Here is a 110,988-nt window from a genome sequence, read left to right on the forward strand (position 1 = left end):
CCAGTACGGATTCTTTCGAACCCGAAATTCCGTGCCGACCGATCGACTCGATCTCGCCGCGGTTCGTCATCATGTCCGCGACGAGCATCAGGTGCCGGACGTTCACGTCGTCCAGCCCCTGCTCGGCGAGCGTGTTGTTCGTCTCCTCGATGATCGCCTCGCGGGCGGCTTCGATACCGAGATTGCGGTGAATCTCGTGGATGTTGTTACACGTCGTCCGCGAGGCGTCGACGCCCTCGATCTCGAGGACGTCGCCGAAGGCCGACCCCTCGGTGTAGAGGACGAACTCCTCGGTGCCGGTGTCGAGTTCCTCCCGACGGATGACGACCCGCGAGACCTCTTCGATCCCCTTGAACGTGATGTCCCGCAGTTCCTCGACGAGTTGGAGGAGATCACGGTAGGACGGTTCCTCGGGCCCGAATTCGATCTGGGTACCCTGCTGGACCGTCTTCACGCCGAGCGAATCCTCGATGATGCCGGCGACTTCTTCGGCCGTGATCAGTCGTTCCTGCAGCGTGTCCTTGTTGAGCGAAATCTGCACGCGCATGTCCGCGACGTTCGTCGACACGTCGCCCAGCGCGAGGATCTGCGTCGCCTCGATGTTCCAGACGACCTCGTGAGCTTTCTCCCGCTCCGTCGCGTACTCGTCCTCGAGGTAGACGGTCATCATCGGCGTGTCCGGGGTTTTCCGAGCGTCGACAAGCTCGATCAGCCGGGGCAGCCCCTGGGTCACGTCGATTTCGGCGACCCCCGCGTAGTGGAACGTGTTCATCGTCAGCTGGGTACCGGGTTCGCCGATCGACTGCGCCGAGACCGTCCCGACGGGGTCGAGGGGCTCGACGCGGGTGTCGAGATAGCGGGTCTCGACGGCCTTCGCGAGTTCGTCGGCCTCCTCGACCGTCGCGCCCTCGCGGGCCTCGATCGTCTCGTAGACCTCGTCTTTGAGCCGCCGCGGGAGGTCGGTATCCTCGACGACCGCGATCGTGTCGTCGTCGACATCGTATGCGACGTTAGTCATCGGAGGTCACCTCCGTGCCCTCGGCGAGTCGATCGTCTGCGTGTTCCGAGAGGTTAGTCGGCCGCGGTTTGGAGCCGAGGAATTCCTGACGTTCCTCCGCGGACTCGAATTCGGAGTCGAGCACGCGATCGGCGATGTGCTCGACGTCGATATCGTTGTCCTCGTCGGAGGAAACCTTGACCGGCGAGGTCCCGTCCTCGCCGAACTCGAACTGGACGATCGTGTCCGAGGTGTCCCGGACCGTCCCGTCGTACTGGGTCTCGAGTTCCGAGAGGGCGTTGATCAGCCGCCGCTGCAGGTAGCCGGACTTCGAGGTCCGGACTGCAGTGTCGACCAGGCCCTCGCGGCCGCCCATCGCGTGGAAGAAGAACTCCCGCGGGGTCAGGCCGCTAGTATAGGAGTTCTCGACGAAGCCGTGTGCCTCCGCCGAGAGATCGTTCGGTTCGTAGTGGGAGAGCGTTCGGTCCTCGTAGCCACGGTTGATCCGCTCGCCCCGAACCGCCTGCTGGCCGACCGCGCCGGCCATCTGGGTCAGGTTGAGCATCGACCCACGCGCACCGGAGTTGGCCATGACGACCGCGGGGTTGTCGTCCTGGAAGTGCTCGTCCGCGATGTTCCCCGCGTTGTCACGCGCACGCGAGAGCGTCTGCATGATCTTCATCTCGAGGGTCTCGTCGATCGTTCGGCCCGGGAGACTCTCGAGTTCGCCGCGCTCGTAGGCCTCGATGAGTTCCTCGACGCGGTCGTTGGCGTCCGCGATGGTCTCGTCGATGCGGGACTGGGCCTCCTCGGGGATGGTCTCGTCGTCGATCCCGATCGAGAACCCGAAGTGCATGATCGCCCGCATGGCAAGCGTCGAGACCTCGTTGACGAAGATCCGGGCGCGGGTGTTCCCGTACACCTTCGTGATCGTGTCGACGATCTCGCCGCCGAACTCGCCGACCTCGTCCTCGGCGATGGTTCCCTGGAGCAACTGGCCGTCCTCGATGACGACCTCGTCGCCGATTGTCCCCGTGAACTCGAGATCGAGATCGTCGGGCAGCAGTTCGGAGAAGACGTCGTACCCGGTCCAGAACGGCGTTCCCTCGTCGTCGATGCCGCTGGGTTCGGGGAGTTCGTCGATCCGGGTGGCACGGAGCAGGTCGAGCGCCTGCGTCTCGTTGAATCGGGGGTTGTCGTGTGTCAGGAGGTACATCCCGGAGATGTGGTCCTGAATGGCCCCGATGATGTTCTCGCCGAACCGCGGGGAGAGCATCTGCTCTTGAACGCGCATGAGGACGCGCGCTTCGGCGCGGGCCTCCTCGTTTTGCAGCGCGTGCATGTTCATCTCGTCGCCGTCGAAGTCGGCGTTGTACGGCGGACAGACGACGGTGTTCAGCCGGAACGTCTTGTACGGCATGACCACGACCTCGTGGGCCATGATCGACATCCGGTGGAGCGACGGTTGGCGGTTGAAGATGACGATGTCGCCGTCGATGAGGTGGCGGTTGACCTCCCACCCGGCCTCGACCTTCTCGGCGAGCTGTTCGCAGTTCTTCTCGGTCACCTTCAGCCGGCGGCCGTCCGGCCGTCGGACGTAGTTCGCACCGGGATGGCCCTCCGGGCCGTTCGAGACGAACCGCCGGGCGTCCTCGACGTTGCGTTCGGTGACGTTCATCGTCTGGGTCATCTCCTTTGCCACGCGGTCCGGAACGCCGACCTCGTTCAGCGAGAGCGTCGGGTCCGGCGAGATCACGGTCCGAGCCGAGAAGTTGACGCGCTTCCCGGACAGCGAGCCCCGGAAGCGGCCTTCCTTGCCCTTGAGGCGCTGAGACAGGGTTTTCAGGGGCCGACCGGAGCGGTGGCGCGCCGGCGGCGTGCCCGAAATCTCGTTGTCCATGAACGTCGTGACGTGGTACTGCAGGAGTTCCCAGAGGTCCTCGATGATCAGCTGGGGCGCACCGGCCTCGCGGTTCTCCATGAACCGCTGGTTGATCCGGATGATGTCGACCAGCTTGTGCGTGAGGTCGTCCTCCGAGCGCTGCCCGTTATCGAGCGTAATCGACGGGCGGGCGGTGACCGGCGGCACGGGGAGGACGGTGAGGATCATCCACTCGGGACGCGACCGGTCAGGATTGATCCCGAGTACTTCGATATCCTCGTCCGGGATGTTCTCGAACCAGTCCCGGATGTCGCTTGGCATCAGCTTGTTCGTGTCTTCCTCGGTGAGATCGATATCGAGAGCCTTCTCGATCGCCTTCCGCTGACTCTCCCGCGGACGGAACGAGCCGGACAGGATCTCGTTGACTCGAGTCAGCTCGATCTCGGTCTGCTCGGCGAGTTCGTCCGGCGTCGTCCGCTCGACGCCTTCCTCCTCGTCGCCCTGCATCGCGCCGGCGATGCGCTGGGAGTACTCGCTGGTCAGGACCTGCTGGACCTCGTAGTAGGTCGTCGGTTTCTCGTGGTCGATATCGTACTGGATTTCGCCACAGAACGGACACCGGTCCTTCTTGCGGGCCTGTCGGATCGCGGCCTTGGTCACGTCGTTGAGATCACGGCTCAGCTTTCGGGATTCGTCGAGTTGGTCCCGGAACTCGTCGCGTTCGTCCTCGGTGAGGAGGAGTTTCGAACACTCCCGGCAGGTCCCACGAAGGAGCCGCCGGATGAGTTTCGTAAAGCCGACGTGGATTACGGGCGCGGCCAGTTCGATGTGGCCGAAGTGGCCGTTACAGGAACCCGAGTGCTTGCCGCAGGTCTTGCACTCGAGGCCGGGGTCGATCACGCCCAGACGGGGGTCCATCAGTCCCATGTCGATGGGGAACCCGTCGTCGTCGTAGGTGTCGGCAGTGATGATCTTTGTCGCGCTCATCTCCCGGTATTCCTCGGGCTCCATGAGCCCGAAGGAAAGCGAACCGATGTCTTTGGGTGTCGTGTCTTGCATGGGTTAGACGGCGTCCTCCAGTTCGAGTCGCGGTGCGATACCCAGCGCCTTCATCTCGTCCAAGAGGAGCTTGAACGCGTAGCTCATCTCGATCTCGTGGATATCGGTCTCCTCGTCGCAGTTCGGACAGTAGACACGCCGTTGTTCGACGTTTTCGACCGCGCTCATCCCACAGTTCGCACAGACGTGGATGAACTCGCGGTCGGACTCGTCGAGGAGTCGTTCCTTCAGCGTCATGGCCGCCCCGTGGCCGATGAACACGTCGCGCTCCATCTCCCCGATTCGGAGGCCACCCTCGCGGGCACGTCCCTCCGTTGGCTGTCGGGTCAGCACCTGCACCGGCCCACGCGAGCGGGCGTGCAGTTTGTTCGAGACCATGTGGTAGAGTTTCTGGTAGAAGATCACGCCGACGAAAATCTCGGCCTCGATCTTCTCGCCGGAAATCCCGGAGTACATGGTCTCCTTGCCCGCCGAGTCGAAGCCGGCGTCCTCGAGCCCCTGTCGGAGTTCGTCCTCGTCCTCGCCGAGGAACGGCGTCCCGTCGACGCGGCGACCTTCCATCGACCCGAGTTTGCCCCCGATCATCTCGAGAATGTGACCGACGGTCATCCGCGAGGGCAGCGCGTGCGGGTTCAGGACGAGGTCGGGGACGACGCCCTCCTCGGTGAAGGGCATGTCCTCCTGTGGCGCGAGGTGGCCGACGACACCCTTCTGGCCGTGGCGGCTGGCGAACTTGTCCCCGAGTTCGGGGATCCGCTCGTCGCGCACCGAGACCTTCGAGAGCTTCGAACCGTCCTCGCCTTCCATGAGCGTAACGGTGTCGACGATCCCGGATTCGCCCGATCGCATGGTGACCGAGGTCTCCCGTCGCTTCTGGGGCGACAGGCCACCCATGTCGTCGGGTTCCTCGAGGAACCGCGGCGGCGACGTCTTCCCGAGCAGGACGGAGTTCTCGTCGACCGTCGTTTCGGGGTTGACGAGGCCGTCCTCGTCCAGGTGGTTGTACGCTTCCTCACCGCGGGCGCCGCGGACGTCCTGCGACGGAATCTCGAAGCGGTCCTCCTGGCCGCCCGGATACCGGCGTTCCTCGCCCTCGTAGGTCCGGAAGAAGTGTGAACGCGCGAGCGCGCGTTCGACGCTGGCCTTGTTCATGACCAGCGCGTCCTCGATGTTGAACCCCTCATAACTCATCACGGCGACGACGAAGTTCTGGGCCGCCGGCCGCTCGTCGTAGCCGATCTGTTCGGTCGTCTGGGTTTTGACCATCGAGAGCTGCGGGTAGTGCAGCAGGTGCTGGCGCGTATCCGGCCGAATGCGGTAGTTCGCGCTCGGCAGCCCCAGCGACTGCTTGATCATCCCCGCCCCCATCGTAATGCGGGGGCTGGCGTTGTGCTCGGGGTAGGGGATCATCCCCGCACCGATCGAGAAGATCAGCGACGGGTCGATCTCGAGGTGGGTGTGCTTTTCGGTCAGGTCGTCCTCTTCGACGGCGACGAGGATGTCCTCTTCCTCCTCGGCGTCGATGAACTCGATGTAACCGTGATCGACGAGGTCCTCGAACTCGAGGTCACCCTCCTGAAGCGCCTCGACTTCCTGCTGGGAGATGCGCGGTTCGCCGTCCTCGACGACCAGCAGGGGCCGTCGGGCACGGCCCGCATCGGCGTTGACGATTACTTCGCGGGTGCGCTCTTTGACCGAGACGTTGACCATCTCGCTGACGTCGCCGATGCGTCGCGCTTCGCGGATCTGTTCTGCGAGTTCGTGCGGATCGGGATGGGTCCCCACCAGCGATCCGTTGACGTAGACTTTCGCCTCTCGTTGTTGGCTGCTCATGATTTAGTCGTCCCCTGACGCTGCCGTTCGTTCGATCCCTTCGAGGCCGGGAATGCCCTCGACCCCCATGGATGCCAGTTCGCGTTTGAGTTCCTGTTCGTCCTCGACGTTCTGGGAGAGCTCCATCGACTGGGCGAAGTTCTTCACCAGCCCACAGTTCGGCCCCTCCGGCGTCTCGGAGGGCCCGATGCGACCCCACTGGGTCGCGTGCAGGTCCCGCGCTTCGAAGTGCGGCTGCGAGCGCGAAAGCGGACTGCGGAGCCGGCGCAGGTGTGAGAGGACGCCCATGAAGTCAGTGCGGTCGACCAGCTGACTCACGCCGGAGCGGCCACCGACCCAGTTACCCGTCGCGATCGGGTGCTCGAGTCGCTCGGTCAGGACGTCGGATCGGACGACCGTGTTCACCGAGAGCTGTCGGTTGCGCATGTTCGCGCGCTCGAGTTGGTACTTGACGTCCCGGGCCAGCTTGTTCAGCGCGGTCCGGAACAGGTCTTTCATCAGGTCGCCGCTGACCTTCAGTCGCTTGTTCGCGTAGTGGTCCTTGTCGTCGGACTCGCGCCGGCCGAGCGCGAGTTCGAAACAGGCCTCGGCCATCCGACAGAGGTAGTGGGCCTTGTTGATGCGAACGTCTTCCTCCTCGACGCCGTCCTCGTGGAGGTGCGGCAGGAGGTAGCGGTCGATGACGTAATTTGCCCGCTTGAGTTGGTAGTTCTTCCCCTGTCCGGAGGCGACGCGTTTGCCCAGTTCCTCGATGGCTTCCTCCTCGGTCTGGACCTCCGCTTCCTCTAAGTTCTCCAGCATGTACTTGACGACCTCGGGGTCGTTCGAGACCTTGTGGACGATCTCCTCGTCCGACTCGAGGCCCAGCGCACGCACGAGCGTCACGAAGTTGATCGAGCCCGATACCGAGGGGAACGATACCTCGAGCAGTCCTTCGCGGTTCCGTTCGCACAACACGAGGGCGCGGTAGCCACGGCGCTGCGAGAACGTCTTGGCGACCTGAATCTCGTCGCCGTACTTGCTGTCGTATTCGGCGAGAATCTTGTTCGGTGCGAGGTCCTCGCTGGTCATCAGCACCCGCTCGGAGCCGTTGACGATGAAGTAGCCGCCCGGGTCCGCGGGGTCCTCGCCGATCTCGATCAGTTCCTCGTCGGAGAAGCCGGCGATGTTACACTTGTCGGAACCGACCATGATCGGCATCCGGCCGATCTTCGTCTCGGTCGAGTCGACGACACGTTCGTCGCCTTCCTCACCCTTGACGATCGACATCTCCATGAAAACCGGCGCCGAGTACGTGATGTTCCGAAGACGTGCCTCCTGTGGATAGAGGAGTTCTTCGGAACCGTCCGCCTCGCGGACGCGCGGCGTAACGACGCGGACGTCGCCCAGTTTGACGTGGACCGGTTCCTCGCCTTCCTTGTCGCCGATGTCCGTATCGATCGTCGCCTTCTCGTCGACGACCTCCTGCATCCCCCGGTTGAGGAAGGCGTTGAACGAGCGGTAGTGGTGTTCGGCGATCCGTTCCTTCGAGAAATATTCGCGCGAAATCTCTCGTCGTTTGTCGCGGTTGAGTTCCATTGCCATTTATTCTACCACGAGTCGGTATACGATCGACTGATCGGTCGTCCGCGAGTCGCGAACGATCTTGATAACGTCACCGATCTCTGCCTCGTCCGGCAGGGCGGGATCGTTGCGCTTGATCTTCGGTAAATCTGTACGGTCGATGTTGTATTCCTCGAGCACGTCCTCGAGGGCCTCTTCCTCGAGAACGGTGTGCTCCGGAACGAGTTCGTGTTGGCTTACGTCTACCATGTATTGGGTTGGGTGTGCGTGTCGGCTATTGGGAGAGAAGCGGCTGTCACGAGATACTACAGGCAAGTAGCGGCGGGAGGCATTTAACCGTTACTAACTCGACGCACAAGCAGGGCTACCCGGCCGGTCGACCGAACCGGAGCCGTCGATCACACTCGAGAGTACCCGGTTATCAGTTATATTCCTTGTGGGTCATGCGGTGTGATATCACGATCCAGAGCACACTCCGGACTCGAGAGCGGAATCGTGGCGCGACTGACCGTACCACACGGCGTTTGATTGAAAAGCCTTAATGCCGTGACCGGGAAAGGAGGAGTTGCAGGTGGCCCGGGTGGTGTAGTGGCCCATCATACAACCCTGTCACGGTTGTGACGCGGGTTCAAATCCCGCCTCGGGCGCTTCTTCCGCGACCAACTTCGACAAGTACCGCGTAGCGCGTTCTCCGTGAGCGGACACACTGAGGGATTCGAACCAGGGAGTGAAGCGAACGTAGTGAGCGACACGACCGTGGTTCGAATCCCGCCTCAAGCACTTCTTCCGCGACCAATTACGGCGAGTACCGCATCATATGTCCTCGACCGATCGACTCATCGTTCACCTCGAGTGCGTTTTGGTCACGTTCTAGATAGAAGCGACGTATCGAGAGAGTGCCCGCCGTTAGCACGGCGGTCGTTTTACGAACAGTGGTTCTGTCATCGGAGTGTACAAACGACTGGAGAGCAAAACCCTTAATACCATCAGCGGGAAAGGAGGAGTTGCAGGTGGCCCGGGTGGTGTAGTGGCCCATCATACAACCCTGTCACGGTTGTGACGCGGGTTCAAATCCCGCCTCGGGCGCTTCTTTCGCGACCAACTCCGACGAGCACTGCGTCACGTGTCCCCGTCACCAGTGTAGCACCCCCGAACCGGGGTCGAGTCTCGTGGCTCGTCACCGCACACACGATCGTCCGACGGTCGTGCGATCAGTCTGTAACTCGTATTTGGCTATTATGGTCGGTCGTTCGACATGGAGCAGTGTGAATGCTAATCGTTTAGTATCTCGTTACGTATCCCTCGGAGAACGGGATTTTCTGGGGCGGAACAAATGACTGGTCAAATTACTGTACTCATCGTCGATACCGACCCTCGAGTTGCCGACCTCGCCGGGGAAATGCTCGAGCGCGAGCGCGACTCGATCGTCACTGAAGCGGCGACGAACGGCGCGGACGCGCTCGAGTCACTCGAGCGCTACAGCGTCGACTGTATCGTCAGCGACTACGAGCTGCCGGCGATGACCGGGCTCGAGTTATTAGAGCGCGTCCGCGAGGACGATCCCGCCCTCCCGTTTATTCTCTTTACCGGGCGGGAACCGGAGGAGATCGCCAGTGAGGCGATCGCTGCGGGCGTAACACAGTATCTCCAGAAGGAGTCGGGCAAGAAGCAGTACGCGCTGTTAGCGAATCAGATCACGAACGCCGTCGACCAGTACCGCACGCGAACGGAGCTTCGGGAGAGCGAACGACGCTACGAGCGGACGCTGACGACGTTACACGAGACGACGCGGGACCTGATGCGGGCCGAAACGAAAGACGACATCTACCGGTCGGCCGTCGAAACGGCACGCGAAATTCTCGACATCGCGGTCGCCGTGGCCTACTCGTTCGAGCCGACGGCCGGCGTTCTCGAGCACGTGGCGTCGGCGCGGAAGTCGCCCGAGTTGGGCGAGCCCGCGCCGACGATCGAGCGAGGCGACGGGCTGGTCTGGGACGTCTTTTCGGAGGGTGAAAGTACCTACTACGAGGACGTGACACGCGAGGGGAGCGTCGAACCGGGGGAGGCGGTGAGCCGAAGCGAACTGATCGTTCCGCTCGGCACCCACGGTGTCCTGGTCGCGGGCTGTGAGGACATCGACGGGTTCGACGAGACGATGATGGAACTGCTTCACATTCTGGCGGCCAACACCGAGGCCGCGCTGGATCGGGCCGAGCGCGAGCAGTTGCTGCGGGACCACGATCGAACGCTGACTCGGCAAAACGAAGAGCTGACACGGCTCAACCACACGAACGAGATCGTCCGCGAGATCAACCACGGCATTGCGCAGGCGTCGACGCGTGCCGCGATCGAGGAACGGGTGTGCGATCGCCTCGCCGAAACGGACCGCTACCGGTTCGCCTGGATCGCCGCGAGCGACGACGAGCCGCCCACGCCGACAACGTGGGCCGGAATCGATGCGACCTACATCGACCGGATTCGCGACGACGGCGAGCGAGCACCCGAACTCGCGCTCGTCCGCGACACCCTCGAGGCCGGGCAGGAACGACTGGTACACGACGTGCTCGATGACGAGACGTGGCAATCGCGACGCAAGGAGGCGCTGACGTACGGCTATCAGACGGTCCTCGGCGTGCCACTGATCGCCGACGAGCGCCGCTACGGCGTGCTCGTGGTCCACGTCTCGGGGGCCGATTCGGTCGGCCAGCGCGAGCGGGCGGTACTGGCCGAACTCGGGGAAACGATCGGACACGCGATCCAATCGGTCGAGCGAACGCGGGCGATGGTGACCGACAGCCGACTCGAACTCGAACTCGACGTGGCTGATTCGCGGTTGCTGCTCAATCGGCTGTCGTCACACGTCGACGCGGCAACCCCGATAACGCTCGAGGGCGTCGTCGACCGCGGCGAGGACGGGGTCGTCCTGTTCGTCAGCGCGCCGGCGACGGCGTCGCTCACCGGGCTCGAGGACGACTGGGCGTCGATCGAGACGTTTTCGGTCGTGTCCGAAGGCGAGGAAACGACGCTGTACGAACTGACGGTCGCGTCGACGCCGTTTCTCGACGTCCTGCGGACGTACGACGTACAGGTACGGACGGCGACGGCCGAGCGTCGGGGCTCGACGCTCGTACTCGAGGTACCACGGAGCGTCGAAACGCGGTCAGTGGTCGAGGCGATCGGCGACGCGTATCCCGAAACGGAGCTGCGGGCCAAACGGGAGACGACGCACACGCGGTCGGCGCGACGGCTCGATACCGACCTCGCGGAGCGGCTCACGGACAAGCAGTTCGAAGCGTTGCAGGCGGCTCACTACAGTGGCTTCTTCGAGTGGCCCCGCGGGAGTACGGGAGAGGATCTCGCGGACGCCCTCGGCGTCTCGTCGCCGACGTACCACTATCACTTGCGGGCGGCCGAACGGAAACTCGTCGCGTTGGCGTTCGACGGCGCGTCCACGTCGTGAGACCGACCATGGCCCCCATAGTCACGTGGACTGAGGCCCACCCGTTTCTCGACATCACGGAGACGTTCGGTCGTCCATCGATTCCCGAGGTACACGGTCTGCTCAGCCTGTAGAAGACGGCCGGAACCCGAGTACTGGATTCGGCGGCTCGCCCCGGTACTAATTAATTAGTCGTCGTCCGTTCGTACCCACTTACTACCTAGAAGCCATATTTAACCCCCTCCAGCGTGTACCCGTAACTGGCGATCTGAGACAGACTGTCGCCACCCCCCACCCTTTCCCCACCCTTTCGACGTCCCACTCCCCGCGAGGCACGGCCTCGTGTCTCGAGCGGGACGACTCACACCCACCGGACAGTCGAGAAGCTACTGCGAACGCGGCCGTCGAGACGGCTGCTCGACCGTCTCCTCCCATTCGATCCAGTCGTGTTCCCAGCCGCGACGGGATTCGGCGCGTCGCTGTGCCCGTTCGCGGTCCTCACGGGCCGTTCGGTCGCGCTCGACGGCCCCCGACTGTTCGCCCTCGACTAGCAACGGAGCGAACGAAACGGGTCCGAGTCGATCGATGTCGCCGTCGGCCGAGACGGCTTCGAGTCGCTGTTGGCGGGTCCCGCGCGGGAAGACCAGTCGGCCCGCATCGGTTCGCTGATCGAGTAGCGCACGCGGCGGATCGACGGCCGCGGCCTCGAGCAGGATGCGGTCGAAGGGCGCGTACTCGGGGAGACCGTTCGCCCCATCCCGGCAGTCGACGAGGACGCCGTCGTAGCCCGCGTCGGCGAGGTTGGCCCGCGCTTCGGCGACCAGCGGCCGGGAGATGTCGACGGCGTGGACGTTCGTCTCGCCGACGAGTTCGGCCGCGACGGCCGCCGTGTACCCAACGCCGGCACCGACGATCAACACGGTCTCGTCGCCCTCGAGCGCCAGTGCCTGGAGCAAGCGAGCGACAGTACTCGGCGCGAGAACGCGAGTTCCGAGGACCTCGTGTTCGCGGTCGGCGTAGGCCGTTCGCTCGTCGTCGACGAACGCGTGCCGCGGGACTTCACGCATCGCGACGGCAACGTCCTCGTCGGCGAGAACGTCCCTGGGCGGGGACTCGAGGCCGTCGACCATATCCGCTCGCAGTACCGCGGGTTCCATACGCCAGCTATCGGGGCGGGCGTAATCAATGGCCCGCTTGCGCGGTCCGCCCGTCTACCCGCGCATCCGAACGAACTGAACGCTGCCGCGGTCGGTCCGGTCGAGCGAGCCGTCCGGTCGTTTGGTCGCGTCGACGAGCGTCTGGCGGCCGACACCGATCGGCCCGAGCAACTGCCCGCCGGCACGGACCTGCTCGACGATCGGTTCGGGAACCGAAGCTACGGCGCAGGTGAAGTACGCCGCGTCGTAGGGCGCGTGCTCGGGCCATCCCTTCCGGCCATCACCGACGCGCACCGAGACATCGTCGTAGCCGAGCGCCGCGAGTCGGTCGCGCGCCTGCTCGGCCAGTTCGTCGCTGTATTCGACGGTGTAGACGTGCGCATCGCCGACCAGTTCGGCTGTGACGGCGGCGTGATAGCCACACCCGGTGCCGATCTCGAGGACGTCGTCGCCGGGGGCGACCGCGAGCAGATCGGCCATGATCGCAACCATGTGCGGCGCGCTGATCGTCTGGCCGTCGCCGATCGGCAGCGGCCGGTCGGCGTAGGCCCTGTCCCGACGATCGGGCGGGACGAACTCGTGGCGCGGGACCGATGCCAGGGCCTCGAGAACCCGATCATCGTCGACGCGCGGCGCGACCGTCTCGACCATCCGCCGGCGCAGCGCCTCGTAGCTGTCGGACATGGCTCGGGGGCGACTACGCGCTCGAGAACGGTAGGGTTCCGGGTGGCGCGTCCCGGGTCTCGGGGACGGTGCGGGTCGAATGCAGGAACGGATTACCAGGCCGACCAGGCGCTGCTCTGCTCGTCGTAGGCGTAGACGCGCTTGATGTCTTTCGCCAGGGCGGTGTCGCCCTCCATCTCGAACCGGTCGCGCCGGTAGCCATCGGCGTCGCTGCGGACGACGAAGGCGTCGATCTCGAACTCGTCGTCGCCGAAGGACTCGACCGCGCCGACCTCGAACTCGTAGTCGCCGGGGACGTGGACCGTGATGCTCCGGCTGTCGTCCCGCGAGCCGTCCTGCGGGTGGACGGTGACGTTGACGCCGACGTTGTCGACCTCGCGGGTCCAGACGGTCTCGACCTGCTCCGCGGTGGCCTCCTCGACACGCTTCTGGCCGTCGAGTTCGACGCTGGTCACGCGGACCGTCGAGAGCACTTCCTCGGTCTCGAGGATGAACTCGTCGCCGACTTCGATGGTCTCGTCTTCGGCCGTGGTGACGTTCGCCGTGAAGGATTCGCCGCCCTGGGAGACGACCACGTCGAGGGTGACTTCGGGCGTGCGCTCGGGTCGCACCTTGTGGACGTGACTACACTCGCTACACCGAACGGTGAGGGTTCCGCCGCCGTCCGTCAGTACTTCGTGGACCGTCTCGAGGTCCGGCGAGCACGACGGACAGGCCGTCGGAACGCGCTCCGGGAGATCGCTCATAATCCACTGTAACGGCTACGTACCTAAAAGCCGATTGAACCGGTCGTCGTCCCCCGCCGGCTAGTTCCCCTGGATCGCGTCGATGACCATCGCCGCGGCGATGATGGGTTCTTTCGGGACGGTACTGGCGTCGTCGATGACGATCTCGTAGCGGTCGCGCAGCGAGAACTGTCCCTCGATGGAGCCGACGTGACTGCCCGTCTGGTCCGTAATCTCGTACTTATGGGGGATCCAGCCGCCGAACGGAACGACGTTCCGGGCCACCGTCACCATCGCGCCGCGGGAGTTGATCTCGGCCAACTTCGCTTCGGTGGTCGCGTCGCGGATTTTCCACGTGTCCTGAAGCAGCGAGTAGTCGTTGTCCAGGATCACGATGTCCTCGCCGGTCTGTGCATCCGAGAGCACGTAGTCGTTCGCGATGTCGATGATCCCGCCGGCCTTCACGGTGAATACCTCGTTGCCGTCGGCGTCGACGAAGGGGAACTTCTCTTTCACCTTCAACAGCTTCTGTTTTCCCCGTAAAACGACGTTCCCGTCGACATCGAGTGCCTTGTACTTGTTCCGAACGAACCCCTGTTCGACCGTATAGCGGTCGTCAGTGAGCTCGATCCCCTGAATGTCGTATCCCCGAGTACCGCTCATCGGTCCGAACTCACGGTAGTAACACTTCAAACCACTAGGTTATCACACAACAACGACCGATGCCGTTCCGCCAGCAACCCACGCAACGGCTCGAGAGCCCGGACCGACCGGGGCCGACATCAGGCGTCGTCCGCCGTCGGCAGTTCGATAGGGGTCCCGTCGGCGACGACCGTCGGCTCGCGAAGGATGCCGTCGAGGTGGATCGGCGCTTCCGTCTCGCCCCCGATGCCCGCGTTGTCGCCGATGGCGATGTGGACGGTCCCCCCTGCCTTCTCGTCGAGGAGAACCGAGCCGACGAGATCGGTGACGGCGACGTTCGTGCCGATGCCGAGTTCCGCGAGGTTGTACGCGGCGTCGCCCACGTCTTCGGCCGCGTCCTCGACCGTCGCTCGAATCTCGTCGTCAGAAATGGTCGTGACGAGGCCGTCCTCGACCTCGAAGGTGAGCTGCTGGTCGGACTCGAGCAGCCCGTGCGGGCGCATCGTCCCGTCGACGACGAAGGTGCCGTCGGCGGTCTCGGGACTGATGAAGACCTCCCCCGCAGGAAGGTTCGACATCTCGCCGGGGTCGTGAACGATGCCGGTGTCCGAGAGCCATTCCCGCTCGCCGATACCGAACGTGATGTCGGTCCCGGCGTCAGTCGTCACGCGGATCTCGTCGGCTCCGTCGACTTGCTCGCGGACCGCCGCGCAGTGGGCCGCGATCGACTCGTAATCCGCTGCCAGCCCGGTCGTGAAGACGTCCTCGGTGATCCCCGGAAGCGTCGCGACCCGCGCGCCGGCCTCGTTGGCCTCGGTTCGGGCGCGCGTGTGACTCAGGCTCTTGGTCGTCGGCGCGAGCACCACGTCAGCCCCGGCCATCGCCGCCGCCACCGGTGCCGGCGGTTCGCTGCCGTGAGTCTCGCCCGGCGGATATCGAACGATCACGGCATCGTCGGTGATCTCGCTCGCTACGTCGTAGATCGCCGTCCCGATCGGTTCGCGTTTGTCGTCGGTGACGACTGCACACGACTCTCCCGACTCGAGGCCCAGACACTGGCGGACCGCCGTCTCCGCCGCGGCTCGAAGTGGTGCCATACCGTAACGTCGGGCAAGCGGGCCGATATGTCTTCCCTTCGACCGCGCCCGCAAGCGTTCCGAACTGGAACGCGGGGCCACCATCGCGGTTCCGCACCACGGGACCGTCGGCGAGGTAGGTTCGAGGGTGTCCCCCGAAACCGCCCTCGAGAGCGATCGAAAACTCCGATCCGAGTAAACATCGGCTGACAGGGCTCGAAACGATTATCCCGCTCGGTGGTCCACTCCCGAGCATATGCAACAGGTCGCCATCAACGGCTACGGCACGATCGGCAAGCGCGTCGCGGATGCGGTCCGGCAACAGCCCGACATGGAAGTACTGGGCGTCGCCAAGACGCGTCCGAACTTCGAGGCCGAGACGGCTATCGACAAGGGGTTCCCGCTCTACGCCGCCGTCGAAGAGCGCGAGGAATTGTTCGCCGAGGCCGGCCTCGAGATTGCAGGCCCGGTCGAGGACCTCGTGGCCGAGGCCGACGTCGTCGTCGACGCCACGCCGTCGGGGATCGGCGCGCAGAACAAGGCCCTCTACGAGGAGTACGACACGCCCGCGCTCTATCAGGGCGGCGAGGACGCCGACCTCGTCGACGTGAGTTTCAACGCGCGCTCGAACTTCGAAGACGCCGTCGACGCCGACCACGTGCGCGTCGTCTCCTGTAACACGACCGGACTCTCGCGGGTCATCGCCCCCCTGCGCGAGGAGTACGGCGTCGAGAAAGTCCGTGCGACGCTCGTCCGTCGTGGCGGCGACCCCGGGCAGTCCGATCGCGGCCCGATCAATGACATCCTCCCGAACCCGGTGACGATCCCGTCTCACCACGGCCCGGACGTCGAGACCATCTTCCCCGACCTGGACATCGACACGCTCGGGATGAAGGTGCCCGCGACGCTGATGCACATGCACAGTCTGAACGTCACCCTGGAGGAAGACGTCGACGCTGCGGAGGTCCGTGACCTGTTCGCCGACGAGTCGCGCCTGTTCTTGATCCCCGAGCGCATGAACATCGACGGCAGCGGGACACTCAAAGAGTACGCGCTGGACGCCGGCCGCCCCCGCGGCGACCTCTGGGAGAACTGTCTCTGGGCGGAGTCCATCTCGACCGAGGGCCGGGACTTCTACTGCTTCCAGGGCATCCACCAGGAGAGCGACGTCGTGCCGGAGAACGTCGACGCCATCCGCGCCGTGACCGGCGCTGCCGACGCCGAGGAGAGCATCGCAACGACCGACGAGGCGCTCGGTATCGGACTCTGACAGCGGTCCGCCGATCGGGACCGATCCGTTTCACGCCGTTCGAGGCACCGCTCCGCCGTCGTTCGGTTTCGACGCGATCCGGCGACGCGATCCGGATCGTATAGCGACGACAGAAAGTTTTTGCCACGGGATACCCTAGGGACCTCCATGCGCCGAGACGACCGCGACGAACCCTTCGACGACCTGTTCCGCGAAATCGAGCGAATGATGAACGAGATGATGAACGGTGCGGACGGGAACGTAAACTTCGACTCTTCGAACAACGTCGATAACGGATTCGGCATGGACACACACGTCGATATCCACGAAACCGACGAGGAGGTCCGCGTCGTCGCCGACATCCCCGGCGTCGAGAAGAACAACATCGAACTCGAGTGCGACGGCAAGACCCTGACGATCTCCGCGGAAAGCGATCACCGCCAGTACGACGAGCGCGTCTCCCTGCCGACCCGTGTCAACGAACACACCGCCGCCGCGACCTACAACAACGGCGTCCTCGAAGTCGTCTTCGACCGCGCCGAACAGTCCTCGGACATCAGCCTCGAGTAAGCGGACCGTCGCGGTCGTGGTTTTTCCGGTTACTCCTGTGCAGCGGTGCGTATCGCGGCCGCGAGTCGATCGTAGAAGTTCGGGTCGTACTTCGTTTCCTCGTCGATCGTCGGCCGGGCATTCGTCTCGTTGACCACCAGTCGGTCGTCGGTCTCGAGCAGGTCCACGCCGAGGAAGGGTATCTCGAGTTCGGTCGCGACCGACTCCGCGAGGGCACGCCACGCATCGGGGAGGTCAACGCCCGTTGCGTCCGCGCCGCGGTGGACGTTGTGTTTCCACTGTCCCTCGCTGACCGCCTCGTCGGGCAGCCGTCGCTCGACCGCGCCGACGTACTCCCCCTCGAGCACCATCACCCGATAGTCGGTCGCGTTCGGGAGATACTCCTGGACGAGAAATGACTGGTCGCCGGTCGCTCGGTAGTCGTGGACCAACGAGAGGTAGTCGCAGATGCCGAGGAACGAATCGAGGTCGTGGGCCTTCGCGACGCCGACGCCGCGCGTCGTCGAGTTCGGCTTGACCACGACCGGCGGCTCGAACTGCTCGAAGACGGCGGCCAGTTCAGCCTCCGAGACATCGTTCGAAACGTAGACCGAGTTCGGAACCGGTAATTCGGCCCGCCCGAGTCGCGCCAGTACCTCGGCCTTGTTTCGCGAGGTTAACACCGTTTCGTGATCGTTGAGCCACGGGAGCTCGAGCAGGGCGTCGGCGACCCCGCCCTCCATGAGCCGCCCCGGATAGACGAACCCCACGTCGTAGTCGTCGGGCCCCCACGGCGGGTCCGCGAGCGCGACCGTGCGCTCGCGCACGGGCACGTGATGAACGCGTATCCCCCGTTCGGCCAGTGGCTCCCGCATCCGCTCGAACGTCTCCTGCTCGTTCGCGACCGCGAGATCGATCATACCCGGTACTCGGGAGGAGATGTGCAAAAAGGTGTCTCGTGGTTCGATCGGGACGGCGGGAACGAAACGAGAGGTGTTCGGTCACCACGCTACTCGTCGGCAGCCTCCGCCTGCACGTCGTACGCTTCCCGGACGAACGGCCCCTCGAACGAGACGGTCTCGGTCGCGTCCGCGTCCAGTTCGAGCGTCCGTCGGTCGGCCGTCGTTTCGCCGTCCGGAGAGGTGAGCGCGATCTCGACGGGACCGTCCTCGCCCTCGTTTCGGACATCCGCCTCGACGCTTCCGATCTGCGCCTCGAGGAAGTAGGAGTCGTACCCCTCGGACGAAACGCCGTCGATGGTGACGGCACGCCGTTCGCCCGCCGCGAAGTGGACGAAGGTCACGCGAGCGGGAACGCTAGCCGTGAGGACATCCCCGTCGGTGTCGTCCGCCTCGAGGAGGTACAGCGAAATCGCGGCATCGCCGGCGTCGCCGGCGTTTTCGAACGTCCCGGTGAATCCGCGGTCCGAGTCCGAGCCCGCATCGATCGACTCGACTGGCGGAACGCCGTCGGCGTCAACGTGTTCGACTACCGGGACCCGAACCTCTTCGACGACCGGGTTCGGTGGGTCTTTCTCATCGGATTCGGGTTCGAACGCGGCACATCCTGCAGCTGAAATCGCGGGCAGACTTCCCGCAGCGGCGAGGATTCCCCGGCGGTTCATACACCGTACGCTACAGCGACTCCACGTTATTCTTTCGCCTGATCGACTGTCGAACCAACGGATGGGAGACCCGCGTGATCGCGGCGTGCAGGACGGAGACGAGCGAACCGCTCGAGCACCCGAATTCGCCGCGGCCGGGAGTGCGTCTCGAGCAGACGCGAGAGACGCACGACCCGGGGGAGGGCAGGCGGGTCACCGAATCGACCGCGAGTGAGTGCCGAAGGCACGAACGAGCGGGCCGACGACTGATGTGAGTGAGGACTGGAGGGACGAACGAACGGAAGGAGGAGTGCTTTTGATCGAAATTTTACCGAGGGACATCGCGGTCGCGGCGGTTTGCGACCGCGATAGACCGCAGAGTAAAATTTCGTTCTTAGGCGATCAGCTGTTCCTCGCCACGCTCGACGACGACGCGACACGGCGGCGAAATCTTGTTGTAGGAGCGCCGCAGGGCGTCCTTGGCGAACTCGGCGTCGTCGACGTCACACCAGATGGTGAAGATGCGCTCGCCGGCGTCGATGCGCGCGGCGGTACCGACGATCTTCCCGAAAGCCTGGCGCATCCCGTCCGAGACACGGTCTGCCCCTGCACCCGTCGCCTGCTTGTTCTCCCGAATGACGTGGTGGGGGAACTTGCGCAGGACCATCTTGTAGTTGTTCTCGCCCGCGTTTTTCAGCATGTGACGGTTCGCCGAGAGGCGCGAGGCCTCGAGGCTCCCGTGGCGGATCTGAACCTCTTCTTCCGTGATGAGGCTGATCTGGACGGGGTAGTCCTCGGCGTTTGCCTGGGCGTCGCCCATCTTGTGCTGTGCGATCTTCGAACCCGGGATGCCGGTAATGTATTCGCGGCGCGTGTAGGCCGGCTTACTGATCTCCCGGTACATGGAGGCAGGTTTGTCGGACATGGTGGTTACTTACGAAAACGGAAGCCCACCGAGCGGATAAAGGCTTCGAAGCGCCGCGTCGAGTCGATGGCGGGGCCGACGGCCCGGTTCCCGGGGCGAGCGTTCAGTTCGCCGGGACGTACGCGGACCCGGTCCGCTCGATCAGTCCCGCGCTCGAGAGCGAGGAGAGGATGCTCAGGATAGCGAGTTTCCGCATGTTCAGACCGTCGCTCAGGTCCGTGACCGTGGCACCGCCGGTCGCCTCGAGGGAGAGGTAGACGAGCTTGCTCTGTGCGGAGTCGAGTTCGGTCGGGAGGTGGTCGATTCGATCGGTCGTCTGTGCGGTTTCCGTCAGCAGATCTCCACGGCCCACGAACTATCGTATAACTCTATGGTGGAGAGGGAATATAGACGCTAGTATATAGTATTGTGTTAAAATTCCATAGTGGGCGACTCGGGACCGTCATCACAGCCTGGCACGGATCGCGATCGAATCGAACGCCGCCGGAGACGACATCGGAACTGCCGACACGCGGTTCCGGCCGCCGAACGGCCGGCCGCTCGGCGGACCCGGCGGCGTATTTAAGGTTCCGCCGCCGAAACCAATGTCCATGAGGAGCTTTCGGATCGGATCCCTGTTCGGGATTCCGATCAAACTCGATCTGACGTTCCTACTGGTGCTCCCGTTGTTCGCGTACCTCATCGGGACACAGATCGAGGACGTCGCGGGGATACTGAACGACGGGCTAGCGGCGGGGATCGATATCGGGTCGATTAGCGGCGGGATGACGCCGCTGTTACTCGGGTTGGCTGCGGCGGTCGGCCTGTTCGTCGGCGTCGTCCTCCACGAATTGGGTCACTCACTGACCGCCCAACGATACGGCTTCCCGATCGACTCGATCACGCTCTGGCTGTTCGGCGGCATCGCCGCCTTCTCCGAGATGCCCGAGGACTGGCGACAGGAACTCAACATCGCCGTCGCCGGCCCGATCGTCAGCATTCTGGTCGGCGTCGGGGTCTACGCGCTCTTCATCGTCACCCCCGAGAGCCTCAGTGGCATACGGTTCGTCCTCGGCTACCTTGCTGTCCTGAACATCGCGCTCGCGTTCTTCAATATGCTTCCCGCGTTCCCGATGGACGGCGGCCGAGTGCTGCGGGCATTGCTTGCTCGCAATCAACCCTACGCGAAGGCGACTCAGCAGGCCGCCAGCATCGGGAAGTTGTTCGCGGTCCTGATGGGACTGTTCGGACTGTTCTCGCTCAACATCATCCTCATCGGCGTCGCCTTCTTCGTCTACATTGCCGCCTCGAGCGAGGCCCAGCAGGTGACGATGAAGGCGGCCTTTCAGGACGTCACCGTCGGCGACATCATGACGCCCGCGAGCGATCTCCATATCGTCGATCCGGAGACGACGGTCGCGGAGTTGATCCGGCGGATGTTCACCGAACGCCACACCGGCTATCCGGTCGTCGACGCCGATGCGTTCGAGGGCGAACGACTCATCGGCCTCGTGACGCTGACCGACGCCCGCGAGGTCGAGCCGGTCGAACGTGAGGCCTACACCGTCGAAGACGTGATGACGACCGACCTGCAGACGATCTCGCCCGACTCCGATGCGATGACCGCCATCGAGCGGATGCGGGACCACGATATCGGCCGCCTGCTCGTGGTCGACGACGATGACCTCGTGGGACTGATCTCGCGGACCGACGTGATGACCGCCTTCGACATTGTCCAGCAAAGCGGTGCGGTTGCCCCCACCAGCCAACCGCGAGCCGCGGACTGAGAGCTCACTCGCGAGCACGTCTTGGGGCGGAAAGTTCTGCGAACAAACGGTTTAACCGTAGTCGGGGCCGATACTGCATCGATGCCACCGGCCATCGAGACCGTCGATCTCGTGAAGGAGTACGGCGATCTGCGCGCCCTGCAGGAACTTTCGCTGACCGTCGAGAAAGGCGAGTTCTTCGGCCTGCTCGGGCCCAACGGCGCGGGAAAGACGACCTTTATCAACACGCTGGTCGGGCTGGTCCGCAAGTCCGGCGGCGAGGCGCGGGTCTTCGGCCACGACGTCGAGGACGACTACCAACAGGCCCGCGACGCGATCGGGCTCGCACCCCAGGAGTTCAACGTGGACCGCTTTTTCCCGATCAAGGAGGTGCTGACACACAAGGCCGGCTACCACGGAATCCCGGCGTCCGAAGCCGCCGAACGGGCCGACGACGTCCTCAAGCGAGTCGGCATCTACGACAAACGCGACGAGCGCTTCGACTGGCTCTCCGGCGGAATGAAACGCCGCCTGCTGCTCGCTCGAGCCCTCGTCACCGAACCCGATCTGCTCATTTTAGACGAGCCGACCGCCGGCGTCGACGTCCAGTTGCGCCACGACCTCTGGGACCTCGTCACCGAACTCAACGAGGAAGGGACGACGATCCTGCTGACGACGCACTACATCGAGGAGGCCGAACGCCTCTGTGACCGGGTCGCGATCATGAACGAGGGGCGGAAGGTGACCGTCGCGACCCCCGACGAACTGAAAGAGCGGGGCAGCGACACCATCGCCGTGCGCCTCGCGTCCGCGCCGACCGCCACACCGGACCTCGGGCCCTACGCACACGAAACGACGGTCTCCGGCGACCGCCTCGAGGTACGGGTCGACGACGGTGGGGCGACCGCGCCGCGGCTCCTCAACGATCTCGAGGCGATGGGTCACGAGATCGCCGACCTCGAGATCACGCGGACGTCGCTCGAGGAGATCTTCGTGGATCTCACTCGGAGCGAGGATCGGACGGTGACGCGGTCCTCGGCGGAGAGCGCGGGCGATGACGAGCCGCCGGCGAACGGCAAACGGGAGGGCGAACGAGAGCAGGAGGGGGTCGCCTGATGCTCTCGGTCGGCTTCCGCGCGCTCTTTCGCCGCGAGATACTGCGGTTCGTCCGCCGGCCGAAGAACACGTTCATGCCGCCGGCGATTACGAACGTGCTCTACTTCGCCGTCTTCGGCGTCATTCTCGGCGGCCGGATCGACGAAATCGCCGGCTATCCCTACATCCTGTTTATCGTGCCGGGGCTCGTCGTTCTGGGCGCGATCTCGAACGCGTTCGAGAACGCCTCGTTCTCGATCTTCCACGGCAGATGGAACGAATACATTCACGAGACGTTGACCTCGCCGCTGTCGTACGTCGAGATGGTCGTCGCATACGTCGGTGCCAGCGCGGTTCGGGGCCTCGTCGTCGGGATCATCATCGCCGCCGTCGGCCGGCTGTTCGTCCCGATCGGGATCGAACACGGCCTGTTTCTCGTTGCGACGATGATCGTCATCACGGCGCTGTTCGCCGGCCTCGGTATCATCGGCGGGCTCGTCGCACGGGACTTCGACGACCTGACCGTGATGAACCAGTTTATCCTCCGTCCCCTGGTCTTCTTCGGCGCGGTCTTCTACTCCCTCGAGACGTTCGAGCAGACCTGGCAGATCAATCTCTCCTTGCTGAACCCGATGGTCTACATGGTCGACAGCGTCCGGTTCGGACTGCTGGGCCACTCGGATTTGATCGGGGTCGGCATCCTCCCCGGTCCGTACGCCGACTTCGCGCCGCTGGTCTCGCTGGGCGTGCTCACGACAGGGACGCTCCTCGTCATGGCGGTCGACGTCTACCTGTTCAAGATCGGCTACGGATTGACCGACTGAGGGGGCCGACCATCACGCTCAGCGGCGACGAGACCCTCGTACCCATCGGCGGCCGCGGTCCCTCGGTTCGATTACTCGGCCAGCCCGACGACCTCGTCACGGACCGAACACAGGGTCCCCAGGTGATCGTCGTCGATCTCGCGAAGGGTGACGGACGGCCGGTCCTCGTAGGCAGTTCGAACCGGGTCGATCGGAGCGTTTTCGTCGTCGAGCCCGTGCCATACCGTCACGCCGCCGTCGGGGAGCGACGGCGACCACTCCGTCGCAAGCGCGCGACTCTCGCGGACTGCGCCGGACGGACCGGCCGACAGTCCGACGCGGAAATCGCGTCCGACGATGCGGACGGTCTCGTCGTCGACGGACCGTTCGGTCAATTGATCGACGACGGCTCGATCGCCCCGGAGTCGGGCGACGACCGCGCCGAACCGGAACGCGAGGCCAAGCAGACGGGGGAGCCGAACGAGCGGGCCGAACGGCCCGCCTCCGTGTGCCGGAACCGGTGCACCGACCACGCCGACATCGGCGATCCGGTCGGCGTGATGTATGGCGACGGCCAGCGCGTAGGGACCGCCGCCGGAAAATCCGGCGACCGCGACCGACTCGAGTCCCAGGGCGTCGATGAGCGCTCGACAGTCCCCGGCCCACGTTTCGAACGTCCCGTCCGGGTTCGGATCGGACCGCCCGTATCCGGGCCGACTCGGCGCGATCACGCGAACGCCGCGAGCGCGGGCGGCGTCCGAAAGCAACGCTCCGAGGTGTGACGAGCCGGGCGTTCCGTGATGGAAAACCAGCGGCCTGCCGTCCGGATCGCCGTACGTCGCGAACGCCAGCGTCCGACCGTCGGGGAGCGAGATCGACTCCGGCTCGGAAACGACCATACGAGCCGGTCACTCGGCACAACGGATTGTCGTTACGATCGCGATACCAGCGTCCGAGACATCGCCTGGCCGGCCGCGACGGGAGCCACCCGCGGCTCTCGGCGGCCTCGAGTCACGTTGCGCTACTCGTCGTGGTCGGCGACCTTGACCAGTTGCTTCCCGATGTTGTCGCCCTCGAACAGTCCGAGGAACGCGTCGGGGGCGTTCTCGAACCCGTCGACGACGTTCTCGCGGTACTGTACGTCGCCGTTCCGAACGAACGTCGAGAGTCGCTCGAGCGCCTCACCCCACCGGGGCTGGTAGTCGCTGACGAGCAGACCCTCGACCGTCGCGCGGGACTCGATGAGTTTGGCGAGCTTTCGCGGCCCGGTCGGCACGTCGGTCTCGTTGTAGAGTGCGATCTGGCCGCAGACGGCGACGCGAGCGTCGACGTTCAGCCGGGGCCAGACGGCGTCGGTGATGGGGCCGCCGACGTTGTCGAAGTAGACATCGACGCCGTCCGGACAGGCCTCGTCGACCGCGGCGGCGAGGTCGTCGGTGTCCTTGTAGTTGATCGCGGCGTCGAAGCCGAGGTCGTCGGTGAGCCAGTCGATCTTCGCCTCGCTCCCGGCGGTACCGACCACTCGCGCACCCGACAGGCGGGCGAGTTGGCCGACGACGGAGCCGACCGCGCCCGCGGCCGCGGAGACGAAGACGGTGTCGCCGGGTTTCGGGTCACCGACATCGTTCAGGCCCCAGTAGGCCGTCACGCCGGGCATCCCGAGGACGCCCAGCGCCGTCGAGATCGGTCCGTGATCGGGGTTGACCCGCTGGAGTTCGTTCGCGTCCGCGACGGCGTGTTCCGCCCAGAGGAGTTCGCCGGTGACGATGTCCCCCGCGGAAAACTGGCCGGCGTTCGACTCGAGGACTTCGCCGACGACGCTGGCTTTCATCGGGTCGCCGACGTCCCAGGGCTCGGCGTACGATTCCGCATCCCGCATGCGCCCGCGCATGTACGGATCGACCGACTGATACAGCGTCTTGACGAGGACCTCCCCGTTGTCCGGTTCGGGGCGCTCGACGGTGACGAGTTCGAAGTTCTCTGCGGTCGGTTCACCGACTGGACGGCTGGCGAGTCGCCACTGTCTGGTTTCTGCCATATGCTGATATTGTCGCGCCCACACGAGTATATTTGGCTCGCGGAACTTCGCGTCGTCGAGGAGATTGAGCGGCATCAGCCGGGCGGCCTCGGCGGGCTCGAACCTTTTTCATCACCGTTCGTGTAGATCCCGTATGGGAACCGACCGCGGGATCCTCGAGCGGCTGCTCGCCGGGAACCGCCGCCACGTCGAGTCGCTGCCGGACGGCTACTTCGCCGACGTCCAGACGGGCCAGCACCCGAGCGTCGTCGCGGTCTGCTGTTCGGACTCGCGGGTCGCACACGAGGGGATGTGGGGTGTCGATCGGCCTGGGACGGTCTTTACGCCCAGCAACATCGGCAATCAGGTCTGGGACGACGACGGCGGGAATCGGATCATCGACGGCGGCGTCCTCTATCCGATCCACCACACCGGCACCGACGCCGTCGCCGTCGTCGGGCACACCGGCTGCGGTGCCGTTACTGCCGCCTACCAGGTCGCGACCGGCGCGGACCCGCCCGGGCCGCGGGGCGTCGATAAGTGGGTCGATATGCTCATCCCCGTCGTCGAGGCAGCCCTCGAGAGCGACCGGATCGATCGCGAGGCAGCCGACGACACCGTGATCAACCAACTCGTCGAGTACAACGTCGGCTATCAGGTCCGATCGCTCGGCGACGCCGACGCCGTTCCGGACCGCGTCGACGCCTACGGATTCGTCTACGACTTTCAGGGCGTCTACGGCGACCGACCCGGGCGAACCTACCTCGTCACCGTCGACGGCGAGACCGCGCCCGAGGCGCTCGCCGAACTGGTGCCGGACGGCTACGAGTCGGCGGTCGAGAGCCTGTTGTACGGCGACGGGGCGGACGACTGACCGCGACGGCCGGGCTCAGGCTCAGTCGTCGGCGGTCGACACCGCGACCGGCGTCGTCCGCTCCGGACCCGTCGCCCGTGCCCTCTCGCGAGTCCACTCGAGGTCGCCCGCGTAGCGGAACGGCTCGTTGTCTTGCTCGGGATCGACGACGGTCAGATCGCCGATCCACCCGTTGTCGAGGAGCACCCGGACGTCCTCGTGGTCGCGGAGGATCTCGGTCACGCGCTCGAGCGGCGCGTGGATCACCGCGGTCAGGCGCAGCGGCTGGTGGAACGGGCGCTCGTCGTCGCGCTTGAGCGACTGCAGCGGAAGGCCGGTCAGCAGATCCCCGCCGTTGCCCTGGACGACGCCGACGTTACCCACCGGGTTCTGGGTGACCTTCGAGCCGCTCCCGTAGGCGGCGTTGTCGACAGTCGCGAAGTAGTACTGGTTGTTGATCCACTGCGTGACCACGAGCGGGCCCGTGAAGATCGCCTCGAGGGCGTCGCCGTCCGGATCGACGGTCCAGTCGTAGGAGTGGAGGAACGCGCGGCCGTCGAGGTCTTGGTCGGCGGTCAGCTCGCGCGGGCCGATGACGAACGAGGCGTTGCCGGCCAGTCCCCACTCGGGGCGGGTCTCGGCCCAGTCGGCCGCCTTGCGCTCGACTTCGTCGACGGCCGCCTCGCCGTCGGCCGACGCGGTGCGCTCGGCGGCGGCCCCGGCGCGGGCGCTGTCGAGGTCCGCACGGAGCGACGCGAGATCTTCGCGGTGGCTCTCGGGTACGTCGTCGTCGAAGAGGGTGATCTCGTCGGTCGTCGTGTTGTGTTCGCCCGCGAGGAAGACGGTGTCCTCGGGGATATCGATCCCGTGTTCGCGGAGCGTCGCCTTGACGTCCGGGTCGTTACAGATCGCCGCGAGGACGCGGGCGTTTGGTCCGCCGGGGTTGCCGGCACAGGCCCCGCAGTCGAGGCTCGAGCCGAAGGGGTTGTTCGTCGTCTCGCTGGCGTGACCCGCGAAGACGACCAGCCGGGCGAACTCGGTCCAGCCCATGAGTTCGAAGGCGTTCCGAGCGTACTCGACTTTCGCCTCGTGGCTCAGCCCGTGCGGGAGGTCGCCGTCGGCGTGGTCGTGATCGTCGTAGGCGTCGTAGTCGACGGCGGGTGCGGTGACTTCCGGGACGCTCGGGACGCGGTCCGCGATAGCGGACTCGAGCGTCGCGATCGCCGACGGTGACAGCGTCCGGGCGGTCATCGCCGACCCGTAGGCGCTGCCGGCTCCCTCGACGAAGGTGAAGGCGGCGACGAGGTTGGATTTGAGCGTCGTGAAGTGGTTGCGGGCGGCCGTAGCGAGCCCGGTCCAGCGATCGCGGGCGGCGGCCGGCTCGGCGTCGGCGGCCCGATCGACGATCCGATGTTCGGGGTCGACGATCGGCGGGCAGGCGTCGGTGTCGGCCGCGGCCTCGTAGCCGCGATGGCGCATCGGAACGCCGAAAAAGCCCGCGTAGCCGTGGGTCTCGTAGGGCCCCTGCGCCTCGATGTGGCGGCGAATCACTTCCGATCGGGTGTCGATACAGAACACGAGTTGGGCGGCCGGCCGATCGCCGCTGTCGGCGTTCGCGGGATCGGTCACGGCGTCGTCGATCCCGTCGAGGAGCCGCTCGCGGTAGCTCTTTTCCCAGGCAGTTAGCCAGATTTCGGGCAGCGGAACCTCGTCGGCGTCGTCACCGTCGGTCTCGCGGCCGGCGTCGAGTTCGATCGGCGCGTCGAGCAGGTCCGCGAGCGTTAGCCGCACCGCGAGGTACTGGGCCAGTGTGATCGGATACTCCGCCTGCCACGGATCGGCACCGTCGTCGGTCCGCTGTTTGACGAACCCGCTCCAGCCCGGCAGCGCCGCGAGGTGGGCCTCGAGAATCTCGACCCAGCGCCCTTCGGGGTAGTCGTCGAGGACCGACTCGAGCGCGTCGACGGCCGTCTCGGGGAGGTCGTCGGCGTCGGCGGGGCCGGGCACGTCGGCGTCGTGGGGGGCCACCGCGCGCCAGGCCTGATAGAACCCGTCCTCGCGGTTGGGCATCGGCCACTTGGCTCGGCCCTCGTCGAGGAAGGCCGCAAGCCACTTCGAGAGAACCCGATCGACGGTCTCGGTCGCGTCGTCGGGGTCGGCGGCCGTACGCTCCGCTTCGGTCTCGGCCAGTTCTTCGAGGAGCGTCTCGGGCTCCCGGTCGATCCCGTGGGCCGCGAGCTCCGTCCGGAGCGCCCCCGACTCGATGCGACCCGACTCCCAGGCGCGACGGAAGACCGACGGGTGAGGGTAGCCCCGGCCGCCGAACAGCTCCTCGGCTTCCGCGACGGCCCGGTGGAACGGTTCGTCCTCGAACCCCGAGAGGGGGTTGGCCGTGACGAACGAGTGCAGCGGCCAGACCGAACCGATGCGGTCGGCCGCGCGGTCGATGTGCTCCTCGATGCGACGGTCGGCGTGTGATTCCTTACGCGTCATTGTACTCCTCCTTGGCGGTGAGGACGGTCGACGGATCGGGCTGGGAGACGTTCAGCAAGGCGACGTAGAGGCGTTCGCTGGAGCGGTACCAGCCCAGTTCCGCGACGAGGTAGGCCCCGGCGAAGAGGGCGACGACGAGGTAGTGGACGGGGGTCATCTCGGTCGAGACGTGGGTCATCGGGACGCCGGACAGCATCGACGAGACGGCGTTGAACAGCACGGCGTAGCCGCCGATGGCGGTCAGGACGACCAGCGGGACGCTGACGAACCGGACCGCCGTCGGCAAGGTCGAGCGCCGGAGGATGTCCCGAGCCGCGGTTAGCGTCGTCAGGACTACGACAAGCGTCAGGATCATCCCGCTGTTCAGCGTCAGGCTCGTCGCCTTCCCGGTGAGGACGCCAAAGAGCGCGCCGCCGCCGACGGCCGTCACGAGGCTGACGGCGATCCCGGAGAAGCCGAGTTCGGTATCCCCCGCGTCTTTGGGAGCCGCACGCTCGACGCCCGCCCCGGACGAGAGGAAGAGATACGCCTTGTAGAAGCCATGCAGGATGAGGTGGGCGATGGCCGCGGCGAAAAAGCCGAGCCCACATTGCAGTATCATAAAGCCCATCTGAGCGATCGTCGAGCACCCGAGTTTGCGCTTGACATCCGTCTGGACCAGGATCATCGCCTGTCCGAGCAGGGCGCTGCCCGCGCCGACGAGGGCGATCGCCGACATCACGACGAGTCGATCGCCGACCAACGGTGCGAATCGGGTCAACAGAATCCCGCCCGCGTTGACGAACCCGGCGTGCATCAGGGCGGACGCGGGCGTGGGGGCCGTCATCGACGACAGCAGCCAGTTGTGGAAGGGAAAGAGCGCCGACTGGATGACGGCCGCGAGGACGATCCCCGCGGCGGCGACGAGTCCGACCGGCCGCGAGACCCCCGACACCCCCTCGAGAACGCCGGTAAGCGTCGTCGCACCGGTCGCCCAGACCAGCACCGCGACGGAGCCGGCCAGCAATGCGCTGCTGGCGAGGAAGTACCGGCGGGCGACGCGGCCGGCGGCCCGGGCCTGGGACCAGTCGCGAACGTGGCCGATCAGCGAGGCCATCAGCAGGCCCATCGCCAGCCACGCGGCCACGAACAGCGCGACGTGGTTCGCCGCGGTCATCGTCATGACGGCGACGGTGAACCCGAGGACGCGGGCGAAGAAGCGATCGATATCGCTGTCGCCGGCCATGTAGCGCCGCGAGTAGCTGTGGACGATCCCGCTGAAGAAGGTCACTACGACCCACATGACCGCGGTCAGTCCGTCGATCCGCAGGAACGGCGAGAGTTCCCAGCCGGCCCCCCCTCGAACCGTCAGCGCGAGAACCACGAAGCTGGCCAGAAAGAGCGTCCAGACCGCCCAAGTCGACGCTCGCGGCACGGCCGAACGCGGCGGCGTCGGTTCGGGGCGCTGTGCGATATCGTCGTCGATCGTTGCTGTGTCCTCAGTCATGTCTCGGAGTCGACCAGCACGGGATCGGTCCCGTCGCGACGTGTCGTTCTCGGCAACACTTGCGCAACCGGTCGCATCTAACCCATATGTGAACAGAGCGGTTATTATAGCCTTCGGTTCGAACAAATCGTTCGCCGTTCGGCGAGGCAGAACATCACGACGTTCGTAGCCGCCCGTTCGAGCGCCGAGCCGGCGGCTTTCGGGTGACACGCATGCGGCGTCCTCCGGCTGTCGATACGAGGGCCGCGAGTCCGGACTCGAGTCGTTCGTCGGGGTCGGCTTCCCCAAGTCGCGTTAGGAAGAGAACTCGTCGAACGAGGTCGATCGGTGGCTGCGTACGAGTACTTCGTCGGTGATCGTCAGTCCCATGTCCGCGATCTGCTGTGCGATCGGCGTGACGTCTCTGTCGTTCTCGACGACCACGGTCACGAGGAGGTTCTGCTCGCCCGTGATCAGTTCCTGCACCGAGACGACGCCCGCAACCTCGAGCAGATCGTCGATGTACGCCCCTCGATCGGGGATCGGTGCCGTACAGAACAGCAGCATCCGGATCGGATAGCCGGATTTCGTGTAGTCAATGTTCGCGCTGTAGCCCTTGATGACGCCCTCGGACTCCAGTCGCTGAATGCGCTTGCGGACCGTGCTCGAGGAGGCGTCGGTCCGATCGGCGATCTCGCTCGAGGAGAGGTTCCGCGCTTCCTCCTGTAATGCATAGAGGATCTCCCGGTCGACCGCGTCGAGCTCGTACTCCGCCATACGCGTTCGTTGCCGCGGCCGCTATAAGGTACTTCGGCTCCCGAGGCTTCGAATACTTATACTGGGAGCCGAAAGGGACAGGCATGCGCGAACGACTCGAGTCGGATATCGGCTTCTACTACGCCGTCGGCGGCTTCATCATCGCCGTGTTCGTCGTCGGGCTGGCGGCCTTTGCCGCGCTCAACCCCGACGGCGTGGGAACGGTGGAGTTGGTCGGACTCACCGGCGGCTTCTTCCTGTTCATGCTCGTGTACTTCATCGCTATTTCGGTCCAGCGACTCGAGGACGGCGACAGCATCTGAGGTCGTACGAGCCGAATGCGGACGATCGGCGCGGTCACAACGAGTCGCAGGCTTTATATCTACCGGGGCGTTCTCTTTAGAAGCAATGGCGCAAGGAACCGTTGATTTCTTCAACGACACTGGCGGCTACGGATTCATCGAGACTGAGGACGCGGACGACGACGTGTTCTTCCACATGGAAGACATCGGCGGCCCGGACCTTGAGGAAGGACAGGAGCTCGAGTTCGACATCGAGCAGGCCCCCAAGGGCCCGCGCGCGACGAACGTCGAGCGCCTGTAAGGCTGGTGGCAACTGAAACCACTGTACACCGCTCACACAACCGTGCGAGCGGAGGAAGCGTTTCAGTTGGAGCCATCGATTCGTAACGGTATCGGCACTTGACTGCAGTATTTTAGCTCCCTGAGCGACGGCACTGACGGTGGAACAGCACTTTTAGGAGCCGCGGCGTTCACTCTCAGATATGACCGAGCCGCTGCTCCGGCGTGGCGACGAGATCGAATACGAGACGGTCGCCGCCGCCGACGGCCTCGAGAAGGGCGTCCTGCTCGCCGACGACCACGGCGCACCGAACTTCGCGATGCGCCGGTTCGTTCTCGAACCCGGTGCCGAGGTACCGAAACACACCAACGAGGTCGAACACGAGCAGTACGTCCTCGCGGGCGAGTACACGGTCGGAATCGAGGACGAGGAGTACGAGGTCGAACCGGGCGATTCGCTGTTGCTCCCCGCGGGGACGGTCCACTGGTACCGAAACGAGGGCGACGACCCGGGCGCGTTCATCTGTGCGGTTCCACACGGCGACGACGAGATCGATCTACTCGAGTGAGGGCTCGGCGGGCGAGCGCCGACCGGAATCGGTCCGAGACCGCGGTCGTGTCCCGCGGGCCACTAGCATAGCGTCACTGGACCGCAACTACTATACGGCTTTTAGGTATACCTAAAGAAAGATGGCAGGAGCGGAGTCGGTCGGTGCGAACGCGGTGACTGAACAGCGGGACAGTTGGATAACGGGAACGCTCGTCCTCTTTTGTCTGATGAGTATGGTTGTCACGGTCGTTGCAGGCCTGATACAGGTGAGTTTCGGAGAGTACTCGATGACGGTTCTCGAGGCCTGGAAGGCAGTGTTCAACCCCGCGGTGATTTTTGACCTCAATGCCTGGGTATCGTTCCTGTTCGGCACCGAGCGGCCGGACATGAGCACCAACAGTATCGTCGTCTGGAACCTCCGGCTCCCGCGAGTGTTCGTCGGGATCATTACCGGTGCGACGCTCGCGGTCTCGGGTGCAATCTTCCAGGCGGTGACACGAAACGAACTGGCGAGTCCGTTTATTCTGGGAGTCAGTTCCGGTGCCGGGTTCGCCGTACTGGCGACCCTCGTCGTGTTCAGCGGTTTCGCACCCTTCCTCCCGCTGATCGCGACTCTAGGGGGAACTCTCGCGTTCGGACTCGTCTACTCGATCGCGTGGAAAGGCGGAACGAGTCCCGTTCGACTCGTCCTCGCGGGCGTGATCGTCAACATGGTCTTCCAGTCGCTCCAGCAAGGGCTGTTTTTCTTCGCGGACGATCTGGGCGTCGTCCAGACGGCGATCGCTTGGATCACGGGCTCGCTGACGGGTACCGGATGGGAGGAAGTCAGAATCGCGATCCTGCCGGCAATTATCGCGATCGCGATCGCGCTCGCCGGTGCGCGCCAGTTGAACGTTCTGATGCTCGGCGAGAACACCGCCCGATCACTCGGTATGCGCGTCGAACGGGTGCGCTTTTTCCTCTCTGGCGTCGCCATTCTGGCTGCCAGTGTCGCCATTGCCGTCGCCGGCGTCGTCAGTTTCTTCGGCCTCGTCGTTCCCCACATCGTCAGGAACACGGTCGGCGGCGACTACCGACGGCTGATGGTCGGCTGCGTCTTCGCCGGCCCCGCACTGATGGTTACCGCCGACGTTGGTGCCCGGCTCGCGATGGGCGGAACACAGATGCCCGTCGGCGTCGTAACGGGCCTGATCGGCGGCCCGTACTTCCTCTATCTGATGCGGAAACAGCAATCGATGGGTGAACTATAATGGCACGCACACAGCGGAATACGGACCGGGAACGAACGCAAATCACCGACGACAACGGCATCGCAATCGAGAGCGCCCTGGTCGGCGACGGACTGGAACTCAGCTATCCGTCGAGCGACGGAACCGTCGTGGAATGCACTCGTCTCGACATCCCCGAGGAAGCGGTCACTGCACTCGTCGGACCGAACGGCAGCGGAAAGAGTACGCTCCTCAAGGCGCTCTCGAACCACCTCAAGCCGGACACCGGAACGGTACGGATACACGGCGAGGACCTCGACTCGTTCAGTCAGAAGGAGTTGGCCCGCGAACTGGGGGTCCTCTCGCAGGAAAACGATTCGCTGGGTTCGATCTCCGTCGAAGACCTCGTCTATCACGGTCGCTACCCGCACCGGGGGTTCTTCGACGGAGCCGATGAGGCGGATCATCGGGCCGTCGAACGAGCGATCGAGCTAGCCGGAATCGACGAGATCCGCGACACCGAACTCGGCCAGTTGAGTGGCGGGCAGAAACAGTTGGCCTGGATCGCGATGGTTCTGGCACAGGACACCGACGTCCTCCTGCTCGACGAACCGACGACGTTTCTCGATGTCCACCACCAGTTCCGCGTCCTCGAGACGATCCGCCAGTTGAACGAGGAGAAGGGCGTCACCGTCGCAGTCATCCTCCACGACATCGCACAGGCGGCCCGCTTCGCGGACTACCTGGTCGCCATGCACGACGGAAAATTGTACGACTGGGGACCGCCGGAGGAGGTGGTCACCGAACAGTTGCTCGCCGACGTATTCGCCATCGAAGCCACGGTCGAATACGAACCGGAACTGCAGGTCCTCCCCAAGCGAGCGCTCCCCGATCGGTGACCGGGCCGTCGGCAGTCGGAACAGTTTTGTATTTTTAGGCTAGCCTAAACAACAATGAGTGACGAACGCAGCGTAACGAGACGTCACGTGCTTCGGACGGGAGGAGCGATCGCCGGTGTCGGCACGATGGCCGGCTGTCTCGATTCCCTCGGATCGTCCGGTGACGAGATCGAATACACGGTATCGATGCCGCCGGTCGGCGAAGTCGGGTTCCCGGAGGTCCCGGAAACGTGGGTCGCCAACAACGGGAGTTGGGCCGACATGGGGATCGCACTGGGACAGGATCCGCCCGAAGGTGTCTGGCTGCCGTCCCGATACCACACGCAGTATTACGACGAGATTCCCGACGTCAGCGTCGATAAAGAAGGGATGACGCGGATCTCCGACGACGGCGTCGATCCGGAGACGTTCTACGAAATGGACGGAGACGTCCACGTCATCGATCCCAACTTCCTGACGAACCGGTTCGGCGACGACGTCAGCGAAAGCGACGTCGAAGACATCGAAAACGATATCGGGCCGTTCTTCGGGAACAGCATCTTCTCGACCGGCTACCCGTGGCACGACGAGTATCGCTACCTGTCGCTGTACGATGCGTTCGGGAAACTCGCCGAGGTGTTCCAGGAAACCGAACGCTACGAGGCGTTCGTCGAGGTCTACGACGGGTTCCAGTCGAACGTCGAGGAGATCGTCCCGTCCGAGGGCGACCGACCGGAGGTCGCGATCATGTGGGCCGGCGAGAACGAGATGGAATCGTTTTCCCCATACCTGATCGGTGACGGGACGAGCTTCAAGCAGTGGCGTGACCTCCAGGTCAAGGACGCGTTCGCCAACACGGACGTGCGCGATTTCCACAGCACGCGCGGGAAGGTCGACTACGAAACGCTCCTCGAGATCGATCCCGAAATCATCCTGTTCCGCGGACAGGAGGACAAGACCGCCACGGAGTTCCAGGAGGCGGTCGTCTCACGGATGGAAAACGACGACACCGCACGCGAGTTGACGGCCGTCCAGAACGGTGATGTCTACCGTGGTGGCCCCCTCTATCAGGGCCCGATTACGAACCTCGTCGTCACGGAACGAGCGGCCAAACAGGTCTACGGCGTCGAGAACGAACTGTTCGACCGGCAGCGGGTCGGCGACATCGTCAACGGCGACTTCTGACCGACCGCTGGCTATCTACTGCGGCTCCGGCCGGTCGCCCGCTCGCCCCTCCGACGACTCTGCCGTGCTGTCGACCGCGCCCGAATCGACCGCGTACTCGTCGTCCACAGGTGACTCGCGCTCGGTTTCCCCCGCGTCGGTCGCGACGGCACCGGTCGGCTCGGTGGTGACCTCGAACGCCGACAGCGCGTCGGACAGTTCTCGTGCCCGATCGGACAGCGACGTGGCGGTGTGAGAGACCGCGACGAGCGAGGAGGTCTGTTCCTCCGCGGCCGCCGCGACCGTCTCCGCCTCCGCGCTGGTCTCCTCGCTGATCGCCGTCACGTCGTCGGTCATCGAGACGAGTTCCTGTGTCGCGCCGGCCTGTTGCTGGGTCGCCGCCGAAATCTCCTGAACGCCGTCGTTCGTCTCCTCGGCATACGCCGAAATCTCCTCGAGCGCCCCGACCGATGACGCGACCGCCGCCCGATGATCGGCGATCCGCTCGTTCGTCTCGCGGACCACGGTCGCCACCTGCGCTGTCTGATCGCTGACCCGCTCAAGGCGCTGCTCGATGTCTTCGGCCGCCGTCTGGGTGTCCGCTGCGAGGGACTTGACCTGATCGGCGACCGCGGTGAACTCCGCGTCCGTCGAACGCGAGCGTGCGGCCTCGATGCTCGCGTTGAGCGCGAGCATGTTCGTCTCGTTGGTGACGTCGCCGATGAACTCGAGCAGGTCGTCGATCGCTTCGATCTCCGCCTCGAGCTGGGTGACTTCCGCGACCGCGTCGTCGGCCTCCCGTTCGATGGCGTTCATCCCCTCGATCGCACGCCGGGCGGACTCGCGGGCGTCCGCGCTCGCGGTTGCGGTCTGCTCCGCGAGGGTCGCGACCTGCGACGAGGTCGCGGCGATCTCCGCCGTTGTCATCGAGAGGTCGTCGATCTCGTCGCTGATCGCGGCGAGTTGGTCGCTCTGTTGCTCGGCCCCGTCGGCGATCTGTTGAACGGATGCCGTCACCTGCTCGGATGCGGATCGGACTTCCACGACGCCGTCCGCCGTCGATTCGGCCGCGTCGTCGACCGCATCGGCGAACGACCGCGTCGCGGCCACCGTCTCCTCGATGTCGTCCACCATCGCGTTGAACGCCGCCGCGACCGTTTGCATGGCCTCGCTGTCGGTGTCCGCCTCGAGTCGCCGAGTCAGGTCGCCGTCCGCGCAGGCCCGCATCGTCTCGCCGTACTCGTCGGCCGTCCGCTCGAGTTGCCGCGAGAATCGCTCGGACTCGGCGCGAGCCTGCTCGGCCTCGGCGCGTGCGGTTTCGGCCTCCTCGAGACGCTGGCGCAGGGAGCGCCGCATCCGGTCGATCGACCGGTGGAGATCGCCGAGTTCGTCGTGCCGGCTCGACTCGACCGGCTCGTCGAGTTCGCCGTCCTCGATCGCCGCCGCGCGGTCGGACAGGGCCCGCAACTCCCCGGCGGTGTTCCGGCCGACGGTCAGGCCGAGGACGACCATCCCCCCGAAAGTGACGGCGAGCATCGCGAGAATCCAGTTCGAGATCGTCGACTGGAGGGAGTACGCCTGTGATGCGGGGACCCGGGTCGTCAGCGTCCAGCCCTTGTCCCCGACCGCCGCGTAGCCGACGACGGTCTCGTCGCCTCCCTCCTCGGGCGATATCGTCCCCGTTTCGTTCCCGACGACCGCCGACTCCATCACATCGTCCTCGAGGAGCAGCGACCGATCCTCGGCGAGGACGACCGTTCCGTTCCCGTCAGCGACGATCACCTCGTCGGTTTCGTCGGCGCCGATCATGTACCGGGACAGCGACTCGAGGTCGACAACCCCGACGACGCGAGCCGACTCGCCGGGGACCCGGCTGACGGCGAGCATCGCTGGGCGGCCGTCGGCGGTTTCGAACGCCTCCGAAAAGACGACCTGTGACCCGTCCTCGCTCGCGGTCGAGAGTCGGTCGGCGACCGCGTCGCTCAGCCGGCCGTCATCGGTCAGGACCGTGTTCGTGCCGGCGTTAGCCTGCACCTCGCCCGTCTCGGTATCGACGTAATACGCGCCGTCGAACGCGGAGCGATCGGTCATTCGGTGTAACGCGTCCGTAATCGCGACCCGATCGTCGTTGCGAAAGGCGACCGAACGGGGCAGCGATCCGAGATACCGTTCGGTCGACCGAAACCAGATCTCGAGGCGGTCGGCGTCCCGTTGTGCGTCGGTGACGAGTTGCGATTCGACATCCGACTGAAGTTCCGCGCCGGTCCGTGCGTAGATACTCCCGCCGAACAGCCCCACGATGAGGACGATGACGACGAGCGCGGCGAGAAATCGCAACGCGTAGCTGCGACGAACGACCGGAATACCCTCCCATGGATTCGGATCCATCGAGTGGGACACTCGACGGGACCTGTATGTAAGTCGCTAAGAGTGTTATATACGCCTATAAATCACATGGGCTCGACCAGGGGGCGGTCCGCCGCGACCGACGAGACGGCCGCGAGCGGTCGAGACGAATCGCCCCAGTCCGAACCGCTGAAATACCGCCCCATCATAGAGGTGGTCGTGTCGAAGCAGGTCCAGCAGGTCGAAACGATCTTTTGTCACGAGACGGGCGACGACTATCTCGTCGTCGTCGAACGTGACGGCAAACGGCTGTTCCGCGCGAAACTCGGACTTTCGGAGACCTCCGCCGGCCCCCGGCCCGCGAAGTTCCGGCTCAAGGAGGGCTCGAGCGAAGAGCCCCGCCAACCCGACGAGTTCGTCGAACTCGCCCGCCGAGCCAAGCGGCTGCGCATCTCCGAACAGACCTCCGCCGACGGTCGTCGCGACCTCCGAGAGATGTTCGCGGGCTACCAACTCGAGGACAAACTCAAGACCGTCCGGACCTGTCGGTACTGTGCCGGCGCGGGCCGATACTCCCCGATCACGACCGATACCGCGGTCAAGGACGACAACGACTGGATCTGCCGGGACTGCGCTCGCCAGGAACTCGAGCGCCAGCTCTCCTTTTCGGGCGGCGGAGCGGTATCGGGCGCCGCCAAGGACCGCTTAGAGGACCTCATGATGGAGGTCCAGGACCTCGAGCGGATCGTCAATCTGCTCAAGGGCCAGCTCGATCCGGACCTGACGAAGTTCGATACCATCTCGGCGACGACCGACGAGGTCGATCCCGTTCGGACGGACTCGCTGAACCTCCACCCCGGCCTGCAGGACCTGCTCGAGGACCGGTTCGATACCCTGCTGCCGGTCCAGAGCCTCTCGGTCGAGCACGGCCTGTTCGACGGCGACGACCAGCTCGTGGTGTCGGCGACGGCGACCGGGAAGACGCTCGTCGGCGAACTGGCGGGGATCAACCGCGTGTTGAACGACAAGGGGACGATGCTCTTTCTCGTCCCCCTGGTCGCGCTGGCCAACCAGAAGTACGAGGACTTTCAGGACGAGTACGGCCACCTCGTCGACGTCTCGATTCGCGTGGGCGCGAGCCGCGTCGCCGACGAGGGCGAACGGTTCGACCCCAACGCCGATGTCATCGTCGGCACCTACGAAGGGATCGACCACGCCCTGCGGACGGGCAAGAACATGGGCGACATCGGAACCGTCGTCATCGACGAGGTCCACACCCTCAAGGAAGAGGATCGGGGCCACCGGCTCGACGGCCTCATCTCCCGGTTGAAGTACACCTGCGAACAGCGCGCCAAACGACGGGACGACTATGGCGGCGCACAGTGGGTCTACCTCTCGGCGACCGTCGGCAACCCCGAACAGCTCACCGAAGCGCTCGAGGCGACGCTCATCGAGTTCGAAGAACGGCCGGTGCCGATCGAGCGCCACGTCACCTTCGCCGACGGGCAGGAGAAGGTCCGCGTCGAGAACAAACTCGTCAGACGCGAGTTCGACAGCGAATCCTCCAAGGGGTATCGCGGGCAGACGATCGTTTTCACGAACTCCCGTCGGCGCTGTCACGAGATTTCACGGAAACTCGACTACTCGGCCGCGCCGTACCACGCCGGACTCGATTACAAACGCCGGAAGGAAGTCGAACGTAAATTCGGCGACCAGGAACTCTCCGCAGTCGTCACGACCGCCGCGCTCGCGGCCGGGGTCGACTTCCCCGCCTCGCAGGTCATCTTCGACTCGCTGGCCATGGGCATCGAGTGGCTCTCCGTCCAGGAGTTCCACCAGATGCTCGGCCGCGCAGGGCGGCCCGACTACCACGACAAGGGCAAAGTGTACGTCCTCGTCGAACCCGAGACGGTCTATCACAACTCGATGGAGATGACCGAGGACGAAGTCGCGTTCAAACTGCTCAAAGGGGAGATGGAGTCGGTCATGACCCACTACGACGAGGCCGCCGCCGTCGAGGAGACGCTGGCGAACATCACCGTCGGCGGGAAAGCCGCAAAGGCGCTCAACGACCGCATGCTCGGGGAGATCCCAACCAAACATGCCGTCGGGAAACTCCTCGAGTACGATTTCATCGACGGCTTCGAACCCACACCGCTGGGACGGGTCGTCACCGAACACTTCTTGGAGCCCGGTCAGGCGTTCATGCTCATCGACGGCATCCGAAAGGACGCCCATCCTTACGAGCTCGTCGCGGACCTTGAGCTACGCGAGACCGAACTGTAGCGGTCCGGGGTCCGATCCGGGCCGGCCGCGATCCGTCGGCCGCAGCCTCCGCTGGTTTCACGGCTCCGCCGCCGGCCGGAACGCTCGGAACGGACGGCACCGATCGACGGCCGGCGACGGGGAGCCTACACTGTCATCGTGGCGCGAGTACGCCACCCGTGGGCGAAGCGGCGGCGAACGTCCCGCTCGATCACCCGAAGCGCGAGGAGCCAGACACCCGGCCGCGGCGGTCATCACAGTATCCTCGCCGTCGAACCGGCCCGACCGGCGACGATCTGAGTCGGGACCGAACCGGAGCGGGGGACCGACGCAACTGATGCGGAGATCGTACACACTTCGGACAGTAGTGAGCCAGCCTCGAGCGCCTCTCAAAGCACGAAGGCAACCTCGAGCAGCGAGCAGCCGATGACGAGTATCGAACCCGGAACACCACCGATCGCGACGATCGCGATGACGACCGGCGTCACTGCGATCGCGAGACCGAAGGCGGCCTGTGCGACGTACAATACCACGAGTCCAACCACCGCATTGACGATGAACGGACTAACCGCACGGACGAATCGCGCTGCAGCCAGGACGGCGACGAGCACGAGACTCAAAAGCAGTATCTCGAGGCCGGTCATACCGGCGCTACCACGGTCGCAGTGAAAACCGTTCGGTCCGTTCCTATCAGCTATCAGTCAGCGACGGGATTCGACCGATCCCGACGACGACTCCACGGCCAGGTACCGTCGCGGGATAACGAAACCCTTTATGATGTGCGACCGGTATGGAGTGATACGGGATCGTGGGTTAGCTTGGTATACTTCGGGCCTTGGGTGCCCGTGACCCCGGTTCAAATCCGGGCGATCCCATACTACTGCTGCGAGCAAGTTCGCGAGCAACTGAAATCCGATAGTGTCCGGACTTGCGGGAGACCGTGGTTCCGTGCACACCGCAGGTTCTCGAGCGGCAGTCAAATCGGGACGACTCGATCACGACCCTGCCTATTACGAGAGGGTCTCCCTGTCCACGTTCATATCAGATCCGTCACATCATCAAAGACATTTGGAGACGTTTCTTCGTGGCGGTAAAGAATCCCCAGCGACGGCACTGCGGTCCGTCCTACTTCCACTTTCTTTTAGGCCGGTGCCGATGACGAGAGTCGTGGATATAGTGTCCTGACCACCGATCCCCTCCGTCTTGCTACGCGTCGTGCCGAAAGGCGGACGTTCCCCGGCTATTGGCGGTCGCAATCGGAAGGATCAAATCGATTGAATATACAATCAGAACCACATGAAAGCTAAGCGACGGACTATTGTCAAAAGCATGGGGACACTTCCAATAGCTGCACTTGCCGGGTGTCTCGGTGGCGGACTGGAGGTCGAAAGCGTGACTTCACGGGATACCGTGGCTGGAAACGTGATCGTGACCGCCCGGGTGACGAACGACAGTAGTTCCCCGGAATCGGGAACGCTCCTTGCAGAAGTCGATGTCCAGAACGGAGAAATGTATACCCACCGGAAGGACATTACCGTCGACGGTGATGGGTCGGAGACGTTCGAAATCAAGTTCGATATCCCGATGGGCGACTCCCTGTCGGGCTTTCAGTACGACTACGATGCGAAAATAGAATAACGACCCGAAGCCGGTTCGATCGCTCGTCGAACCTGAAGCCGAACTGGCACCTTTTCCCTTCCTTTCTCGACCGGAAACCGATGATCGGCTGTTTCCGGGTCGGAAGCCGCTATCATTCCGTCCGTTCCGTGGCTTCGTTCCCGCACAGCGAGCGGGACGAACAGCCAGCGAGACGTCGGAAGCCCAGCCCTTTATTTCACTCGAGAGACGGTCCCGGCGGTTCCTGGGACTGCCCTCACTACACGACCGGTCAGTGGCCAGCCGCAGCGGATTACTCGATTCGAGTGAAGGTTCCGTCACCGCAGACGCAGTCTACGCTCGTACCGAGCGGCCGAACGGAGCCGTCCCGTTCGATTTCGGCCACGAGGATCGCATCGCAGTTCTCGCATCGGACCGCGGCCCGTGTCCGTTCGGAGTGGATCAACATGGATCTCAATGACGAGTCTACGTGGCTATCACTGTCATTCCAAAATGTGAATGGCGGTCGGTACGGACTGAGCCGCCGAATCGGTCCGTCCCAGCGCCGTCCCCCCTCATGCAGCGCCGACGCGTCACGGAGGTATTTTGGCCGATCGAAGCGCTCGGCGTCGCCCACGGTCTCGTCGACGGGCGCCAACGGTGAGGGTGAGTCACGGACGCGCCAGCGCAGCCGTCTCGAGTTGCTGTGCGAACGGGACACGAGATCAGTTCCGCCCCGGTATACGACCATTTATACCGGATGGCAGCCCTAGGGAGGTGCAATGGCGCAAGCGGGAAATTCCGAACTCGTCGACTCTTTCGAGCAGTTCTTCCGCAACTATTACGACAACGAGATCAAGCAGCTTGCGCAGCAGTATCCCAACGAACAGCGCTCGCTCCACGTCGATTGGCAGGACCTCTATCGGTTCGATCCCGACCTCGCGGACGACTTCATCAATCAGCCCGAACAGCTCCAGCGCTACGCCGAAGAGGCGCTGCGGCTCTACGACCTCCCGATCGACGTCAGCCTCGGCCAAGCACACGTCCGGGTCCGGAACCTCCCCGAGACGGAGTCACCCGAGATCCGGGAGATCCGCGCCCGGGATATGAACTCCCTCGTTCAGGTCCACGGCATCGTCAGGAAAGCGACCGACGTCCGTCCGAAAATAGAGGAAGCTGCCTTCGAGTGCCAGCTCTGTGGCACCCTCACGCGGGTCCCCCAGTCCAGCGGCGACTTTCAGGAACCCCACGAGTGTCAGGGCTGCGAACGGCAGGGCCCCTTCCGCGTCAATTTCGACCAGTCCGAGTTCGTCGACTCACAGAAGCTCCGGGTCCAGGAGAGTCCCGAAGGACTGCGGGGCGGGGAAACCCCACAGGCCCTCGACATCAACATCGAAGACGACATCACCGGCGAGGTCACGCCCGGCGACCACGTCTCCGCGACCGGCGTCCTCCGCCTCGAGCAACAGGGCGACCAACAGGAGAAGTCGCCCGTCTTCGACTTCTACATGGAGGGCATGTCCGTCGAGATCGACGAAGAGCAGTTCGAGGACATGGACATCACCGGCGAGGACAAAGCGGAGATCGTCCGGCTCTCGAGTTCCGAAGACATCTACGAGAAGATGGTCGCCTCCATCGCCCCCTCGATCTACGGCTACGATCAGGAGAAGCTCTCGATGATCCTCCAGCTGTTTTCCGGTGTCACGAAGCAGTTGCCCGACGGCTCGCGGATCCGGGGCGACCTGCATATGCTCCTGATCGGGGACCCCGGGACGGGGAAGTGCGTCCGCGGCGATACGAAGGTCACGCTCGCGGACGGCCGTGACGTGCCTATCCGCGACCTTGTCGAATCGAACCTCGACAATCCGAAACCGATCGATGACGGCTGGTACGACGAGATCGATATCGACGTACCCTCCTTACAGGAAAACGGGGAGATCGATCCACAGCGTGCGACAAAGGTGTGGAAACGAGAGGCTCCCGACCGGATGTATCGACTCCGGACTGCAGGCGGGCGGGAACTTGAGGTGACACCGTCGCATCCCCTGTTCGTCCAACAGGACGGACGATTCACGCCGATCGTTGCTGATGAACTCAACGAGGGACAGTTTATCGCAACCCCGCGAAGTGTCGAGACGAACAGCGACGATACCCTTGAAGTTGATTTCCGACGATCCAAGTCCCGAAATGCGGTGCAGCTCGATTTGCCCGAGAAATGGACTCCATCACTGGCACGTCTAATCGGATACATCGTTGCAGAAGGATACGTCGAGCAGCGAGACGATCAGACAGGCTTCGTTTCGATTACGAACGACGATAGAGAAGTGTTAGATGACGCAGCGAATGCACTAGCGGACTTGGGGCTGAATGTTACTGAACGGGACCCGCATGAGTCCAAGGACGCACGCGAACTGCTCTGTTCAGCGGGCGAATTCGTAAGCTTCCTCGACACATTAGCAGAACAGCTTCTACAGTCCTCGGACAATCAATGCGTTCCCGATCCGATTTTCCGGACCACCGAGTCGATCAGATCCGAATTCCTCAAAGCGTTCCTCGAAGGAGAAGGGCACGTCTCGGAATCTCAACGAGAGATAACTGCTGCCTCGACGAGTCGTGAACTCCTCGAAAACGTGAGGACGCTGCTTCTCTCACTGGGGATTCGTTCACAGCTTCACGACCGACAGAACGGGAGTTACCGGCTCAGAATAAGCGGCGATGAATTCGAGAAATACGTTTCCAATATCGGGTTCGTAACCCAGCGGAAACAGCGGATCGCGCGACAGTACGCTGACACGGACGGGAACACCAATCTCGACATCATCCCGAATCTCGGAACGGAGCTTCGACGAATTCGTGAAGCGCTCTCGCTCACACAGGCCGAATGTGGGCTCCCCCGGTCGACGTACCAGCATTACGAACGGGGATCACGAAATCCGAGCCGAGACAGTCTCCGCCGGGTCGTTTCGGCTTTCGAAGATGCGTTACCGAAAAGTGAACATCCGAACGAGGGCGCAGTTCTGACTGACGGAGGAACGGTAGCAAAGGACGTCACTGCTCTCAAGCAGTTCACCGAAGGAGATATCTGCTGGGAACGGATCGAGTCCATCGACGAAGTCGATCCCGATTACGACTGGGTATACGACCTCGAGGTCGACGGGACCCACAACTACATCTCGAACGGCGTCGTTTCGCACAACTCTCAGATGCTGGCATACATCGAGAACATCGCGCCGCGGGCCGTCTACACCTCCGGGAAAGGGTCGTCCTCGGCGGGTCTCACCGCCGCCGCCGTTCGCGACGACTTCGGCGACGGCCAGCAGTGGAGCCTCGAGGCCGGTGCGCTCGTCCTCGCCGATCAGGGGATCGCGGCGATCGACGAACTCGATAAAATGAGAAGCGAGGATCGGAGTGCCATGCACGAGGCCCTCGAGCAACAGAAGATTTCGGTCTCGAAGGCGGGGATCAACGCTACGCTCAAGTCCCGCTGTTCGCTGCTGGGCGCGGCAAACCCGAAGTACGGCCGCTTCGACCAGTACGAACCGATCAGCGAGCAGATCGACCTCGAGCCGGCGTTGATCTCGCGGTTCGACCTGATCTTTACCGTGACGGATACGCCCGACGAGGAGAAAGACCGCAACCTCGCGGAACACATCATCACGACCAACTACGCCGGCGAGTTGACGACCCAACGCGAGGAGATGAACCAACTCGAGGTCAGTCAGGGCGAGATCGACGAGATGACCGAGCAGGTCGATCCGGAGATCGACGCGGAACTCCTGCGCAAGTACATCGCGTACGCGAAACAGAACTGCCACCCGCGGATGACCGAGGAAGCCCGCAACGCGATCCGCGATTTCTACGTCGATCTCCGGTCGAAGGGGACCGACGAGGACGCGGCGGTCCCCGTCACGGCCCGCAAACTCGAGGCGCTGGTGCGGTTGTCGGAGGCCAGCGCCCGCGTTCGACTGTCGGATACGGTTGAGCAAAGCGACGCCGAACGGGTCATCGAAATCGTTCGCTCGTGTCTACAGGACGTGGGGGTCGACCCCGAGACCGGCGAGTTCGACGCGGACATCGTCGAGGCGGGGACCTCGAAGTCCCAGCGCGACCGGATCAAGAACCTCAAACAGCTCATCAGCGACATCGAAGAGGAGTACGACGACGGCGCACCGGTCGATATCGTCATGGAACGGGCCGACGAGATCGGGATGGACCAGTCCAAGGCCGAACACGAGATCGACAAACTCAAACAGAAAGGCGAGGTCTACGAGCCGAGTACGGACACGCTCCGGACGACGTAGCTACCGACCGTCCGCACAGACGCAGTCCAGACTCCGTCGCTTTCCGGCCGTGAGCGATCGGCGGCGGGTATCGGGATCGGAGCGACTAACGGATGTCCGTCGGGCCACGGGTCGAGAGCGACCCGTCCGTCCCGGTCAGAGACGGCTCGAGGCAGCGTAGTCAGAGTTCGTTGATGTTCGTCACGGTCGACCGAATCGTTACCGCTGCGACGTCGGCGACCTCCGCCGCGGCGGTCTGGGTGAGTGATGGCCACTCATCCCGTTCGCCGGCGGCCTTGTAGAGACAACCCGCGGCGACCCCGCTGGGATTGCGGCCGCCGATCAACCCCGCCTCGAGCAGGGCGTCGACGTGTTCGCGGGCGCGGCGCTCGACGGCCGAGCCGAGGTCGAGTTTCGAGGCGTACCGCGGCAGGTACTGCGTGGGATCGATCGGACCCGTCGGCAGCCCGAGTTCGCGGTTCAGCGCATCGTAGGCGACCTCGAGTTCGTCGCCGTCGGCGCGAGCCACGTCGGCGATTTCGTCGATGGTCCGTGGGACCGAACGCGTCCGACAGATCGCGTAGATCGCGGCGGCAGCAAAGCCCTCGAGCGACCGGCCCTGAAAGAGCCCGTCGGACTGAGCGGACTCGAAGAGGACACAGGCCTGTTCTCTCGTGGAGTCGGGCAGGGAGAGCAACGCGGTGATCCGCCTGATTTCGGCGAACCCGTAGACCTGATTTCGCTCCGCTTTCGAAGAGATCCGTGCACGATTGTGCTCGCGGCGGAGCCGGGCGATCTGTCGGCGTTTGCGACCGGTGAGCCGAGAACGGTACCCCGAATCCGAGCCGGACCCGTACCCGATCTCCGTCGAGAGACCCCGGTCGTGTCTCGAGCGAGTGAGCGGCGCGCCGGTTCGACGCCGATCGGTGTCGTCGTCCTCGAACGACCGCCATTCGGGTCCGCGGTCGATCGCGTCTTCCGCGGAGACCAACCCGCACTGTTCACAGACGATTTCAGTACCCTCCCTCCGTAATCTGCCGTCACACTCGGGGCAGATCGCAGCCGAATCGGAATCTGCCATTGGTTATTACCTTCTACATTCGGTTCTCCTGGCTTCATATTTAAAGTATTGGAATAGATAAATGATTCGTGGAGAGCCGGCGAGCGCAGGCCGAACGGGGGCGGTTATCGGTTGATAAGTCGTGAGAGCAGGGTCTGTGAGTTCGACGACGACCGCGACGACTCCGCCCGCTCGGCCAACAGGCGTTCGTACTGATCGATCACGGCCTGTCGGCGGCTTTCGCTCGTTTCCAACGCGTCCTCGAGCGCGGCGATCCGAGCGTGGAGTCGGGTCCGTTCGATCTCGTAGGACAGCGGTCGTTCACGACGGCCCGAATCGAGGGGGGCGTGACGCGACGGGTCATCATCGACGCGGTTCGACTCGAGGGTCGAACGCGAGCGATCGATTCGAGTCCGTTGATCGGCGGGGATGGGAAAACCGGAGCCTCGTCGTTCGGCGGACATGGGACGCGTTCGGTTTCGGTCCCGACCCGGAAAAAGCTCAGTCAGTCGGGTGTCAGACGCGTCCGACGCGGGTCGTGCGTCCGACCGACGTTACTCCGCGAGTTGCTCGAGCACGCCGTCGGTATCGGCCGGGACGGGTTCGGGCTCGCGACCGGCGGCGGCCGCGGCGTCGGGGTCCTTGAGCAGGTGGCCGGTCGTGAGACAGGCGACGCGTTCGTCGTCGTCGACGACGCCCTCGGCTCGGAGCTTTCGGAGGCCGGCGACGGAGGCGGCGGAGGCGGGCTCGACGCCGATCCCTTCCCCGGCGATGTCGCGCTGGGCCGCGGTGATCTCCGCGTCGGAGACCGCGACGGCGGTGCCGCCGGTCTCGCGAATCCCGGGCAGTGCCTTCGGCGCGTTGACCGGGTTGCCGATCCGGATCGCGGTCGCGCGAGTCTCGACGTCCTCCCAGCGGCGGACCTCGTCGGCCCCGTTCTCGATCGCCTCGACCATCGGGGCCGCGCCCTCGGCCTGGACGCCGGTCAGTTTCGGCACGTCGGCCTCGTCGAGTGCGCCGGCCTGGACGAGTTCGCGGAAGGCCTTGTACAGCGCCGACGTGTTGCCCGCGTTGCCGACGGGTAACACGATTCGATCCGGAACGGTGTCGTAGTCCGCGAGGAACCCCTCGAGAATTTCGAGGCCGATCGTCTTCTGGCCCTCGAGCCGGAACGGGTTCAGCGAGTTCAGCAGGTAGGCCTCGCCCTGGCCCGCGAGGTCCTGAACGATGTCGAGACAGGTATCGAAGTTGCCGTCGACCTCGAGAATGCGCGCACCGTGGAGACTCGCCTGGGCGATCTTCCCGGCGGCGACCTTGCCGGCGGGGAGGAGCACGAGCGTCTGCATCCCGCCTCGGGAGCCGTACGCGGCGAGGGCTGCACTGGTGTTCCCCGTCGATGCGCACGCGAGCCGACCGACGCCGAGTTCCTTCGCGACCCGCACGCCGACGGTCATGCCGCGATCCTTGAACGAGCCCGTCGGGTTCATCCCCTCGTGTTTGATCCGCAGGGCTTCGATGCCGATCTCGTCTTCGAGACGGGGGACCTCGTACAGCGGCGTCGCGCCCTCCTGAATCGAGACGCCGGCCTCGAAGGGTAAGGCGTCGGCGTAGCGCCAGACGCCGCGTCCATCGAAGTCGTCGAAGGTCGGAAGATCGGCGTATCGGACCTCGAGCAGTCCGTCACACTCGTCGCAGGTGTATCGAACGTCGTCGAACGGAGCGAACGTCTCGCCGCACTCGATACACTCGAGCCAGACGCCGTCGTCGGCGTCGTCGGGTCGTTCCGGCCGCTCGGCCGAGAGATTGAGACTCATTGTCGGGCAGAGGGAGGCGACGTGCAAAAAGCAAGTGGATTCGGCAGTACACCCGGTCACCGGACGGCAGTCCCACGTGTCGTCGACTTCCGCGCCGGCCACATAGTCGCCATCGAATCGTGGTCCGGCCGCCGTTCGACAAGCAGCGGCGTGTTCGTCGCCGGCCCCGACCACGACTGACGCACGAGCGGCGATCGGAGTCGCCGCATGCCGTTCCCATCATATGGAAACGTTACTAGAGGTATATTCGAATATCGTACCACGCACCACGTATGGCCACCGAACGCAGTCAACACGTCGATCGATCGCTCGTCGTCTACTCGTACTGGCCGTACGCGATCCTCCTCGGCGGGATTGTGGGGGCCATCAGACCGATGTTGACCATACTCGGTGACGTAGGGCCGACCGCGGGCGTCCTCACGACGCTGCCCGAGTTTCAGCTATGGTGGGTGATCCATATCGGCTACAGCGCCGTCTTCGGTTCCGGGTACGGCCTCATCGCGTACCACCGGCGGCTCCGCCCGCTCTCGGAATCGGTTCCGATGGGTGCCGTCCTCGGTCTCGGCTACGGAGCCGCCCTGTGGCTCGGCAACGTTGTCATCGGGTGGAACCTCGTCCTTACCACGTACGTCTTCACGCGAGTTGATCCGATCGATCCCCTCGCGGCCGGACCGATCATCGATCACGTCGTCTACGGCATCGCGCTCGGTGTCGTGTACGCCGCCGTCGTCCCGCGACTCTCCACGTATCGCAGGTAGAATCGCCCCGCAGCGTGGCCCGCTCCCGTCGGGACGGCGGACTCACTCGAGCAACCAACGCAGCAACGCCTTCTGGGCGTGGAGCCGATTCTCGGCCTGATCGAAGACGATCGAACGGTCGCCTTCGATGACCGCATCGGTGATCTCCTCGCCGCGATGGGCCGGCAGACAGTGCATCACCGACGCCTCGGGGGCGTGCTCGAGCAGGTCCGAACACACCTGGAAGCCCTCGAAGTCGTTCATACGGACATCGCGTTCGTCCTCCTGCCCCATGCTGATCCAGACGTCCGTGTAGATGATATCGGCGTCGCCGACCGCCTCGACGGGATCGGTTGTGACCGTCGGATCGCCACCCAGGGTCCGCGCGCGCTCGAGGACATCGTCGTCGATCCCATAGCCCGCGGGCGTCGCGACCGTCAGGTCGATATCGGTCAGCGCCGCGCCGAGCGTAAACGACTGAGCGACGTTGTTACCGTCCCCGATCCAGACCGCCGAGACGTCCTCGAGTCCACCCATGTGTTCGCGAATCGTCAGCAGATCAGCGAGCGTCTGACAGGGATGGGCGTCGTCGGTGAGGCCGTTGACGATGGGCACCGAGGAGTACTCCGCGAGCACCTCGGCGTTCTCGTGTTTGAACACGCGGGCCATCACCGCGTCAACGTACCGCGAGAGGGTCCGTGCGGTGTCTTTCAGCGGCTCGCCGCGGCCGAGTTGGATGTCGTCTTCCCCGAGGAAGACGGCGTGGCCGCCGAGTTGGGTCATCCCCGTCTCGAAGGAGACGCGGGTCCGCGTGCTCGGTTTTTGGAAGATCATCCCGAGGGTCTGCCCGTCGAGGTCGGCGTGATCCGCACCCGCCCGCTGGGCGCGCTTGTACTCGCCGGCCTGCTCGAGGATCGTCAGGAGTTCGTCGCGCGAAACGTCGTCGATGTCGAGGAAGTGTGTCGGATCGGAATCGGTCGTCATGGTTGATCACCGCGTGTCTGTGGTTGCGCTGCTGTCGGTGTCTTCGTCGCCGTCATTCGTCGCCCTCGCGAAGCGTCGTCGCGACCCGCTCGAGGACCGCGACCGCCTGATCGAACGCCGGCAGCGAGAGCCGTTCGTCGGGCGCGTGGTCGAGTTCGGAGTTGCCGGGGCCGTAGGTCACCATGGGGCAGTCCCAGGCGTCGGCGTAGAGGTTCATGTCGCTGGTCCCGGTCTTGCGGAGCAAGCGTGGCTCGCCGTCCTCCGCGCGGATGGCCGCTCGAAAGGCGCGAGCGACTTCGGTACGGGGACTCTCCATCACCGGCGGGATCGGCTCGTCCCAGGAGACGGTCCCGATCTCGAGTTCCGCTTCGGCCGTCTCGCGGACCGTCTCGACGTCCATCGACGGGGGGACCCGCAACTGGGCCTCGAGGGTCGCTTCGACGGAGAGGCCGTCCTCGGTGATCCCGCCGTCGATGGCGACGGGTTTGGCGGTTACGCGCTCGAAGACGGGCGCGGACTCGTCCTGTTCGAACGCGGCTTCGACGCCCGTCCACCAGTCCGTCGCGTGCTGGATGGCGTTGGGTTCGGGCCGGGAGGTGTGACCCGATTCGCTGGTCGCGACGTACGTCCCGTTGAGGAAGCCACGGTAGCCGAGCGTGATCCCCGTCGCACCGCTCGGTTCGCCGTTGACGACGGCATCGGGTTCGGCCTCCCGATCGGCCACGAGGTGGCGGGCACCCAGGGAACTCGTCTCCTCCTGGACGACGCCGACGAAGGAGACGCCGGTCCGGACGGCCGCGACGGCCATCGCGGCCAGCGGCCCCGTCGCGTCGACGCTGCCCCTCCCCCAGAGGAGGTCCTCGCCCGCGTTGGCGACCGCGGCGTCCTCGTCCGCGGCGTCAGCAGTGTCGACGCGGACCGGAATCTCGCCGGGGACAGTATCGACGTGTGAGGTCAGGAGGACGGCGTCGTCCGCCGGGGCGCGAACGTTGCCGACCGCGTCGATCCGGGCCTCGCGGCCGTAGGCGTCGAAGAACTCGACGAGGCGCTCGGCGGCGGCCTCCTCCTCGCCGGACGGCGACGGCGTGGCGACGAGATCGATCAGGAGGTCGCGGGCCGCCTCGAGCGGGACGTCGGCGGTGTCTTCCATGGTCGCACTCATGATTGGGAGTCGGTCTCGGGTTCGATGGTCGCCATCAGCGCGTCCACAAGCTGCTCCGCTTCGGCCTCATCGATCACGAGCGGCGGCAGCAGACGTAGCACGGTCCGGCCAGCAGGCAACGCGAGGACCTGCTGGGTCATCGCCAGGTCACGAGCGACCCGGTTCGCCCCGCGTTTCAACTCGATGCCAACGAGGAGGCCGCGGCCGCGGACCTCGCGGACCGCATCGCCCAGCGCCGCCTCGAGTTCGGTCACGAGGAAGTCGCCGAGGTCGGCGGCATGAGCGGGCCACTCCTCCTCGACCAGCGTCGAGACGGTCGCGTGGACCGCCGCGGCGACGACGGGGCCGCCGCTGAACGTGGCGTTGTGGGAAGCCGCACCGTCGGCGATCCAGTCCTGGACCGCGACCGCGCCGACGGGCAGGCCGTTACCCAGGCCCTTCGCCGTCGTGAGGACGTCGGGCGTGACGCCCGCGTTCTGGCAGGCCCACATCCGGCCGGTACGGCCCATTCCGGTCTGGACCTCGTCCAGAACGAGCGCCGCGCCCGCCGCGTCGGTGACCTCGCGGGCCGTCTCGAGGTACCCCGCCGACGGGACGTTGATCCCGCCCTCGCCCTGGATCGGCTCGAGGATGACGGCTGCCGTCTCGTCGTCGACGGCAGCGGCGAGTTCCTCGCCGTCGCCGTAAGGGACGAATTCCACGTCGCCGGCCAGGGGCTCGTAGGGCTTCTTGTACTTGTCCTTCCAGGTGGCCGCGAGCGACCCCATCGTCCGCCCGTGGAACGAGCGGGTCGCGGCGACGATCTTCGACTCGCCGGTCGCCGACCGTGCGAACTTCAAGGCGGCCTCGTTGGCCTCGGTCCCGGAATTGCAGAACCAGGCCGACTCGAGGCCGTCCGGTGCGGCCGCGACGAGCGCAGCGTAGGCGTCCTCGCGCGACTGGACGGGATACGAGGAGTCGACGAACGTCAGGTCACCGACCTGCTCCCGTACCGCGTCGACGACCGCCGGATGAGAGTGACCCAGCGGGGTACAGGCGTAGCTCGCACCGGCGTCCAGATACTCCGTGCCGTCGTCGGTGTAGAGGTACGGCCCCTCACCGCGTTCGATACCGATCGGTTTGCTTCCGGAGATGAAATCGAGGTCGCTCATTCGTCGGCCTCCGTGTCAGCGTCGTGTTCGTCCGCGAGCGCGCCGGGCTCGAGGGTCGTCCCCGCACCGGCCAGCGCGCTCGTGATCGGTTCGTCCGCGTTGGCCGTCGCGACGGTGACCGACGCGGCCCCGCCCTCGAGGGCCTCCTCGGCGGCCATAACCTTCTTCGTCATGAACCCCTCGGCGGCGTCTTTGACCGACTCGAACTCCTCGGGGGTCGACGCCGAGTCGATCGTCGTCGACTCGTCGTCGGGGTCCTCGTAGATCCCCGAGACGTCCGTCAGCACGACGAGGGCGGCCTCGAGCGCGCCCGCGATGGCGGCAGCGGCGCGGTCGGCGTCGGCGTTGACCGCGGTGTAGCCGCCCGACTTCTCCTTGCCAAGCATGGGGACGGAGACGACTGGCGTGTAGCCGCCCGCGAGGATCGTCTCGAGCAGGTCGACGTTGACCGACTCGATTTTCCCCGAGTGGTCGCCGCGCTTGATCTTTTTCTTGCCGTCCTCTTTGACGCGGACGGCGGACTTCCGGTTGCCCTCGAGGAGTTTGCCGTCGGTGCCGGCGAGGCCGACGGCGTCGACGCCCTCGTTGTGCAGGCTCTCCACGAGGTCCGTGTTGAGCTTGCCGGGCATGACCATCTTGAAGACGTCCATCGTCTCCTCGTCGGTGAAGCGCCCGACGACGCCGCCGGGCGTTTCGACGTACGTCGGCTCTTTGCCGAGGTCCTCCAAGGTCTCGTCGACGGCGGTCGAGCCGCCGTGGGTCAGGACGACATCCTCGCCATCGTCGACGAGCGAGGCGACATCCGCGAGCGCGCCCTCGGGATCGACGGCGCGTGCGCCGCCGATCTTGACAACGGTCGTCATCTCAGGGAGCCCCCACGGGATGCAGTCCCGTAAACTCGAGTCCGGCGGTCTCCTCGAGCCCCAGCGCGACGTTGGCGGCGTGGACCGCCTGCCCCGCGGAGCCTTTCATCATGTTGTCGATGGCCGAGAGGACGACGATGCGCTCGTTCGACGGGTCGAGTTCGAAGCCGACCTCGGCGAGGTTGGTGCCGGCGACCGCCTTTGGCTCCGGATACCGATACACACCGGAGCCGCCGGCGGCCATGCGAACGAACGGCTCGTCCTCGTAGCAACCCCGATAGGCCTGCCAGAGGTCGCCCTTCGAGACCGGGCTCGAGGGGAAGACGTGGTTCGTCGCGCTCGCGCCGCGAACCATATCCACGGCGTGGCAGGTGAACGCGACCGACGTACCGAGGAACTGTTCGATTTCGGCCTCGTGGCGGTGGCCCGTCGGCGCGTACGGACGCACGACCCCCGAGCGTTCGGGGTGGCTCGAGGCCTCGCCGCCGCCGGCTCCCCCCTCGGAGGAGCCGACCTTGACGTCGACGACGACCTGCTCGCCGCCTTCCAGGATATCGTGCTCGAACAGCGGGTAGAGCCCGAGGATCGTCGCGGTGGCGTTACAGCCGCCTCCGGCGATGAGTTCGGCACCTGCGAGGTTTTCGCGGTTGATCTCGGGAAGGGCGTATTCCGCCTGCTCGAGGTATTCGGGTGCCTCGTGGCCGTCGTACCACTCGTCGTACTGGGCCTCGCTCTCGAGGCGGAAGTCCGCCGAGAGGTCGACCACGGTATCCGCGACCTCGAAGAAGTCGTCGATCCGGCCCATGGAGACGCCGTGTGGCGTCGCCGCGAACAGAACGTCGACGCTCTCCAAATCCGCGGGTTCGGTAAAGCGCAGGTCCGATCCGCGCAGCGGCGGGTGGACGGAGCCGACGCTCTTGCCGGCCTTCGACCGGCTCGTGACCTCGGTAATCTCGACGTTGGGATGCCCGGCGAGCAGTCGCAGCAACTCGCCGCCGGTGAAGCCGCTCCCGCCGATGACGCTCGCGGTGACCGTCTCGGCGTTTGCGTCCGCGCCGGTCTCGGTGCCGACCGCCATCAGGCGGTCACCTCGAGCTCGTCGGCGGCCGCTTGCGCTTTCCCCTCGAGCCAGTCGACGACGGTGGCTGCGATGTCCGTCTCGACGGCGTCGTCGAGGGCCTTGAACTCGACGGTGTGGTTGACCTCGTGGACCGTATACGAATCGCCGGTTTCCATCAGGTCAATGCCCAACAGGCCGCCGCCGACGGCATCGCTGGCCTTCCGGACGAGCGCCAGGGCCTCGTCGTCGAGGTCGAAAGCGTCCGTCTCCGCACCCTTCGCGGCGTTGGTGATCCAGTGGTCCGACGAACGGACCATCGCCGCGATGGGCTCGCCGTCGGTCGCGAGCACGCGGATGTCACGCCCGGGCTTCTCGACGAACTCCTGGACGTAGAACACCTTGTGCTCGTAGTGACCCAGCGTCGCCTTGTGCTCGAGGATAGCCTCCGCGGCCGACTCGGAGTCGATCTTGGCCATCAGGCGGCCCCACGACCCCACGACGGGTTTGAGCACGCATGGATACCCGAACTCCTCGATGGCGTCCATCGCGGTCTCTTTGGTGAACGCGACCTTCGTCGCGGGCGTGGGTACGCCCGCCTTCTCGAGGGCGAGGCTGTTCTGTACCTTGTCCGCGCAGATGGCTGCGGTCTCGTGGCTGTTGACCACGGGGATGCCGTAGGCCTCGAAGAACTGCGTGGCGTACAGGCTCCGGCTCGTGGCGAGACAGCGATCGACGACGATGTCGAGGCCGTCGAACGCCGCGGGAGCCGCCGCGATGTCGAAGGTCTGTTTGCGGACGTCGATCTTCGTGACCTCGTGGTCACGCTCGCGAAGCTCGGTGAGGAGGAGCTTTTCGTCCTTGCGGATCCGTGAGTAGAGGAGTCCTACTTGCAAGGTCACTCACCCCAGTCCTCTTCGAGCTCGGGGGCTCGCTCGAGGACTGGCGGCTCCGTGTCGACGACTTCCAGCTCGGCTCCACAGGTCGTACAGTCGATGATCTCACCCACTTCCAGATCGTCGTGCAGGGATACTTCGGCCCCACACTCGACGCAGTCGGTCATTGTACTCCCATGTGTGTACCGGGATACCTTAAATCCTTCGAACATACCAATAAAATTATAATAGCTGCACTCCCCTCTAACGGGGCATCATACCCAAATGGCGGCAATTTTTGTTCAGCATATCAGTTATTCGGTGTTTTGTCCCCTCGCGGGGATCGCCGCCGACCCGGCCGAACGGCGGCGTGTGGCGTCGCTCGTGGTCTCGTTCCGGATGGGCGACAGCCGGCCTCAGACATAGCCGTTCACCTCCGACCGGAGCGCCTCGCGTGCCGTTTCGAGCCCGTCGGTCGCGGCCGCATGCGACTCCTCGTCGGCCGCAAGCGACTCGCGAGCCGACTCGATCTGGGGAGCGACCGCGTCGGGCGCGGGGCCACCCTGTGAGTCGCGGCTCGCGACGCTTTCGGCCGGCTCGAGCGCCTTTTCGACGGCCGCGGGTTCGACGTGGGCCGCGAGCGATTCGCCGAGTACGTCCTGAGCTGCGGTCTCGAGCGCGTCGTAGTCGGCACCGTTGTCGGCCGCGAGGGCCACGAGTTCGTGCGCCGTCCGGAACGGTACCCCGTTGGCCGCCAACAGATCCGCGACGCCGGTCGCCGTGGAGAAACCGTCGCCGGCCGCCGCGGCGAGGGCCGCCTCGTTCCAGTCGGCCGTCGCCACCGCGCCCGCCGCGACCTCGCTGGCCTCGGTGACCGCGTCGACGGTCTTCCAGGCGTGGGTCGTCGCCCGCTGGAGGTCGCGGTTGTACGCGCGGGGCAGCCCCTTCAGCGTCGTCGTCAGCCCCTGGACGCCGCCGGCCGCGTCGCCCGCGACCGCGCGGACCAGTTCCAGCGTATCCGGGTTCTTCTTCTGGGGCATGATCGACGACGTCGAGGAGTAGTCGTCGGCCAGATCGACGAAGCCGCGGTTCGCGAAGATGATCACGTCCTCCGCCAGCCCCGACAGCGTCGTCGCATGGGTCGACAGCGCCTGGGTCGTCTCGAGCAGGAAATCCCGACTCGAGGCGGCGTCCATCGAATTTACCACCAGCCCGTCGAACCCCAGCAGGTCGGCGACGCGCTCGCGATCGATGTCGAAGGTCGTGCCCGCGAACGCCGCGCCACCCAGCGGCGACTGGTTGATCCGGCCGTAGACCTCGAGCAAGCGTTCGGTGTCGCGGCGAACCGCGCCCTCGTAGGCCAGCGCCCAGTGTGCCACGGTGGTCGGCTGGGCGGGCTGGAGGTGCGTGTAGCCGGGCATGATCGTCTCAGTGTGCGCTTCGGCGACATCGACGAGCGACTCGCGCAGCGCGAGCGTCGTCTCGATCGCCTCGAGAACGTCCTCGCGCAGGCGATAGCGGATGCAGGCCGCGACCTCGTCGTTGCGCGATCGTGCGGTGTGCATCTTCCCGCCGTCCGCGCCACTGCGCTGGATGACGGCGGTCTCGATGGCCTCGTGGACGTCCTCGCCGTCGGGCACGGAGCCGTGGCCGTCGACTTCGATCGCGTCGAGAGCGGTCAGGATCTGGCCGGCCACGTCGTCGTCGATGATGCCCTGTTCGGCGAGCATGACCGTGTGTGCGCGGTCGACCTCGAGGTCGGCCTCGAAGATGCGTTCGTCCGCCGCGAGCGAGGAGAGGAAGCTCCGGGCGGGGCCACCGCTGAAGCGGTCCCGGCGGACGACACCGTCGGATCGGAGATCCGACGAAGATCGCGATCCGGTGGATCGCTCACCGCCCTCGTCGCCGCCGTCAGAGCGAGACGCCGACGAGGTGTGCGGTTCGTCGGACTGTCCCCCGCCATCGGCTGTGAACTCACCGCCGTCGTGAGCGCTCTCCTCGGTCATGATTACTGGTCGTCTCCCGTCCCGCTCCCGTCGGTCGCGAGTTCGACTGCCTCGGCGTCGGCGTTGGCCGCGATCGCCTCGTTCGCGAGGCGGCGCTGGAAGCCGTGGTACTTCGCGACGCCGGTGGCGTCTTCCTGTTTGATCTTCCCGACGGTCTCGGTGTCGAAGGAGGCGTGTTCGGCCGAGTAGGCCGCGAACTTGCTGTCGCGAGCGACCGGGCGGGCCTGGCCGCCCTCGAAGCGGATCGTGACCGTGCCGGTCACGCGCTGTTGGGTCTCGTCGATGAAGCTCTCGAGCGCGCTCACGAGCGGGGCATCGATCAGCCCCTCGTAGCCCTTCTGGGACCACTGCTGGTCGATCTGGGTCTTGAACTGGCGCTCCTCCTGCGTGAGAACGAGCCCCTCGAGGGCCTCGTGGGCCGAAAGGAGGGTCGTCGCGCCGGGGTGCTCGTAGTTCTCGCGGACCTTCAGCCCGAGCATGCGGTCTTCCATCATGTCAGTGCGGCCGACGCCGTAGCTGCCGGCGAGTTCGTTGAGGTGTTCGATGAGTGCGACCGGCTCGTACTCCTGGCCGTCGACGGCGACTGGGTAGCCGTTCTCGAAGGAAATCTCTATCTCCTCGGTCTCGTCGGAGGGGTCTTCGGTCCACGCGTAGATCTCCGTCGAGGGAACGTAGTTCGGGTCCTCGAGGTCGTCGCCCTCGACCGAGCGGCTCCAGATGTTGGTGTCGATCGACCAGTCGCCGCCGCTGCCGCCCTCGACGGGGAGGTCCTTCTCGGCGGCGTACTCTTTCTCCCACTCGCGGGTGAGGCCGAGTTCGCGCACGGGGGCGATGACCTCGAGGTCGGAGCTACGCCAGACGGCCTCGAAGCGCAGTTGGTCGTTGCCTTTGCCCGTACAGCCGTGGGCAATGCCAGTACAGTCCTGTTCCTCCGCGACCTCCAGGATCGCGTCCGCGATCACGGGACGGGCAAGCGCCGTTCCCAGCGGGTAGCCCTGATAGGTCGCGTTCGCGCGAACGCTCTCGAGACAGAGTTGAGCGAATTCCGCTCGCGCGTCGACGACGTAGTGGTCGAGGCCGAGCGCCTCGGCGGTTTCTTCGGCTTCGTCGAACTCTTCGGCCGGTTGGCCGACGTCGACGGTAACGCCGATCACGTCGTCGTATCCGTATTCTTCCTCGAGCAGCGGGACACAGACCGTCGTGTCCAGACCGCCCGAAAACGCAAGTGCCACGCAGGTCATATCGTACTCGAGTAAATCCGCAGGATAGACTTAAATTCATTGGTTTCTATTTCGTAAATTAAAGGTAGAGATGCTGCTAACCCAAAATACTGCAGTTTCGGGAAATGCGAAACAGACCGGAACAGGGGGAGTAGTATAGTACGGGCTCAAAGGCCCGGTCGGAATCGCCGCGGCCGCCGCCGAGCGACGGACCCGTCGGTACCGAGAACGGCGAACGCGGTACCGGCGAGACGGCTCATTGGTAGAGTGGTACAGGTCCACAGTCTTAAATCCTGCTACCCTGCGCGCTCGATGGTCCCGACGCGGGATCGGCAGGGCCGGCCGACACGTGGGGACACCGTTAGTCGTCGGGTAACGTCAGCACGTTCTCCCGCCCGATTCGGAACACCTCGATCTCGTCGTTCTCGCGCAGGTCGCCGACGACCTGACTCGTCTTGGCCTCGGTCCAGTCCAGTTCCGAGACGACCTGCTGTTGTTTGACCCGGCCGCCGCGTGCCTCGAGCAGTCGCAGGACGCGTTCCTCGTTGCTCAGCAACTCCGGCGGGGGGTCGTCGGGGACGGACCGCTCGGAATCGGCCGCGCCGTCGGGTCGGTGGACGGCCTCGTCCTCGGCGACGGTCGCCTCGCCGTCCGACCGTCTGCGACCGAGCAACCAGCCGGCCGCACCGACGGTCGCGAGCAACGCGAGCGCGAGCGCGACGATCGTCCACGGCATCGACGGTTCCTCGGCGGACTGGGGCTCGTTCGCGCCCGCGTCGCTGTCCCGTATCAGCACGACCCGGGGCTCGCCGTCGGGGAAGTTCCGTTCGCCCTCCCAGCCGACCGATCCGGCACCCGACTCGTCGGGCGACGGCTTCACCTGCGGTGCACCCTCGTTCTCGTAGATGGCGTACTCTTCGGGCCAGCGGAACTGCAACGTCGTCCCGTCGGTGAGCGTAAAGCCGGAGAGCGCAGCGCCCGCCTCGATCCGATTGACCTGGACGTGTGCGAAGTGAGCCCACTCGAATGCAACCTTCGCGTGGCCGATCTCCTCCGGTCTGGACGTCGTCTCCGTGGTGATGGAGACGTTCGAGAGCGACATCTCCCGATCGGTCGCGTTTTCCCCTTTGGAGAGCGTCTCGTTCCAACTCCGGCGTTCCTCGGCGACGTACCAGTCGGTCTCGCTCGAGATGTTCGCCTCCAACGACTCCCACTCGGCCGACCGGTTCTCGTCGGCGAGGTAGAACTGGTAGTCGACCGTCACCCGCGCCGAGCCGTTCTCGGTGATGAACACGTCGATATACGTCTGGTCCGCCTCTCCGAGCGTCGGCGTGCCGTTCGCGTCGCCCCCGGGCGCTTCCTGTAGCGCCGCTCGCTGTGTCCCGACGTCCGCCGTGACACCGGCCGCCGCCGAGACGAACGCGATCGAAGACGCAACCACCACGAGCACACACAGTAGGGCCCGCAGCCCCCTCGCCTCCATTACTATGACATGCCGGAGCCGTCTAAATAGGTCTTTCCGACCACCGTACCGACGTGTTTTTCAGCTAGTCTCTCAAGCATGGCCGTATGTTCGACACGCGCGGCGAACTCGAGATCGAGACCCTGCTGAAACTCGTCCTCGGGCTGGTCGCCGTCTTGCTCGTGCTCGAGATCATCGGCGCGGTGATCAACGGTCTCACGAGCCTGCTCGGTCCGTTCGCCCTCGTCGTCCAGTTCGCGATCGCCGTGCTGATCGGCCTCTGGCTGCTCGACCGACTCTAATCCGGCGTCGAATCGTCCCCCGTGAGACCAGCAGACTGATAGCCGCCTCGGCCCAACCGCGACTGAAGTGTACAGCGTCAACGTTCCGGTCCCCGGTCGCGTCCGGCAGCTCGCGAACCGGCTCCATCCCGACCTGATCGGGTTCGAGACCGTCCGCGAGGATCACTCCTGTCTGCTCAAGCGACTCGGCGGGGCCGACCACGTCGCACAGCTTCAACACCGTGCCCACCGCGCGCTCGAGGGAACCCCCGCCGTCGAGGCCGCGATCACGGGCATCGACTACTTCGAGGACCCGCCGCTCGGTTCGGCTCCAGTGGTCTATTTAGCCGTCGACAGTCCCGGACTCGAGGACGTTCACGCCGCCCTCACCGAGGCCTTCGAACCCGTCGACGGGCTCGAGGGCGGCGACTACGTGCCGCACGTGACGCTGGCCCGCGGCGGCGACCTCGCGACCGCACGCCGACTAGCCGACCGCGAGATCGACCCGATTCGATGGACGGTCAGCGAACTCGAGTTCTGGGACGGGACGGACAAGCTGCCGGTGAGCCGCGTTTCGTTGCCGTCCTGACCCCGCGGGTGGGGTCACGGAGCCGGCGGGTCGCCGTCGTAGGCGTCGTGACCGCCGTAGAAGTTGAGCATCGAGAACTTGAGCTTCTCCGGGTCGATATCGATCAGTTCCTCGCGTTCCTCGTGGGGGAAGATGCCGTTGACGCTGTACTTGCCGAGGTCCGGTTTCGCACGCCTCGAGTAGCGCCGGTCGAGCAGCGCGCGGACGCCGACCTCCTCGGGCGAGCGGATGACCCGGCCCAGGGCCTGCCTGGTCTTGCGGATCGTCGGGATCTCGACGGCGTAGCGCCAGCCCGTGTCGGTGCCGTCGAAGGCCACGTCGTAGGCGTCCTGGACTGCCTCGGCGCGGTCGTCCAGGTGCGGATAGGGGACGCCGACGACCAGGACCGTGTTCGCGTCGTCGCCGTCGAAGCTCACGCCCTCGGCGAGCGTGCCCCACAGCGAGGTACAGAGCACCGCGCCGTCGTCCGCGACGAACTGCTGCCGGAGCTCCTCGACGGACTGGCCCGGCTCGTCCAGGTAGAGCGTCCGATCGCTGCGGCTCACGAGCCGGTCGGCGTACCGGCTCGCCTCGCCGTAGTTAGGGAAGAAGGCGAGCGTGTTGCCCGGCGTCATTCGGACGGCGTCGTGGATCGTCTCCGTGACCGTCTCCTGGACGGCAGGATCGTCGCGATCCGAGGAGAACAACGGCGGCGTCTCGACGGCGTACGTGCGGCGATTCTCCGCGGGGAACCCCAGCCCGTAGCCCATCGTCACCGTGTCCTCGAGACCGAGCACGTTCCCCGTGACCTCGAACGGCTGGATGGTCGCGCTCATCAGGACGGTCGCGTAGATCTCGTCGAACAACGTGCCGGTCACCTGCCGCGGGAGACAGGAGTACAGCTCCGCGCGGCCGTACACCTCGTCGGTGCCGGCGTCGCGGGTGACGGCGACGACCGGATAGAGCCCCTCCGCCGAGCCCTCGGCCATCCACGCACTGATGAAGTCGGCAGCCTGGAGGGTTTGACACTCCGTCCGCGTGGCCGTCTCGCCCTCCCGATACGCTTCCTCGTACTGCTCGTCTAGCTTCCGGCCGAGTTTCATCGCGGCCTCGAGATCGTCCTCGATCCCCCGACCGGAGTACCGCTGGAGGAACGCGAGCGTGAGATCGTCCTTGCGGTCCTCGTTGGCGATCGACACGTCGGACCAGGTGTTGTCGATCCCCTCGCGGTCGCCGAACCCGAGGGACTCCTCGTAGGTCTCGACGAGCGCGTGGTGGAACGCCGAGAGGACGTTCGCGGCGTCCTCGGAGCGCGGATCGTCCGCGTCGGCTACCTCGTCCAATGCGGCGTCGAACGTCCGCTCGGAGCAGGTCCGAGTCGCGTGCTCGCGGGCGGCGTCCTCGACGTTGTGGGCCTCGTCGAAGACGGCGATGATATCGTCCGGATCGCGGCCCAGCCAGCGGAAGAACTGCTCGCGAATGGTCGCATCGAGCAGGTGATGGTAGTTACAGACGACCAGATCGACGCCCTCGAGCCCCTCCTTGAGGAGTTCGTAGCCGCAGAACTGCTGTCGGTCGGCGTAGTCGTAAATCTCGTCCGGCGTGCGGACGTCCTCGAAGAGCCACCCGAAGAAGTCGTCCGTGTTCTGCGTCAGGTTGTTCCGGTAGTAGTCACAGACGGTCTGCTCTGCTAACTCCTCGAGTCGCTCCTCGATGGTCTCGAGTTCGTCCATCACCGCCGAGCGAGCGTCGGCCGCCGAGCCGTCGCCGTCCTGACTCGCCGCGAGCAGTTCGCGTTGCCGGCGCTCGAGTTGCTCGCGGTCGCGTTCGGCGTCGACGACGGCGCGGGTGTTGTCCCGCAGCGTCTGACACTCCTCGTAGCCGACGTCGATGTGACACATCGACGCTTTTCCCTTGAACACGACCGCGCGGATGGACTCCTCGCGGGTGATCGCGCGGGCCTCGGCGACGAACTGGCGCATCTGCTGGTGGACGTTGGTCGTGATGACGACCGTCTTGTCCTGCTCGCGAGCGATCTCGAGGGCGGGGACGAGCGACGAGAGGGTCTTGCCGGTCCCGCAGGCCCCCTCGAAGAGGACGTCCTGACCCCGGTGGAGGGCGTTGTGGATGCGGTCCATCGCCTCGCGCTGGTTCTCGTACGGCTGGTCGTACGGGAAAAAGCGCATGTACCCGGCAGTCTCGGACACACGAGACGATAGGTTCGCGCTGCGATAAAAGGATTCGTCTCGATTCGGACGCTCCGTTTACATGACCGACGGCGGGGATGCCCGCCAACACCCGGCCGGCGATCGCGCGCTACAGGGCCATCCGTCTCGAGTCCCTGCCCCTCGTATGCCCATTCCCGGATACGATTCGAGTGCCGTCGCCGAGTATCCGCTCGAGCGGGTGGGGGCGCGCGTCGACCTCGTGGCCGGCGTCGTCCCCGACGCGTTCGGCCTCCGGAAGAGCGGCCACGAGCCGCCGGTCGACGCGCTCGCCGACCCCGTCGATCTCGTGGCGTACGAGGAGTTGAAGGCGGTCGAAGCGGTCAGGATCGCTCTGGTCTACGATCCCTCGAAGCTACCCCCCGGCGCGAGCCCGACCGACGTCGCGGTCGCCGTCGACACGGCGGACGGTTGGGAGCCCCTCGAGTCGACGGTCGATCTCGAGGAGACGACGGTGACGGCGGTGTTGAACGATCGGCCGCCGGGCTCGACGGTCGTGGCGAGGTACGACGATACGGACGGCGAACGCGAAGAATAGCGCGGTCGGACGATAGCGAGCTACGTTTCGGGCTCGATGTAGACCTTCTCGACCTGATCGTCGTGCTCCATCAGCGCGAGTTCGATCCGGGTGATGCGCTCGGCGATCGTCTCGGCGTCGAGATCGGGATCGAAGGCCACGTCGGCGGTGACGAGCAACTCCTCGGCACCGAAGTAGACAGTTCGGAAGTCGACGAGTTCGGTGACGCCGTCCCAGTCGGCGACGATCGCCCGGAGTTCGTCCTCGGCGTCCTTCGGCAGGCTCTCCCCGAGGATGAGCCGCTTGTTTTGCCAGGCGAGCGCGACCGCGAATCCCATGAGCATGAGTCCGATGAGGAGCGCGGAGGCGGCGTCGTACATCGGGTTTCCGGTCGTCCGCGTGAGATACACGCCGAAGAGGGCGATCCCCGCACCGGCGAGCGCGATGGTGTCCTCGGTGAGCGCGGTCAGGGTCGTCACGTCGCTGGTCTTGCGGAACGCCTCGCGGAGGGTGGTCCAGCCGTACTCGTCCATCTGGCGGCTGATTCCCTGGTAGGCCTTCCAGAGCGCGTAGGACTCGAACACGATCGCCCCGAGCAACACGGCGTAGTTGACGAAAACCGGATCGAACGTCTGTCCCAGCAGCGTCACGTCCTCGCTCGCCCGGTGGACGCCGCCGTGGGTCAAAGCGTCGTAACCGTGACGGGCGCTCTCCCAGCCGGCGATCCCGAAGAGCATGACGCTCACGAGAAGGCTGTAGAAGAATTGGGCCTTCCCGTGACCGAACGGATGCTCGCGGGTCGCCTCCTGTGCGCCGTACGTGATCCCGATCAGCAGGAAGATCTGGTTCCCCGTGTCCGAGATCGAGTGATACGTCTCCGACAGCATCGCCGGACTCCCGGTCAACAGAAACCCGCCGAACTTCAGAACCGCGATCGCACCGTTCGCGAACAGTGCGGCGAGCACGATGGAGGTGCTACTGGCCATCGACGGCGACTACGAAGGGACGCCCTAAAAGTATAAGCCGCTCTAGATCGGCTTCGGCCGCCGACCGAAGCCGATCGACTCCCCTCCGGGCCGCGCTCCCGGACGCATCGCGGACCGCATCCGAAAGGGACCTGTCAGTGACGGGCGAAGGCCGATCATGATCGCGATTTTCTCCGACACGCACAGCAGTCGCGGCCACGAACTCGAGGGCAACGCACTGACCGCGGCCCGGGAGGCCGACACCGTCATCCACGCCGGCGACTTCACGACCGAGGCAGCGCTCGAGGCGTTTCAGACGGAGTGTAATCGGCTGGACGCGGTCCACGGAAACGCCGATAGTGCGGCGGTACGCGACCGACTTCCGACGGCGCGTGTCGTCGAGGCCGGTGGCGTCCGGTTCGCCGTCACGCACCGACGGGACGGCGGCGAGACGGGGCTCGCGATGTTCGGACGCTCGCGAGGGGCCGACGTCGTCGTCTCCGGACACACCCACCGGCCGACGGTCGTCGAGACCGACGAGGCCGTCCTGCTCAATCCCGGCAGCCACGCCGATCCGCGCGGCAATCGGCCGGGCTTTGCAGTGCTCGAGGAACGCGGGGACGGCGAAAGCGGGCTCGAGGGCGAGATTCGCGAACCGGACGGGGCGGTGCTCGAGGCGTTCGGCGTGCCGACGGCGTAGCTCGCCGAGACTGTGGGGAGGACGGTGGCGATCCGGTGGAGGGGAGCGACAGAACGAGCGACAGCGCCAGCGGGGACCGGCGGATATGCGATCGGTATCGATCGGTGCCGGCCGCCCGTTCGAACCGGAGTGTCGGACGGGAACGGGCACGAGCGGCCGGTGCGATCGGGAGGTAGTGATCGTCGGGGACGGTGGCCTCGATCTCGAGGGCGATCCTCGAATCGGTGGAGGGGAAGCGATCGAGGCCGATCTCAACCGAGGAGTCAGACGACGTTATAGTCAGCGCAAGCTGAAAGACCAGTTTTAGTTACTATTTCATTAGCGAGACGTCGGCGCGGATTCAACCAAGCGAGGTCGAAACTGTTAACCACACTGACAGTGTAGCCGCGGCATATGCTGGATTCCATCATCGGTCTCCTTCCCGACGATCCCGTCATCGTCGCGGTCGTCGTGATCCTGCTGTCGCTCGTCTTCTTCGGCTATCTCCTCGTGCGCCGGACGGTCCTCGAGTTCCGCGACGGAATGCGCGGCGACCGCTGATCGCCGAGACAAGCCGTCATACGGATTACTGTAACGATTTACCGGCGCACCCCCAGAGCATCGGGATTGCGCCGGCAATGACGTACAGCAGACCGTATCGGCTGAACGCGTCCTCGAGTTTCCAATCAAAAATTTGACGAGTCTGGCATGTCCCGTTCCCCCGCATACATATTCAGCATCAAACGTAGAACGATATACTTAGCAACTCGGACTCACTGATCGCTAGTCGTATCCATCCACTCGTCAGGCCGCTTCCACGGCGGCCAGTACACGTATAGCCACCGTACCGTCATGATGGTGATGGTAATACCGCCTAGCACCCCGATGGTTTCGAGACCGGTGGAATAGAGGTAGTATGCGAGAAAAACGGCGACGACCCATTTCGTTAGCAAGGCGAGACCTGCGCCGATTTCTAGCGATGTTCTAACTCGCGGTTCTTGATCGGAAATTTTCATAGGTAACCCACACCATTGACATACAAAAAACTCCCCATTAGCGGCCGGTTCTAAATAGAGGACTCAGTCGGACCGAGCCGGAGAACTTGACCGAACAGGCCGCGAATATCGAACTCGAGCACCCCCGCGTACGACCACTGTCCCCAGCGATAGAATTGGGGAGTGATGGCGGTTGTCGGACCGAATTATAGCGGTGTACTGGAGTGTGAAATACAGTTCGTGAGAGCCGCTCACTTACTGGGTTGCGTCGCACCAACCGACCGCTGTGCACGCTGCGAGCGTACCGACGGTACAGGTGACGCCAGTCTGCGAAACGAGGTATGTACACAAGGCACCGACTGCCAGGCTGCCCAGACCTGATAGCGCAGCCGTAGCGACGACAGCGTCAACACAGGCACCATAGCTGAGGGTACCCGAGCCGATAACACAGGCCGAGTCTACTAGCGTCATACAAACCGTACAAGATGGCTCCGGAAAGCTCGCTTTCGGCTGGAGGTCCGAAGAAACACCAACTGCTGATTCAGTCGTTTCATTGATCTTCCTAACACGTCCGTTTTGTTGTCCGAACGTGGTCATTCGGACCTGACTGCCCGCTTCGCTGCTTTGAAGACTAAGATCACTCTGAACATTTGCCCCATCAGTACGTTCGCGAGCACCTGCGAAGGCGGCGATGGGGTTCCGCTCCCCATCCTCTTTGATCGAAATCGCGAAAATAATACCGCTGTTGTTTGGCGAGAATTGTTCCGCGTTCGGCGGTTTAAACGGGATGTGTGTGATGACCGGCTCGGCGGCATTGAGTTTCTGGTTATCCGTAACGAGCTCGAGAGAAAGCGGAGTCTCAAGGTCTCGTGAGAGCCTCGTTTCTGCCTCCACACTGTCTGCTAGTGACGTTATCTTCTCGCTGTCGATAATCGCCTCTGTATCTTCAACGGACCGTCCTTCTTCGCGCGGTTCAATTCTCTCAATCGTTACGTCGTTATCGATATCTTGCTGATCAGCAGCCGCGATACCGGGAATAATGGAAATCGTTCCACCGATTCCTATTGATTTTAATACGTTTCGTCTATCGAAGTTTGGTGAATTGCTGTTCGCCATATACAACAGACATATCTGATGCAACTTATAATTTTCCGTCATATTAGTTTTTCATATATTAATATTACATATTTCATATATTAGTAATCGTGGGTGTGGTAGGGAGATCGATGGCAGAAATCTATGAATAGAGAACGTAAATTCGAAAGAGCGACCGATCAGATTCCAAGAGTAGGGTGACTCAATTGAGCACCTTCTGTGGCCAGGTTCGGTCGCACTCGGTAGAGATCCGTTTGAGTTTCCGATCGATGTCTTGCATCGTCTAAAAGCGACTGTCAGACGAGGGGGCGTCTAAATCCCGCTTCGAAAACAGTATCCCGCCGTCCGCTGTACGTTCATGCATGGACCCGCGAATCCGCGAACACGCAGAGATCATCGCCAACCACTCGGTCGATCTGGAGGCGGGCGACAACGTCGTCATCGATGCCCACCCGGTCGCCGAGGATCTGGTCGTCGCGCTCCACGAAGTGATCGGCGACCTGGGAGCGAACCCGGTCACGACGAGCCAGCGAACCGGCAAACGACAGCAGCGTGCGTATCTCCGCGCGTCCGACGACGAGTTCGAGACGCCCGAACACGAACTCGCGCTCATCGAGAACACGGACGTCTACATCGCCGTTCGCGCGACGGACAACGCTACCCAGACCAGCGATGTCGACCCCGAAATCAGCGCGGCCTACCAGCAGGCCCAGCGCCCCATTCTCGAGGAGCGGCTCTCCAAGCGCTGGTGTCTCACGCAGTACCCCGCGCCGGCCAACGCCCAGCTCGCGGAGATGAGCACCGAGGGCTACGAGAACTTCGTCTGGGACGCCGTCAACAAGGACTGGGACGAACAGCGTGAACACCAGGCGAACATGGTCGAGATCATGGACCCCGCCGCGGAGGTCCGCATCGTCAGCGGCGACACGACCGACGTGACGATGTCCGTCGACGGCAACCCGACGATCAACGACCACGGCGAGCATAACCTCCCCGGCGGCGAGGTCTTCACCGCGCCCCAACCCGACAGCGTCGAGGGCGAGGTGCTGTTCGACATGCCGCTGTACCATCAGGGCCGCGAGATCACGGACGTCTACCTCGAGTTCGAGGGCGGCGAGGTTGTCTCCCACTCGGCAGCGAAGAACGAGGACGTGCTGACGGAAGTACTCAACACCGACGACGGCGCGCGCCGACTGGGCGAACTCGGTATCGGAATGAATCGCGACATCGACCGGTTTACCTACAACATGCTCTTCGACGAGAAGATGGGCGACACCGTCCACATGGCCGTCGGTCGGGCCTACGACAATACCGTCGGCGAGGGCAACGAGGCCAACGATTCGGCGGTCCACGTCGACATGATCGTCGACATGAGCGAGGACTCGTTCATCGAAGTCGACGGCGACGTGATCCAGCGAAACGGGACGTTCCGGTTCGAGGACGGCTTCGAAGAGTAGGTTCCGAGCGGGCGGATATCGGCACGCATCGCGCGGGCCCGCGGGACGAATCCGCCGTCGGGGCCGGCGACAACAGGCGTACGATCGACGACGCTGACCGGTACCGGCGATCGCGACCCGGGTGGGTGCCACCGAATGGGTTTATACTCTCGGAAGAGCTATCAGACGTATGGAAGTACTCGTCGCGTACGATGGGTCGAAGCCCGCACAGAAGGCAGTCGAACACGCGTTTTCGACGTATCCGGACGCCGAGATCGTGCTGCTGCGCGTCGTCGAGGCGGCAGGCGGGTCCACGGAGGCGGGGATCAATATGGTCCAGGAGATGCTTCGGGAGCGCGAGGAGACGGTCTCCGAGGAACTCCCCGACGAAATCGCGGCGATCGTCGGCGACCCCGACATCGAGTTTCGGACCGAGACCGTCGTCGGGAAGCCCGCGCGCGAAATCGTTCGGTTCGCCGAGGACCACGACGTCGACCACATCGTCATCGGAAGCCACGGACGGTCCGGTCTCTCCCGCGTCCTGCTCGGCAGCGTCGCCGAAAAAATCGTCCGACGCGCCCCCATGCCGGTTACCGTTATCCGCTGATCGGACACGCGAGGACGGCCGTGGCTCACTCTCGCCGCTCAGTCGACCAGCGCCGCAACTAGGTCGGCGACGGCCGCCAGTTCGTCCTCGTTGATGCCGTGGCCCATCCCCTCGTAGAGCCGTGCGGTGACATCGGCATTCATCTCCTCGAACACGGCGGCCGTGTCGTGGACCCGCTCTTCTGGAATGTGGGGATCGTCGTCGCTACAGCCGAGGAAGACCGGCGTTCCCTCGAGGTCGCCGGGGTAGTCGTCGTCGATCTGCGCGCCGATGAGTCCGCCGCTGAGGGCTGCCACCCCGCCGTACCGCCGCGGGTTGCGCGCAACGTACTCGCTGGCGAGACAGCCGCCCTGCGAGAAGCCGAGCAGCATGACCCGATCGGTCGGAATCCCGGCGTCGATGGCCGTCTCGATGGCATCGCTGATGGCCTGTAGGCCCGATGATCTGCCGGGCTCGTTGCGCTCGACCGGTGCTAGAAACGAGTCCGGGTACCAGGTCTGTCGCGCGGCCTGCGGGGCGAGAACCGCGACGCCCTCGCGGTGGACCTCGTCGGCGATCCGGAGCATCCCGCGGGCGCTTGCGCCCCGGCCGTGGGTGCACACGAGCGCCGCGTCAGCGTCCGCGAGATCGGTCCCGCCCGTCACGAGCGGCTGGTTTTGATGTGGCCCGTCGGCGCGGTCCGCGCTCATTCGACGCCACCGACGCCCGAACTGGCTTCGGGAAGGTCGTATTCGATCACCTCGAGACCCAGCGCGTCGATCGCACCGCGGAGGTGTTCGTCCTTGGCGTACTCGGCACCGTCTTCCTCGCGGCGTTCCTGTGCCTTCGCCAGCACGTCGCCCCGGCGGTCGTCGGGAATCTCGTACTTGTCCGCCGAGAGTTCGATGACGAGGCCGTTGTTGTCCGTGGTGTAGATCGAGTGGAAGATGCCCCGATCGAAGACGTTGTACTGGTGGCCGGCGTCCGCCAGCGCCCGCATCGTGTCCTCGTACTCGTCCGGATCGATGCTGAAACAGAGGTGGTGGACGGCACCGGTACCAACGCGCTGTCCTCGCTGGTTCGACGGACGGTCGTCGCTGACGAAGACGGTGAGGATGCGACCGTCGCCCGTGTCGAAGAACAGGTGGGTCTGAGAGGGGTCGTCGAGGTTCGGCTGGCGCAACACTAGCGGCATCCCGAGCAGGTCCCGGTAGAACTCGATCGTATCGTCCTCGTTGGACCCCCAGATGGTGATGTGATCGGTTCCGGTGGTGTGAATGGGGCTGTCCGGCAGTTCGGCGGTGACTGGAGTGCTGTGGTCGTCTGACATGGTGGTTGAATCTGGTCTCGTATCGGTCCCGACACGGGTTCGATCGGGTTACTCCGCGAGGTGGTCGCCGAAGACGCGCTCGGCATCGGCGGGAACGTTGAAGTCGTGGTAGTGCTCCCCACGAACGCTCGAGAGGATGTTGAGCGCTGCGGCGGCCCCGTCGCCGACGGCGATCGCGGCCTGCCACTCCTCGGCGCGGACCATCGCGCCGGTCGCGTAGACGCCCGCGAGGCTGGTCTCCATTTCGACGCCGACATCGACGGTCCCGTCTTCGGCGAAGGCAACGCCGAGGTCGTCGGCGATGTCGCGGTTCGCGCCCGTCGCCAGGACGACGAAGTCGGCCTCGTACTCGCCGTCGGCGTCGACGGCGTCGCCGTCTGCTCGTTGCGTCTCCGACACAACGCTGGTCTCGACCACGAAGCCGTCGCCGGCCTCGCTGACCGCGGTCACTTCCTCGTTCTGTCGGCGATCGGCACCGAAGTCGTCGACCTGCTGGCGGGCCGTCGCCATGAATTCGCTGCCGCCGACCGAGCCGATCCCGAGGTAGTTGAACAGGTGTGCCTTGTGCATCCACGTCTCGTCGGTGTCGAACAGCGTCGTCTCGAGGCCGTTCTTCGCGGCAAAGAGGGCTGCACTCAGGCCGGCGGGGCCACCGCCGACAACGATCACTGACGCGTCGTCTACGGTCGCTTCGTCGCTCATGTGGGTACACAATGTCCCGCAGTCGTATCAATCCAGCAGCTACCCCGGGACAACCTCGTAACACCGGTGTTACCGGTCACGGGGCCCACCGACTGCGGCCCGGCCTACCACCGACCGACCGGGCGTGGGTCCGCTATTTCCCGCCACCGTGATGTCCGGGTGTGTGGCCGCTATTGCCCGGCGGGCTACCGCCGTGGCCCGGTGTCTGGCCGCTGTTGCCGGGACCGTTGCCGCGGTGGCCCCGCGCGTGACCGCTGTTGCCGGGTGCCTCGTCGGCGTCGTCCGTCCGGTCCGACGGCTCGTAGGCGTCAAACAGCGGGAAGGAGTGATTAAACGCCGCCGTCTCGAGGACCGCAGGATCGTCCGCGAGGTTCCGATCCGGGTCGACGACCCGATCCGTGTTGAACCGGAGGTCCGTCCCGAGTTGGGCGGCGAGTCGATTCAGGTGTCGGGTGTGATCGGCGTCGGCCGCCGCGCTGCCCAGCAGGACGACCGCGCCGCCCGCGTTCCGATACTCGCGCAACGCGAGGCAATCGCCGACCGCGAGTTCGTGCGCGGGCGCGGAGAGCAAAACGGCACGCGGCGGCTCCGATTCGTCGGGCAGCGTGCGCTCGAGATCGTTTATCTGGCGGAGCCGTTCGTCGACCCCCTCGAGATACCGGCGGTAGTACTTACAGTCCTCGAGGGAGAGCGAGCCCGCGGCGTTGAACTGACCCTGTCCGCCGGCGAGTATCACGTCGCCGTCGGTCTCGGAGAGGCAGTCGATCAGGTTCGTCAGGAACGGGAAGTTGCCGTAGCCGCTCGTGTCCGCGCCGAAGCCCTCGTCCGCCTCGTAGCGTTCGTCGATCAGCAGCCCACCGACGAGCGCCACCCGTCGCCGTTCATCGACGCCGACCAGCGGAACGTCGCCGTCGTAGGCGACGCCATCGCCCTCGAGGTGCTGCTCGGCGCTCGCGGCCGCCGAGACGGCGACCCGCTCGTCCCGGACGCGACCGCCGGTCCGGCCCCGAGCGCTGCGAATGCTCCGGGCCGATGGGACGAACAGGTCTTCGACAGGCTCGTTGCGAATGGCGGTGCGCGCGTCGACATCGGATGCCGACCAGACCCCTCGGCCCGCCGCGAGGGCGTTCTCCTCGAGCGCGGCGAACTCGTCGTGGGCCGCGAAGCCCGACGAGTAGACGCGGGCGTACCCGTCCGCGACGATCCGTCGGTTGTAGTTCACGGCGAACGAGCCGGCGTCGAAGTCGGCCGTGAAGTCGTCGGGATCGTAGTGGAGGTACCCCAACAGTCGCCCGTAGTTCCCGCGTATCGGCTCCGCCTCGTCGAAGGTGATCTTGACGTGGCGACCCTCGAGATCACCCTCGTCGACCGCCGCGCCGTCGGGTGCCAGCCGCTCGAGGGCGAACGCCGCCGCGCGCTCCCCCCAGTCGTGGAGGTGAGCGGTCGCGTCGTCGGGAATGCCGACCCACTCCCTGGGGCTGGCCGCCGTCGGCGGCGTCTCCGCAGTATCGACGCCGACGTTGCGAACGATCTCGCGGTGGCCGTACTCGGTGTCGAACTCGACCTCGACGGTGTCGCCGTCGAACACGCGGGTGATTCGTCCGTAGTACTCTCCGTGGCGGTCGAACTCGATCCCGATTCCGTCCCGCCCGTCGAAGTAGTCGAATGCGGGCGAGAACTCCGTCGCGACCGGCTCGTAGACCGGACCGGCGTTTCGGACCTCGTCTTCGACCTGTCCCCCGTTGAACCGGAAGGCGAGGTCGAGTCGCTCGGCGATCTCGTTCAGAATCCCCGTTCGATCGTTCCCGCCGAAGTCCGACTGATCGAACAGGAAGAGCGCGCCCCCGTCGGCGACGAACGACTCGAGGGCCGCGAGTTCCGACTCATCGAAGGTCGACTGGGGCGTCGTGATCACGAGTCCGTCGGCGTCCGCCAGCCCGACCGATCCCGACTCGTTCGGGACGTACGTCTCGTCGACGGCCGCCGTCGTGAACACGTGCTCGTCCCAGCCAGACGTATCGTCGGCGACCTGATCCGCGTTGAACCGGAACCCGAGGTCGAGTCGCGCGGCGATCTCATTGAGGGCACCCGTCTCGTCGTGGCCGCCGTAATCGGACTGGTCGTGGAGCAAGACGGCCCCGCCGTCGGCGACGAACGACTCGAGGGCCGCGAGTTCGGCGTCGGTAAACGCTGTCGCGGGCGTCGTGATCACGACCGCATCGGCGTCGGGAGCCGTCGTTTCGTCCGCCCCGTCGCTCGCACCCTCGAGAACCGCCCGCAGGTCGTCGGCGGCGGTGACGGTGTACCCGTCGCCCTCGGCGTCGGCGATGAACGTCTCGAACCGGTCGGTATCGCAGTACTGGTCGTGGCTCTCGTCCCAGTAGACGGTCCCGCCGTCGATCACCGCGTCCCAGACGCCCCGGACGAACGCCCGGTTCTCCTCGTGATCGCTGTCGTCCTCGACGAGCGGCGCACCGATCCCGACCACCCGATCGTCGCGGGTGAGCAGCGGAATCCGCTCGGCGTCGCCGTACTCGACGGCATCGGACCCAGTCCGATCGCCGTTCGTCGCCGTCGGTTCCGCCCACGCCAGGACCTCCAGGTCGTCGTCCGCGGTGAGGTGTGCCTCGGTCAGCACGTCGCCACCGGGTGCTACCTGACTCGCCGTCGAATAGAACTGCAGGGTCGTTCCATCGGTTGCGAACTCCTCGAGCGCCCGGAGTTCGTAGCCGTTGTCGTCGGCATAGCGCCGGAAGGTGTCGTGTCTCGAGAGGTCCCAATACTGCTCGTGACTCTCGTCCCACAGCACCGTCCCCTCCGGCCCCAGCAGTTGCTCCCAGGCGTTCAGGACGAACTCCTCGTTGCCGACAGTGAAACCGCCGCGCTCGTCGCTGAGAAAGCCGGCACTGCCGATTCCCATCACGGTGCCGTCCTGCGTGATCAGCGGGATGCGTGCGTCCTCGTATGAGACGACATCAGCGTCGTCCGTTCCGTCGTCGGTACTCGTCACGTACGCGTTCTCGGACGCCCACGCGACGACGTGTTCCTCATCGGTGAGTGGCCCATACGCCGCGCTCACCTGTGACGCCGTCGAGTAAAACGAGAGGGACTCGAGTCCATCGCCGGACGCCGAGTCGGTAGTCGTAACCGCGTCGGACGATCGGGATAGCGCGAGCGCACCCGTCGTCGTCCCGAGCAACGAGACGAACGCTCGACGATCGATACCGCTCTCACCGATGGCTCGAAACGAGACCATACTCTCGCTGCGATTGTTTCGCACGTGAGTGTTCCTAATAGTAATATATCGACGTATGTAGAGTATCGATCGTCGCCTCGTTCAACTCCCATCGCTCGAGTAACTTTCCGGTACTGCGGTGGCACGGTGGTGGTGATCACTGTGGAACCGAGCGGCGAAGGTTTCGTTCGATTCGAGCTAGCCTCTCGTATGCCTGTTAACAGTGAGTGTATCATATACGACGAAAAGAGAGGCTGGAAGAACGAGAACCCAGCCAGCGTAAGAGAGGGGTGGCGATTCGAGCAATGCAAGGTAGACCCCAACGAGAAGTGCAATACCGGAGATAAGGCGGCTCATCGCGAACCACCGCCCCGTTGAGTAGTGCCGGACTGTAGTGATCGCTTGCTAGACCGCGATCCGAGAGAACCAATAAACAAATATCGTCTTAATTGCATTTCAGTATTATGAACGAACAACAAGGTGCTCCGCAGTCTAACCCTCCAATAAAGAACGTTCTGGTCGTCTCTGCAATCATTCTCAGCACCGCCTTTGTTGGGGTTTGGGCCGCCGCCGATAGGGCTAGTCAGGGTCCCATAACGACGTGGATATGGACCGGGATGGGATTTTCCGTGATCTACCTCCTCTACGATATTGCCAACAGTGTGAAGGAACTCACGTACGAGTCCTAACTCCTCAGTACCGCTTGAGGACTGTCCGCCGTCGACACGAACTTCCGATCGGCGAGAGGGTGCGTTCAACCGTTGAACTAAACCTCAATTCTCGGACAGGTCACCGAATCGGTAATCCGTCAAATTTGAGCGACACCGACTGTAACACGGACTTCTGGTTAGCAGTCCGAAAACGATAGTTTTCTGACGGGCACGATGGGATCGGAGCATCTCGGGATTCGCGACGTTAGTAGTGGCAATCATGGGAATCACAGGTCGGGGAGGTAATCGCTGCGCTGTTCAGCCTGTTCGCGGTCCGATCGGCGGTCGTAGTGCCGATCGAGAATATCCTCGCTCGCGTTGAGGCGATCTTTGACGACTCGTCGAGGAACGTCCTCGCGTCGGTAGAAGGTCACCCGGCCGCTTCGGAGATCGTGCGGGGACCGCGACGAGGGACACTTGCTCGCGTGATCGAGATGGGTCGCGTCGCAGGTCTCGACATCCCGATCGTGCGGGCACGGTTCGCCGCGCCAGCACGGACGCGTAACGCGGTACAGCGTGGTCCGAAACGTGTTCCCCGCCGGTCGGCCGTACTCGGTCGTGAGAAGCGGCTCACGGCCGTGGTCGTCGGTCACGTCGTGGCGGTGGTACTCGATATAGTCCTCGAGGTAGCTGGCCGTCTTTTCGCTAATCCGGTTCCAGCGCGTCCCCTTATCCTGATTCTTGAGCGGTGTCTCAGTGTCGGGACGGTGAACGAACTGGACCGCGGGACCGGTCACCCGCGGGTGGCTCCCGTCGAGATCGAGGTCGCGGAGATCGAGCCCGCGGACGGCACCGGTTCGTGCGCCGGTCCGCCACAGCAGGAGAACGATGATGTGGTCGCGAGACGCGGGCTGTGCGTGTTCCAGATAGTCGAGAATCTCGATTGCCCGTTCTGGCCTCAGAGTCGTTTCCGATACGTCCTCGCCGTTTTTCATCGTCGGCAGCGTGACCTGCTCGTACAACTCCGCGGGGACGGCATCGATGTTCGCCGCGAATCGCAGGAATCGACGTAACGACGCGAGTTGACCCTTGAGCGTGACCAACTTGATCGGGCCGCGACCGTCGCCTTTCCCCTCGCGACGCCACGTCCGATACTTATACAAATCCCGTCCGGAGAGGGTCGTTAGATCCGTTATGTCGTTCTCATCGCAGAACTGGATGAACGACTCGAGCCGGTATCGCTCGCTCTCACGAGTCGAATCCGCGTGCTCGTCGCGCATCGCGTCATGATACATTTCGACCGCTTCATGCGGCGGAATGGGATCGAGATCGTCACTCATCCCGATCGCCTCCGTTCCAGTTCTCCGGACTGCCCCACCGGAACTCGGGGCCGTCGTCCTCGAGTTGGTCGCGTTCGAATAGGCGATCGTGAATCCACGTCTGGAGTGCGGGGCCGGACCGATCGTGCGGCGGATGGTCCGGCATGTGATGCTCGTCGACGCGAGCCGAGAGATCATCGAGACAGGCGATCATCTCACAGAGGACCGCGTTCTGGTACCGCATCTCCGTCGCGATCGCTTCCATCGCCGCCGTCTGTCGCTCGGCCGCGTCGGCCTGGCGCTCGAGCGCCTCGAGCTGTGCCTCCAAGGCGAGGAACTCGTCACTCCCCATCGTGATCACCCTCCCCAGAACCGTCGGTCGCGGCAATCTCGAGTTCACACGCGTCCGCGAGTCGCTCGAGGCGCTGGCGGAGCAGCCCGCGCCCATCGTCGGTGAGGGCGTATTGGTTCGTCCGCTTGTCGAGCGTGGACTTCTCGACGAGCCCGCGCTCGACGAGCGTATCGAGGTTCGGGTACAGCCGCCCGTGATTCACGTCGCCGTACTGGGGCTCGAGCCGGTGTTTGATCGCGAGCCCGTAACAGGTCTCATCGGCGCGCTCGAGACGAGCGATTGACTCCAGGGCGTCGCGCTGGAATCCAGTGAGATTTCCCCACGTCGTGCCGCCGTCGGCTACGAGTCGCTGATTAGAACCGGTCGATGCATCGGTCGTGTCGAGGCTTTCAAGACCCCGCGAAGTGTCGTCGTACATGGCTTGCGTGCCTGACTCACGCGAGCCGCGCGGACCCGGTGTCCCAAGCACCGGCCCGCATTTTCCGAGCGGACCCAACGGACAGTCGGGCCCACGTGAAACTCGCGTTGGGTAACCAGTAGCTACTGCAACACAATAAATCCTTACACGGTACTGTTTCATATCTCGAAGCATATTGTTTCCAAAAACGGCCCTTTCGAATAACGTAAACAGGGTTAGCGTAAGTGGCAGAATATGAGGAAAAGGGGCCAGTGGATGCAGCTTCCGACTGATGATCTGATTCTGGAACTCCTCAACAAGGATATCGAACTTGGTCCCACGGCAATCGCTAGAAATATCGATAAAGGACGTTCGACTGTACACAAGCGTCTGAATGTCTTGGTTGATGTAGAATTCATAGAACGGGTCGATGAGGGATATTACGCGATCACTGACGAAGGCCAAGCCTACCTCGAGGGAGATCTCGACGCGGACGACCTCGAGCCGGATACCGAGTGATCGGTGTCCGAGTCTCGTCGGTGCGGAGCGAACGCTTATCAGCGTCTTTCTCCTACGTGGCGGTATATGGCGAGTGCGACACGACGTGACCGAAACGAGGGCGTCGAGTTCGTCCACGAAGACGACGGGAGTATTACCGCCGTCGACCTCGAGACCGGCGTTGCATCGTTCGGCGACTCCAAGTCCGAAGCACTGTCGATGCTCGCGGAAGCCCTCGAACTGCACGAGGGCGGCGGCGAGCCGGTCACAGACGCGGATCTCGAAGAATGGGGGCTCGATCCCGACGCGACCGGTGACAAGGAACTCCCCGAGTTCATGCAGTAGATGGTTCGGACGACGTTTTCCGGACGGGAAATCGCGAAGGTTCTTCAGGATCACGGGTTCCGTCCAATCGACCGAACGGGAAGCCACCTGAAGCTCCGATACGAACACCCTGAAACAGACGAGGTACGGACCGTCACTGTTCCGATGCATTCCGAAGACAAGATCCCGACCGGGACGATGCGATCGATCGCTAATCAATGCGGTGCAGAGGACTTCCACGCCTGGTGCGAGTGGATCGACAATAACCGGTAGGCTCATTTCTCGACCCCCTCGAGTCCGGTCCGCCGAATTATCGGCTCGATCCAGTTGGGGAGTTCGTCGTCAACGCGCTGTCCGTTCTGGTTAAGAACCATAACGAGAGCCGCAGTATCGTCGTTCACGCCGAACACCCAGTGACGGCCGCCGTCCATTCGGATATCAACGCGTGCGGTATTCGTCGGCGTGCCGGTGATCTCTACCGACGCGGTGCCAGCCAGTGTCTCGACCTCGAAACCACCGAGCGAATCGCTTTCCGGTGGCGCTTTGGTTGCACTCTCGGACATACACGGCTCAAGGTGCGTCGCGACCATATTCCTACAGCGGCAGTGGCCGGAAACAGCCGAAATCCGCTCTACACTGTGAGAACGGGTTAAAGAGACGCTGTATCCCGTGGCCGGAAAATGACCGGAAAGTATCCGGAAAGCAAGAACCGCATCACGGCTCAGGGACGAAGTAATTCTTTCCGCGACCCGCGCCGGTCGACTCGAGCAAGCCGTACTTGTCGACCAGCGTTGAGAGGTAGCGCCGCCGAGTCCGGTTCGGTTTCGGATCTGCGGCCCGTTCTTCGTACGTCGCGTGCAACTCGGTCACGCCGATCTCCTCGGCGTCCGAGACGATATCGTACAGGAGCCGTTTGTGGGTTCCTAATGAGTTGATATGGTCCTGTCGGAGATCTTGACGCGCCTCGTCGTGGACCGCATCGATATCCTCGAGCGTGATTTGGGATCGATCCGAGTGATCGACCCGCCGAGTTGACTTCCCGAGTAGCTTGATCGCCTTACGTGCATCGCCAGCTGCGAGGTCAGCGATGTACTCGATCGCGTCCCGACCGATCACGCCGGGTCGGAGCCCGGCATCGATCCGCGCCAAGAGGATATCGATCAATTCGTCGTTGGTGAACTTCCGCAACCGAATCGTCTCCGCGCTCGAGAAGCGGGATTTGACGCGTCCATTCAACCGGTGGTTCGCGAAAAAGTCGTCCTCGTCGATCGTGATCGCGACGATCGTTACGTTCGGGAGATCCCCGAGCCCCAAGAGCAGCGTTTCGTCCTCGAGCGTGTCGACCTCGTCGAGAATCGCAACGATATGGTCGTCGGTCTCTCGGAACTCGTCGATGAACGTGCTGGTAGCGGTCCCGTCCCTCGATAGGTGGTTTCCAATCCCTGAGTCCTGAGCAAGCCCATGGAGGACCTCGGTTTTCGAAGAGCCCGACATACAGTTCCAATACGCCCGGCGGACACCGAACGATTCCTCACGGAGTTTCCGAACGACGAACTTTGCGAGGGTCGTTTTCCCTGACCCTGACGGACTGAATATAAGGCTGTGTTCGCCGCCAACACCCTGTGTCAGCGGTTCCAATGCCGTTGCAAGTTGACTAATTTTTCCGTCCCGATGCTCGAGATCTTTGGGGACATAGGTGGTCTCGAGCGCTCGAGCATTAGTAATCATACTCCAAATGTATCGACAATAAGAATATAAGTACTAGGCTTGGCTACAGAAACCTTGCAACTACATGACGAAGCGGATTTCTATTCCCGCTTAGAAACACTATCTGAGTAGCCTATGATCCAGCTATTAGCTTTTCTTGGTTGGAATTTGAATATTGCTAGTATAATTCTTGGAGCAATTATTGGAATAGTTATCCGAGCATTTCTCGGACCATATGTGAATTCAATAGCAACATCAATTTATATCCGCCTGAATGCTCCAAAGTATGAACCGCCGGAATTAGATGTTGAAGTAGTAAAAGAGAGTACAGTGTATCCAGAAGGAAAACCAATTGACTATTATGATGGGCTAATCTGGGATAATGAGTACAGCGTATATCGTTTTGTCGTATCTAATAAGGGAACACGTGATATAGAGAATCTCAATATAGTGATCCCACTACCCGGATATAGTGTCTATACAAACACAGATGGTGAGTCAATCAGTGGAAACTACAATATTTCTCCACTATTTGTAACCAGAGTCCAAACAACAGGCGATTCTTGTGTGTCAGAGAAAAACTGTTCTTACCAAATAAAAAAAGATAAGCTAGCTCCGGATAACGCACTAGCAGTTGAATTTGTAGTCTCTCAAGAGTTCAAGAAATGTGATCTCCTACGTGCATACAGTCCCCGTCCAGAGGTGTCAGCATCATTCGATTGGTATATCAATGGAAATAGAGAATCTGAAACAGAACACTTTGATTTGGTTAAACTTAGGAGAGAATACAACAATGCACTATATCTAATTGACAATTGTACAGAGGGCCCATCTGGAAAAGAAATAGACAGACCATACTTTATAGCTCTAGTCGGCATAGAAGATGGCGATATTGATAATGCTATAGAGGAGAATTGTATGAATACCGACCTGACAGAATAGTTGTGGTGGATCTATACCCAAGGGGTCGTACGTCGACGAAATCCAATTCCCGATTTTGCACATCAATTTCGAGTCGGGGTGTGCAAATTCTCCCTCGTACCGAGACGATCGTCGCGATGATCACGTCGGGCACTGACCCCGATCGGCCGCTCTTTATATGTACTCGGGATTTGAGTCACCGCAAATACCTAGGATTTCGAGGGGGATGTGCAAATTAGGATGCGAATCCAGACAACCGACGCTCGAGAACGGAAATGGAAGTACCTGAAGGAAGCGACCGGTGAAAGTACGGTTTCGGGCGCGCTCGATATGGCTGCAGACTACTATCTCAAGATGAGCGGGGACACGACCGCACAGCCGAATGGCTGCGTACCTGAACTAATCCGACGCGCTGACCAGGAAGGATCACTCACTGCATCGGAAATCGTGGAGATTCTTGATGTCGACGAACTCCCTCTTGAGTACCAATCAACGTGGACTATCGGTGAATAGCACGGGTCTTCGATCATCAATCAGTACTCCGTTTTCAAGGTTCAGAAGCGAGCTCCATCCAGTTTATTGAGTCTCGCGACCGCGGAGAGCATGCGCAATATTCGTCAGTCGCTCATCTTTCGACGTAAACTCGAAGGACGAGTTTGGAGTATGGAGAGTAAGGACCGCTCTCCGCAGTAGAAACCCGACTATTAATACCGCAACACCTGATAAAAACCCGATAACTGCCAAGCCCAATAGTGGAATCTGAAATATGGATAGAACCGTGAATAAAAGGATTGATCCACAAATCAAGCCGCACCCCCAGTAGAGATAGTCTCGCGGATATCGAGGTGCCTCATACTCGATAGAATTCACTCCGTGGAGTGAGATATCTGAAACGCCTTTTTGACGTACGAATACGACGCGGTTAGACGTGACCGCGAGCTTTCCTTTTCTACTCTCAGACATTCCGTGCCTGGTATCATACGCTTCGACTCCTGCAACAATTGATTCGTTCTTTTGCAAATACTCGTCGAGTCTCATGCCGTCTATCTCATGATAACAGTATATCGATATAAACTTTGGTAACTTAATCCTCCACTCGATTTCAGCAGCGGTGGCCTCGTCAGTCAAACGATGAATTACATCTCGATCTCCTCGACCAGTTCGAGCGTCCATTCGCCGTCGTCGACGTGACGGATGTGGACGTGATGTTCGCCGTCGATCTCGCCGTCCGCATTGAGAAGGCCCTCAACGCGGAGGTCGTCTTTCGGGAGCGTGACGCCCGCCGAGTTCTGATCCAACTGTCTAAGTTTGTTCAATGCCATGTAGCGAGCGGCAATCCGCCTTGGTATAAAGGTTGGTGAGAATCGGTTCTGCTGATATATGGCCGTGGTTTTGCTCATGTTTTCCTCTTATCCGAGAAGCGAGCGTGCGTATGGCTCTAAGCCTACCACAGAAGTTCGTTCCCGGCGCGGTGCGTCGGGAGGACGGTATCGATCTGACGGACAGCATCCTCGCCCCGATCTTCGTGCTCGCATCGTTCTCGATCGGCGCGGTCGGCACGCTCGAGTTCAGCGAGCCGCTGAATCTCTCGCTGGCTGACGCGCTCTATTCGGCGCACGGGACTGAGATTACCTATGCCTTCGTGATCTCGATGGGGGTGCTCGTCGTCGGGTGGCTCACCAACGAGAACACGCCCGAGGACTACACGGACGTTGAAACCGTCGTCATGCTCCTGGCGGTCCTACTGAACGTGCTCGGCGCGCTCGTACCCGCCGTCTCGGTTGCCCTGGAATCGATGTGGTACGTCGGCTGGTTCACGGTCTTCCTGAACGGCGCGGCGTTCTACCTGATCGCCTACAAGTAACTCGGAGGTTCAACCAATGAATTTCAACGTTTTCGACGGTAAGACGGCCGAGTGGTACGGAACTGTGATTACGGGGTACATCGTGGCTGCGTCGACGGTCACGGTCGCCCTGGCCGTGGCGATCGCCGCGGGGGTGATCTGAATGGCAGCCCAACGCCCACGGCCCACAGCCCACCGCGCGTTCTCCCTCCTGCTCGCGGTCCTCCTGGTCGGCTCGATCGTCGCGCCGATCGCCGCGGCTCCGGTGGCTGCAGAAGACAATTCGATGTCCTTTGAGGGGACCTGTGAGTCGCCGCTGCAGTATGTCTTGGCGATCTCGTGCGGTCACGCGGACTTCGCTGATGACGGGATCGATCAGGATCAGGCTGCGTCGTCGATCGAGAAAGACATCCACGTCGGCGCGACGGGGATCAAAGCGTCCCAAGATTCGACAGATCAGTTGCTGCGGAACTATTTGCAGGACACGGATTCGATCGCCTCAATGGAGGCGCGAAATGCCTTTGCCGAGTCCTATGAGAACGGTGAGAGCCCGTCAGTCGCCGATACGCGCGCTCAGGCTGCGATCAACGACTATTACTCGCGACTGCAGATTCAGGTGCTCGAAGAAACGTCCGTGAACAGTGAGCAACTGGCCTATTACGCGAATGTCTCACAGAACGAATCCGAGATTATAGACGGATTCGTGCATGTGAATGCTGGATCGACCGAGGAAAGTTATCCGACTGGGAAGACCGTTGAACAGGATGTTGAATTAGCCAACGGGTCCGTCCATTCGGTCACTCTGCCCGAAATCCATCTCCGAAATGGAGATGAATACCACAAAGACACGGCTGTTAATGTCTTTTCTGACAAATGGGAGGACGGCAGATATATCAACATCTATATGGAGAACCAAGATGGGACCGGCGGCTCGACTGCCGAATACTACGGTTCAGTCCATCTCCTGAATTCCGGATCGCTTGAGTCCAAAACGGTCTATGACTACCGGATCGCGCGTGAGCGATTCGATGAGATCGGCAATCAATCCGATGCGGTCGTCTCGAACTATGAGGGCGGGACCGCTCAAGAGTTCTACGACGCGCTCGATGCTGGCGAGATCGAGGTCGAGGACCTCCGCGGCGCAGAAGGCATGGTTCGCTATCTGAGCGGAGATGCGAACGCGACCGACGACCGATATCAGTATGCCCTCCGGAGTGTGCTGGACATGAACCGCGGCTCGCTCGAGTCGACCATGGTGGTCGAGTTCGAGGGGGCAACCGACGAAACGCGAGTCGTCAACGAAACTGACGGCTCGGTCTCCTACGAGTACAATCACGTCAACGAGACCTATGAGGGCTTGCTGTTCTCGAGTGAGACACCGACGGGCGGTTTCGAGACCGGAGTGACCTACAACGTCAGCGATCTCGAGGGGACGCAGAAGATGGTCACGGGCGGTCCTGACGGGGATTCGTCGGACGTCGTCTTTTATCGAGGAGAGTTCGAGATCAAAGAAATGTACGACGGTGACGGCAACGAGATCAACCAGACCGATCTCACAGACCAGCCGGAGTACGGCACCTTCAACGCGACAGAGTATTTGGAGGTGATGCAGCAAGCCAAAGAAGACCGCGGGGCGATCACCTCCGACGACGATACCGGCGGCGGCATCGGGTTGCCGGACAACCCCTTCGACGGGGGCGGCGGCGGTGGCGCGTTCGTCGGACTCGTCATCATCGGTGCGCTCGTGGTCGTGATCGCTGTCGTCGTTGTTCAATCCGACTCATGAAACGCACAGTCACACTGCTGACCATCGCCCTCTGCTGTGGGCTTATGGGCATGGGCAGTATGGGCGCTGTCGCGCAGAACACGACCGCAAACGCAACCGTCCAGAGCGGCCAACTCGACGGCGATCTCACCGCCGCCGACACCCTCGAGAATAGCGAGACGATCCGCTACAACGACATGACACGGATCGTTGGCTGGGAGTTCGACGAGGACCGCGTGCAAGTGGCCGTCGCGACGAACGTCAGTACCTCGGTCGCGATCTCCGATGCCCTCGCTGGCGTCGGCCAGGAAGGAGCCGTCCAGGTCCCCGAGACCACCGTCGACCTCGAGCGGGGAGTGCACGTGATCACGGTCCCAGTCGAGACGGTCCGGGGCGGCTCGGCCGTCGGCGTCACCGTCGACGGTGCGACCGTCCGCCTCTCGACGGCGATGGACGACCAACAGGAAGCCAACCCGTTCGCTACGTTCGGCGGTGAGAGCGGCCTATTCACTGGCGTTGGCATGACCGTTATCCTCGCGGTCATCGGCGCGTGGTGGGTCATCCGCTCGGAGAATAGCGGGGTGATCGAAGCGTGAGTCCCGAAACGAGCGGGACCTTCGGCGGCTGGGCCGATCGGCTGACCTACGTGATCGCCGAGGGTCAGCTGGTCGTCGCTGGGTGCGCGGTCACTCTCGGCGCGCTGTTGCTCCTGATTCGACCCGAGATTCCCGGTGTGCCGCCAGTTGCGAAGGGAATCTTCGCCTCGCTGTTGCTCATGGGGCCGCCGCTGCTGGGACTGTTCGTGACCGGAGCCCGGAAGCTCCGCAATCGAAATATGGAGGAAGTCTACCACATCAACGGCGTCGACGACACCCGGCGGAAGCTCTACGTCGCGCCCGAAGTCTGGACAGAGAAGACCGTCGAGGGCCCGTCACCGTACCAGGTGAACGATGGTGACGCCTTCGAAGTCCGCGAGTTCACCTATCACGAGGACACCGACCAACTCGTCGTTCGCGGCTGCTACTTCAGCCAACTCGCCGACTCCAAACTCGTCACCATCAAGGCCATGCTCGAGGACGTCCACGGCGATCTCATCGATGCCTTTCTCGAGTACAATCGACTCCGCGGACGGATCTCGAAAATGGGTCTCGAGATCCAGCGCGACGTGGTCAACGAGGAAGCCGAGGCCGACGAGCGCGGGCTTATGAACCCGCGAACGACGGTCAAAGACCGCTTCGAAGCCGCCAAGGACGATGCCGAAGCCCGCGACGTAGACGAAATCAAGGACATCTCCCAGTACGTCGACGACTACACCGACGATCACGGCCCGCGAACACCGGTCGACACGAACGAATCGGCCCCGAAACAACCCGCAGCAGCCGACGGAGGAACGGATCGATGAGCGACGAACAGGACAACTTCACCGTCGGCGGCTTTCGCGAGTACCAGGGGAACAACCTCGAGCGCGATCCCGACGAGGTGCTGCCGCACTCGGGGTTCGTCCGCGACGAACAGATCGACCGGCAGTTGACTGTCCGCGCCTTGCACCACGATCCCGACCGCTGGGAGGGCAAGGCCGCAGCCACCTACATGGACGTGGGGAAGAACCGCGATATTCTCCGTGGCGAAGGCAGCCATACGGCCCGTGACGCCCTCGAGAACGGGGACACGCTGACGCTGAAACACTACATCGGCGACCCGAGCCAACAGGCGGACCTCTCGGGCATCAAGGCGATCACTCGCCTGCAGGAGATCGTCGCCGGGCCCGCACCCGTGATCGTCGTCCTCGGAGAAATGGGTGCCGGCAAAACGAACCTCGCGTGTCTCCTCCTGCAGTTGCGTGATCGGTGGGTCGACGGCGACCTGCTCGTCGGGTCGAACATCCGCACGCTCCCGCGCAATGACGACTGGGTTCGCGACGACGGCACCGTCGAGGACGGCTGGATTCCCAATTTCCCGCTGCTCGAGGAATGGGTCGGCCAAGACGGTGATCCGATCGAGAACCCTCAGCAGCCGAAAGCGTTCGTCGGCGACGAGTTCTCGACGAACGCCTCGGGCACCGGCTCGGACGGCCAGAAAGTCCGGAAGCTGATGGGGCCGCTCGTGTTCAAGATCCGCAAGTACAACGGGATGCTCATCTATATCGGCCACGACGAATCGTCGATTCACCCGATGCTCTGGCGCGTCGGCACGATCATCAAAAAGCCCGACCGCAACCAGAAGGGCAAGGCGATCGTCGCCGACCGGATTTCCGGCGGCAAGCTGCAGGACGTGGACCCACGGCCGTTCACCGGCATTCCGCCCGCCGACTTCGAGCCCCACACCAACGACGAGGCCGACTGGTCCTGGTCCGCTCCCTCGAGCGATAAGGACGACGGACCGGCGCTCGAGCGCGACGACGTGAAACAGGTGGCGATGTGGACGATCAAGACCTGCGTCGAGGATCAGGGAATGTCTCCAAATGCGGCGTCGAAGTACGTTCCCTTCAGCGACACGACCGTCTACAATTGGTTGGATGACTACCGTGAGGGCGACTCGGAAAAGCGTGACTGGGTTGAAACAGTCAATCGGGTAATCGCATGACAGCGCGGCGATTCCAATCTTCCAAGTTCAAGCAACCCCCCTTTAGAGAGAGGCCCACCGCCCACAGCCCACCGCGCGTGCTCCCTGACGGGAGCGACGCGACCGATGGGCCCGCGGTGCGGGGGCAGCGGAGGAGTATATATAACGGCGCGCGACGCGCGTGGTCCGCGTGAATCGCTCGAAGCGAGCCAATCACTTCGGCACTGCCGTCGAGAAACGGATGGCCGAAAAGCGTCGGTTCGACCTCGAGCGGGCGAGCTGGCACGACGCCCGGTTCGGGAACGGAACGCCGGTCGAGATCAAGTCGACCATGCACGAACACGCGGACGGCCAGCCTGGTAACTGGAAGGTCTATCGCGAGTACCACGAAAAACTCCGGCGTCACGACGGCTGGTACTGTTTTGCCGTCTACCGGCCACATGGGCGCTCGGGCTGTACGGTCCTCCGGGACAAGATGGTTCGTGCAGGAAATCTCCCGCTTCTCCGCTGGCACGGTGGCGGCGATCACCGTGGGACCGAACAGGCGAAGGTTTCGATCGACAGTGTATTCTAGGATGTTATTTAGACTATATTGACCAGGTTTTCACAAGAAGATTAGCGAGGTCTTTTGTTCTCTGGTCAATCTGGTTATACTCCCAATCATCGTACTCACAAAGTTGCTTGGTCATTCCGAATTCTGATGTTCTGTACTCTCGCTTTTTCGTCTGGAATGGATTTGCTCCTGCTCTGGCATTCTGTCTTTCCGTCAATAGTGTAATATTACCCAATCTCTGGCAATATGTATTGAACCTATCCTCATCGTGTTCTAACTTTGAGCGCCATGAGGAATATTTATCTTTACTGAAGGCTTTACGGGGCGCAATATGTTCAATTTGCACATCAGAGAACGTATGATTGTCGTCATAGCCAACACCGTTAAAATGCATTCGCTCTATCTCTAATAGAATATATTTTGTTAGCCTATTCTGTTTAAATGGTCTGGTTTTAATAGTTTCAACAAGTGCAGAATCTGTTGGTGTATCTTCTTCTATAATTGTACGTATATGTTCTAAGAGTTCTTCATCAGAACTACCAGAATTAGCTATTTTATATATCGGATCGCGGGCTTTTGAGGCAGTCATATCACTTATATTTATACGAACATTGAGAATATTAGCTAAATCAAGAGCAGATAAGATCGTATCGGGGCTGTCAAAATTCCTGATTAAGTGATACGTGGCTATTCCACCATGTGGGTTCTTGCACCGGAATTGCTTTATTTTCTGATTGATCTCCTTATTCTCACTGTGGGAAAAGCGGCGTATTGAGTAGTTATTAGCAGAAATATATGTTTCTGACTCCTCTTTCAAAAATTCTATAAAATCAGAGATCGACCAGTCGGCATCATCAAGTCTCTCTCGGACAATTTCTTGGAATATCCGGACAAATTGTTCTTTCCACATCTGAAGTGGTGTTTTGAATGGCGATAATGCCAAAATATGTGAAAGTGGTCTCCGGGCACCTGCTTGATCAACCTCTGAGAGATTATCAACTATCTCTAACCACATTCGTTTAATATATTCTGGGTTAGAAGTTTGATTCCGTGCTGCCTCTTCAAACAGGATACTCTTCACAAGATCAATTGCTGCCAGATCCTTTCCACGGTCATTCTCAGTTTGGAAAACTTGATATGCAGAGTTAATATCGGCTGTTTCTGTTCGAATAAGGCTCAAGTCTTTTAGTACAGATTGTCTTATTTCACCTAGCATTTCTTCAGTTATCGAGGTGAGGTGTTCATAATAATAGTCGTAAGCCGCGCCAACCTGTCTTTCTGCCTTTTCTGCATCTCCTTGGTATACCAATTGGTATTGTTTATCGTCCTCAGAATTGTTTAGAAGATATAACCGACGAAGGTTGTCACCATTAATATTGCTAGTAGTGAGTAGTTCAGCCAGTTGGTCTGGTATATTCTCGTACCCTGTTTTTTCTTTATAAACATCACGCATGGCACATATGAGGACAGATAGAGTCGTTAACCGCTGTTGGCCATCGATTATTGCTAATGTCTTTGTTTCACCCTTGTCTTTTTCAACTACGATAATTTGTCCTAGAAAGTGTTTGCCTTCATAATTTACTGCCGAAAGCAGATCCTTCCAAAGATCTCGAAATTCGCTTTCTTCCCATTCATAGGGTCGCTGAAAATCAGGAGTCTGAAAAATGGTGTTTTTTTCACCAAGCAGTTCCCACGCAGTTACTGGGCGTGCATCAAGTTCCAAATCCGAGTCAGCCATATCAGTACTCCATATATTCAATACCCTTATGTCTTTATACCCAATCGATATTACAATGTCCTTTTCATAAATATAGGGATATATTCAGGAGATAATATGGTCCTCTAAATATAGACCTCAATTGAACCTCCGTTTCGTGTGATTCAACTGGAGATCTGCGTGCGGAGGCGGGGCGGGGCACTGTAATTTTTTGCCTCAGTCCCCTTGGGGACACCCGCCAAGGGGGTTTTCGTGCGAAGCGCGAAACGACCCCGCCGGCGTTGCGGTGCGATCGCCGTGCTGACCCCCGTCCTCGAGCCACTGGCTACAACCAGAGTTGCAGAGGAAACGGTGGTGGACAACTTAACTTGCAGAAAAGAGCGGTACCGAGAGTGTTGCCACTACCCGGGCCGGGTCACCGATCGGCGACCGCGCCGACGAATCCAGTCTCAGTTCCGCCGCCGGGAGTCTTCCAGGTCAACTCGACGCCGCGGAGGACCGTCGGATCGTTGCCTGACTTCGACCACTTCTCGAGAGCCTCGCTGGCGATCGTCGCGACGTTCTCGAAACTGTCGGCCTTCAGCCGGGAGAGGATCGTGTCGATCCGCATTCGACGGGGCTCGCCGTTCTCGTCGAACTCGAGGTCGGCACCGTTCTTCGCGAGCCACTCCTGGAAGGGAGAGGACTCGGCGACGTGATCGGCCAGCCCCATGATGTGCTGCATCCGATCGGCGTAGCTCTCGATCGCGTACTCGGCGGACTCGACGAGTGCCCGGAGTTCCTCGCGGTACTTTCGAGCTCGGAACGATACGTCACCTTGATCTAGATCGAGGACTTCCCCGAGATCTTCGATCGCGCGGTAGATCGTCGCCGGGTGCTTCCCCAGCTGGTCGGCGAGATCGTCGACGGTCGCACCGCCGTCCGTCGCGACCGTCTCGGTCACGTCTCGAGCGGTCTCTCCCATATCACGAAGCGTCGTCATCAACAGGTGGTCCGACTTCGCCTCAAGACGCGGCGTCGGGTCTTCGTACAGTTCGACGAGGTCGTCTCGAGCGACGGCGTCGAAGTGATCGTCGGCGATGTAGACACCGCTGCCGTCGGGCCCGAGCGGGATGTCTTCCCAGTGGAGCGCGTTCAACAGCGTCTCCTCGATCTGCTCGGTCACCTCGTGGCGATCGGCCCACGCCCACGCCTCGCCGTCGTTCATCGACTTGTTGACCAAGACTTCTACCTTCGGGTGGTAGGACGGGTGATCCGTCGACACCGCGTCCGGATCTGCCAGCTGGTAGATCTCGAACTTCCGCCCGTAGGTGTGGCCGGGTAGCAGTTCGCCAGCCGACGTGGGGTTCAAGAACAGCCGGTTCTGGTGGTTGACGATCTCCTGATTGTCGATATGGAGTTCGGCTTTCACGCCCTCGAGGTCGGAGAGATAGTGCGCGACCTTCTGTAAGACACCGGCCGACGAGAGTTTTTCATCCCATTCCCGTCGAATCCGGACGTAGCGCTCGTACGCCCACATCCGGCTCGCCGGGTGCGGCTCGGCGCGGAAGTACTCGGGATGTACCCGCTCGCCGGCGTGCTCGAAGATCGCTCCGAAGAACTCCGGTAGGAGCTCGAGACCGCGGTCGGGTTCGATGTTGCTCGTGTGGAACTCGACGTCGACGCCGTCGACCTCGCCGACCTGATTCTCCCACGGGAGCTGCAACCGCTCGCCGCTCTCCCAGTGACGCATGTTCGGGAACCGCGGGCCGATGTTGTACGACGCTTTCCGTTCACCGCGGCCACGACCCTTGATATCCCACTCGTACAGGCGTTCGGCGTTGATACCGTCGGACAGCCGCGGCGCGAACCCCGACTTGCTGTAGCTCACCTCGAGGTGCCAGGGCTCGCCGTCGATCTCGGTCGTGATCTCGAGGTAGCCCTCGAAGGGCGGTCCGAGCATGATCGACGAGAGCGCGTCGTAGGGGCCGCGGCCCCAGTCGGGCCACTTCCATCGGCCGTCGATCTCGTGTGGTGTCGTCTCGACCTGGGACACCGCTACTCACCTCGCTCGCGGTTGCGTTCGAGCAAGCCGGTGAGCACCGCGACAGGATTCCACCACGTCGCACCCTGGCAGGGATAGCAGACGTGCTTGAACGACGTGCAGTCCGTCGCCTCGAGCGTCGTGGGGTCGGCCCCGGGTTGATCCATCGCCTCGAGACTGGCGCGCTTGACGCGGGTTCGTCCACAGCCCACGCAGACCGCGTCGACGGGAACCCCAAACTGACCGGCTGCCGCGCTCGCCAGTTCGCCCTCGAGGTCGCGATCGTCGGATTCGGTGTCGACGCTCACTGCGAATCACCGACCGTTACCGACGGATCGACTCCGTCCGGATCGATCACGTGCGACCACGCCAGTTTCGCGACCTCGGATTCCGACCGCGAGCCACCGACTTCGTACCACCGACCGGACAGCAGCTCGGCGACGAGCGACGCCGGCACGATCGCCCGCGCGACCTGGGGCAACCCCGGCCGCGGCAGGTAGACGACGAACAGGTACATCCCGGCCGCCTCGAGTAGTTGCTCGTGAGCGGCTCGCTTGACGTAGAACCGACCGCGAGTCGAGCGACTGCCGTTACTCGTCTCTATCTGACAGCCTTTGATCTCGACGGGAACGTCCGGTTCCACGAGAACGATCCCGTAGAACGGCAGTGAATGTCTCGCCTCGAGGACAGCGGTGGTCCGCGCATCGTGCCAGGTGGCGGTGTGATCGCTGACATACTCGAGTTCGTCGACGGTCTGGACGATCTCGCCCTCGAGGGCGTCGCCGCTGGCCTTCGGACTCTCCAGTTCTGACGCTCGAGAACTCATAGCGGACCCTCCCGCGCGTTCCGAACCGCGCGCGTACAGTCGGAACACAGCCGGCGAAGCGCGTCGACGCGGTCACCGCAGCGTTCGCACTCGGCGGCCTCGACGACGCGGCTCATCGCGAATCACTGTCCTCGCGGTCAGCACCCGGCTGTAGTGTTCGCCCGCCGTCGGCCTTTGCGACCGCTTCAGTCTCGACGAGAGACCCCATCGTCCGGCGGTCGACAGTTATGATAACATCACGATGGATCGGTCCGCGCTGGAGGAGCCGGGTCTCTTCCCGCTCGAAGGCATCGAACGACCGCATTCCCCAGCTGTTCCAGCCGAAGCAAATGACAGCGCCGCCAGGGCGAACCAACTCGTTGAAGCAGCGGAGCGCTGCGTAGACGTTCTTCGCGTGAAGTCCGTCGTATTTCGTCTCCGCCTGTTTTTGATCGAACGGCGGGTCGAAGACGACCGTATCGAACGACTGCGGCTCGAAGTGGTTAGAGATCTCCGCGACATCGAAATGAGTATCGGCATCCCGCTCGGGATTCAGGTCGTTGCGGACTATCTCGGCGACGTGATCGAGTTTTGTTCGGCCGGCGCAGGCATTCAGAACTCGCCCTTTGAGGTGATTTTCGACGAACTCCCGCGCTGGCGCGTACTCGAACGTCCATCGCGAGAGCATTCGAGCCGATCCGTCCGGATCGCGACCGCCGTTCGAGACGATATTGTCGACGTCTTCGAAGCGGTCAGTACCGCTCGAGGGAAGTCCGCCGTCGGTACAGACTTCCTGGTCTTCGAGCGCCCGGCGAATCTCGGCATCGGTCGCTTGGTGAGCCGGATGGGTGACGGGCGTCCGACTTTCGACATCGTACAGCCGACTCGCCGGGACGAACCCGCTACGCATCGGCTTCACCTCCGTGACGACCGGGGGATGTCTCCGGATCCGGGATCGACACGTCGACGCCAGCTGCAGAGCCGCGGCTCAGTCGCGCGTACGTATCGCAGTCACCACACCGATGGGCGCGATCGTCGTCATCGCCGAAAACGCGACGGAACCGGTCCGTCACGTGGGCCCCGCAGTGCCGGCACGTCGAGTGGTCGACTGACGGCCACGGTGCGACCGTCACGCCGACCACCTCGCGAGTTGAACGACAACAGAAATCGCATGCGGGCGAGAGGGGGGGTTCAACTGCTGAACGAAGTCCGCATTTTCAGAGTGGCTACCGAATCGATAATCCGTTGAATCTGAACGGTACCGTCCGTAACACGGACTTCTGGATAGAAGTCCGAAAGCGATAGTTTTCGCACGGGCACGATGGGATTTGAACCCACGACCGTCGGATTAGAAGTCCGACGCTCTTTCCGGACTGAGCTACGTGCCCTCGAGTCCGACTCCACGACGGAACGGTATAAGCGGTTGGGATTTCCGATCGCGATCGACCGTCTCTTCGGGAGGGACGGACGGACAGTTCGACTCACTCAGTACCCCAGTCCCTGGGATAGCCGTCCGGATACGGGTCGTCGAAACCGTTGCATAGAAACACCGGGGAGAGATCGTCAGTCGACTCGAGCCGCCAGTACGGTCCACCCCGTGTGACGAACACAGCGTTTATGCCCGCCTCGCCGGTACGTGTGCTCGATGCACGTCATCGGAACGGTGGGACTTCCCGGCAGCGGCAAGGGCGAGGCCGCCACCGTCGCACGCGAGGACGGACTCCCGGTGGTGACGATGGGCGATGTCGTCCGCCAGGAGACGGCTGACCGCGGGCTCGACCCCGCGAAGGATCATGGGACGGTCGCGCAGGCGCTGCGCGAGGAGGACGGCCCGGCGGCGATCGCCACGCGGTCGCTGCCGCTGCTCGAGGACCGCCTCGAGCAACACGAGACGGTACTGGTCGACGGTATCCGCTCCGGCGTCGAGGTCGACGTTTTCGAGGAGGCGTTCGGCGACGCGTTCACGCTGGTTAGTATCGAGGCTCCATTTGAACTCCGCGCCGAGCGGCTCGACGAGCGCGGTCGGGACGCGAGCGAGGGTGATGGTGGCGAGGGACTGGCGGCGCGCGACGAGCGCGAACGCGGCTTCGGGATGGATGAGGCCATGGACCGCGCGGACGTCGTCGTCGAGAATACCGACTCGCTCGAGGCCTTCCACGAGGAAATCCGGTCGATCATCCGGGCAGGAACCGACGAACGGAAACGCGCGGAAGCGGAATCGGACCCATGAGCGAAATCTACCGCATCGACGTCGAGATCACGGCACCGGTCTACGATACCGAGGTTACGAGTCGCGTACGCGACGCCGTGGCCAACGTCTTTCCCACCGCCGACATCGAGGAGGGAGTCGGTGAGATCAGGGGCGAAGCCCACGCGCTCGATCACTTCTCGGAATTGCTCCACCGCCAGGAAATCCTCGACACTGCCCGCGGCGAGTTCTTCGCCACTCGCGAGGGCGACACCTTCTCGTTTGCGCTCAAAAAGCAGGCGGCCTTCGAGGAGTACGTCAACTTCTCCGTAGGTAAACCGGACGAACTCGGCGAGATTGCCGTTCGAGTCCGCGTCGAGGACCCCAGCCTCGAGGAGTACGTCGATCATATCGCGCCGCCGACCGAAGACGGGCGGCCGGTCGACGCCTGAGAGCCCGACTCGTACCACAGCGGTTGCGGCTCTCGAATGGGACACGGTCGTGACGCGGGCGAGGAACGATATGCCTCGCGCACGTAGGGCCGTCAAATGCACGACACGATACCCGTCGCGGAGGTCATGCTCGAGGATGTCGTCACTGCTTCGCCCGACGCGATGGCGACCGAGGCGGCGACGCTGTTGTGCGACGAGGGCGTCAGTTCGGTGGTCGTCGTCCGGGACGGCGAACCGATCGGCATCGTCACCGAAGGCGATTTCGTCGCGCACCTCTGTGATCGGACGGACCTCGGCCAGCTCGAGGTACGCGAGCTCATGTCGACGCCGCTGACGACGATCGAGGCGGCCGCTTCGATCGTCGACGCAGTCGAGCTGTGTCGCACCACGGACGTCGAACACCTGCCCGTCGTCTCGAGCGACGAAGACGCGACCGAGCTGGTGGGGATCGTCACGACGATCGAACTCTCCTACTACGTGCCCCAGCTGGTCCGCCGCGCCACGGACAGGCACGAGCAGCCGCCTCGACGGCGAGTGCGAACCGACACCCTCTACGAGCGAGACGACTGGACGTTCGAGTACCGCGGTGCGGACGAGACGACCGTCTCGGTGGGCGATGTCGCCCGGTTCTCGAAGACGATCTCCGAAGCCGAGGTCGAGGCCTTCGCGGAAGTGACGGGCGACACCAACCGGGTACACCTCGACGCGGCCTACGCGGCCGAGACCCGCTTCGGGGAGCGTATCGTCCACGGCGTCCTCGCAATCGGGCTGATCAGCGCGGCCCTCGCTCGGCTCCCGGGACTGACGATCTATCTCTCACAGGAGAGTAGCTTTCGCGCCCCGCTCTCGATCGGGACGGATGCGACCGCCGTGTGCGAGATCGTCGAGGCCCTCGGCCGCTCGAAGTACCGGATCGAGACGACCGTCACCGACGGCGACGGCACCGTCGTTCTCGAGGGTGATGCGGTGGTTCTCGTTGACGACCTCCCCCCGATTGCGGCCCGCGAAGACGACGCGACGCCGGCCCAGTAAGGGGTCAGTCCGAGCAGTCCCCGACCCGGTCGAGGGCGGCTTCGGCCTCGGTCCGGTGGTCGCTCGCCGCCGGGTCCCGCTCCGCCGCAGCGGTCGCCGCATCGGCGAACGCCGCCGCCGCGTCCGCCAAATGGCCCGTCTGACACGTGGCCGTCTCGAAGTAGCCGACGAGTCCGTCGGGCGCGTCCGCCGTTCCGTTCTCGAGGCGTTGGTGCGCGTCCGAAACCGTCGATTCGGCGGTCTCGAATTCGTCCCGAGCGGCCTCGTACGCCGCCTCGTCCAGGTGGTCCCGGCCGCGGTCGAGCGCACCGTATCCCGCGTCGCCCAGCGTCGCGTCGTACGCCGCGGCCAGCGTCTCGAGTGGTGTCACGACCTCGTTGAGGGCGGTCGCTCCCTCCTCGAGATCGGCCCGCGGTACGTCGGCCAGGTCGTCCAGCCTGTCGGCGTCGATCCCCTGAATCGTCGCGTCCGCCGCGGCCAACCGCTCGGTGGCGGCGACGATGTCGGCGTGCCGATCGCCGACCGTCGTGCTCGCTTCCTCGATCCCGCGCTCCGTTTCGAGCGCCGTGGTGACGGTATCGACGTCCTTGGAAAGCCCCTCGTCGGTGACGGTCACAGTAACCGCGATCAGCCCCTCGAGAGCGTCGGCGTACGACCGCAGCGTGTCGATGTCGGCCGCACGGTCGTCCCCCAGTTCGGCCGCGGCCGTCTCGAGGTGGTCCCGACCGTCGGCGAGTCGAGCACGCGGTTCCGCGGGCTCGAACTCGACCGCGCTGGGGTCCTCGAGATCGTCGAGTTCGTCCAGCGCCAGCGCGGCGGTGTTCAGATCGCCGGCGGCGCGATCGAGCGCCCGAACGCCGGCGCGGCTGCCGGTATCGCCGTCATCGGCGTCGGCCGTGTCGTCGGTCGCGTCGCCGGACCCAGTCAGGTCGTCGAGACAACCTGCAAATCCGGTGAGAAATCCGACACTAGCGCCGGCTGCACCGGTTCGTACGAGATACTGTCGGCGGTTCATCCTACTCGAGGATGGGTCTAGAGGTGTATGAACGTACTGGCGGGGAGAACGAAAACAGAACTGACAGGTCCGATGGCAAACGAGCGACGAGATCGGGTGTGGCGGCCGCCGGAGAGTGGGTCGTGGGACGAGTGGCGACGGCGGGCCGCAGTTATCCGAACGGACCCATGCCGCCCATGCCGCCACCGCCACCGCCGCCCTGTTGCATCTGTTTCATCATGCGCTGCATCTCCTGTTCGGAGCCCATGCCCTGGAACTGCTTCATCGTGCGCTCCATCATCTTGTACTGCTGGAGCAGTTCCCGGACCTGTTCCTCGTCGGTCCCCGAACCGCGGGCGATGCGCTCGATCTGGCTCGCGCCGATCGCCTTGGGGTACTCCTTTTCCGTCTCCGTCATCGAGTCCATAATGACGGTAAAGGTCCGCATTCGCTCCTGAGTGACGTCCATCGCGTCGTCGGGGAGTTGGTCTTTGATCCCGCCGCCGAGCCCGGGGATCATGTCCATCACCTGATCGAGCGGCCCCATGTTGTTCATCGCCTCCATCTGCTTTTGCATGTCGTTCAGGGTGAACTGTCCCTGCAACATGTCCTCGGGGTCCCAGTCGTCCTCCTCGATATCGGTCTCCTCCATCGCCCGCTCGACGCGCTCGGCGAGCTGACTGAGATCGCCCATGCCGAGCAACCGCGAGATGAAGCCGTCGGGTTCGAAGCGCTCGATGTCCTGGACTTCCTCGCCGGTCCCGAGGAAGGCGATCGAGGAGTCAGTCTGGTCGACGGCGGTCAGCGCACCGCCACCTTTCGCCGTCCCGTCGAGCTTCGTGATGACGACGCCGTCGATCCCGATCGACTCGTCGAACTGCTGGGCCTGGTCTTTCGCTCCCTGCCCGATCGCGGCGTCCAAGACGAGCAGGGACGTGTCGGGCTCGACGACGCCCTCGATCTGCTCGATCTCGTCGATCAGGTCCTCCTCCAACGCGTGGCGACCCGCCGTGTCCACGATGTGAACGTCGGCGTCGCTGGTCTCTTCGAGCCCCGTCCGGGCGATCTCGACCGGATCGTCGTTGTCCGGATTCCCGTAGAAGTCGACCTCGGCGCGGCCGGCCATCTCCTCGGCCTGCTGGTAGGCACCGGGCCGGAAGGTGTCGGTCTGGATGACCGCCGGACGCAACCCCTTCGTCGAGAACCACCAGGCCATCTTCGCGGCGGATGTCGTCTTCCCCGACCCCTGCAGACCCGCCAGCAGGATCGTCTGTTCCTCGAGCGGCAGTTCGGTCGAGTCGCCGATGAGATCGACTAACTCCTCGTAGACGATCCGAAGGACGAAGTCCCGTGCCGGCGTGCCGGCAGGGGGTTCCTCCTCCAAGGCTCGCTCTTTGATGTTGTCCGACAGTTCCATCACGAGCGAGACGTCGACGTCGGCGGAGAGCAGCGATCGCTGGATCTCCTTGACGATCTCCTCGATGTCTTCCTCGCTGAGTCGCGACTTCCCGCGGAGCTTGTCCAAGGTGCCCCGCAGAGAACTCCCGAGATCGTCGAGTACCATTTGCCCACTCTACGGGGCGATGGCGTTAAAGGCTTTTTCTACTGTCCACGCCTCGTACGGAACCCCACCGGCGGCGGCCCGCTGTTCGAAACGCAGGCGTCGGGCTTCTACGAAAACCTCTACTTCAGCTACAGCAGTTACACGACGATCGGCTACGGCAACATCGGTCCCGTGGGAGCGCTCGCCCGGTTTCTCGCCGGCTCCGAGGCGTATCTCAGTACGATCCTCGCCGCCTTGCTCGTCTACGCGCTGGTCAACCGCTCCGAGCTGTGAGCGAGGCGGGCGGCGTCGATGCGTATTTGACTCGAGCGCGCCAATCCTCGCCTATGAGTTCCGACGCAGATGTCGACCCTTCGGAGTACGAGGGGCTCGAGGACGCGGACGTGACCATGCGAGTCAACGACCACGGCCTCCACATCGCCGACGACGAGGCAACCGGCGTCTCGAGTCAGGGACGGACGCCGGCGGAAGCCCTCGAGAACCTTGCGGAGGCGGTCGAGACCTACAGGGAAGCCACGTCGGACGATCCCGGCGACGACTGGCTCTAGACGCACTTCCGTCCGAACCGGGCACTCGGTTCGGGGATGCATTGGTGCACTGTCCGTCGGCTACTCGCCTTCGGACGCCGCAACCGGCCCCGTTTCGACCTCGCCGTCGTTGGCGAGCCACTCCGTGAGACTGCCCTCGTAGAAGCGGACGTCCTCGTACCCCAACGCCGTGAGCACGACGTAGGTGTGGCTGATCCGCCGCGCGGTGTTGCAGTAGAGGACGATCTCGCGGTCCGGCGTGATGCCGTGAGCGGCCAGCAGGGCCTCGAGGTCGGCCTCGGGTTTCAGCCGCCGCGTCTCGTCGTCGACGACCTCTCGCCAGTCGAACCGCACGGCACCCGGCAAACGCGCCTCCTCGAACTCCTCGAGTTCGCGCGTGTCGACGACGACGGCGTCGCGCTCGAGGGCGTCGACGACGGCGTCGTAGCCGACCAGCGGACTGTCGTCGGGCGCGAGCGGATCGGGATCGTAGTCGGTCGGCTCGAATGCGGCCGTCTCGGACGTGGTTTCGTACTCCCGGTTCCAGGCGCTGTAGTCCCCGTCGAGCAGGCGTACGTCCTCGTGGCCGTACTCGAGCGCGGTGAGCACGAACCGGGCGGCGAAGACGCCGTGGGTGTCGTCGTAGGCGACGATCGTGTCCTCGGGGCTGAGACCCGCGTTGCCGAGCAGGTCGGCGAAGGCTTCGGCACCCGGCAGAGTCCCGCGGTCGACATCGCTCTCGTCGCGGTAGCTGTCGAACGGGACGTTCACCGCACCGGGGAGATGCCCGATCCCGTCGAACTCCCAGGCGTCCCTAACGTCGACGATGCGCACGGCGGGATCGTCCAGACGCGATGCGAGCCAGTCGGGGGAAACGACGACGGAGTCGTCCATTACCCCGCCGTTCGGACCGGAGACTCGAGTACGCACCGGTTTCGGCCCGATTCGCGGCTACCGGGACGGTGGCAATGCTTGCTTGTTCTTAGTGAGGGTCCCGCCCCGTCTCGTTCGACGGATCGCCGATTCGTCGCGAACCCGTCGAATACAGTCGCTGTACGGACGGCTATTACGATCGGCTCCGAACGAGTCGGCAATTCTTTCCGGAAGGGTCGATCGGTGTCCGATTTATCCGGTTAAGAAGTTCATTTGTGTGATGCCATTGTAGGGTCGGGTATGGCAACCGACTACGCCAACGACGTACTCGTCACGGCCGACTGGGTCGCTGACCGACTCGACGACTTCCAGGACGACAATTCCGACCACCGACTGGTCGAGGTCGACGTCGACACGGAAGCCTACGAGGACGAACACGCGCCCGGCGCGATCGGGTTCAACTGGGAAACCCAACTGCAGGACCAGACCCAGCGCGACATCCTCGAGAAAGCGGACTTCGAGGACCTCCTCGGGAGCCACGGCATCAGCGAGGACGATACGGTCGTCCTCTACGGTGACAACTCCAACTGGTTCGCCGCCTACACCTACTGGCAGTTCACGTACTACGGTCACGACGAGGTCTATCTGCTCGACGGTGGCCGCGAATACTGGCTCGAGAACGAGTATCCGACCACGGACGAGGTGCCCGACTTCTCGGCGACCGAGTACGATGCCGCCGGTCCGCGCGAGAGCATCCGCGCCTACCGAGAGGACGTCGAGAACGCGATCGACCGCGGCGTCCCGCTGGTCGACGTGCGCTCGCCCGAGGAGTTCTCCGGCGAGATCCTCGCGCCCTCCGGCCTGCAAGAGACCGCCCAGCGCGGCGGCCACATCCCCGGCGCGAAGAACATCTCCTGGGCGGCCGTGACCAACGACGACGGCACGTTCAAGGACCGCGCGGAACTCGAGGAACTCTACGCCGAGGAGGGTATCACCGGCGACGAAACGACCGTCGCCTACTGCCGCATCGGCGAGCGCTCCTCGGTCGCATGGTTCGCGCTCCACGAACTGCTCGGTTACGAGGACACCGTCAACTACGACGGCTCCTGGACCGAGTGGGGCAACCTCGTCGGTGCGCCGGTCGAGACGGGCAAAGCAGACGACTAAAGCGAGAATTCGAGCAGCGCGAAGGCGGTCGAATACGCCAGCGGAGACCGGCGTGATCCGCGAGCAAGCGTAGTCGCTGGAGGGAGTCGCTTCTCCCCTGACCGAACGCTGCACCGTCTCCAAGCGAGATCGATTCTTCCGAGCGGGTCACCGGGCCGACGAGCGCTGTCAGTCCCGGACTATCGGCTCCGACCATCCGGCGGACCGACCTCGAGAGGGATCGCTCGTCCGGCTGGCTACGCCTCGTGGATGTGGTTCGAGGCGATGTCGTCCGGGCCGACGACCTCGATCTCGCCGGCGGACTCGAGGTCGGCGAGATACGAGACCGTCTCCTCGAACGCCTCCCGCGACCCGCCGGAGAGGTCGGGGTAGGTAAGCGTCGTGATCGTCCGGAAGTGGGCCGTCCAGTCGAGGAGTCGGCGCGCCTCGTCGGCGGTGGGACCGACGGTTCGAGGGGCGAGCGCGGGGTTCGACAGGTTGCCGTGACCGGCGTAGCCGCCGACAAACCCGATGTCGTGGTTCGCTTCGACGACGTTCATCGCCGTGTCGTCGTAGCGGTTGAGCGGGTACGAGAAGTACTTCGCGCCATCGTCGAACCCGTTGTCCTCGAGCCACTCGATGGCTCCCTGAATCTGGTCGCGCTGGGCCGACTCGGTCGCCTCGGAGAGGTCGGCAGCGGTCGTCCCCTGACTGCCGATCGTCCAGCCCTCGCGTTGGAGGGTCTCGAGATGACTGTGGCTGAGATAGCCGCTGCCACCGACGTAGTCGGTGGGGACGAACGCCGTCGCGGGGAAGTCGTGGTCCGAGAGCACGGGTCGCGCCCGCGTATAGACGGACTCGTCGCCCTCGAACTGGAGGAGGACTTTGCCGGTCTCCGGGCGGGAGACGAAGTGGAGGTCGTCCACCCACATCGTCACCGATCGGTCCTCGCCCGCCCAGGCGGAGATCTTGACGTGTTTGATCGAACTCAGGTCCGGTTCGCCGTGGGTGTCCGTCACCGCGAGGTCGTGGTGGGCGAGGGGGAGTCCGGGCCTGAGGTCACACTGGAGGAGCAACCGATTCCCGTCGGTGTCGCTGAGTTGGACGACCGGATCGATGTCGTCCTCGGTGGCAAAGGCCAGCGCGGGAAACTCCGTCGAGAGGTCCCGCGGCGAGTCGAATCGGCGTTTGATCATTACTCGCTGCTGGGACCGGTCGGCCGTCATGCGTCCGGACTGGTCGCCGGCGTACGCTCGCTGCGTGTCCAGTTCCAGCGCCCCGTCCATCACTTCCCACATCGAGAGATCGTCGAACTGGTCGAACGACCCAGGGTTCTCGTCGATCGTGTCGGACGAGTCCTCGGAGTCGTCGCCGTCTGTTTCGTTCGACTCGTCGGCGGAATCCGAATCGCTCAGGGCAGAACAGCCACCGAGCGTCGCTGCAGCGGCCGTTACCAGATACGCTCGTCGTTTCATTCCGCTCGAGGACAGTTCGAGTAGGGTAATTGTTATGCTGCTGTTGGCGGTGGACGGTCGAACGGTAACTGGTGCATATCGACCGACACAGCGAGTCCAGGGAGCGTCCCCAGCGAGCGCCGTCACGATAAGCATAACTCGAGTCCGCTCGAAGGATCCCTATGACCGATCCGGACGCGTTCGTCGACACCGTCAGCGAAGACAACCAGACCGCACTCTCGCGACTCGGCTCCTCGAAGTCGCTGTACGCCGACACCGGCGGCGAGATCGAGACGGAGCCGGTCCTTGAAGCCACCGCCGACGCCGAGTACGCCGCCTGGCAGACGTTCCGCGAGTGGGCCGACGACGAGACGGACGACGACGCACGCGCGGCCTTCGAAACGACGGCCGCGGAGGAACAGGACCACTACGAGACCGTCGACGGCGAACTCGCGGACGACGGCTACGAGCCCGGCGACGTGCCCGCGCTCCACGAGTACCTGCGCGACCAGACGGACACCGTCTCCCGCGCCGGCGCACTCGTCGGTCGCATCCTCGCAAGCCAGCGCTCGAAGGACCAGGTGGTCGGCTACTTCGTCGGCGACGCCGACCCCCAGACGGCGAGCCTGTTCCGCGGCTTCGGCGAGGACCTGGACGACCAACTCGAGCGCGCGACGGCCCTCCTCGAGACGGTCTGTGAGAGCGACGCGGACTGGGACCGCGCCAAGGAAGCCGCCACGGGCTCGATCCAGACCGCCTACGACGAGTACGTCGAGACGCTCGAGGGGATGGGCGCGAATCCGAAGCCCGTCTGTTAGGGACGATCAGCGGTCCGTCCGAGGGCACGGACACGACCGTCTGCCAGTCGGGTTCGTGTGCCGGCGAGGTCTCCGGGTCGAGCGGTCGAGACGGGTGGCTGCGCTCCGCGGCAGCCACGACGCGACAAAAAGCGACCGTCTCAGCGGTCTCAGACGCCCTCGAGCGTCGATCGGAACTCGGTGATCGCCTCGAGCGCGTCGTCGATGTCGTCCGCGACATCGCCGCCCTCGTCGCCCGCGATATCCTTCAGGATGTGCTCGTGGCGCGCGAGTTGGCCGTGATCGGGACCGTGCTCGGCCGTAGCGTAGTCCTCGAACTTGGCCGCCTGGTTCCGAAGCCGTTCTCGTGTCTCGTCGTCGGATGCGGCCGTCGCCGCCGCTTCGATCGACTCGGCCGCGCTCTCGAGTTCGGTGCGAGCCATAGCCGACGTTTCTCCCGGTGGGTACTAAAACGGTGACAGTACGTTCCGGATCGCTGGACGTACCGTCCGGCTAACAAGTGGCCGGGGCCGCGGCGTTAGCGGAGCCGTTCGATTCGGTCCCCGATGGCGAGGTCGGCGACGACATCGCCGGTGAGACCGTAGACGGCGTCGCGGAAGGCCGTCTGGTAGCTCCCCGGTCCCGAATGCTCCATCTCGGCCGCGCGCTCGCCCGCGATTCCGAACGCGAGCGTGCCGTGAACGGCGGCCTCACGGGGGTCCTCGAGCGCGCCGGCGAAGGTTCCAATGGTCGCGGCGAGCATGCAGCCCGTGCCGACGACCTCGCCGAGCATCTCGTGGCCGGCAGTGAGCCGAACCGCGCCGTCGGCGTCGGCAACGACATCCGCGACGCCCGAGGCGACGACGGTCGCGCCGGTCGACTCGGCGACGGAGCGGGCCGTCTCCTCGATCTCCGCGTAGTCGCCGATTGATTCGACGCCTTTCACGTCGGCCTCGACGCCGGCGAGAGCACTGATCTCGCCGTAGTTGCCCTTGATCGCGGCGAACTCGACCTCCGAGAGGAGGCTCTCGGCGACCGCGTCGCGCGAGGGCGTCGAACCCACACCGACGGGATCGAGGACGACCGGAATTCCGCGTTCGTTGGCCGTCCGACCGGCCTCGTGCATGGCCTCGACGCGGCCATCGGGTACCTGGCCGATGTTGAGCACGACCGCACGCGCGGCCGCGGCCATCTCGCCGGCATCACCGAAGGAGTCGGCCATCACCGGCAGCCCGCCCCAGTGAAGGGTCAGGTTCGCCACGTCGTTGATCGTCACCGTGTTCGTCAGGTGCTGGACGAGCGGCTCCGTCTCTCGAACCGCCCGAATCGAATCCGCGAGGTCGTCGGCGGCGATGTCGGTACCGTTCATTTGCTGCGTCCTCCGTGGCCGACTTCCTTCGGCGTTTCGACGGCGGCGGCGAGCGTCTCGGTCGCCGCCTGCGGGTCCGGGGCTGTCGTAATCGCACTGATCACCGCCACACCGGTTGCCCCCGCCTCGACGACCGGAGCCGCGTTGGCAGGCGTGATGCCGCCGATACCGACGACGGGAATCGAGACCGCGTCGGCGATGTCGGCGATCCGTTGCGGGCCGATCCCGTCCGTGTCCGCATCGACGTCCTTCGACGAGGTGCCGTAGACCGCGCCGACGCCGAGATAGTCCGCCCCCGCGGCGGCCGCTTCCCGAGCCTCGGCGACCGTCGACGTCGAGCAGCCGACGATCGCATCCGTGCCGAGCAGGTCGCGGGCGACCGCGACCGACAGGTCCGACTGCCCGACGTGGACGCCATCGGCATCGATCGCCCGCGCGATGTCGACGCGGTCGTTGACGATCAGATCGACATCGGCTGCGGCCGTCACCTCGCGTACCTCGAGCCCGGTCTCGTACCGCGATCGTGCACTCGTTCCCTTCTCGCGCAGTTGCACGGCGTCGACGCCGCCGTCGATGGCCGCGCGGACGATGTCGGGCGTCGACCGATCGCCGGACAGCGACGCCTGCGTGACGAGGTACGTCCGCCAGTTCGAGGGATTCACGGATGATACCAATCGGTAGTCGCACTAAGCGGCTTCGATCGACGGAGCGTCAGCGGATCGTCTCACCGCCTCGGTAGTGAACGCAACGGCCGAGATTCTTGGTCCGCCGGGCGATAACGAAGGTATGGCGTTCGATCCCGACCGTGCCACGACAGTCACGTTCGACTCCTACAGCACGCTCGTCGACGTCGATGCGACCGTAGCCGCACTGGCGGACCACGCCGATATCAGGGACCCGGACCCCGTCTCCCGGACCTGGCGCGAGCGGTCGATGCAGTACACGCTCGTCGCGAACCACCTCGAGTCCTACGAGACGTTCTACGAGATCAACCGCGACGCGCTCGCCGCCGCCCTCGCGGCTCACGGGATCGACCTCCCCGCCGACGAGCGCGAGGACATCCTCGAGGTCTATCACGAACTCGAGGTCTTCGACGACGTCCGGGAGAGCGTCGAGCGGTTACACGAGGCCGGCTACGACACGTACGTCCTCTCGAACGGCACTCCCGAGATGCTCGAGTCGATGGTCGACCACGCCGGCATCGGCGACCTCCTCGTCGATACCATCAGCGCGGACGAACTCGAGACGTTCAAACCCGATGTGGAACTCTACCGCCACGCCGCCGGGCGGACGGGGACGCCGCTCGACGAACTCGTCCACGTCTCGGCGCTGTGGTTCGACGTGCAGGGCGCGATCCACGCGGGAATGCAGGGCGTCTGGCTCGACCGGAAGGGAACCCCCTGGGAACCCTTCGGCGACGAACCGGATCTGATCGCCGAGGGGCTCGCGGCGGTGGCGGATCGACTGGAGGGCTGATCGGCCGACGGCTCGAGTCAGGACAACTCGAGCGAGTCCTCGCCCGTTCGGACGAGGGTATCCCAGTCGTCGTCCTCACGAACTGCCGGGAACGGACGCGGCCGTTCGGGCGGCTCCGTTTTCTCGGCGAGCGGTCGCCGCCACCAGGCCACGTCCTGCCACTCGGCTTGCGTGTAGCCGATCGCCGGAAAGTCGACCAGGCGCTCGAACCCCAGCCGCTCGTGGAACCGTTCGGTTTCGGGGTTCGGGACCGTCGTCACGGCGTAGGCGTCACGAATACCCTGTCGCTCGAGGACGGCGAACAGCGACTCGTAGAGCGCCCGTCCGACGCCGGACCCGCGGGCCGGGTCGGCGACGTAGACCGAGAGCTCGACGACCCACTCGTAGGCGCGCCGTTTGCGCAGCGGCCCCGCGTAGGCGTACCCGACGACATCGCCGTCGATCTCACAGACGAGCCACGGATGGCGCTCGAGGGTCGACGCGATCCGGTCGGCGACCTCGGCCTCGGTGGGGACGGTCTCCTCGAAAGTAACCGCCGTCGATTCACAGAAGGGAGCGTAGATATCGCGAACGGCGGCCGCATCCGCGGGAGTCGCGGCTCGAATTCGAGCGTCGGCTGTCATCAGTCCTCATTGCCATGGGATCGAAATAAGTCCGCTGAAGACGCTCGAGCGAGCCGTCGTGGACCCCTCGAGCGACTACAGTGCCGGGATTCGAACCGGTCGCGGCACTCGAACTGATGCCAGCGCTCCAGTACCGGTGACTTTGCAGCAGTAGCCGACGACGACCGAGAACGAGCGCTGCCGCTGCCGGATTTGGAGATACAAGGAGGACAGCGTCCCGTCATAGCTCTACCTTGTGACCAGAAGCACTTAAACAACGACCGATGATCGCCTCGAGCGCCCGTGACAGACACAACTGCCACGGATGCGAGGCAGAAGCGGTTTAGTGAATGTGTAAAGAGAGCGTTCAATACGGAACACGATGTCCATCGAAAACGACCCCTCCCTGCTCGCGCCTTCGGACGTCGGCAGAAATCCGTGATTCCGGACTGCCAATCAGCACGCTTTGCGTTCTGATGACGCTCGCTGAGGACGGGGGAGTAGCGCCACAATTCAGCTAACCAGGCACTTCGATCGGAGTTGTGCCGTCAAAACGAAGTCCAATGCGAACGGCCGCATCTGGGCCGAGCAATCGGATCACCGGATTCTCTGCGTGACCGTGTCCTCTCCCAGCACTTCCCTCGAGGAAACAGTAGACCGACCGCAAATCACTGACGAGGCCGAACTCGGACTCGAGTCCGAGCCGCTCAGTGACCGTAGTCGTGGGGGTTCAGCTCGGTGCCGTAATTCTCGGCGTGGTCCGTGTACTCGATGAACCGCGGCGCGTCGGGATCGAAGGGCCGTTCTAAGCTCTCGAAAGCCTTCTTCTTGTCCCAGCCCTGGAGTTTGCCGACCGCGGATTTGTCCTCTAAGTCGTGGTAGTCGAGGGTCGGCTCGGTCAGCTCCCAGGCCTTCATGCCCTGCTCGGTGCGGATGATGACGCTCGAGTAGTCGTCGCTCGAGCCGACGGAGCCGACGGTGATGTCCGAACAGAAGCCGGTGAAGTCGGCGCACTCGTCACAGCCCTTGAGGGCGGCGTCGTGGAAGTTCTCGATGTCTTCCTCGACGATCATCTCGCCGTCGTGGTCGTAGACCATCATCTTGCCGTCGAGGACGTCCATCTTGCCGATCTCCGACGGCGAGATACCGCGTTGCGCCTCCAACTGCTCGCCCATGAGGCTGTGGTAGTTGAAGTTCTTCGTACACATCAGCGCGATCGTGTAGTCGACCGCGCGGATGCCCTCGTTTTGGGCCTGATAATCCCACTCGAAGTCCTGCAGGGCGCGGATGCCCTCGATCTCACAGGGCGTGCCGACGATCGCGATGCTGAGATCGTCCCAGGACTTGTCCGGGAGCTTGTGTTCCCAGCGCTCGAGGTCGAGGTTGCCAAGCGCCATCGTCTGGTTATAGACGGTGCCGGCGTTCGCGATGAGTTCCTCGGTCGTCGTCGCGAGATAGCTCTCGGCCTTCCAGGCCTCCTCGTCGCTTTCGGTGGCGACGAGCGCGCCGTCGATCTCGCCCGCCTCGAGCAGCGTCGCGAGGACACCGGTGACGACGCCGCCGTCCTGAGCTCCGTCGGTCCAGTCGTCCTCGACCGTCGCGGAGAACTCCGTGATCGGGTCGCCGGCACCCGTGACGTTGTCCTCGCCGCCGGTGATCTTCCACTGGCGCTCGTAGCGCATGCCGCCGCGGGGGCAGAAGTCCCAACACAGCGAACAGCCCGTACACATCTTGACCAGTTCCGGGTGGCCGTCGTCGCCGATGCCGATCGAGTCCGACGGGCAGGCGGCGACACAGGTCCCACACTGGATACAGCGACCCTCGTCGATGACCGCCTCGTCCAGTTCCATGAACCAGGTCTTCTCGTCGGGCGTTTCGATGTCGTTCATTCGCGACCGGATCGCGTACTCCGGCGTCTCCAGATCGACGCCCTCGGGAACCCCGACGCGCGTATCGGGTGCGTCGTCGTAGACGTCCTGGCTGACGCCCTCGGCGGGCTCGGTGAACTCGAGGTCGCCGAGATCGCCCATCTCGTCGACGTTGGCCGCGCCGGCTCCGTCCGTGGCGACGCGTTTATCGCCGGTCGATTCGGCCGCCGGTTCAGCGGTCTTCTCGCCGCAGGTGCAGGTGTCGGGCGAGCAACTGTCGCCCGCCGCGTTCGCGCCGCCGTCGGTCGCGATGGCACTCGCTCGAGCGTGGTCGGTGTTCGCCCGGGATCGGGACGCGCTACCCTCGGCGTCGGGGACGACGACAGCGTCGTCATCGTCGTCCGAGGCCGGAACGTGGGGGAATCGGCGGTCGTCCTCGCCGCTCGCTCGATCCGAGGACTCACTACGTTCGTCCTCGCCCTCAGTCCCCATGGGCAACACCCCGTGCGACCGGCGCGTCGGCCCCTTGCATGATCGTCCGGAGTTGCTCGTTGTCGACGCCCCGACACCACTCGTAGAACGTCTCGCCCTCGTCGCGGTCGGCGGAGTAGGCCTCGAACAGTTGCTCTAAGGCCGGGATCACGGCGTCGGCGGGGACGGCGCTCTCGACCCAGTCGAGGAACTCGTTGTCGGCACCGAGCGAGCCGCCGAGGCCGAAGTCCATTCCCTCGACGATGTCGTCCTCGTCCTCGAGTTTGACGGTCTCGCCCCGGAAGCCGATGTCGGCGATCTGTGGCTGGGCACACGACGCGGAACAGCCGGACATGTGCATCCGTATGGCCTCGATATCGTCGGGCACGTCGATGCGGTCGTCGAGTTCGCGAGCCCAGCGCTTGGTCCGCTTTTTCGTCTCGATGATGGCGTAGTTACAGAACTCGTTACCCGTACAGCCGACCGCGCCCCGCGAGAACGGCCCGGGATCGGGGCTGTACTCCTGTGCGAACGGTTCCGCCAGCAGGTCGTCGACGTTCTCGTCGGGGATGTGGGTGATGAGGAAGTTCTGGTCGGTTGCGAGGCGAACGGAGGCGTCCTCGGTGCCGTACTTCTCGGCGGCGCGGGCGGCTGCGGCGAACTCGTCGCCGCCCATGCGGCCGGCGATGACGTTGAAGCCGACGTAGTTGAGTCCGTCCTGTTTCTGTTCGTGGACGCCGACGTGGTCGCCCTGGTAGCCGACGGTCAGGTTCTGGCCGCCGGTCGGCAGGTCGACCGTACAGCGGTCACGAACGGCTTCCTCGAACGTCTCGGCCCCCAACTGCTCGACGAGATACCGCATGCGACAGACGCCGCGGTTGTTGCGGTCGCCGAGTTCTTTGAACGTCTGGGCGACGGCGCGGCAGAACTCGACGGCGTCCTCGGGCTTGATGAAGACATCGAGTTCCGATCCCATCCGCGGGCCGTCGGAGAGACCGCCACCGACGCGGGCGTGGAAGCCGTAGAGCTGCTGGCCATCGTCGGACGAGTCCGACGAGCCTCCGGCTTCGCCGGAGACATCGATCTCCTTTTTCGCGGGAACGAGCCCGACGTCGTTGATCTGGGACTGGGCACAGTCGTGGGCGCAGCCGGTGATCGTGATCTTGAACTTCCGGGGGAGGTTGGCGTACTCGCGGTTCTCGGTGAAGAAGTCCGAGACGGCCTCGATAACCGGTTGGGCGTTGAAACACTCGTGATCGTCGAGGCCGGCAGCGGGACATCCGAGGACGTTCCGGGCGGAGTCACCGCAGCCCTGGACCGTCGTCAGGCCGACCTCGTCGTACCGGTCCCACATCTCGGGCACGTCCTCGACGCGAATCCAGTGTTTCTGGATGTCCTGTCGGGTCGTGATGTCGAGGTAGGCGTCGCCCCAGAGGTCGTTCTGTTCCTCGCCGCCGTACTCCTCGGGGGCGACCGCGAGGTCGTCAGTGACCTCGCCGATGACTTCGGCCTGTTCCGGCGTGAGCTTCCCGCCGGGAACCTTGGTCCGGATCATGAAGTAGCCCTCCTGCTTCTGGGCGTACATGCCGGCCCACTTCAGGCGCTCCCACTCGCCGCCGCCGGCGCGCGCTTCGATCTCCTCGAAGGAGAGTGCCGCGTCGGCGTAGTCGTAGACATCGTCGACGACATCCAGCGGGTGTTTCTCCTGTTTGTGTTGTTCGACTGTATTCACGCGAACCACCTCGTCGTTCGTCCGGCGACAGAAGTACCGACGCGTCCCGCAGCACGGGCGTTCGTTTGGCAGACCATCGTTTAGCGGGTAATACCACCCCACGACTATACACCCGCGTAACTCGGCGAATCATGACGTGGATCGCTTTCACCGGCAAGTGTTGCACCCTCGGACGACCGCCGTCGACGGTACCGAACGGAAACCGACGACAGCGCGCCACAACGCGCCAGCCGGCATCGCTCCCAGCACGGACGCGTCGGTGATAGCGGCAATCGTCCCCGGTACCGTGTAACCCGTCATATGTCCCCAATCGGCCGGTGATCCCACACGGGCAGCCACCCCACGAGCGCGTCCCGACCGGCAGTCTACTTGATGACCGGTCAGTCGACGCAGGCGACGAGCGTTCCGTGAGTCCGCGGGTCGGGATCGAACGACAACTCCTCGGCGACGCCGTTGTACCGCGCCCGGAGCAGGATGCGTTCATCGAGATAGTACACGACGCGGACATCCCACTCGGTGCGTTG

Annotated in this window: 111 protein-coding genes and 4 tRNA genes (2 of these 115 cut by a window edge); 48 read left to right on the forward strand and 67 right to left on the reverse strand. The window is 63.8% G+C overall.

Annotation, left to right across the window (positions count from 1 at the left end):
* The 5 genes in view from rpoA2 to FGF80_RS16205 are tightly spaced (at most 3 nt apart) and all read right to left on the reverse strand, a layout consistent with a single transcriptional unit that may run on beyond the window.
* Positions 1-1,018, reverse strand: partial view of a DNA-directed RNA polymerase subunit A'' gene (gene rpoA2 / locus FGF80_RS16185; RefSeq protein WP_006184002.1) — the 5' portion only. Its footprint begins 179 nt before the window's first position; 1,018 of the gene's 1,197 nt are visible here — the first part of the coding sequence; it begins with the start codon at positions 1,016-1,018; the stop codon falls past the left edge of the window.
* Complete coding sequence (locus tag FGF80_RS16190; RefSeq protein WP_138655155.1) at positions 1,011-3,938, reverse strand: DNA-directed RNA polymerase subunit A'; 2,928 nt, start codon at positions 3,936-3,938, stop codon at positions 1,011-1,013. Before FGF80_RS16190 ends, rpoA2 begins: the two co-directional genes overlap by 8 nt.
* A gap of 3 nt (positions 3,939-3,941) precedes the next feature.
* Positions 3,942-5,771, reverse strand: a complete 1,830-nt coding sequence (rpoB, locus tag FGF80_RS16195) for a DNA-directed RNA polymerase subunit B (RefSeq protein WP_006184004.1) — start codon at positions 5,769-5,771, stop codon at positions 3,942-3,944.
* Positions 5,772-5,774: 3 nt separating this feature from the next.
* A complete protein-coding gene (locus tag FGF80_RS16200; RefSeq protein WP_006184005.1) occupies positions 5,775-7,355 on the reverse strand; it encodes a DNA-directed RNA polymerase subunit B'' in 1,581 nt (526 codons plus the stop codon).
* Entirely contained in the window at positions 7,356-7,583 is a 228-nt protein-coding gene (locus FGF80_RS16205) for a DNA-directed RNA polymerase subunit H (RefSeq protein ID WP_006184006.1), read from the reverse strand.
* A gap of 325 nt (positions 7,584-7,908) precedes the next feature.
* Here FGF80_RS16205 and FGF80_RS16210 point away from each other — a divergent pair.
* The 3 genes from FGF80_RS16210 to FGF80_RS16220 all read left to right on the forward strand — a co-directional run bounded on the left by FGF80_RS16210 (position 7,909) and on the right by FGF80_RS16220 (position 10,794).
* Positions 7,909-7,981, forward strand: a tRNA-Asp gene (locus FGF80_RS16210).
* Positions 7,982-8,347: 366 nt separating this feature from the next.
* Positions 8,348-8,420 (forward strand) — tRNA-Asp (locus FGF80_RS16215).
* A gap of 247 nt (positions 8,421-8,667) precedes the next feature.
* A complete protein-coding gene (locus FGF80_RS16220; protein ID WP_138655157.1) occupies positions 8,668-10,794 on the forward strand; it encodes a bacterio-opsin activator domain-containing protein in 2,127 nt (708 codons plus the stop codon).
* 365 nt (positions 10,795-11,159) lie between these two features.
* Here FGF80_RS16220 and FGF80_RS16225 read toward each other — a convergent pair whose 3' ends face one another.
* From FGF80_RS16225 to FGF80_RS16245, 5 genes are all read right to left on the reverse strand, one after another.
* Positions 11,160-11,930, reverse strand: coding sequence for a protein-L-isoaspartate O-methyltransferase family protein (locus FGF80_RS16225; RefSeq protein WP_006184008.1), 771 nt, complete (start codon positions 11,928-11,930; stop codon positions 11,160-11,162).
* Between the two features lie 54 nt (positions 11,931-11,984).
* Entirely contained in the window at positions 11,985-12,614 is a 630-nt protein-coding gene (locus FGF80_RS16230) for a protein-L-isoaspartate(D-aspartate) O-methyltransferase (protein ID WP_138655159.1), read from the reverse strand.
* A 92-nt stretch (positions 12,615-12,706) separates the two neighbouring features.
* Complete coding sequence (locus FGF80_RS16235) at positions 12,707-13,360, reverse strand: HVO_0476 family zinc finger protein (protein ID WP_006184010.1); 654 nt, start codon at positions 13,358-13,360, stop codon at positions 12,707-12,709.
* Positions 13,361-13,420: 60 nt separating this feature from the next.
* Positions 13,421-14,002 (reverse strand): LURP-one-related/scramblase family protein, encoded by a 582-nt coding sequence (locus tag FGF80_RS16240; protein WP_006184011.1) that lies wholly within the window; start codon positions 14,000-14,002, stop codon positions 13,421-13,423.
* Positions 14,003-14,121: 119 nt separating this feature from the next.
* Positions 14,122-15,078: an aminopeptidase gene (locus tag FGF80_RS16245; protein WP_138655161.1), complete on the reverse strand. Its 957-nt coding sequence runs from the start codon at positions 15,076-15,078 to the stop codon at positions 14,122-14,124.
* Positions 15,079-15,313: 235 nt separating this feature from the next.
* Between FGF80_RS16245 and FGF80_RS16250 the strand changes: the two genes are divergently transcribed.
* Both FGF80_RS16250 and FGF80_RS16255 read left to right on the forward strand, forming a co-directional pair.
* Entirely contained in the window at positions 15,314-16,327 is a 1,014-nt protein-coding gene (locus FGF80_RS16250; RefSeq protein WP_006184013.1) for a type II glyceraldehyde-3-phosphate dehydrogenase, read from the forward strand.
* A gap of 147 nt (positions 16,328-16,474) precedes the next feature.
* The gene (locus tag FGF80_RS16255; RefSeq protein ID WP_006184014.1) at positions 16,475-16,876 is read left to right on the forward strand and encodes an Hsp20/alpha crystallin family protein; all 402 of its coding nucleotides are present in this window, start codon (positions 16,475-16,477) and stop codon (positions 16,874-16,876) included.
* A 29-nt stretch (positions 16,877-16,905) separates the two neighbouring features.
* On the opposite strand, the gene FGF80_RS16260 is transcribed toward FGF80_RS16255, so the two are convergent.
* The 4 genes from FGF80_RS16260 to FGF80_RS16275 all read right to left on the reverse strand — a co-directional run bounded on the left by FGF80_RS16260 (position 16,906) and on the right by FGF80_RS16275 (position 19,720).
* On the reverse strand, positions 16,906-17,775 hold the full coding sequence (locus FGF80_RS16260) for an ATP-grasp domain-containing protein (RefSeq protein WP_006184015.1): 870 nt from the start codon (positions 17,773-17,775) through the stop codon (positions 16,906-16,908).
* Between the two features lie 89 nt (positions 17,776-17,864).
* Positions 17,865-18,479: a hypothetical protein gene (locus FGF80_RS16265; RefSeq protein ID WP_138655163.1), complete on the reverse strand. Its 615-nt coding sequence runs from the start codon at positions 18,477-18,479 to the stop codon at positions 17,865-17,867.
* A gap of 373 nt (positions 18,480-18,852) precedes the next feature.
* Positions 18,853-19,383, reverse strand: a complete 531-nt coding sequence (locus FGF80_RS16270) for a 50S ribosomal protein L16 (protein WP_006182876.1) — start codon at positions 19,381-19,383, stop codon at positions 18,853-18,855.
* A gap of 103 nt (positions 19,384-19,486) precedes the next feature.
* Positions 19,487-19,720 (reverse strand): MarR family transcriptional regulator, encoded by a 234-nt coding sequence (locus FGF80_RS16275; RefSeq protein ID WP_138655552.1) that lies wholly within the window; start codon positions 19,718-19,720, stop codon positions 19,487-19,489.
* A 253-nt stretch (positions 19,721-19,973) separates the two neighbouring features.
* Between FGF80_RS16275 and FGF80_RS16280 the strand changes: the two genes are divergently transcribed.
* From FGF80_RS16280 to FGF80_RS16290, 3 genes are all read left to right on the forward strand, one after another.
* Complete coding sequence (locus tag FGF80_RS16280; RefSeq protein ID WP_138655165.1) at positions 19,974-21,149, forward strand: CBS domain-containing protein; 1,176 nt, start codon at positions 19,974-19,976, stop codon at positions 21,147-21,149.
* 81 nt (positions 21,150-21,230) lie between these two features.
* Positions 21,231-22,244, forward strand: coding sequence for an ABC transporter ATP-binding protein (locus tag FGF80_RS16285; RefSeq protein ID WP_006184019.1), 1,014 nt, complete (start codon positions 21,231-21,233; stop codon positions 22,242-22,244).
* Positions 22,244-23,047: an ABC transporter permease gene (locus tag FGF80_RS16290; RefSeq protein WP_138655167.1), complete on the forward strand. Its 804-nt coding sequence runs from the start codon at positions 22,244-22,246 to the stop codon at positions 23,045-23,047. The genes FGF80_RS16285 and FGF80_RS16290 overlap by 1 nt, the downstream gene beginning before the upstream one ends.
* A 71-nt stretch (positions 23,048-23,118) precedes the next feature.
* Here FGF80_RS16290 and FGF80_RS16295 read toward each other — a convergent pair whose 3' ends face one another.
* Positions 23,119-23,925, reverse strand: a complete 807-nt coding sequence (locus tag FGF80_RS16295; protein WP_138655169.1) for an alpha/beta hydrolase — start codon at positions 23,923-23,925, stop codon at positions 23,119-23,121.
* 122 nt (positions 23,926-24,047) lie between these two features.
* Positions 24,048-25,064, reverse strand: coding sequence for an NADP-dependent oxidoreductase (locus FGF80_RS16300; RefSeq protein ID WP_049907807.1), 1,017 nt, complete (start codon positions 25,062-25,064; stop codon positions 24,048-24,050).
* Between the two features lie 133 nt (positions 25,065-25,197).
* Here FGF80_RS16300 and FGF80_RS16305 point away from each other — a divergent pair, with 133 nt between their 5' ends.
* Positions 25,198-25,917, forward strand: coding sequence for a carbonic anhydrase (locus FGF80_RS16305; RefSeq protein ID WP_138655171.1), 720 nt, complete (start codon positions 25,198-25,200; stop codon positions 25,915-25,917).
* Positions 25,918-25,938: 21 nt separating this feature from the next.
* Here the strand turns inward: FGF80_RS16305 and FGF80_RS16310 are convergent, their stop codons facing one another.
* The 3 genes from FGF80_RS16310 to FGF80_RS16320 all read right to left on the reverse strand — a co-directional run bounded on the left by FGF80_RS16310 (position 25,939) and on the right by FGF80_RS16320 (position 30,631).
* Positions 25,939-28,389, reverse strand: coding sequence for a DUF2309 domain-containing protein (locus FGF80_RS16310; RefSeq protein WP_138655173.1), 2,451 nt, complete (start codon positions 28,387-28,389; stop codon positions 25,939-25,941).
* Complete coding sequence (locus FGF80_RS16315) at positions 28,379-29,875, reverse strand: proton-conducting transporter transmembrane domain-containing protein (protein ID WP_138655175.1); 1,497 nt, start codon at positions 29,873-29,875, stop codon at positions 28,379-28,381. Before FGF80_RS16315 ends, FGF80_RS16310 begins: the two co-directional genes overlap by 11 nt.
* A gap of 294 nt (positions 29,876-30,169) precedes the next feature.
* Positions 30,170-30,631: an Lrp/AsnC family transcriptional regulator gene (locus tag FGF80_RS16320; protein ID WP_138655177.1), complete on the reverse strand. Its 462-nt coding sequence runs from the start codon at positions 30,629-30,631 to the stop codon at positions 30,170-30,172.
* Between the two features lie 83 nt (positions 30,632-30,714).
* Here FGF80_RS16320 and FGF80_RS16325 point away from each other — a divergent pair, with 83 nt between their 5' ends.
* From FGF80_RS16325 to FGF80_RS16350, 6 genes are all read left to right on the forward strand, one after another.
* Positions 30,715-30,933 (forward strand): hypothetical protein, encoded by a 219-nt coding sequence (locus tag FGF80_RS16325; protein ID WP_006184027.1) that lies wholly within the window; start codon positions 30,715-30,717, stop codon positions 30,931-30,933.
* A gap of 85 nt (positions 30,934-31,018) precedes the next feature.
* A complete protein-coding gene (locus tag FGF80_RS16330; protein WP_006184028.1) occupies positions 31,019-31,213 on the forward strand; it encodes a cold-shock protein in 195 nt (64 codons plus the stop codon).
* A 181-nt stretch (positions 31,214-31,394) separates the two neighbouring features.
* Positions 31,395-31,760: a cupin domain-containing protein gene (locus FGF80_RS16335; protein ID WP_006184029.1), complete on the forward strand. Its 366-nt coding sequence runs from the start codon at positions 31,395-31,397 to the stop codon at positions 31,758-31,760.
* 121 nt (positions 31,761-31,881) lie between these two features.
* A complete protein-coding gene (locus FGF80_RS16340; RefSeq protein ID WP_006184030.1) occupies positions 31,882-32,991 on the forward strand; it encodes a FecCD family ABC transporter permease in 1,110 nt (369 codons plus the stop codon).
* Positions 32,991-33,848 carry an ABC transporter ATP-binding protein gene (locus FGF80_RS16345; protein ID WP_006184031.1) on the forward strand — a complete coding sequence of 286 codons (858 nt, stop codon included), beginning with the start codon at positions 32,991-32,993 and terminating at the stop codon, positions 33,846-33,848. The genes FGF80_RS16340 and FGF80_RS16345 overlap by 1 nt, the downstream gene beginning before the upstream one ends.
* A 54-nt stretch (positions 33,849-33,902) precedes the next feature.
* Positions 33,903-35,012: an ABC transporter substrate-binding protein gene (locus tag FGF80_RS16350; protein WP_175417048.1), complete on the forward strand. Its 1,110-nt coding sequence runs from the start codon at positions 33,903-33,905 to the stop codon at positions 35,010-35,012.
* A 15-nt stretch (positions 35,013-35,027) separates the two neighbouring features.
* On the opposite strand, the gene FGF80_RS16355 is transcribed toward FGF80_RS16350, so the two are convergent.
* Positions 35,028-37,379, reverse strand: a complete 2,352-nt coding sequence (locus FGF80_RS16355) for a methyl-accepting chemotaxis protein (protein ID WP_138655179.1) — start codon at positions 37,377-37,379, stop codon at positions 35,028-35,030.
* Between the two features lie 177 nt (positions 37,380-37,556).
* Between FGF80_RS16355 and FGF80_RS16360 the strand changes: the two genes are divergently transcribed.
* Positions 37,557-39,623 (forward strand): DEAD/DEAH box helicase, encoded by a 2,067-nt coding sequence (locus FGF80_RS16360; protein WP_138655554.1) that lies wholly within the window; start codon positions 37,557-37,559, stop codon positions 39,621-39,623.
* A gap of 368 nt (positions 39,624-39,991) precedes the next feature.
* Here FGF80_RS16360 and FGF80_RS16365 read toward each other — a convergent pair whose 3' ends face one another.
* Entirely contained in the window at positions 39,992-40,246 is a 255-nt protein-coding gene (locus FGF80_RS16365) for a pro-sigmaK processing inhibitor BofA family protein (protein WP_006184035.1), read from the reverse strand.
* 158 nt (positions 40,247-40,404) lie between these two features.
* Here FGF80_RS16365 and FGF80_RS16370 point away from each other — a divergent pair.
* From FGF80_RS16370 to FGF80_RS16380, 3 genes are all read left to right on the forward strand, one after another.
* Positions 40,405-40,477, forward strand: a tRNA-Pro gene (locus FGF80_RS16370).
* A 421-nt stretch (positions 40,478-40,898) separates the two neighbouring features.
* Positions 40,899-41,240, forward strand: coding sequence for a hypothetical protein (locus tag FGF80_RS16375; RefSeq protein ID WP_138655181.1), 342 nt, complete (start codon positions 40,899-40,901; stop codon positions 41,238-41,240).
* A gap of 740 nt (positions 41,241-41,980) precedes the next feature.
* The gene (locus FGF80_RS16380) at positions 41,981-45,499 is read left to right on the forward strand and encodes an LAGLIDADG family homing endonuclease (RefSeq protein ID WP_138655183.1); all 3,519 of its coding nucleotides are present in this window, start codon (positions 41,981-41,983) and stop codon (positions 45,497-45,499) included.
* A gap of 160 nt (positions 45,500-45,659) precedes the next feature.
* Here FGF80_RS16380 and FGF80_RS16385 read toward each other — a convergent pair whose 3' ends face one another.
* The 3 genes from FGF80_RS16385 to thrC form a co-directional block, all read right to left on the reverse strand.
* The gene (locus tag FGF80_RS16385) at positions 45,660-46,559 is read right to left on the reverse strand and encodes a transcription initiation factor IIB (protein WP_049907801.1); all 900 of its coding nucleotides are present in this window, start codon (positions 46,557-46,559) and stop codon (positions 45,660-45,662) included.
* Positions 46,560-46,663: 104 nt separating this feature from the next.
* Positions 46,664-47,002 carry a hypothetical protein gene (locus FGF80_RS16390; protein WP_138655185.1) on the reverse strand — a complete coding sequence of 113 codons (339 nt, stop codon included), beginning with the start codon at positions 47,000-47,002 and terminating at the stop codon, positions 46,664-46,666.
* 90 nt (positions 47,003-47,092) lie between these two features.
* Positions 47,093-48,352, reverse strand: a complete 1,260-nt coding sequence (thrC, locus tag FGF80_RS16395) for a threonine synthase (protein WP_006184041.1) — start codon at positions 48,350-48,352, stop codon at positions 47,093-47,095.
* A gap of 272 nt (positions 48,353-48,624) precedes the next feature.
* On the opposite strand from thrC, the gene FGF80_RS16400 reads away from it, so the two are divergent.
* Positions 48,625-49,110, forward strand: a complete 486-nt coding sequence (locus FGF80_RS16400) for a hypothetical protein (RefSeq protein ID WP_138655187.1) — start codon at positions 48,625-48,627, stop codon at positions 49,108-49,110.
* Positions 49,111-49,152: 42 nt separating this feature from the next.
* Here FGF80_RS16400 and argF read toward each other — a convergent pair whose 3' ends face one another.
* From argF to FGF80_RS16450, 10 genes are all read right to left on the reverse strand, one after another.
* Positions 49,153-50,073 (reverse strand): ornithine carbamoyltransferase, encoded by a 921-nt coding sequence (gene argF, locus FGF80_RS16405; protein ID WP_006184044.1) that lies wholly within the window; start codon positions 50,071-50,073, stop codon positions 49,153-49,155.
* A 52-nt stretch (positions 50,074-50,125) separates the two neighbouring features.
* Positions 50,126-51,235, reverse strand: coding sequence for a [LysW]-lysine hydrolase (locus FGF80_RS16410; RefSeq protein WP_138655189.1), 1,110 nt, complete (start codon positions 51,233-51,235; stop codon positions 50,126-50,128).
* Complete coding sequence (locus FGF80_RS16415) at positions 51,232-52,386, reverse strand: aspartate aminotransferase family protein (RefSeq protein WP_138655191.1); 1,155 nt, start codon at positions 52,384-52,386, stop codon at positions 51,232-51,234. Before FGF80_RS16415 ends, FGF80_RS16410 begins: the two co-directional genes overlap by 4 nt.
* On the reverse strand, positions 52,383-53,249 hold the full coding sequence (locus FGF80_RS16420) for an acetylglutamate/acetylaminoadipate kinase (protein WP_138655193.1): 867 nt from the start codon (positions 53,247-53,249) through the stop codon (positions 52,383-52,385). Before FGF80_RS16420 ends, FGF80_RS16415 begins: the two co-directional genes overlap by 4 nt.
* 1 nt (position 53,250) lies before the next feature.
* Positions 53,251-54,327, reverse strand: a complete 1,077-nt coding sequence (argC, locus tag FGF80_RS16425; protein ID WP_138655195.1) for an N-acetyl-gamma-glutamyl-phosphate reductase — start codon at positions 54,325-54,327, stop codon at positions 53,251-53,253.
* Positions 54,327-55,202 (reverse strand): lysine biosynthesis protein LysX, encoded by an 876-nt coding sequence (lysX, locus tag FGF80_RS16430; RefSeq protein WP_138655555.1) that lies wholly within the window; start codon positions 55,200-55,202, stop codon positions 54,327-54,329. Before lysX ends, argC begins: the two co-directional genes overlap by 1 nt.
* Before the next feature lie 2 nt (positions 55,203-55,204).
* Positions 55,205-55,369 carry a lysine biosynthesis protein LysW gene (gene lysW, locus FGF80_RS16435; RefSeq protein WP_006184050.1) on the reverse strand — a complete coding sequence of 55 codons (165 nt, stop codon included), beginning with the start codon at positions 55,367-55,369 and terminating at the stop codon, positions 55,205-55,207.
* Positions 55,370-55,597: 228 nt separating this feature from the next.
* Positions 55,598-57,187 carry an argininosuccinate lyase gene (argH, locus tag FGF80_RS16440; protein ID WP_138655197.1) on the reverse strand — a complete coding sequence of 530 codons (1,590 nt, stop codon included), beginning with the start codon at positions 57,185-57,187 and terminating at the stop codon, positions 55,598-55,600.
* 2 nt (positions 57,188-57,189) lie between these two features.
* Complete coding sequence (locus tag FGF80_RS16445) at positions 57,190-58,428, reverse strand: argininosuccinate synthase (protein ID WP_138655199.1); 1,239 nt, start codon at positions 58,426-58,428, stop codon at positions 57,190-57,192.
* A gap of 340 nt (positions 58,429-58,768) precedes the next feature.
* A complete protein-coding gene (locus tag FGF80_RS16450) occupies positions 58,769-59,890 on the reverse strand; it encodes a helix-turn-helix transcriptional regulator (protein ID WP_006184829.1) in 1,122 nt (373 codons plus the stop codon).
* Between the two features lie 86 nt (positions 59,891-59,976).
* Here FGF80_RS16450 and FGF80_RS16455 point away from each other — a divergent pair, with 86 nt between their 5' ends.
* Positions 59,977-60,171 (forward strand): DUF7554 family protein, encoded by a 195-nt coding sequence (locus FGF80_RS16455; RefSeq protein ID WP_006184830.1) that lies wholly within the window; start codon positions 59,977-59,979, stop codon positions 60,169-60,171.
* Between the two features lie 67 nt (positions 60,172-60,238).
* The gene (locus FGF80_RS16460; protein WP_138655201.1) at positions 60,239-60,739 is read left to right on the forward strand and encodes a 2'-5' RNA ligase family protein; all 501 of its coding nucleotides are present in this window, start codon (positions 60,239-60,241) and stop codon (positions 60,737-60,739) included.
* Positions 60,740-60,753: 14 nt separating this feature from the next.
* Here FGF80_RS16460 and FGF80_RS16465 read toward each other — a convergent pair whose 3' ends face one another.
* A complete protein-coding gene (locus tag FGF80_RS16465; protein WP_138655556.1) occupies positions 60,754-62,904 on the reverse strand; it encodes an ATP-dependent DNA helicase in 2,151 nt (716 codons plus the stop codon).
* Positions 62,905-63,070: 166 nt separating this feature from the next.
* On the opposite strand from FGF80_RS16465, the gene FGF80_RS16470 reads away from it, so the two are divergent.
* Complete coding sequence (locus FGF80_RS16470) at positions 63,071-63,481, forward strand: hypothetical protein (RefSeq protein ID WP_138655557.1); 411 nt, start codon at positions 63,071-63,073, stop codon at positions 63,479-63,481.
* Between the two features lie 20 nt (positions 63,482-63,501).
* On the opposite strand, the gene FGF80_RS16475 is transcribed toward FGF80_RS16470, so the two are convergent.
* Positions 63,502-64,446, reverse strand: a complete 945-nt coding sequence (locus FGF80_RS16475) for a cation diffusion facilitator family transporter (RefSeq protein ID WP_138655203.1) — start codon at positions 64,444-64,446, stop codon at positions 63,502-63,504.
* A 157-nt stretch (positions 64,447-64,603) separates the two neighbouring features.
* On the opposite strand from FGF80_RS16475, the gene FGF80_RS16480 reads away from it, so the two are divergent.
* Positions 64,604-65,125 carry a metallophosphoesterase gene (locus FGF80_RS16480; RefSeq protein WP_006184835.1) on the forward strand — a complete coding sequence of 174 codons (522 nt, stop codon included), beginning with the start codon at positions 64,604-64,606 and terminating at the stop codon, positions 65,123-65,125.
* A 393-nt stretch (positions 65,126-65,518) separates the two neighbouring features.
* Positions 65,519-65,665, forward strand: a complete 147-nt coding sequence (locus FGF80_RS19335) for a DUF7859 family protein (RefSeq protein ID WP_006184837.1) — start codon at positions 65,519-65,521, stop codon at positions 65,663-65,665.
* Between the two features lie 212 nt (positions 65,666-65,877).
* Here the strand turns inward: FGF80_RS19335 and FGF80_RS16485 are convergent, their stop codons facing one another.
* Entirely contained in the window at positions 65,878-66,120 is a 243-nt protein-coding gene (locus FGF80_RS16485) for a hypothetical protein (RefSeq protein WP_006184839.1), read from the reverse strand.
* Positions 66,121-66,354: 234 nt separating this feature from the next.
* A complete protein-coding gene (locus FGF80_RS16490; protein ID WP_138655205.1) occupies positions 66,355-67,215 on the reverse strand; it encodes a hypothetical protein in 861 nt (286 codons plus the stop codon).
* A gap of 341 nt (positions 67,216-67,556) precedes the next feature.
* On the opposite strand from FGF80_RS16490, the gene FGF80_RS16495 reads away from it, so the two are divergent.
* Positions 67,557-68,651, forward strand: coding sequence for an aminopeptidase (locus FGF80_RS16495; RefSeq protein WP_138655207.1), 1,095 nt, complete (start codon positions 67,557-67,559; stop codon positions 68,649-68,651).
* Positions 68,652-68,820: 169 nt separating this feature from the next.
* Positions 68,821-69,237, forward strand: a complete 417-nt coding sequence (locus FGF80_RS16500) for a universal stress protein (RefSeq protein ID WP_006184841.1) — start codon at positions 68,821-68,823, stop codon at positions 69,235-69,237.
* Positions 69,238-69,275: 38 nt separating this feature from the next.
* Here the strand turns inward: FGF80_RS16500 and FGF80_RS16505 are convergent, their stop codons facing one another.
* From FGF80_RS16505 to FGF80_RS16520, 4 genes are all read right to left on the reverse strand, one after another.
* Positions 69,276-69,926: an alpha/beta hydrolase gene (locus FGF80_RS16505; RefSeq protein ID WP_138655209.1), complete on the reverse strand. Its 651-nt coding sequence runs from the start codon at positions 69,924-69,926 to the stop codon at positions 69,276-69,278.
* The gene (locus FGF80_RS16510; RefSeq protein WP_006184843.1) at positions 69,923-70,546 is read right to left on the reverse strand and encodes a VOC family protein; all 624 of its coding nucleotides are present in this window, start codon (positions 70,544-70,546) and stop codon (positions 69,923-69,925) included. The genes FGF80_RS16505 and FGF80_RS16510 overlap by 4 nt, the downstream gene beginning before the upstream one ends.
* Positions 70,547-70,594: 48 nt before the next feature.
* On the reverse strand, positions 70,595-71,248 hold the full coding sequence (locus tag FGF80_RS16515; protein WP_138655211.1) for an FAD-dependent oxidoreductase: 654 nt from the start codon (positions 71,246-71,248) through the stop codon (positions 70,595-70,597).
* A gap of 133 nt (positions 71,249-71,381) precedes the next feature.
* The gene (locus tag FGF80_RS16520; protein WP_138655213.1) at positions 71,382-74,504 is read right to left on the reverse strand and encodes a thermonuclease family protein; all 3,123 of its coding nucleotides are present in this window, start codon (positions 74,502-74,504) and stop codon (positions 71,382-71,384) included.
* Between the two features lie 443 nt (positions 74,505-74,947).
* On the opposite strand from FGF80_RS16520, the gene FGF80_RS16525 reads away from it, so the two are divergent.
* Positions 74,948-75,172: a hypothetical protein gene (locus tag FGF80_RS16525; RefSeq protein WP_006184846.1), complete on the forward strand. Its 225-nt coding sequence runs from the start codon at positions 74,948-74,950 to the stop codon at positions 75,170-75,172.
* 248 nt (positions 75,173-75,420) lie between these two features.
* On the opposite strand, the gene FGF80_RS16530 is transcribed toward FGF80_RS16525, so the two are convergent.
* From FGF80_RS16530 to FGF80_RS16540, 3 genes are read right to left on the reverse strand one after another with little or no spacing between them, the layout of a single operon-like run.
* Positions 75,421-76,473 carry a site-specific integrase gene (locus FGF80_RS16530; protein ID WP_175417049.1) on the reverse strand — a complete coding sequence of 351 codons (1,053 nt, stop codon included), beginning with the start codon at positions 76,471-76,473 and terminating at the stop codon, positions 75,421-75,423.
* Positions 76,466-76,804, reverse strand: a complete 339-nt coding sequence (locus tag FGF80_RS16535; protein ID WP_138655215.1) for a hypothetical protein — start codon at positions 76,802-76,804, stop codon at positions 76,466-76,468. The genes FGF80_RS16530 and FGF80_RS16535 overlap by 8 nt, the downstream gene beginning before the upstream one ends.
* Entirely contained in the window at positions 76,794-77,222 is a 429-nt protein-coding gene (locus tag FGF80_RS16540; protein WP_138655217.1) for a PadR family transcriptional regulator, read from the reverse strand. The genes FGF80_RS16535 and FGF80_RS16540 overlap by 11 nt, the downstream gene beginning before the upstream one ends.
* A gap of 234 nt (positions 77,223-77,456) precedes the next feature.
* Between FGF80_RS16540 and FGF80_RS16545 the strand changes: the two genes are divergently transcribed.
* From FGF80_RS16545 to FGF80_RS16555, 3 genes are all read left to right on the forward strand, one after another.
* Entirely contained in the window at positions 77,457-77,720 is a 264-nt protein-coding gene (locus FGF80_RS16545; RefSeq protein WP_175417050.1) for a winged helix-turn-helix domain-containing protein, read from the forward strand.
* 66 nt (positions 77,721-77,786) lie between these two features.
* Complete coding sequence (locus FGF80_RS16550) at positions 77,787-78,044, forward strand: type II toxin-antitoxin system HicB family antitoxin (RefSeq protein ID WP_138655219.1); 258 nt, start codon at positions 77,787-77,789, stop codon at positions 78,042-78,044.
* Positions 78,045-78,296 carry a type II toxin-antitoxin system HicA family toxin gene (locus FGF80_RS16555; RefSeq protein WP_007108836.1) on the forward strand — a complete coding sequence of 84 codons (252 nt, stop codon included), beginning with the start codon at positions 78,045-78,047 and terminating at the stop codon, positions 78,294-78,296.
* 2 nt (positions 78,297-78,298) lie between these two features.
* On the opposite strand, the gene FGF80_RS16560 is transcribed toward FGF80_RS16555, so the two are convergent.
* Both FGF80_RS16560 and FGF80_RS16565 read right to left on the reverse strand, forming a co-directional pair.
* Positions 78,299-78,586 carry a hypothetical protein gene (locus tag FGF80_RS16560; RefSeq protein WP_238705308.1) on the reverse strand — a complete coding sequence of 96 codons (288 nt, stop codon included), beginning with the start codon at positions 78,584-78,586 and terminating at the stop codon, positions 78,299-78,301.
* Between the two features lie 151 nt (positions 78,587-78,737).
* Complete coding sequence (locus FGF80_RS16565; protein ID WP_138655223.1) at positions 78,738-79,751, reverse strand: Cdc6/Cdc18 family protein; 1,014 nt, start codon at positions 79,749-79,751, stop codon at positions 78,738-78,740.
* A 114-nt stretch (positions 79,752-79,865) separates the two neighbouring features.
* On the opposite strand from FGF80_RS16565, the gene FGF80_RS16570 reads away from it, so the two are divergent.
* On the forward strand, positions 79,866-80,672 hold the full coding sequence (locus FGF80_RS16570; RefSeq protein WP_138655225.1) for a hypothetical protein: 807 nt from the start codon (positions 79,866-79,868) through the stop codon (positions 80,670-80,672).
* A 219-nt stretch (positions 80,673-80,891) separates the two neighbouring features.
* Positions 80,892-81,164: a hypothetical protein gene (locus tag FGF80_RS16575; RefSeq protein WP_138655227.1), complete on the forward strand. Its 273-nt coding sequence runs from the start codon at positions 80,892-80,894 to the stop codon at positions 81,162-81,164.
* A gap of 63 nt (positions 81,165-81,227) precedes the next feature.
* Here FGF80_RS16575 and FGF80_RS16580 read toward each other — a convergent pair whose 3' ends face one another.
* Complete coding sequence (locus tag FGF80_RS16580; RefSeq protein WP_238705309.1) at positions 81,228-81,779, reverse strand: hypothetical protein; 552 nt, start codon at positions 81,777-81,779, stop codon at positions 81,228-81,230.
* An 8-nt stretch (positions 81,780-81,787) separates the two neighbouring features.
* Complete coding sequence (locus FGF80_RS16585) at positions 81,788-81,973, reverse strand: hypothetical protein (RefSeq protein ID WP_138655229.1); 186 nt, start codon at positions 81,971-81,973, stop codon at positions 81,788-81,790.
* A gap of 110 nt (positions 81,974-82,083) precedes the next feature.
* Between FGF80_RS16585 and FGF80_RS16590 the strand changes: the two genes are divergently transcribed.
* From FGF80_RS16590 to FGF80_RS16615, 7 genes are all read left to right on the forward strand, one after another.
* Positions 82,084-82,515: a hypothetical protein gene (locus FGF80_RS16590; protein WP_138655231.1), complete on the forward strand. Its 432-nt coding sequence runs from the start codon at positions 82,084-82,086 to the stop codon at positions 82,513-82,515.
* Positions 82,516-82,531: 16 nt separating this feature from the next.
* Complete coding sequence (locus FGF80_RS19815; RefSeq protein WP_269150332.1) at positions 82,532-82,657, forward strand: hypothetical protein; 126 nt, start codon at positions 82,532-82,534, stop codon at positions 82,655-82,657.
* Positions 82,658-84,280: a hypothetical protein gene (locus FGF80_RS16595; protein ID WP_138655233.1), complete on the forward strand. Its 1,623-nt coding sequence runs from the start codon at positions 82,658-82,660 to the stop codon at positions 84,278-84,280.
* Positions 84,277-84,855: a hypothetical protein gene (locus FGF80_RS16600; protein ID WP_138655235.1), complete on the forward strand. Its 579-nt coding sequence runs from the start codon at positions 84,277-84,279 to the stop codon at positions 84,853-84,855. Before FGF80_RS16595 ends, FGF80_RS16600 begins: the two co-directional genes overlap by 4 nt.
* Positions 84,852-85,661 carry a hypothetical protein gene (locus FGF80_RS16605; protein WP_138655237.1) on the forward strand — a complete coding sequence of 270 codons (810 nt, stop codon included), beginning with the start codon at positions 84,852-84,854 and terminating at the stop codon, positions 85,659-85,661. Before FGF80_RS16600 ends, FGF80_RS16605 begins: the two co-directional genes overlap by 4 nt.
* Complete coding sequence (locus tag FGF80_RS16610) at positions 85,658-86,842, forward strand: hypothetical protein (protein WP_138655239.1); 1,185 nt, start codon at positions 85,658-85,660, stop codon at positions 86,840-86,842. Before FGF80_RS16605 ends, FGF80_RS16610 begins: the two co-directional genes overlap by 4 nt.
* Before the next feature lie 169 nt (positions 86,843-87,011).
* Positions 87,012-87,395, forward strand: coding sequence for a hypothetical protein (locus FGF80_RS16615; RefSeq protein WP_138655241.1), 384 nt, complete (start codon positions 87,012-87,014; stop codon positions 87,393-87,395).
* Positions 87,396-87,408: 13 nt separating this feature from the next.
* On the opposite strand, the gene FGF80_RS16620 is transcribed toward FGF80_RS16615, so the two are convergent.
* From FGF80_RS16620 to FGF80_RS16650, 7 genes are all read right to left on the reverse strand, one after another.
* The gene (locus FGF80_RS16620; protein ID WP_138655243.1) at positions 87,409-89,112 is read right to left on the reverse strand and encodes a DUF262 domain-containing protein; all 1,704 of its coding nucleotides are present in this window, start codon (positions 89,110-89,112) and stop codon (positions 87,409-87,411) included.
* Positions 89,113-89,506: 394 nt separating this feature from the next.
* Positions 89,507-91,126 (reverse strand): DUF7845 domain-containing protein, encoded by a 1,620-nt coding sequence (locus FGF80_RS16625; RefSeq protein ID WP_138655245.1) that lies wholly within the window; start codon positions 91,124-91,126, stop codon positions 89,507-89,509.
* Between the two features lie 2 nt (positions 91,127-91,128).
* Entirely contained in the window at positions 91,129-91,422 is a 294-nt protein-coding gene (locus tag FGF80_RS16630; RefSeq protein WP_138655247.1) for a hypothetical protein, read from the reverse strand.
* The gene (locus FGF80_RS16635) at positions 91,419-91,940 is read right to left on the reverse strand and encodes a hypothetical protein (RefSeq protein WP_138655249.1); all 522 of its coding nucleotides are present in this window, start codon (positions 91,938-91,940) and stop codon (positions 91,419-91,421) included. Before FGF80_RS16635 ends, FGF80_RS16630 begins: the two co-directional genes overlap by 4 nt.
* A 112-nt stretch (positions 91,941-92,052) precedes the next feature.
* Positions 92,053-92,829 (reverse strand): hypothetical protein, encoded by a 777-nt coding sequence (locus FGF80_RS16640; RefSeq protein ID WP_238705310.1) that lies wholly within the window; start codon positions 92,827-92,829, stop codon positions 92,053-92,055.
* Positions 92,822-93,061, reverse strand: coding sequence for a DUF7563 family protein (locus FGF80_RS19655; protein WP_138655251.1), 240 nt, complete (start codon positions 93,059-93,061; stop codon positions 92,822-92,824). Before FGF80_RS19655 ends, FGF80_RS16640 begins: the two co-directional genes overlap by 8 nt.
* Positions 93,062-93,232: 171 nt before the next feature.
* A tRNA-Arg gene (locus FGF80_RS16650) sits at positions 93,233-93,307 on the reverse strand.
* 257 nt (positions 93,308-93,564) lie between these two features.
* On the opposite strand from FGF80_RS16650, the gene FGF80_RS16655 reads away from it, so the two are divergent.
* The 3 genes from FGF80_RS16655 (at position 93,565) to FGF80_RS16665 (ending at position 95,591) form a co-directional block, all read left to right on the forward strand.
* Positions 93,565-94,149 carry an AAA family ATPase gene (locus FGF80_RS16655; RefSeq protein ID WP_006184847.1) on the forward strand — a complete coding sequence of 195 codons (585 nt, stop codon included), beginning with the start codon at positions 93,565-93,567 and terminating at the stop codon, positions 94,147-94,149.
* A complete protein-coding gene (locus FGF80_RS16660; protein ID WP_006184849.1) occupies positions 94,146-94,559 on the forward strand; it encodes an RNA-binding domain-containing protein in 414 nt (137 codons plus the stop codon). The genes FGF80_RS16655 and FGF80_RS16660 overlap by 4 nt, the downstream gene beginning before the upstream one ends.
* A 96-nt stretch (positions 94,560-94,655) precedes the next feature.
* Positions 94,656-95,591 carry a CBS domain-containing protein gene (locus FGF80_RS16665; protein WP_138655253.1) on the forward strand — a complete coding sequence of 312 codons (936 nt, stop codon included), beginning with the start codon at positions 94,656-94,658 and terminating at the stop codon, positions 95,589-95,591.
* 4 nt (positions 95,592-95,595) lie between these two features.
* Here FGF80_RS16665 and FGF80_RS16670 read toward each other — a convergent pair whose 3' ends face one another.
* Together FGF80_RS16670 and FGF80_RS16675 are read right to left on the reverse strand one after the other, a co-directional pair.
* Complete coding sequence (locus tag FGF80_RS16670) at positions 95,596-96,606, reverse strand: hypothetical protein (RefSeq protein ID WP_138655255.1); 1,011 nt, start codon at positions 96,604-96,606, stop codon at positions 95,596-95,598.
* Positions 96,607-96,757: 151 nt separating this feature from the next.
* Positions 96,758-98,149 (reverse strand): signal recognition particle protein Srp54, encoded by a 1,392-nt coding sequence (locus FGF80_RS16675; protein WP_006184852.1) that lies wholly within the window; start codon positions 98,147-98,149, stop codon positions 96,758-96,760.
* On the opposite strand from FGF80_RS16675, the gene FGF80_RS16680 reads away from it, so the two are divergent.
* On the forward strand, positions 98,150-98,422 hold the full coding sequence (locus tag FGF80_RS16680; RefSeq protein WP_238705311.1) for an ion channel: 273 nt from the start codon (positions 98,150-98,152) through the stop codon (positions 98,420-98,422).
* Between the two features lie 53 nt (positions 98,423-98,475).
* Positions 98,476-98,697 carry a type II toxin-antitoxin system HicB family antitoxin gene (locus FGF80_RS16685; protein WP_138655257.1) on the forward strand — a complete coding sequence of 74 codons (222 nt, stop codon included), beginning with the start codon at positions 98,476-98,478 and terminating at the stop codon, positions 98,695-98,697.
* Positions 98,698-98,757: 60 nt separating this feature from the next.
* Here the strand turns inward: FGF80_RS16685 and FGF80_RS16690 are convergent, their stop codons facing one another.
* The gene (locus tag FGF80_RS16690) at positions 98,758-99,570 is read right to left on the reverse strand and encodes a sulfurtransferase (RefSeq protein WP_138655259.1); all 813 of its coding nucleotides are present in this window, start codon (positions 99,568-99,570) and stop codon (positions 98,758-98,760) included.
* A 279-nt stretch (positions 99,571-99,849) separates the two neighbouring features.
* On the opposite strand from FGF80_RS16690, the gene FGF80_RS16695 reads away from it, so the two are divergent.
* Entirely contained in the window at positions 99,850-100,716 is an 867-nt protein-coding gene (locus tag FGF80_RS16695) for a sulfurtransferase (protein WP_006184856.1), read from the forward strand.
* 236 nt (positions 100,717-100,952) lie between these two features.
* Here FGF80_RS16695 and FGF80_RS16700 read toward each other — a convergent pair whose 3' ends face one another.
* Positions 100,953-102,170 (reverse strand): polysaccharide deacetylase family protein, encoded by a 1,218-nt coding sequence (locus FGF80_RS16700; RefSeq protein ID WP_138655261.1) that lies wholly within the window; start codon positions 102,168-102,170, stop codon positions 100,953-100,955.
* A gap of 161 nt (positions 102,171-102,331) precedes the next feature.
* On the opposite strand from FGF80_RS16700, the gene FGF80_RS16705 reads away from it, so the two are divergent.
* The gene (locus FGF80_RS16705; protein WP_138655263.1) at positions 102,332-102,967 is read left to right on the forward strand and encodes a ferritin family protein; all 636 of its coding nucleotides are present in this window, start codon (positions 102,332-102,334) and stop codon (positions 102,965-102,967) included.
* A 149-nt stretch (positions 102,968-103,116) separates the two neighbouring features.
* Here the strand turns inward: FGF80_RS16705 and FGF80_RS16710 are convergent, their stop codons facing one another.
* The 3 genes from FGF80_RS16710 to thiE all read right to left on the reverse strand — a co-directional run bounded on the left by FGF80_RS16710 (position 103,117) and on the right by thiE (position 104,977).
* On the reverse strand, positions 103,117-103,389 hold the full coding sequence (locus FGF80_RS16710) for a DUF7553 family protein (RefSeq protein WP_006184859.1): 273 nt from the start codon (positions 103,387-103,389) through the stop codon (positions 103,117-103,119).
* Positions 103,390-103,484: 95 nt separating this feature from the next.
* A complete protein-coding gene (gene thiM, locus FGF80_RS16715; RefSeq protein ID WP_006184860.1) occupies positions 103,485-104,315 on the reverse strand; it encodes a hydroxyethylthiazole kinase in 831 nt (276 codons plus the stop codon).
* Positions 104,312-104,977: a thiamine phosphate synthase gene (gene thiE, locus FGF80_RS16720; protein ID WP_138655265.1), complete on the reverse strand. Its 666-nt coding sequence runs from the start codon at positions 104,975-104,977 to the stop codon at positions 104,312-104,314. Before thiE ends, thiM begins: the two co-directional genes overlap by 4 nt.
* A 124-nt stretch (positions 104,978-105,101) precedes the next feature.
* On the opposite strand from thiE, the gene FGF80_RS16725 reads away from it, so the two are divergent.
* Entirely contained in the window at positions 105,102-105,791 is a 690-nt protein-coding gene (locus tag FGF80_RS16725; RefSeq protein WP_006184862.1) for a haloacid dehalogenase type II, read from the forward strand.
* 17 nt (positions 105,792-105,808) lie between these two features.
* On the opposite strand, the gene FGF80_RS16730 is transcribed toward FGF80_RS16725, so the two are convergent.
* The 4 genes from FGF80_RS16730 to FGF80_RS16745 form a co-directional block, all read right to left on the reverse strand.
* Positions 105,809-106,414 (reverse strand): GNAT family N-acetyltransferase, encoded by a 606-nt coding sequence (locus FGF80_RS16730; protein ID WP_006184863.1) that lies wholly within the window; start codon positions 106,412-106,414, stop codon positions 105,809-105,811.
* Between the two features lie 686 nt (positions 106,415-107,100).
* Complete coding sequence (locus FGF80_RS16735) at positions 107,101-108,753, reverse strand: Coenzyme F420 hydrogenase/dehydrogenase, beta subunit C-terminal domain (protein ID WP_138655267.1); 1,653 nt, start codon at positions 108,751-108,753, stop codon at positions 107,101-107,103.
* The gene (locus tag FGF80_RS16740) at positions 108,743-110,464 is read right to left on the reverse strand and encodes a nitrite/sulfite reductase (RefSeq protein ID WP_138655269.1); all 1,722 of its coding nucleotides are present in this window, start codon (positions 110,462-110,464) and stop codon (positions 108,743-108,745) included. The genes FGF80_RS16735 and FGF80_RS16740 overlap by 11 nt, the downstream gene beginning before the upstream one ends.
* Before the next feature lie 380 nt (positions 110,465-110,844).
* Positions 110,845-110,988, reverse strand: the 3' portion of a protein-coding gene (locus FGF80_RS16745) for a hypothetical protein (RefSeq protein WP_138655271.1). 492 nt of this gene lie beyond the right edge of the window; only the last 144 of its 636 coding nucleotides appear in the window; the start codon falls outside the window, past its right edge; it ends in the stop codon at positions 110,845-110,847.

The sequence above is a fragment of the Natrinema pallidum genome (assembly GCF_005890195.1).
GTDB lineage: Archaea > Halobacteriota > Halobacteria > Halobacteriales > Natrialbaceae > Natrinema > Natrinema pallidum.

What these genes read in the sequence shown, in the direction of transcription:
- FGF80_RS16190 (WP_138655155.1), bottom strand. Translation starts at nt 3,938, where the DNA reads ATGCAAGACACGACACCCAAAGACATCGGTTCGCTTTCCTTCGGGCTC.
- rpoB (WP_006184004.1), bottom strand. Translation starts at nt 5,771, where the DNA reads ATGAGCAGCCAACAACGAGAGGCGAAAGTCTACGTCAACGGATCGCTG.
- FGF80_RS16200 (WP_006184005.1), bottom strand. Translation starts at nt 7,355, where the DNA reads ATGGCAATGGAACTCAACCGCGACAAACGACGAGAGATTTCGCGCGAA.
- FGF80_RS16205 (WP_006184006.1), bottom strand. Translation starts at nt 7,583, where the DNA reads ATGGTAGACGTAAGCCAACACGAACTCGTTCCGGAGCACACCGTTCTC.
- FGF80_RS16220 (WP_138655157.1), top strand. Translation starts at nt 8,668, where the DNA reads ATGACTGGTCAAATTACTGTACTCATCGTCGATACCGACCCTCGAGTT.
- FGF80_RS16225 (WP_006184008.1), bottom strand. Translation starts at nt 11,930, where the DNA reads ATGGAACCCGCGGTACTGCGAGCGGATATGGTCGACGGCCTCGAGTCC.
- FGF80_RS16230 (WP_138655159.1), bottom strand. Translation starts at nt 12,614, where the DNA reads ATGTCCGACAGCTACGAGGCGCTGCGCCGGCGGATGGTCGAGACGGTC.
- FGF80_RS16235 (WP_006184010.1), bottom strand. Translation starts at nt 13,360, where the DNA reads ATGAGCGATCTCCCGGAGCGCGTTCCGACGGCCTGTCCGTCGTGCTCG.
- FGF80_RS16240 (WP_006184011.1), bottom strand. Translation starts at nt 14,002, where the DNA reads ATGAGCGGTACTCGGGGATACGACATTCAGGGGATCGAGCTCACTGAC.
- FGF80_RS16245 (WP_138655161.1), bottom strand. Translation starts at nt 15,078, where the DNA reads ATGGCACCACTTCGAGCCGCGGCGGAGACGGCGGTCCGCCAGTGTCTG.
- FGF80_RS16250 (WP_006184013.1), top strand. Translation starts at nt 15,314, where the DNA reads ATGCAACAGGTCGCCATCAACGGCTACGGCACGATCGGCAAGCGCGTC.
- FGF80_RS16255 (WP_006184014.1), top strand. Translation starts at nt 16,475, where the DNA reads ATGCGCCGAGACGACCGCGACGAACCCTTCGACGACCTGTTCCGCGAA.
- FGF80_RS16260 (WP_006184015.1), bottom strand. Translation starts at nt 17,775, where the DNA reads ATGATCGATCTCGCGGTCGCGAACGAGCAGGAGACGTTCGAGCGGATG.
- FGF80_RS16265 (WP_138655163.1), bottom strand. Translation starts at nt 18,479, where the DNA reads ATGAACCGCCGGGGAATCCTCGCCGCTGCGGGAAGTCTGCCCGCGATT.
- FGF80_RS16270 (WP_006182876.1), bottom strand. Translation starts at nt 19,383, where the DNA reads ATGTCCGACAAACCTGCCTCCATGTACCGGGAGATCAGTAAGCCGGCC.
- FGF80_RS16280 (WP_138655165.1), top strand. Translation starts at nt 19,974, where the DNA reads ATGAGGAGCTTTCGGATCGGATCCCTGTTCGGGATTCCGATCAAACTC.
- FGF80_RS16285 (WP_006184019.1), top strand. Translation starts at nt 21,231, where the DNA reads ATGCCACCGGCCATCGAGACCGTCGATCTCGTGAAGGAGTACGGCGAT.
- FGF80_RS16290 (WP_138655167.1), top strand. Translation starts at nt 22,244, where the DNA reads ATGCTCTCGGTCGGCTTCCGCGCGCTCTTTCGCCGCGAGATACTGCGG.
- FGF80_RS16295 (WP_138655169.1), bottom strand. Translation starts at nt 23,925, where the DNA reads ATGGTCGTTTCCGAGCCGGAGTCGATCTCGCTCCCCGACGGTCGGACG.
- FGF80_RS16300 (WP_049907807.1), bottom strand. Translation starts at nt 25,064, where the DNA reads ATGGCAGAAACCAGACAGTGGCGACTCGCCAGCCGTCCAGTCGGTGAA.
- FGF80_RS16305 (WP_138655171.1), top strand. Translation starts at nt 25,198, where the DNA reads ATGGGAACCGACCGCGGGATCCTCGAGCGGCTGCTCGCCGGGAACCGC.
- FGF80_RS16310 (WP_138655173.1), bottom strand. Translation starts at nt 28,389, where the DNA reads ATGACGCGTAAGGAATCACACGCCGACCGTCGCATCGAGGAGCACATC.
- FGF80_RS16315 (WP_138655175.1), bottom strand. Translation starts at nt 29,875, where the DNA reads ATGACTGAGGACACAGCAACGATCGACGACGATATCGCACAGCGCCCC.
- FGF80_RS16320 (WP_138655177.1), bottom strand. Translation starts at nt 30,631, where the DNA reads ATGGCGGAGTACGAGCTCGACGCGGTCGACCGGGAGATCCTCTATGCA.
- FGF80_RS16325 (WP_006184027.1), top strand. Translation starts at nt 30,715, where the DNA reads ATGCGCGAACGACTCGAGTCGGATATCGGCTTCTACTACGCCGTCGGC.
- FGF80_RS16330 (WP_006184028.1), top strand. Translation starts at nt 31,019, where the DNA reads ATGGCGCAAGGAACCGTTGATTTCTTCAACGACACTGGCGGCTACGGA.
- FGF80_RS16335 (WP_006184029.1), top strand. Translation starts at nt 31,395, where the DNA reads ATGACCGAGCCGCTGCTCCGGCGTGGCGACGAGATCGAATACGAGACG.
- FGF80_RS16340 (WP_006184030.1), top strand. Translation starts at nt 31,882, where the DNA reads ATGGCAGGAGCGGAGTCGGTCGGTGCGAACGCGGTGACTGAACAGCGG.
- FGF80_RS16345 (WP_006184031.1), top strand. Translation starts at nt 32,991, where the DNA reads ATGGCACGCACACAGCGGAATACGGACCGGGAACGAACGCAAATCACC.
- FGF80_RS16350 (WP_175417048.1), top strand. Translation starts at nt 33,903, where the DNA reads ATGAGTGACGAACGCAGCGTAACGAGACGTCACGTGCTTCGGACGGGA.
- FGF80_RS16355 (WP_138655179.1), bottom strand. Translation starts at nt 37,379, where the DNA reads ATGGATCCGAATCCATGGGAGGGTATTCCGGTCGTTCGTCGCAGCTAC.
- FGF80_RS16365 (WP_006184035.1), bottom strand. Translation starts at nt 40,246, where the DNA reads ATGACCGGCCTCGAGATACTGCTTTTGAGTCTCGTGCTCGTCGCCGTC.
- FGF80_RS16375 (WP_138655181.1), top strand. Translation starts at nt 40,899, where the DNA reads ATGAAAGCTAAGCGACGGACTATTGTCAAAAGCATGGGGACACTTCCA.
- FGF80_RS16380 (WP_138655183.1), top strand. Translation starts at nt 41,981, where the DNA reads ATGGCGCAAGCGGGAAATTCCGAACTCGTCGACTCTTTCGAGCAGTTC.
- FGF80_RS16385 (WP_049907801.1), bottom strand. Translation starts at nt 46,559, where the DNA reads ATGGCAGATTCCGATTCGGCTGCGATCTGCCCCGAGTGTGACGGCAGA.
- FGF80_RS16390 (WP_138655185.1), bottom strand. Translation starts at nt 47,002, where the DNA reads ATGTCCGCCGAACGACGAGGCTCCGGTTTTCCCATCCCCGCCGATCAA.
- thrC (WP_006184041.1), bottom strand. Translation starts at nt 48,352, where the DNA reads ATGAGTCTCAATCTCTCGGCCGAGCGGCCGGAACGACCCGACGACGCC.
- FGF80_RS16400 (WP_138655187.1), top strand. Translation starts at nt 48,625, where the DNA reads ATGGCCACCGAACGCAGTCAACACGTCGATCGATCGCTCGTCGTCTAC.
- argF (WP_006184044.1), bottom strand. Translation starts at nt 50,073, where the DNA reads ATGACGACCGATTCCGATCCGACACACTTCCTCGACATCGACGACGTT.
- FGF80_RS16410 (WP_138655189.1), bottom strand. Translation starts at nt 51,235, where the DNA reads ATGAGTGCGACCATGGAAGACACCGCCGACGTCCCGCTCGAGGCGGCC.
- FGF80_RS16415 (WP_138655191.1), bottom strand. Translation starts at nt 52,386, where the DNA reads ATGAGCGACCTCGATTTCATCTCCGGAAGCAAACCGATCGGTATCGAA.
- FGF80_RS16420 (WP_138655193.1), bottom strand. Translation starts at nt 53,249, where the DNA reads ATGACGACCGTTGTCAAGATCGGCGGCGCACGCGCCGTCGATCCCGAG.
- argC (WP_138655195.1), bottom strand. Translation starts at nt 54,327, where the DNA reads ATGGCGGTCGGCACCGAGACCGGCGCGGACGCAAACGCCGAGACGGTC.
- lysW (WP_006184050.1), bottom strand. Translation starts at nt 55,369, where the DNA reads ATGACCGACTGCGTCGAGTGTGGGGCCGAAGTATCCCTGCACGACGAT.
- argH (WP_138655197.1), bottom strand. Translation starts at nt 57,187, where the DNA reads ATGACCGAGGAGAGCGCTCACGACGGCGGTGAGTTCACAGCCGATGGC.
- FGF80_RS16445 (WP_138655199.1), bottom strand. Translation starts at nt 58,428, where the DNA reads ATGACCTGCGTGGCACTTGCGTTTTCGGGCGGTCTGGACACGACGGTC.
- FGF80_RS16450 (WP_006184829.1), bottom strand. Translation starts at nt 59,890, where the DNA reads ATGGAGGCGAGGGGGCTGCGGGCCCTACTGTGTGTGCTCGTGGTGGTT.
- FGF80_RS16455 (WP_006184830.1), top strand. Translation starts at nt 59,977, where the DNA reads ATGTTCGACACGCGCGGCGAACTCGAGATCGAGACCCTGCTGAAACTC.
- FGF80_RS16465 (WP_138655556.1), bottom strand. Translation starts at nt 62,904, where the DNA reads ATGCGCTTTTTCCCGTACGACCAGCCGTACGAGAACCAGCGCGAGGCG.
- FGF80_RS16470 (WP_138655557.1), top strand. Translation starts at nt 63,071, where the DNA reads ATGCCCATTCCCGGATACGATTCGAGTGCCGTCGCCGAGTATCCGCTC.
- FGF80_RS16475 (WP_138655203.1), bottom strand. Translation starts at nt 64,446, where the DNA reads ATGGCCAGTAGCACCTCCATCGTGCTCGCCGCACTGTTCGCGAACGGT.
- FGF80_RS16480 (WP_006184835.1), top strand. Translation starts at nt 64,604, where the DNA reads ATGATCGCGATTTTCTCCGACACGCACAGCAGTCGCGGCCACGAACTC.
- FGF80_RS19335 (WP_006184837.1), top strand. Translation starts at nt 65,519, where the DNA reads ATGCTGGATTCCATCATCGGTCTCCTTCCCGACGATCCCGTCATCGTC.
- FGF80_RS16485 (WP_006184839.1), bottom strand. Translation starts at nt 66,120, where the DNA reads ATGAAAATTTCCGATCAAGAACCGCGAGTTAGAACATCGCTAGAAATC.
- FGF80_RS16490 (WP_138655205.1), bottom strand. Translation starts at nt 67,215, where the DNA reads ATGGCGAACAGCAATTCACCAAACTTCGATAGACGAAACGTATTAAAA.
- FGF80_RS16495 (WP_138655207.1), top strand. Translation starts at nt 67,557, where the DNA reads ATGGACCCGCGAATCCGCGAACACGCAGAGATCATCGCCAACCACTCG.
- FGF80_RS16500 (WP_006184841.1), top strand. Translation starts at nt 68,821, where the DNA reads ATGGAAGTACTCGTCGCGTACGATGGGTCGAAGCCCGCACAGAAGGCA.
- FGF80_RS16505 (WP_138655209.1), bottom strand. Translation starts at nt 69,926, where the DNA reads ATGAGCGCGGACCGCGCCGACGGGCCACATCAAAACCAGCCGCTCGTG.
- FGF80_RS16510 (WP_006184843.1), bottom strand. Translation starts at nt 70,546, where the DNA reads ATGTCAGACGACCACAGCACTCCAGTCACCGCCGAACTGCCGGACAGC.
- FGF80_RS16515 (WP_138655211.1), bottom strand. Translation starts at nt 71,248, where the DNA reads ATGAGCGACGAAGCGACCGTAGACGACGCGTCAGTGATCGTTGTCGGC.
- FGF80_RS16520 (WP_138655213.1), bottom strand. Translation starts at nt 74,504, where the DNA reads ATGGTCTCGTTTCGAGCCATCGGTGAGAGCGGTATCGATCGTCGAGCG.
- FGF80_RS16525 (WP_006184846.1), top strand. Translation starts at nt 74,948, where the DNA reads ATGAACGAACAACAAGGTGCTCCGCAGTCTAACCCTCCAATAAAGAAC.
- FGF80_RS16530 (WP_175417049.1), bottom strand. Translation starts at nt 76,473, where the DNA reads ATGAGTGACGATCTCGATCCCATTCCGCCGCATGAAGCGGTCGAAATG.
- FGF80_RS16535 (WP_138655215.1), bottom strand. Translation starts at nt 76,804, where the DNA reads ATGGGGAGTGACGAGTTCCTCGCCTTGGAGGCACAGCTCGAGGCGCTC.
- FGF80_RS16540 (WP_138655217.1), bottom strand. Translation starts at nt 77,222, where the DNA reads ATGTACGACGACACTTCGCGGGGTCTTGAAAGCCTCGACACGACCGAT.
- FGF80_RS16545 (WP_175417050.1), top strand. Translation starts at nt 77,457, where the DNA reads ATGAGGAAAAGGGGCCAGTGGATGCAGCTTCCGACTGATGATCTGATT.
- FGF80_RS16550 (WP_138655219.1), top strand. Translation starts at nt 77,787, where the DNA reads ATGGCGAGTGCGACACGACGTGACCGAAACGAGGGCGTCGAGTTCGTC.
- FGF80_RS16555 (WP_007108836.1), top strand. Translation starts at nt 78,045, where the DNA reads ATGGTTCGGACGACGTTTTCCGGACGGGAAATCGCGAAGGTTCTTCAG.
- FGF80_RS16560 (WP_238705308.1), bottom strand. Translation starts at nt 78,586, where the DNA reads ATGTCCGAGAGTGCAACCAAAGCGCCACCGGAAAGCGATTCGCTCGGT.
- FGF80_RS16565 (WP_138655223.1), bottom strand. Translation starts at nt 79,751, where the DNA reads ATGATTACTAATGCTCGAGCGCTCGAGACCACCTATGTCCCCAAAGAT.
- FGF80_RS16570 (WP_138655225.1), top strand. Translation starts at nt 79,866, where the DNA reads ATGATCCAGCTATTAGCTTTTCTTGGTTGGAATTTGAATATTGCTAGT.
- FGF80_RS16575 (WP_138655227.1), top strand. Translation starts at nt 80,892, where the DNA reads ATGCGAATCCAGACAACCGACGCTCGAGAACGGAAATGGAAGTACCTG.
- FGF80_RS16585 (WP_138655229.1), bottom strand. Translation starts at nt 81,973, where the DNA reads ATGGCATTGAACAAACTTAGACAGTTGGATCAGAACTCGGCGGGCGTC.
- FGF80_RS16590 (WP_138655231.1), top strand. Translation starts at nt 82,084, where the DNA reads ATGGCTCTAAGCCTACCACAGAAGTTCGTTCCCGGCGCGGTGCGTCGG.
- FGF80_RS19815 (WP_269150332.1), top strand. Translation starts at nt 82,532, where the DNA reads ATGAATTTCAACGTTTTCGACGGTAAGACGGCCGAGTGGTACGGAACT.
- FGF80_RS16595 (WP_138655233.1), top strand. Translation starts at nt 82,658, where the DNA reads ATGGCAGCCCAACGCCCACGGCCCACAGCCCACCGCGCGTTCTCCCTC.
- FGF80_RS16600 (WP_138655235.1), top strand. Translation starts at nt 84,277, where the DNA reads ATGAAACGCACAGTCACACTGCTGACCATCGCCCTCTGCTGTGGGCTT.
- FGF80_RS16610 (WP_138655239.1), top strand. Translation starts at nt 85,658, where the DNA reads ATGAGCGACGAACAGGACAACTTCACCGTCGGCGGCTTTCGCGAGTAC.
- FGF80_RS16620 (WP_138655243.1), bottom strand. Translation starts at nt 89,112, where the DNA reads ATGGCTGACTCGGATTTGGAACTTGATGCACGCCCAGTAACTGCGTGG.
- FGF80_RS16635 (WP_138655249.1), bottom strand. Translation starts at nt 91,940, where the DNA reads ATGAGTTCTCGAGCGTCAGAACTGGAGAGTCCGAAGGCCAGCGGCGAC.
- FGF80_RS16640 (WP_238705310.1), bottom strand. Translation starts at nt 92,829, where the DNA reads ATGCGTAGCGGGTTCGTCCCGGCGAGTCGGCTGTACGATGTCGAAAGT.
- FGF80_RS16655 (WP_006184847.1), top strand. Translation starts at nt 93,565, where the DNA reads ATGCACGTCATCGGAACGGTGGGACTTCCCGGCAGCGGCAAGGGCGAG.
- FGF80_RS16660 (WP_006184849.1), top strand. Translation starts at nt 94,146, where the DNA reads ATGAGCGAAATCTACCGCATCGACGTCGAGATCACGGCACCGGTCTAC.
- FGF80_RS16665 (WP_138655253.1), top strand. Translation starts at nt 94,656, where the DNA reads ATGCACGACACGATACCCGTCGCGGAGGTCATGCTCGAGGATGTCGTC.
- FGF80_RS16670 (WP_138655255.1), bottom strand. Translation starts at nt 96,606, where the DNA reads ATGAACCGCCGACAGTATCTCGTACGAACCGGTGCAGCCGGCGCTAGT.
- FGF80_RS16675 (WP_006184852.1), bottom strand. Translation starts at nt 98,149, where the DNA reads ATGGTACTCGACGATCTCGGGAGTTCTCTGCGGGGCACCTTGGACAAG.
- FGF80_RS16685 (WP_138655257.1), top strand. Translation starts at nt 98,476, where the DNA reads ATGAGTTCCGACGCAGATGTCGACCCTTCGGAGTACGAGGGGCTCGAG.
- FGF80_RS16690 (WP_138655259.1), bottom strand. Translation starts at nt 99,570, where the DNA reads ATGGACGACTCCGTCGTCGTTTCCCCCGACTGGCTCGCATCGCGTCTG.
- FGF80_RS16695 (WP_006184856.1), top strand. Translation starts at nt 99,850, where the DNA reads ATGGCAACCGACTACGCCAACGACGTACTCGTCACGGCCGACTGGGTC.
- FGF80_RS16700 (WP_138655261.1), bottom strand. Translation starts at nt 102,170, where the DNA reads ATGAAACGACGAGCGTATCTGGTAACGGCCGCTGCAGCGACGCTCGGT.
- FGF80_RS16705 (WP_138655263.1), top strand. Translation starts at nt 102,332, where the DNA reads ATGACCGATCCGGACGCGTTCGTCGACACCGTCAGCGAAGACAACCAG.
- FGF80_RS16710 (WP_006184859.1), bottom strand. Translation starts at nt 103,389, where the DNA reads ATGGCTCGCACCGAACTCGAGAGCGCGGCCGAGTCGATCGAAGCGGCG.
- thiM (WP_006184860.1), bottom strand. Translation starts at nt 104,315, where the DNA reads ATGAACGGTACCGACATCGCCGCCGACGACCTCGCGGATTCGATTCGG.
- FGF80_RS16725 (WP_006184862.1), top strand. Translation starts at nt 105,102, where the DNA reads ATGGCGTTCGATCCCGACCGTGCCACGACAGTCACGTTCGACTCCTAC.
- FGF80_RS16730 (WP_006184863.1), bottom strand. Translation starts at nt 106,414, where the DNA reads ATGACAGCCGACGCTCGAATTCGAGCCGCGACTCCCGCGGATGCGGCC.
- FGF80_RS16735 (WP_138655267.1), bottom strand. Translation starts at nt 108,753, where the DNA reads ATGGGGACTGAGGGCGAGGACGAACGTAGTGAGTCCTCGGATCGAGCG.